The organism is Kluyvera chengduensis, from assembly GCF_044197065.1.
In the GTDB taxonomy this organism is placed as follows: Bacteria; Pseudomonadota; Gammaproteobacteria; order Enterobacterales; family Enterobacteriaceae; genus Kluyvera; species Kluyvera ascorbata_C.
In genome coordinates this window covers 1,020,994-1,136,336 of sequence record NZ_JBIQOI010000002.1, presented here as the reverse complement: position 1 = coordinate 1,136,336, position 115,343 = coordinate 1,020,994, and the positions used below count along the sequence as shown (strand labels likewise).

Below are 115,343 nucleotides of genomic sequence, written 5' to 3'. Positions count from 1 at the left end.
CGGGTCCGCTTCTAAGCCCACCGGCCAGACGGCAATACCCAGCGGCTCGCCGGCCTGACGCAGCATACGACCTAGCTGACCGTTACCCAGCACGCAGACCTGCTTCATGCCGCACCTCGTGGGTCTGGGTTATCCAGCACTTCATCGGTTTGCGATTTACGCCAGTCAGCCAGACGCTGATGCAGTTCGGCATCGTGCTGAGCCAGAATCTGTGCGGCAAGCAGGGCGGCGTTAGCGGCACCGGCTTTACCAATGGCCAGCGTCCCCACCGGAATGCCGCGCGGCATCTGGACGATGGAGTAGAGGCTGTCTACGCCGCTTAATGCCGCGCTTTGTACCGGTACGCCGAGCACCGGCACCAGGGTTTTGGCGGCAATCATTCCGGGTAAATGGGCTGCACCACCGGCACCGGCAATAATCACCTGGTAACCATTCTCTTCTGCCGCTTCGGCAAAGCTGAACAGTTTATCGGGCGTACGGTGGGCGGAAACCACTTCAACATGGTGAGGAACGTTCAGAATATCGAGGATTTCTGTGGCGAACTGCATGGTAGCCCAGTCGCTTTTGGACCCCATCACGATGGCGATACGTGCCGGATTATTGCGGGAAGACATGCGTCTTAAAACTCCTGTGGGTGTGCTGCACACGACGTTAGAGGCCACAGAGAATAACACGGAAAACCGGCAAGGAAAACGGTTGCGTCGCCATGCAGCGGGGGAATACGGGGGAAAAACTAAAACGGGAAGGCGATAAGCGTCACGTCGTCTTTGGTGACACGGATAAGCGAACCTTCAGTATGCCAGGCACCGAGCACCGCGCGGAAGGCTGCTTCGCCGTTAGCCTCAAGCGCGTGGATATCCGGACGATGGGTATGCCCGTGAATCAGCCACTGCACGCGATGTTTCTCCATCACGTCGACGACGGCCTGCGGGTTTACATCCATGATTTCCATCGACTTGCTGCTGTTGGCAGCTTTGCTGTCATTGCGCATCTTCTGGGCAATACGGCGGCGGATAAACAGCGGCAGGGCGAGAAACAGCTTCTGGACCCAAGGGGTATGCACTTTGGCGCGAAAGGCAAGATAGCCTGGGTCGTCCGTGCAGAGGGTGTCGCCGTGCATAATCAGAATCCGACGACCGTAGAGCTCGAGCATCTGCTCTTCAGGCAACAGTTGCATGCCGCTTTCAGCCGCAAAACGTTTGCCAATCAGAAAATCACGGTTGCCGTGGATGAAATAGCAGGGGATGCCAGATTCGACCAGCGATTTAATGGCGGCGGCCACTTCGCGGTGAAGCGGGTTAGGATCGTCATCGCCAATCCAGGCTTCAAACAGGTCGCCTAAGATGTACAGCGCGTCGGCCCGGCGGGCTTCGCCGCCTAAAAAACGCAGAAAACCGGCGGTAATCGCCGGTTCTTCTGTTTGCAGATGAAGATCTGCAATAAAGAATGTCGCCACCAATTACTCGCTGACGGTCACGCTTTCAATGATAACGTCTTCTTTAGGAACGTCCTGGTGCATGCCGCTACGACCGGTAGAGACCGCTTTAATTTTGTCGACCACATCCATACCTTCAACCACTTCGGCGAAGACACAGTAGCCCCAACCCTGCAGGCTTTCGCCAGAGAAGTTCAGGAAGTCGTTGTCTGCTACGTTGATGAAGAACTGCGCGGTAGCAGAGTGTGGAGCCTGAGTACGCGCCATTGCCAGCGTACCACGGGTGTTTTTCAGACCGTTGTTGGCTTCGTTCTTGATAGCTTCTTTGGTGGTTTTCTGGTTCATGCCTGGCTCAAAACCGCCGCCCTGGATCATGAAACCGTTGATAACACGGTGGAAGATAGTGTTGTTGTAGAAACCTTCGCGGCAGTAGTCCAGGAAGTTTTTAACTGTTTCTGGCGCTTTGTCGTCGAAGGTTTTGATGACGATGTCGCCATGATTAGTGTGGAAAGTAACCATTTCTGCATCCTGTTCCGTTTAGAGTGGTGCTTCAGCCCGCCTGTGGGCTGCACATAGGCATCTGTTATAGCATAACCGGGCGGCGCGATCATCTTGCATTGTGTGCTGCTTCCGGGTTGAATTATGGGTAGAATATACCGTTTAAGGCGAAAGCCCGGCTCACACACGTAAACATGGAATTCTCGATGCTAAAAATCTTCAACACAATGACTCGCCAGAAAGAGGAATTTAAGCCCATTCATGCCGGAGAAGTTGGCATGTACGTGTGTGGTATCACCGTTTACGATCTCTGTCATATCGGCCACGGCCGCACCTTCGTCTCCTTTGACGTGGTCGCACGCTACCTGCGTTTCCTCGGCTACAAGCTGAAGTACGTGCGCAACATCACCGATATTGACGACAAAATCATCAAGCGCGCTAATGAAAACGGCGAAAGCTTTGTGGCGTTGGTTGACCGCATGATCGTCGAAATGCACAAAGACTTTGACGCGCTGAATATTTTGCGCCCGGACAGCGAACCGCGCGCGACCCACCATATCCATGAAATTATCGAAATCACCGAGCAGTTGATTGCCAAAGGTCACGCCTACGTAGCGGACAACGGCGACGTGATGTTCTCGGTGCCAACCGATCCAAGCTACGGCAAGCTGTCGCGCCAGGATCTGGATCAGCTGCAGGCCGGCGCTCGCGTTGATGTGGTTGACGTAAAACGCGATCCAATGGACTTCGTGCTGTGGAAAATGTCCAAAGCGGGCGAACCAAGCTGGCCATCCCCGTGGGGCGAAGGCCGTCCGGGCTGGCACATCGAATGTTCGGCGATGAACTGCAAACAGCTTGGCAACCATTTCGACATTCACGGCGGCGGTTCTGACCTGATGTTCCCGCACCATGAAAACGAAATCGCGCAGTCTACCTGTGCGCACGACGGCGAGTACGTGAACTACTGGATGCACTCCGGCATGGTGATGGTTGACCGCGAGAAGATGTCTAAATCGCTGGGCAACTTCTTTACCGTGCGCGATGTGCTGAAGTACTACGACGCCGAAACCGTGCGCTACTTCCTGATGTCCGGCCACTACCGTAGTCAACTGAACTACAGTGAAGAGAACCTCAAGCAGGCGCGTTCCGCGCTAGAGCGTCTGTACACTGCGCTGCGCGGTACCGACAAATCCGTTGCGCCTGCGGGCGGCGAAGCGTTCGAAGCGCGCTTTATTGAAGCGATGGACGACGATTTCAACACCCCGGAAGCCTACTCCGCGCTGTTTGATATGGCGCGAGAAGTGAACCGTCTGAAGAGCGAAGATATGCATGCCGCCAACGCGTTGGCGTCGCATATGCGTAAGCTCTCTGCGGTGCTGGGCCTGCTGGAACAGGAACCCGAAGCGTTCCTGCAAAGCGGTGCGCAGGCTGACGACGGTGAAGTGGCAGAAATTGAAGCGTTAATCCAGCAGCGTCTGGACGCGCGTAAAGCCAAAGACTGGGCGGCAGCCGACGCCGCGCGTGACCGTCTCAACGAGATGGGGATCGTGCTGGAAGATGGCCCGCAGGGTACCACCTGGCGCCGTAAGTAAGTTACTCACTGTAGCCCGGCTGAGCGTAAGCGATGCCGGGCATTCTCACTCTTACCGGCGCCGCCACCACAACCATCCCATAATCACCACGCCCGGCAGCCATACCCACAGCAACTCTGAAATTATCACCTGATGCCCGTACGGCGTGTTGTAGCGCGAGAGCGCAAACGGCGCGACCTTAATCACCTGCCACGGCGCGAAAAACCGTTCATCCGACCACGGCCACAGCCAGCCCACGCCTTTGCCACCGGTAGTTATCGAGTCCAGCAGACTGTGTGACAGAAGCGAGACCGTTAAAAACAGCCAGCAGCGCATTAACCCCGCGCCAAACCATCGTCGACCCACGATCACGCAGAGTAGGGGCACCACGAAGGCAAACAACAGTGAATGGGTAAAGCCGCGGTGGCCGAAAATATTGCCGTAGGCGATACCGAACTTAAAGGCCAGCACATCGGCATCGGGGAGCATCGCCAGCACGATACCGGTAAACAGCAAGCGTGGCGGAATAACGCGGGTTCCGAGGCCTAAACCAAGGCACAGCGGGACAGCGGCGTGGGTAATAATCGTTGGCATCAGTCGTCCGTTTTAGCATGAGGAGTACAGAGTATCGTTGCTGAGGCGGATTTATGCAGCAGGGTGTTATTCTGAAAAATGGGGGAGGGGATAAGACCCGACGTCACGATGCTCGTGTAGCCCGGGCGAGGCATTTATGCCGACCCCGGGGAGGCTCGGCGCCGATTCCCGGCGTCGCATTCGCTCGGCCGGGCTACATATGGCTTACGCCGTCACGGTGACGTTCTGACCTTCAAAGCTGACGGTTTGACCGGCTACGATTTTGCAGCGCTTGCGGGTTTCAACCGCACCATCAACTTTAACCAGACCGTCGGCGATGGCGATTTTCGCCTGTGCGCCGCTTTCGCTCCAGCCTTCCAGCTTCAGTAAGTCACAGAGTTCCACATGCGGATGCTTACCCAAAGAAAATGTTGCCATCTTATGCCTTCTCCACGTCGTGATACTCTTCACACGCCTGTAAGGTGTTTTCAATCAGGGTAGCGACGGTCATTGGACCTACGCCGCCCGGTACCGGGGTGATGTAAGACGCGCGCGCGGCGGCATCTTCAAACACCACATCGCCGACTACTTTACCGTTTTCGAGGCGATTAATCCCGACATCAATGACGATGGCACCTTCTTTAATCCACTCACCAGGAATAAAGCCAGGCTTGCCGACCGCAACGATCAGCAGATCCGCGTTCTCAACGTGGTGGCGCAGGTTTTTGGTGAAACGGTGGGTCACGGTGGTGGTGCAGCCGGCCAGCAGCAGCTCCATGCTCATCGGACGGCCAACGATATTGGACGCGCCAATCACCACGGCGTTCAGACCGTAAGTGTCGATGTTATAGCGCTCCAGCAGCGTCACGATACCGCGCGGAGTACAAGGGCGCAGGCGAGGCGCGCGCTGGCACAGGCGACCGACGTTATACGGATGGAAGCCATCCACGTCTTTGTCTGGATCGATACGCTCCAGAACCTTCACGTTATCAATACCGGCAGGCAGCGGCAGCTGTACCAGAATACCGTCGATGGTGGTGTCGGCATTCAGGGTATCAATCAGCGCTAGCAGCTCGGCTTCTGATGTGGTTTCCGGCAGGTCATAAGAGCGGGAGACGAAACCCACCTCTTCGCAGGCTTTGCGCTTGCTGCCGACATAAATTTGCGATGCAGGGTTGCTGCCCACGAGGACAACGGCGAGCCCAGGGGCGCGTTTTCCGGCCGCAATGCGGGCCTTCACTTTTTCCGCAACCTCAGAGCGCACCTGCTGCGCAATCGTTTTACCGTCAATAATCTTTGCTGCCATCAGGGAAAATTTTCCATCTGTCATTAACGAAGGGGGGATGGACATATTTTGTCAGATGCGAGCCTCGCTGTCAGGTATCGTTTGCGAGTTTTCCGCGGAAAGTGTTTTTGTCGAAGAGTTGAGCGATAGTTGGTTGTACTTTATCCATCGCCGCAGGCCGCGCAGGTTTCGCAAGGAAATGGATTGACTCACCTGCCAGTGACCGTATAATTCCACGCGTTTCACCCCACCAAGAAGTTCCCCAGTGCGCCCTTAGCTCAGTTGGATAGAGCAACGACCTTCTAAGTCGTGGGCCGCAGGTTCGAATCCTGCAGGGCGCACCATTTTCCTGAAATCCTCCCCCACATTCTTCTCCTGGCAAGAGTGCGAATCTGCTCACATAATGTTCACTGTTCGTTTGTCTAAACCAGAATACGTCAATTATACTGTATGAAATTACAGTGTTTTAACGGAGGCAGCATGGACTACGAGATAAAGCAGGTTCAGCAACGCAAAATCGCTGGTTTTCATATGGTTGGGCCGTGGGAACAGACGGTCAAACAAGGGTTTGAACAGCTGATGATGTGGGTCGATGGTCAGCAGATCCCCGCGCAGGAATGGCTTGCCGTTTATTACGATAACCCAGACGAGGTGCCGGCGGAAAAGCTACGCTGTGATACGGTCGTATCGGTTGCCGATGATTTCGTTATCCCGCCAAACAGCGAAGGGGTGATGCTGGCGGAAGTGGCGGGCGGGCTGTATGCCGTCGCGCAGGCTCGCGTCATTGACCACGACTTTGCTACGCCCTGGTATCAGTTCTTTGATAGCGTCCTGAAGGACGAAACCCATCAGTGGGCCCCCCGGCCCTGCTTTGAAATTTACCACAACAACGGGGCGGAAGAGGGCTACTGGGATATCGAAATGTTTATAGCGGTAGAGCCGAAGGCCTGACCTGAAAACGCCAGAGCGTAAAGTACAGCTCTGGCGTGGTTATCTGCTTCAGTGATTAATGCAATGCGTTCGCAATCGCGCTGAACATCAGCGAAGCTTCCAGCGGCTGGGCGCTGAACGACGGTTCTGCCTGCGGCCAGGTTGACCACTGGACGATCACCAGATTTTCCGCGCGGTTGACCATGATCATCTGGCCATAAATCCCTAGCGCCCACATGGAGCCTTTCAGCGAATCCTGCGGCGCGGGCACTACGTTTTTGGCGTTGACAGGCACTTCGTTATTCCACCACTGGTAGCCATAAAGCCCCTGCGGATGCGCTGCGGAGACGGAGTTTTTCGCCTTGTTCCAGTCGGCGGATTGAGCCACCCAGTTTTCTGGCAGAATCTGTTTTCCGTTCGGCAGGCGGCCATTGTTCAGCACGAATTCACCGAAGCGGCCCCAGTCTTCCAGCGTAGCGTTAAAACCATGTGCGCCAACATCATGCTGGTTTTTGCTGTAGGCATGCCATACGCCATCGCTCGCCATCCCGTACGGCTGCCAGATGCTTTGCTCAAGGTAGGCGGCAAGGGTCATGCCCGTTGCGCGCTCCAGCACATCGCCCAGCAGCCAGGCACCGCCGGAGGAGTAAGACCAGACCTCACCCGCGGGATGGGCGCGCTTCAGGCCAGAAATCAGCGTGCGAACGCAGTCGTAGGTCCCCGTGTGCGCTTCACACTGGGTGAGTTTGGCGAAGTCAGACTGTGGATTGGTGTAATCCTCGTTCCACGCGACGCCGGAGGTGTGCTGGATCAGTTGTTTCAGCGTCACGCCGTCCCAGGCGGTGCCCTTCAGGTCGGGTTCATACTGCGTGACCAGATCGTCCATCGAGTGGATTTTTCCCTCTTTTAACGCCACGCCGACCAGGGTAGATACCACCGATTTCCCCACCGAACGAGAGGTCCACAGCGTGGTGTCGGTGTTGCCTTCACCAAGGTATTTCCAGGCAATTTTGCCATCCTTCAGGACCAGCATGCCGCTGACGTTCTGGCGCTTGATGTAATCCTGAAGCGTCCACTGCTTGCCGTTGACCTGATAGCTCGCCTGCGTCAGCGGTTTTTCAGCGGCTGCGAACGGCACGGATTTTCCGTGGTGAAAAATATCGCCCTGATAGTTGCGATAGTCGTTACGAAAACCGATAACGCGATCGGCCTGACTCCAGGTCAGCATCGCTTTTGTATCGGGAAGTTTTGCATCAAAAGGGGCCGGACAGGCGGTGAGTTCAGTGCCTTCACAGGCTGCCATGACGGGTGAGGAGAGGAATGCCCCTGCCACCAGGCTTGCCAGCAGACAGCACTTTGCAGGTAAGGATTTATGTTTATTATTCATAGCGTTCTCGATTTTAGTTATACCAATAGACACGTTGTCCCGGCGGGGTGACGGGATGGGTGCAGTATAAAAATCGCCGCACTATAATAAAAAACGCGTAATGGGGGGAAAACCCCCATAAGCACTGCAAAAGGAGCCCGGTGTGCCATCATTGTCCTACTCATTTTCTCAGCTTGAAGCCTTCACCGCCGTTGCGGAACACGGCAGCCTGATGAAGGCCGCGATGAAGCTGGAAAAAGATCGCACGACGCTTCGCGATCTTATCGATCTACTGGAGGATGGTCTTGGCTACCCGCTGTTTGTCCGTCAGGGACGATCGCTACAGCTAACGTCAGAAGGTGAGCAGCTGCATCGCCAGGCGCACCTGTTGATGCGTCAGGCTAGAGCATTCGAGCAGTTTGCCCGCCAGGTGCCGTCAGCCGACGTTCAGGAATTGAGCATTGCCTACGATCCCTTTACGCCGCGTCGTTTTTTGCAGGCATTACTCATCCAGATGGCAAAACGTGGGGTTCGCCTGAGCCTGCGCTGCACCTCGCGCGCCGAAGGTGAAAAAGCGCTGGCCAGCGGCCTGGCAGACTTAGGCTTCTTTCAGGCGAATAACCACAGCGTGGGCAGCGATATGGAGTGGCGCGCACTTGGCGCTATTGATATGGATTTTTACGCCGCCGAGCCGCTGTTTGCTGATGTTGCTCGCCCCTGTTCGCTGCTCGACCTCTCTTTAACCCCGCAGGTGGTGATGCATTCTGCCAGCGATATCCCAATGGCGCGGCGGCTACAAATCTCGGGGAAAGTGATGGTGGCAAACGAGCTTGAAATGCTGCGTGGCCTGATTGAAGCCGGATGTGGATGGGGATTTTTACCGACCCATTTTGAGGCGGCGCGCTGGCGAAATGTCGCGGCGATCCCCACCGTGGTGGGCAATGAAGGGATCAGCCAGACCATGGTAACGATTTGGCGACCGGGGAGCGAAAAGCGGATGTTGGTTGATGACACGCTGGCCCAGCTATCTGCGCTGTGGCGAGCGGGGAGTACGCACATAGGGTAAACGGAATTTTTACCGCCGCCTGTCTGCCACAATCACCAGACCAATACCGGAAAGGGTGATAACGATAGCCAGCAGCATACGCATATCAATGGCTTCACTCATAAAGATCAGACCGCCCAACGCCGCAAGGCAGGGAACGCTGAGCTGCAGCGTGCTGGCGGTAGTGGGGCTGAGCTGGGGTAATAATGCGTACCAGAGCAGATAAGCACCGCCGGACATCAGCGCCCCGGAGGTGACGGCCAGCATGAGCCCAATGGCATCTGCCTGAACATGAAAACCACTGAGCAGGAACACCAACAGCGCCATGGGAACCGCCAGAATAAAATTCCCGGTCGTTGCCGCCGCCGCATTCTGCACCTTTTTGCCAGTAATACAGTAAACCGCCCATGCCGCGCCGGACAAGACCATCAACAGCGAAGCGCTGCCGGAAGGATGCCCCGCACCGGGCAGCAGCAACAGCGCCAATCCACCCATCGCCCCCAGCATACCGACGCTTTTCAGCGCGGTTAGCCGCTCACCGCGCATCAACCCCCAGCCCGTCATCACGCACTGTACGGTGCCGAACAGCAGCAGCGCGCCTGCGGCGGTGGTTAACGACAGATAGGCCAGCGAGAATGCAAAAACATAGGTCGCCAGCAGCGCGGCGTTCAGCCAATTAAACTCCGGTTTCTTGCGTAGACCCGGCGTCTGGAGCAGCAAGAACAGCGCGATGGCGCCGCTTATCAGGCGAACGCTGCTAAATGAAATGGCATCCATATGCAGCCCCTTCAGCGCTAGCCGACAGAGCAGGGAGTTGGCGGCAAATGCCACCATAGCCAGGATGATTTTGAGCAGCACGGGAGCGTCCTCTGGAAGTGTTGGGATAATTATGCATGAAGCCACACGGCGCTGCGCCATTGTTTTGTGCGTTGGCTCCTTGGGCAAGAGCATGACTTTTTTGTGGTTATTTCCCGCCTCTACTACCGATTGAGACTTGATCACATTTTGATAATGCGTATAGTTCTCGATCTCATTTTTATTCATTGATGCGGTACGGCTGGCCCAGTAATCGGTGAGGATATTTCACAGGGGGATTCTGGGGCGTGAGAAGCGACAACCCGTTGGTACCCGCGATGAATTTTTTTATTCAATACCAAGGGATGTTCTCATGAAAACTAAACTCTCCGTGCTGGCACTGGCGATAGGCACCGTGCTGCCTGCCGCCTATGCGGCAACGAGCGAAGACGCAACAACCAGGAAAAATCAGCCTGAAACGATGGTGGTTCAGGGCGTGGAAGGCGGTGATTTCAAAGCCGGCGGCGAAGAGCTGGTGCCGGCTTACCTCGACGGACAAATTGCCCATGGCGGTCGCTTAGGGATGCTGGGCGAGCAGAAGGCGATGGACGTGCCGTTTAACGTCATCGGCTATACCTCAAAGCTGGTGCAGGATCAGCAGGCTAAAACTATCGCGGACGTCGTTAAAAATGACGCGGGCGTCCAGGCGGTTCAGGGCTACGGTAACTTTGCGGAAACCTACCGTATTCGCGGCTTTAAGCTTGATGGTGATGATATGACCATGGGCGGTCTCTCCGGCGTGGTACCGCGCCAGGTGATGGACACCCAGATGCTGGAACGCATTGAGGTCTTCAAAGGGGCGAATGCGCTGGTGAACGGCGCAGCCAGTTCTGGCGTAGGCGGTATGATAAACCTTGAGCCTAAACGCGCTGAAGATATTCCCACCACCCGTCTTGGCGTGGACTACACCTCTGATTCACAGGTCGGCGGCTCGCTGGATCTGGGGCGTCGCTTCGGTGATGACAACCAGTTTGGCGCGCGCGTAAACGTGCTGCATCGTGAAGGGGAAGGGCGTATCGACAACGATAATCGCCGCACCACCCTGGCCTCGCTGGGTCTTGATTATCGCGGCGATCGTCTGCGTTCCTCCCTCGATTTTGGTTACCAGAAAAAAACCTTCCACGGCGGTGAGATGGGCGTTGGCGTGGCCAATATTGCCCAAATTCCAGCAGTGCCGGATGCCACCAAAAGCTACGCGCAGAAGTGGGGCTATAGCGATATCGAAAACGAATTCGGCATGGTTAAAACCGAATATGACCTGACCGATAGCTGGACGACCTACGTCGGGCTTGGCGCACAGCACGCGCATGAACTTGGCACCTACGCTGCGCCGAAGCTGACTAACGTTAACGGTGATGCCACTGTCGGCCGTATGGATACCAACCGCATTATCGACAGCTTCAGCGGCATGGGCGGTATCCGCGGGAGTTTCGATACCGGCGTCATATCCCATAAGGTGAACGTGGGCTACTCCGCGCAGATACGTCGCGATGCAACTGCCTGGCGTATGTCTGATAGCACCAAAAACCCGACTATCAATATCTACGACAGTCATGACGTGGACATGCCGGATTATAAGCCGAATCCAAAAGGCGGCCATTACCACGATCCGCTGACCACCGCGCGCAACCGTACCCAGGGCTGGCTGCTCAGCGACACGCTGGGCTTCTTTGACGATAGCCTGCTCTTTACCGCCGCGGCACGCCATCAAAAGGTGGTGATCCGTAACTATGACAACCAGACGGGCCTGGAAACCACCACCTCAAGCTTTACCGAAAGCCGCTGGATGCCGACGTTTGGTCTGGTCTACAAACCGTGGGAAACGCTCTCGCTGTATGCTAACCATACCGAAGCGCTGCAACCGGCGAACAACGCGCCTATCACAGCAAAAAACTACGGCCAAAGTATCGGTATCGCCCACTCTAAGCAGGATGAAGTGGGCATAAAAATTGATTATCAGCGCGTCGGTGGTTCACTGTCGCTGTTCCAGATTACTAAGCCTTCCGGTGTGTTAGATAGCGACAAGTACTACCGCATGGACGGTGAGCAGCGTAACCGCGGCGTGGAGCTGAACGTGTTTGGCGAACCGGTGCTGGGCCTGCGTCTGACCGGCAGTACGCTGTGGATTGACCCTGAATTGACCAAAACTGCAGGCGGCACTAATGATGGGAACGATGCAATTGGCGTCTCCCGCTTCTACGCGGTGCTGGGGGCCGAATACGACATCAAACCGATTGAAGGTCTGACCGCTACCGCACGCGTGAACCATACCGGTTCCCAGTATGCGGATACCGCCAACACCAAAAAACTCGACAGCTATACCACGCTTGATCTGGGTATGCGCTACCGCATGCACCTGAATCAGGAGCAGAACGATCTGGTGTGGCGTGTGGGCGTGACCAACGTCACCAACCAGAACTACTGGTCGGGCGCTGATGATACCGGCGTCTATATCTACCAGGGCGAGCCGCGTACCTTAAAAGTCTCGGTCAGCTACGACTTCTAATCACCATGTTGGTTGTCCAGGTGCTTTGACGATCGGTAGGCCGGATAAGCGAAGCGCCATCCGGCAGCACGTCGCAGATTGCCGGATGGCGGCGTAAACGCCTTGTCCGGCCTACGACTAAGTTATTGCTAAAATAGGGTTATTGCCCCGAAAACGCGTGCGTTTCGGGGCTTTTTACCACTGGGGGCCGGGTGCTGATTGCCTTGCGGCAAGCCGCGCTAAGTGTTAAAAGGTGCCCCTTCATAAAAATGCTAAGGGGTCAGACGTGAAAAACGCGTCATCAGCATCCAGCCAGAATCAACCGGATGCGTCGTCGGAAAATAGCCCGACGCTTCACCGCGGATTACAAAACCGCCATATTCAATTAATCGCCCTCGGGGGTGCCATCGGCACCGGTCTGTTCCTCGGTATCGGCCCTGCCATTCAGATGGCTGGCCCGGCTGTAGTGCTGGGCTACGCGATTGCCGGCGTGATTGCTTTTCTTATCATGCGCCAGCTTGGCGAGATGGTGGTTGAAGAGCCGGTATCCGGTTCATTTGCTCATTTTGCTTATAAATACTGGGGGCCGTTCGCCGGATTTCTCTCTGGCTGGAACTACTGGGTCATGTTCGTGCTGGTGGGCATGGCCGAACTGACCGCCGCCGGGATCTATATGCAATATTGGCTGCCGCACGTCCCAACCTGGATCTGGGCGGCGGGCTTCTTCGTGCTGATTAACGCCGTGAACCTGGTGAACGTGCGTCTGTACGGCGAGACGGAGTTCTGGTTTGCGCTGATTAAAGTGCTGGCAATTATCGGCATGATTGGTTTTGGCATCTGGATGCTGACCACCGGCAACGGCGGCGAGCATGCCAGCATTGATAACCTCTGGCGCGACGGCGGCTTCCTCGCCACCGGCTGGAAAGGGCTGATTCTGTCGCTGGCGGTGATTATGTTCTCCTTCGGCGGGCTGGAGCTCATAGGTATTACGGCGGCGGAAGCCCGTAGCCCGGAGACCACGATTCCGAAAGCGGTGAACCAGGTGGTGTACCGTATTCTGCTGTTTTATATCGGCTCGCTGATTGTGCTGCTGGCGCTCTACCCGTGGCAGGGCATTCAGTCCGATAGCAGCCCGTTTGTGATGATCTTCCACAATTTGGACAGCAATGTCGTAGCATCGGCGCTGAACTTCGTCATTCTGGTGGCCTCGCTGTCGGTTTATAACAGCGGCGTTTATTCCAACAGCCGTATGCTGTTCGGCCTCTCCGTGCAGGGCAACGCTCCTCGCTTCCTGACTAAGGTCAGCAAACGCGGCGTGCCGGTGAACTCACTGCTGCTCTCCGGGGCCATCACCTCGCTGGTGGTATTGGTTAACTATCTGCTGCCGCAAAAAGCCTTTGGCCTGCTGATGGCGCTGGTGGTGGCGACGCTGCTGCTGAACTGGATAATGATCTGCATGGCGCACCTCAAATTCCGCGCCGCGATGCGCCGTAAAGGCCGTGAAGCGAAGTTCAAAGCGCTGTGGGCCCCGGCAAGCAACTACGTTTGCATCGCCTTCCTGCTGATGATCCTCGTGCTGATGTGCACCATGGACGGCATGCGTCTGTCGGCAATCTTGCTGCCGGTGTGGGTGCTGTTCCTGTTCGTTGCCTTCAAAACGTTGCGCCGAAAAGCGTAAGGTTTTCGGCTTGCCCGGGCTACTTATCTCACGTAGCCCGGGCGAGCGCATGCGACCCCGGGTATGCACCGCCCATTTTCGTCGTGTTCATATCCCCCAGCGATTCCCTTCCGATAGCCGCCTGTTTTTTAATCGTGACGCTTCTCCCAAATTGACAACGGCAGGCGGGATCTTCTTTTTGTAATCGATTACTTTTCTTCTGAACCGTTTTTGTAATCGATTACTTTTGAGGGTGAAAACATGGTGTCTACAACGGAAAGTCGTGAACACAGCGGCGTACAGCACCGGCTGTTAGTCCCGCGTCTGTCGTTAATGATGTTTATGCAGTTTTTTATCTGGGGAAGCTGGTCGGTGACCCTTGGCCTGGTGATGACCCAGTACAACATGTCGCTGCTGATTGGCGATGCCTTCTCGGCGGGGCCGATTGCCTCGATCCTGTCACCGTTTGTCCTCGGGATGCTGGTTGACCGCTTCTTCCCGTCGCAGAAGGTGATGGCGGTGATGCACTTGCTTGGCGCCGCGATCCTGTGGTTTGTGCCACAGGCGCTGGTGGCGGAAAACGGCGCGCTGCTGATTGCACTGCTGTTCGGCTACACGCTGTGCTACATGCCCACGCTGGCGCTGACTAACAATATCGCGTTCCACAGTCTGACCAATATCGACAAAACCTTCCCGGTGGTACGTGTGTTCGGCACCATCGGCTGGATTGTTGCCGGGATCTTTATCGGCGTGACCGGCATCTCCGACACCACCGGCATCTTCACGCTGGCGGCGCTGTGCTCGGTGGTGCTGGCGGTCTATAGCCTGACGCTGCCGCACACGCCGGCCCCGGCGAAAGGCCAACCGCTTAAGCTGCGCGACCTGTTCTGTGCCGATGCTTTTGCGTTACTGAAAACCCGTCACTTCCTGGTGTTTGCCGTGTGCGCCACGTTGATTTCCGTACCGCTCGGCACCTACTACGCCTATACCGCCTCGTTCCTCGCGGACGCGGGCGTGGCGGATGTGAGTACCGCGATGTCCTTCGGTCAGATGTCGGAAATCTTCTTCATGCTGATTATTCCGCTGCTGTTCCGCCGCCTGGGCGTGAAGTACATGCTGCTTATCGGCATGCTGGCGTGGTTTGTGCGCTATATGTTCTTTGCCCTGGGCATCAACGAAGAGACGCGCTTCCTGCTGTATCTCGGCATTCTGCTGCACGGCGTCTGCTATGACTTCTTCTTCGTAGTGGGCTTTATCTATACCGACCGCGTGGCGGGCGAAAAGGTAAAAGGGCAGGCGCAGAGCATGGTGGTGATGTTCACCTACGGTATCGGCATGCTGCTGGGTTCACAGATTTCCGGCTCGCTGTACAACCATCTGGTCGCAGGGCAAACCATTCCGGCGGCCTGGGTGAACTTCTGGTGGATCCCGGCGGTGGCCGCGGTTGTTATTGCACTGATTTTCCTTGTCTCGTTCAAATATAACGAGAAAGAGCACGCGTAATTTTTTTGAAAGGAGGGGGTATGAAAACCATCAAGGGACCGGGCATTTTTCTGGCGCAGTTTATTGGTTCAGCGCCGCCGTTTAATACGCTCGATGGGCTAGCCCAATGGGCAGCGGGGCTGGGATTTAAGGCGCTACAGTTGCCGTGCAACCACCCGGCGATTTTTGACTTACCGCAGGCGGCGGCCAGCCAGACCTACTGCGATGAGATAACCGGCAGGCTCGCCGAGCACGGGCTGGTCATTAGCGAACTTTCTACGCACCTGGAAGGCCAACTGGTGGCGGTCAATTCCGCCTACGACAGCGCCTTTGACGCTTTTGCCCCCGCGGCGCTTCGCGGCAAACCGGCGGCGCGCCAGCAATGGGCGGTGGAGAGCGTGAAAAAGGCGGCGCAGGCCTCGTCACGCTTAGGACTGAAGGCGCACGCCACCTTCTCTGGGGCGCTGGCCTGGCCCTATTTTTATCCGTGGCCGCCGCACAATGCGGCGCTGCTCGACGAGGCGTTTACTGAACTGGCTAGCCGCTGGCGGCCTATTCTGGACTGCTTTGACGAGCACGGCGTGGACCTGTGCTACGAAATTCACCCCGGTGAAGACCTGCACGACGGCGTGACCTTCGAGCGCTTCCTGGCGAAGGTCGATAACCATCCGCGCTGCCACATGCTCTACGACCCGAGCCATCTGCATCTGCAGAATATCGACTACCTGGCGTATCTCGATATCTACCATTCACGCATTCGGGCATTCCACGTCAAGGACGCGGAGTTCGAGCGCAACGGACGCAGTGGCGTTTACGGCGGCTATCAGAACTGGCTGGCGCGCGCCGGGCGCTTCCGCTCGCTCGGCGATGGCGATATCGATTTTAAAAAGATCTTCAGCAAGCTCAGCCAGTATGATTTTGACGGCTGGGCGGTGATGGAGTGGGAGTGCTGCCTGAAAGACGCGCAGACCGGCGCGCGCGAAGGCAGCGAGTTTATTAAACGGCATATCATTCCCGTATCCGCACGGGCTTTTGATGACTTTGCCGCCGGTAGCGAGGTACGCGGATGATTCAGGTCGGCATTGTTGGCTCAGGTTTTATTGGTCCGGCGCATATTGAAGCGCTGCGCCGCCTGGGGTTTGTTGAGGTGGTGGCGCTATGCGACGCTTCGCTTGCGCAGGCGAAGGAGAAGGCGCGGCAGCTTAATATTCCGCACGCTTATGGCGATGTTGACGCATTGCTGGCGCACCCGGGGTTACAGGTGGTGCATAACTGTACCCCGAACTTTTTACATGCAGAGGTGAACCGCCAGATCCTGCGGGCGGGAAAGCACGTTTTCTCAGAAAAACCGTTATGTATGACGTCAGAAGAGGCGCGTGAGCTGGTTAAGATGGCGCAGGATGCGGGCGTGGTACACGGCGTGAGCTTTGTTTATCGCCAGTTTGCGATGGTGCAGCAGGCGGCGAGCATGATGCGCGACGGCAGCGCCGGGCGGCTTTTCTCCGCTTATGGCGGCTACCACCAGGACTGGATGCTGCTGGAAAACGACTTCAACTGGCGCGTGGACGCGCAGCAGGGTGGTGTTTCCCGGGCGGTGGCGGATATCGGCTCGCACTGGTGCGATACGGTGCTGTTTGTCACCGGGCGGCGTATTGTCGAGGTGATGGCCGACCTCGCTATCGTCTGGCCGACGCGCAAAGCCAGCCTTGGGGCACAGGCGACCTTCAGCGAACAACCTGATGCTAGCGGCTACCACGACGTGCCGGTAACCACCGAAGATGCCGGTTCGGTGCTGTTCCGCTTTGACGACGGCAGTAAAGGCTGCTTTAGCGTCTCGCAGGTGAGCGCTGGGCGCAAAAACCGCCTCCATTTTGATATCAACGCCAGCGCCTGTTCGCTGGCCTGGGATCAGGAAACGCCGCAGCAGCTCTGGATTGGCCACCGCAGTCAGCCTAATCAGCTTTTAAGCGATGACCCCAGCCTGCTGAACCGCGACGTTGCCGGGCAGGCTCACTTCCCCGGCGGGCACAATGAAGGCTGGCCGGATGCGTTTAAAAACATGATGCTCAATTTTTACCAGGCGGTGCGTGCAGGAACGATGCCGCAGGAGAGCGAACGCCGCTTTGCCTCATTCAGTGAAGGTGCGAACGTGATGTATCTCATTGACGCCATTGTGAAAAGCCACCAACAGCGATGTTGGGTCAGCGTCGAACAATAACCCTGTGCCCGGTACGCCGGGCCTGTTTTTATGGTAGCCTTCACGCAAAGCGTTAATTGCAGGGAACGGCGTAGCATGTCAATTCAGAAAATCGCCCAGTTGGCGGGCGTGTCGGTGGCCACCGTATCGCGGGTGTTGAACAACAGCGAAACGGTGAAAGCGAAGAACCGCGAGCGGGTACTTCAGGCTATCAAAGAGAGTAACTATCAACCGAACCTGCTGGCGCGCCAGCTACGAACGGCGCGTAGCTCGATGATTCTGGTGATGGTGTCAAACATCGCCAACCCGTTCTGCGCGGAAGTGGTGAAGGGCATTGAAGCGGAAGCGGAGAAAAACGGCTATCGCATTTTGCTGTGCAACTCTGGTTCTGATATCGATCGCTCTAAATCCGGCCTGCGCCTGCTGACCGGCAAAATGGTCGACGGCATTATCACTATGGATGCCTTTGCCCGTCTGCCGGAACTGACTACGGTGATTGGCGATGCGCCGTGGGTGCAGTGCGCGGAATACGCTGATGCCGGGGACGTTTCCTGCGTCGGCATCAACGACGTTGACGCGGCCCAGCATGCGGTTGGCTATCTGGCGGCGCAGGGGCACCAGCGTATTGCCCTGATTAACCATGATTTAAGCTATAAATACGCCCGTCTGCGCGAGCAGGGCTACCAGGACGTGCTGCAACAGCAGGGGCTCGACTTCGCGGCGGTGGAGTACGCGGACGATCTCAGCGCGGCGGCGGGCAAGGCGGCGATGAAAAATCTGCTGACGATGAGCCCGCGTCCGGATGCGGTCTTTGCCATCTCGGATTCGCTGGCCGCGGGTGCCATTCGCGCTATCGAACAGGCTGGGCTGCGCGTACCGGAAGATATCGCCGTGGTCGGCTTTGACGGCACAGAGCTGGCGGAAATGGTTTCGCCGCAGCTCACCACCGTGCAGCAGCCCTCAAGGGAGATTGGCGCTAAAGCGGTCACGCTGCTGCTCAACAAAATCGATAACCCGGACGTCGCCCCAGAGCGGGTGATGCTGGACTGGCGCTTTATTCCCCGCGCCAGCGCCTGAGTGTAATATTGCCGGATGGCGCTGCGCTTATCCGGCCTACAATGAGTCTCCTGTAGGCCGGATAAGGCGTTTACGCCGCCATCCGGCAATGCTGACTCTAACGCCTGATAACCACCAGCAGCCCACACACCACCAGCCCCGTCCCCAGTAACTGCTCCACCGACAGCGGCTCATCCAACAGCCACCAGCTAAACAGAATGGTCAGAATCGGGCCGATTAACCCAATCAGCACCGCCTTCGCCGCGCCGATGCGGTGAATGGCCGACGACAGCCAGAATATCGGCATCACCGTGGAAAAGACCGCCATCCCTGCACTATAGGCATACACCTGCCACGGCAGATTGAGCGCGGCAACAGGACGAGTGGTAAAAAAGTGCACCAGCGTTGCCGCAATCGACACCAGCAGCGCCAGCATTGAAAACGGGATCGCCCCCATGCGCCCGATAGCCACCTCCGCCCCGGCGTTGTAAATGGCGTAGGTAATAGCGCAGCCAAATACCAGCGAGCCGCCTATTAGCACCGAATGGCTATCGGCGGTAAGGCCAAGGTCGTGCACAAAGGCAATCAGAATGCCGCCGTAGGAAAGGAGCATCGCCAGCAGCAGTTTCTTCTCAAAGGTTTTGCCGAGAAAAAAGACGCCAATCAGGATAGTCAGCATCGGGTAGGTAAAAAGAATCAGCCGCTCGAGCCCGGCGGTAATGTACTGCAAGCCCATAAAATCGAGCATCGCCGAGGCGTAATAGCCCGCCACCCCGAGCACCGCCAGCAGGGCGTAATCTTTACGATGCAGGGTGGTCATTTTACGCAGCACCGGCCATGCGGTAAGGCCAATCAGCGGCAGGGACATCGACATGCGCAGCATCAGCAGCGTGACCGGGTCGACCGGCGCGACCTCATACGCCAGCTTGACGAATATTGCCTTAAACGAAAAGCCGAACGCCGCGAGTATCGCCAGCGAAAACCCGGCAACCCGGGAAGTGAGATGCAACTTCATCCTACGCGTTCCTGAAGCTCGCTGATTTTTTCCCACATCAGTACCGGGTTGGAGTACATCGGGAAGTGCCCGCAGTGGGGAATTTCAGCAAGCGTTACGCCACGACGTTCGATATCCGCCAGGTAGCTCAACGTGTTGTTCTGCTCACCGTACATAAACATTTTTGGGCACGGCAGATTTAAAAACTTCGCCATCAGATCGCCGTGGTCGGAATAGTCCACCATCGAGGTAAAAATGGGCCTGACCGCGGCTGCCCGCACTTTATGCTTGAGGCTGGCGGCATACAGCGCGCTGGCCCACGCCGGAGATTGATGAGTACGGGCGATAAAATCCGCGAAGAACTGCTCATCGTCGCCGTGCGGATAATCAATGGCCTGGCGGCTCAGGAAGCAATCTTCCGGGGCGATATTACCCTCGATGTCGACAAAGCTGAGCACCCGCTCGGGATGGGCGTGCGCCAGCATCAGCGCGGTCAGCCCGCCCATGGAGTGGCCGACGAGGTGAAAACGCTGGAAGCCCATCTGGTCAATCATCGCGAGCGCCGTCTCGACTAAAAACGGAATCGAAATTTTCTGCATGTCTGGGCATTTCGTCTCCCCGCAACCGGGGGCGTCGTAGGCGAGAAACGGTCGCCCGTCGAACGCGGCGTGGCGCACGATATCGGCATAGTCTTCTTTGGTTGAACCGAAGCCGTGGAGAAACACAATCGGTTCGCGGTGGCCGGAACGGTGAATAGCGGCCACCTGCATCGGCGTCGCTTGTACCGTTAACGCAAGGTGCGCACGGTGAAATTCGTGGGGCATGGTCACTCTTCTTATGCATTCGTGGGGCGGCTATCGTCGCTTTGATTCTCTGATATGTAAAATCGTATTAAAGTAATGCTCTGATATATTTTTAATATCGTTTGGCGTGAGTCGTGACTGGAGCCGTGCAGAGATGATCAATTTTCGTATTATTCGCCATATGTGGCTGTTCCTCGCGGTGGCGGAGGAGAAACATTTTGGCCGCGCGGCGAAGCGGCTTGGTATGACCCAGCCGCCCCTGACCCAGCAGATTCAGGTGCTGGAGCAGTCGCTGAAGGTGCAGCTGTTTGACCGTTCAAAGCGCAACGTGCAGCTCACCCCCGTGGGGCTCGCCATCCTGCCGGCGGTTAAACGCTTTGCCGAGCAGGTTGAACGGCTGGAGCTGGCGGTGAACGAAGCGGTGGCCGGGCATACCGGTATGCTAACCATTGGCGCCATCAGCACCGCGATGCTCGACGTGCTGCCGCCGCTGATTGATAAGATGAAAGCGCGCTACCCGGATATCGTGATCTCCATTAAAGAGATCGACAGCGCCGAAGCGGTGCTGGCGCTGCAAAACGGCGAGATCGATCTGGCGTTTGCGCGCCTCACCGGGGAAATGGGCGAGGGGATTACGCTGCTGCCGCTGTCCAGCGCCGAACTGGTGGTGGCGCTACCCCGTCAGCATCGTCTGGCCGCCGAGCCACGGATTGCGCTGCGTGATTTGATTCAGGAAGAGTGGGTGATGTTCTCCCGTCATCTGAGCCCGGTCTATTTCGACAGCATTACCGCCGCCTGTCGCAGCGAAGGCTTTTCGCCGCGGATTATTCACCACGTCCGTTCGGTCTCTTCGCAGATTGCTTTCGTTGGCTGTGGGCAGGGGATTGCGCTGGTGCCAGATTCGCTGGAGCGTCTGTCACCGGCTAACGTGGTGACGGTGCCGCTCGACCAGACCATTGAGGTGATCACTACGGCGGTGGCCTGGTCAGCCAGCCGGAAAAATCCGCTGGCTGACAAGTTTATCGCCCTGATTCAGACGTCTGAGGTGGGGGTGATTACTGCCCGATAACGCCCGCGAGGGCGCGAATATCATTACCGGTCGGCGACTGATGTATTCTCAGACCAAACTCTTCGACCACGGCGAAAATATGGTCGAAAATATCCGCCTGAATACTCTCATATTCCGCCCAGATAACGGTGTTGGTAAAGGCATATATCTCAATTGGCAGACCGTTATTATCCGGTGCAAGCTGGCGAACCATCAGCGTCATATCCTTGCGAATTTTCGGATGGTTACGAAGATATTCGTTGAGATAAGCGCGGAAGGTGCCGATATTGGTCATTTTACGCAGGTTAAGCACCGAATCATCGCTACCGTATTCCTGATTCCACAGGCTAATTTCCTGATAACGAGAGTCCATATACGGTTTTAACAGTCGCGCCTGAATTAAGCGCTGCTGCTCTTTTTCATCAAGGAAATGGACGCTGGTGGTATCAATGTTCAGGCTGCGCTTAATTCGACGCCCGCCGGAAGCCGACATGCCGCTCCAGTTTTTAAAAGAATCAGAGACCAGCGACCAGGTGGGAATCGTGGTAATGGTGTTATCCCAGTTACGTACTTTGACGGTGGTTAAACCGATATCCGTTACCGCACCATCGGCACCGTATTTTGGCATTTCCAGCCAGTCACCGAGCTTCAGCATATCGTTTGCAGAGAGCTGAATACCGGCCACCAGACCGAGAATTGGGTCTTTAAACACCAGCATCAGCACCGCGGCCATGGCCCCCAGACCGCTTATCAGAATGGCCGGTGACTGCCCCAGCAGCAGGGAGATCATCAGGATGCCAATCAGGATCGCGCTCACCAGCTTCACGCCCTGGAATATGCCTTTAAGCGGAAGCTGAGAAGAGAAGGAGAGTTTCTGCGACAGATTGAAAATAACGTCCAGCAGTGAGAAGAACGACAGCAGGGCATATAGCATCACCCACAGCTGCGCTACCGTGGTTAATATTTCCGCAGCTTCACTGCCTTTTTGCAGCCACAGCACGGCCTGCACGTTAACAATAATCCCTTGCAGCGTAAATGCCAGCCGGTGAAACAGCTTATTCTGCGTGATGATTTGCAGCCATAAATGGCTGCTGGCCTGCGCGCGTTTTTCGAAAGTGCGTAGCACCAGACGGTGTAAAATCAGATGAACAATGATGGCAGTGAGAAAAATAATACCAAAGATGATCACGAGCGAATTGGTATGGTTTATTTCAATGCCCATCTCTTCTATCTGGGAAATGAGTTCCTGCATAACGTCTCCTATATAACCAGTCTTTAATAATGACCAGGCTGGCTATAATATGCAAACGTGTATACAGGAACTTAATAATCAGGAAGTTGCCATCGCCGGGCTACGGTTCAAATGATGGCGAAGGCCAATCGCAATCACCGCCAGCAGCAGCATCATCGCGGCCTCCACACCGAGAAAACCGATCATCGCCTGCGGATAGCTACCGTGGTGGTTGCGCATCAGCATCAGCAACAGTGAACCAAACACCGCCGGGCCAAGCCCCAGTGTGGCCTGCTGCAAGGTACTCAGCAGCGCGCTGCCCGCGCCCGCATCGTTAGCGGTGATATCGCGCATTCCCACCCGATAGAAGCAGTTCACAATCAGCGCCTGGCCGAAGCCAATCAACGCCGTGGCGGGCACCAGCGTCAGCGCGGTGGCGGCCTGACCGTAGTGGTGGAAGGTCTCCATCAGCAGCAGCAGGCCGCTAATTTGCACCACCAGACCGGCGACCAGAATGCGTCCCATGCTGTGGCGCGCAATCAGCTTCGGCGCGTACATCGCCGACAGGAAGTAGGCCACGCCAAGGGCGATAAAGCTGTTGCCCGACTGCCACGGCGCCATACCGAGGCCGGACTGCATGGTCAGCGCCATGCAGAACATAAACCCGGACCAGGCGCTGAAGAACAGCAGCGCAATCACCATGCCGAAGCGAATGCTGGCAAGCTGCAACAGACGCGGCGGCAGCAGCGGGTGCTCGCCGCGCTGCTCTTTACGCAGTGCGGTGGCACGCATCCAGAACAGCAGCGGAATAATCGCCAGCAGCATCAGGCGCATCGACCATGGCCAGTGCAGCTCCGGCCCCAGCGCCATCGGGAACAGCAGGCAGCAGAGAATAAGCCCAAGGCTAAAGGTGCCCTGCCAGTCGATGGTGGCATGCTCGTCGCGGCGGGTTTCCGGCACGTAGCGGCGGCTGAACGCCAGCACCAGCAGGCCAATCGGCACGTTGATAAAGAAGGCGTTACGCCAGCCCATTCCGGCGATATCCGCCGACACCAGCCAGCCGCCGAACATCTGTCCGACGATAAACGAAATGCCGCCAATGCCGCCGTAAAGGCTAATGGCTCGGGCGTGCGCCGTCCCTTTCAGCGTGACGTGCAGGGTGGCGAGGATCTGCGGCACGATAAGCGCCGCGCCTGCGCCCTGAAGCGTACGAGCGGCGAGGAGGGCAGTAATCGAGTTAGCGACCCCACACAGCAGCGAAGCGAGGCTAAAAATCGCCACGCCCCACATAAACAGGCGGCGGCGACCGTAGTTGTCGCCAAGCTTGCTGCCCATCGCCAGACAGACGGCAAACGCCACGCCGTACAGCGCCACAATGAGCTCAAGCTGGGTGGGGCTGGCGTGCAGCGACTCGGTGATGGAATCGAGGGCGACGTTGGTTATCGAGGTATCGATTTGGGGCAACATCAGGCCGGTCAGCAGCAGGAAAAGCCCCGCGCGGCCGGGTGAAACAGCAGACGTTTTCATGGTGACTCCATTGCGTCATTCAGCGATTGGACGTAGCATCGCTGATTAAATAAACGGGTACCAGTTCCTGGTTATACTGGTACTGGAACTACTATGCTGGAGATACCATGAGCCTCATCAGCGACAGTGAAATGGACGTATTGCAGACACGGCAGATGGATAGCCGTAAGCAGCTGGGTGCATTTCTTCGGGCGCGACGGGAAAGTCTCGACCCGCAGCGGTTGGGGTTACCGCGCAGCGGGCGGCGGCGCACGCCGGGCCTTCGCCGCGAAGAGGTGGCGATGCTGGCGGACGTTGGCGTGACCTGGTATACCTGGCTTGAGCAGGGGCGCGAGGTTAATCCGTCGGTGGCGGTAATGCAAGCGGTCGCCGAAGCGCTCCAGTGCAGCGAACTGGAGACGCGCCATCTGTTTGTGCTGGCGGGGTTAACGCCGCTGGAATCCTTAAATGTGCCCCAATGCGAGGGGATCAGCCCCGGCACGCGCCGTATGCTGGACAGTCTGCTGCCTCAGCCGGCCAGCATTCAAAAGCCAAACTTCGATATCGTGGCGTGGAATGACGCGTTTTGTCGGCTGATGGGCGTTGATTTTTCCCTCATCCCCGAAGATGAACGAAATTGTATCTACCTGTATCTGACCCACCCCGGCTGGCGTAGTCGCCTGGCCAACCCTGACGTGCTGGGCAATTTTGTCTCCTATTTTCGCGCCGCAATGGCCGAACACCGGGGGGAACCGGCGTGGGAGAATAAGCTCGCCCGCTTCTTTGCCGCTTCTGCCGAATTTGAAGCGCTCTGGCATCAGCGCTATGAAGTGCGCGGCGTTGAAAACCAGATCAAAACCTTCCGCCATCCCGAGTTCGGCGAATTCCAGCTCCAGCAGATGTACTGGTACTCCGCGCCGCCGGGAAGGCACAGACGCTAAATCAAATCTCGGTAATCACCGTTTCTTCCGGCAGGCGAGATTTTGGCAGCGCTTTGTTGAAGTCTTCCACGCTGTGATGCCCAACCGGCACCACCACCAGGCTGGTGAAGCCTTTCTCTTTCAGACCAAACTCGGCATCCAGAATTTCTGCATCAAAACCTTCGATTGGCACGGCGTCGAGGCCCAATGCGCCCATCGCCAGCAGGAAATTGCCCACGTTCAGGTAGGTCTGGTTAGCAGCCCACTGGGCGTCGTCATGGCGTTCTTTACGGTGCAGGTCGGCGAAGAAGGTGCGGCCTTTATGGTTAGCAGCTTTGGCTTCTGGGGTGGCGAAACGGCCATCTGCGTCTTCCTGATCCACCACTTTTTCCAGCCAGGCATCGTCGATCGCGGTTTTCGCGCAGAACACCACCACGTGGGAAGCATCCAGCATTTTGCGTTCATTGAACACGTAGCCGCCCGCGGCGGATTTCGCCACGCGCGCTTTGCCTTCGTCGGTGCTGGCAACGATAAAGTGCCACGGCTGGGAGTTGGTGCTGGACGGGCTAAAGCGCAGCAGGGTTTTCAGAGCAGCAGCCTGCTCAGCAGTCAGCTTTTTGCTGGCGTCAAAGGCCTTGGTGGAATAGCGCGCTTTAGCAACGGAAACGATATCCATAAACACTCCTGAATGATTAAAGGCACCGCGAATCGGTGCGTTGAATCCAGGAAGGTTACCGCGCCATGTCACAAATGAGAAGGGTGGAAAATGCGATAACACTTATCGCATTTAGCAGAAAATCAGACGGGGCGAACGCGCTGTTGTACCCGTTTTGGCAGCTTATTGACCACCAGATTCCACGAGTCTTCAATCAGGCTGTTGAGCAGGCTCACGGTGATTTCATCGCCCGGATAGACCGAAATCCAGTGCTTTTTGTTCATGTGGTAGCCGGGCTTAATATGCGGGTAGATGGCCTGGTGCAGCAGCGATTGCTCCGGGTCAACCTTCAGGTTGATGATAGGCTCGCCGCGCAGGTAAGCCTTGAGCATAAACATTTTGCCTTCCACGGTGAAAACATCGTACTCCGGCCCGAAAGGCCAGTAGATGTCGGAGAAGGGCAGGGTCAGCGCAAACTCGTGCGCCCGTTCATGCAGCGTTTTACCGTCCATTAGTCACCTTCGGCCAGGGCCAGCCACATCGCTTCGAAGCCTAACGCTTTGAGCTTATCGGCGCGCTGCGGTTCGCGGCTGGCAAATTCAATGGTGGTTTCCGCCAGCGACAGGAACAGCGCGTCACCAAAGGCGCGAAAATCATCGGACATAAACACCGGGCGCACCGAACGCTGGCAGAGCTTTTGCAGCTCCGGGAACATCGCTCTGACCTGGGTGATGGTCTCTTCGGTGATTTTTTCGCTTACCGCCATGCGGCGTAGCGCGTGGTGACCGGTCGGGTTACGTACGCCCCAGTCGATATAGCTGTTCCAGATGCTATGGGTGAACTCTTTAGGTGATTCGGTATCGACCAGCCCGTCTTTCATCGCTTCGCACAGGCCGGTTTTCAGATGCAGATAAAGCGCATTAAGCAGGTCGTCTTTGGTGGCGAAATAGCGAAACAGCGTGCCCTCTGCAACCCCCGCACTGCGCGCAATCAGCGCAGTCGATGCGGCAATGCCGGATTGGGCAATGGCGCTGGTGGCAGCTTCCAGTAACGCTTGCTTTTTATCTTCACTCTTCGGACGAGCCACTACACTTTACCTCTCTGACTGTAAAAAACGTGATTGAAACATGCCGACCCCGGGGACTTCAACGTCGATTGTCAAATTTTGAAAATTGCTTGACGATTTTTTCCTCGCCTTTCTATAATGAGTGCCTACTCACTCATAATCAACCTTTTTAGTGTGGCTTCCTGGATGAAGCCGGTTCAGGGTCAGGATATGAAACCTTTTATCATCAGTGTGGTTGCCATCATGCTTATTGCCAGTGCCGCAAGTTTACCCTTCGTCCTGAACGCCGGTTTTGGTCAGGCGCCGCAAGGGGTTGAGAAAAGTCAGATTGAACGTTCGCCGAATTACCGTGACGGCGCGTTCCAGAACGCCTTGCCAACGCCTGGTTTTACCGGTGACAAAAACATGGTGATGGCGTGGTGGGAGTTTTTAACCGCAAAACGTGAAAATGCTCGCCCAAACCAGCCGCTGCCGATGGTCCCGACCGATCTCGCCAGCCTGCCGCTGGGGCAGGACACCATGATTTGGCTCGGCCACTCCTCATGGTATTTGCAGCTCTCGGGTAAACGCATTCTGATTGACCCGGTATTCAGCAGCTATGCCGCGCCGTTCTCTTTTCTCAACAAAGCGTTTCCCGGTAACTACCCGTGGCACGCCGAGAACATGCCGGAGATAGACCTGCTGATTATCTCGCACGATCATTACGATCACCTGGATTACGCCACCATCAAGGGGCTGATGCCGAAGATCAAACGCGCCGTGGTGCCGCTGGGCGTGGGTTCCCACCTGCGTTACTGGGGCATGAAAGATGAGGTGATTACCGAGGCCGACTGGCAGGAGAGCGTCACCATTAGCGACGCGCTGAGCGTGCACGTGCTGCCTGCGCGTCACTTCTCCGGCCGAGGGCTGAAGCGCAACCAGACGCTGTGGGCGAGCTTTATGTTCGTGACGCCGACGCAGAATATTTATTACAGCGGCGATACCGGCTACGGCCCGCACTTTAAAGCGATTGGCGAGCAGTTTGGCCGCGTTGATGTCGCCATTCTGGAAGACGGTCAGTACGACCAGGACTGGCGTTACATCCACATGATGCCGGAACAAACGGCGCAGGCGGCGGTGGATCTCAACGCCCAGCGCGTGCTGCCAGGACATGCCGGGCGCTTCGTGCTGGCAAAGCATACCTGGGACGACCCGTACAAACGTCTGGTGCAGGCCAGCAAAGACAAAGCGTATCGGCTGTTAACGCCGATGCAGGGCGAGCCGGTATGGCTTGCTGACTCAACACAAACATTCCGGGCCTGGTGGGAATAACCACCGGCTGAAGATAAACGAGGGGGAGGGGTGTATGACCGAATTAGCCACTCAGGTTGTCGACACACTGGTCGAATGGATTGACGATAATCTGCATCAGCCACTGCGCATTGATGAAATTGCCCGTCGGGCAGGGTACTCGAAATGGCATTTACAGCGCATTTTCCTGCAACACAAAGGGGAGAGTTTGGGTCGTTACATTCGCCACCGGAAGCTTCATCTGGCGGCGGATGAGCTGTGTACGACCGATCAAAAGGTTTATGACATCTGTCTGAAGTATGGGTTTGATTCCCAGCAAACCTTTACCCGCATTTTCACTCGCACGTTCCATCAGTCGCCGGGTGCCTACCGCAAAGAGAATCATCGTCCACAGACGCATTGATTCAGCCCCGGGGTCGGCGTAAACGCCTCGCCCGGGCTACCCAATAATCTCATGCCCCGTAGCCCGGCCGAGCGTAGCGACGCCGGGAAACCGCCGCAATTAATCCGCCAGCGAAAACCAGCGCCGCCACACGTAGCGAATCACCAGATACTCAATCGTCCCCAGCGCCAGAAACCACACGCAAAACAGCACGGTGTAAAACTGACTCAGATCCATAAAATGGAAGGTCTCAACCATCTTCTGCGCCAGCGTCAGCCCGAGCGACGGTGCAGGCATCAGCAGGCAGGAGAGAAACGCCAGCAATAAAATACCGGCGGCGGTCATCAGGGATTCGAGCGGATGCTTCATATCATGTTAATCTTTAGTTAAAGATATTATTGTCCGGTAATTTTTAATGGAACGCAATGTTTCTAATTAAACAAACCTTTTATAGAGTAATTAAAATAAATAACCAGACCTACGATAATAATCGCATGTCGAGAAGTGAAATAATGTTCTGGTTTAAATTAAATATAGCTTTCGTAAATTAATGTCATGCCCCTGATAATATTTTTACAAAAGTATAAGTACTATATCCAACCAGCGTAGCAATCACGATAGCCAGCGCTATGTACAGCGCCAGACGGCGTCCTCTGTAGATTCCAAACATAATGACCTCGTTTAGATGGGGTTTAGGAACATTCTGTAATATTAATATTAGTAAATCAACTTAATGTCATTTTGAAATTTAAAAAGCAAAAAATATTTTGGCAAAATAAATAATTTTTTGCTCGTCGATATTATTCAATGACGTCGCCTTGGCCAGAAAGTGAATTCAGGCTTTCCGTTAGCAGGAATTTAAAAGGAAACCTATCATGTCGAAAATGATGAACAATAAAAATGTCCCGCACGCGGGCTATGGGCCACATGAGCACGCCTACCAGCAGACCACCGAGCAGGTGCTGTCGCAGCTGAATAGCCAGCCTGACGGCCTGAGCATGGACGATGCGACTGAGCGTCTGAACACCTATGGCCCCAACGCGCTGCCGGAGAAAAAAGGCAAGCCTGCGTGGCTGCGCTTCCTTGCACACTTTAACGACGTACTGATTTATGTCCTGCTGGCCGCAGCGGCGCTGACCGCTGTGATGGGCCACTGGGTCGATACCTTTGTCATTCTTGGCGTGACGGTGATTAACGCCCTGATTGGTCACATTCAGGAGAGCAACGCGGAAAAATCGCTGAAAAGCATTCGCAATATGCTTTCCAGCGACGCGCGCGCCATCCGCGGCGGCAGCCATAAGACGGTGGCAACCACCGAGCTGGTACCCGGCGATATCGTGGTACTGCGCGCGGGTGACCGTATTCCGGCGGACATGCGCCTGATTGAAGCGCACAACCTGCGTGTGGAAGAGGCGATTCTGACCGGCGAATCTACCGTGGTCGACAAGCACACCGATGCGTTGCACGGCGAACTGCCGCTCGGCGACCGTACCAACATGGTGTTCTCCGGCACCACCGTCAGCGCCGGTGGCGGCGTGGGCGTAGTGGTAGCGACCGGGCAGGAGACTGAGCTGGGTCACATCAACCAGATGATGGCCGGTATTGAAAAGCACCGCACGCCGCTGCTGGTGCAGATGGACAAGCTCGGCAAAGCGATTTTCGCCATTATCCTGGCGATGATGGGCGCGCTGTTTGTCTTCAGCATGGCGCTGCGCGACATTCCGTTGGGCGAGCTGCTGCTGTCGCTGATTAGCCTCGCGGTGGCAGCGGTTCCTGAGGGGCTGCCAGCCATTATCTCGATTATTCTGTCGCTGGGCGTACAGGCGATGGCGCGTAAGCGGGCGATTATCCGCAAGCTGCCAACCGTTGAAACCCTGGGCGCGATGACCGTGGTCTGCTCGGATAAAACCGGCACCCTGACCATGAATGAAATGACCGTGAAGGCGATTATCACCGCCGACAGCTGCTACCGCGTGGACGGCAACAGCTACGAGCCGCACGGCAGCATCTACCTGGAAGGCAGCAACGAGCCGGTCAACGTACAGCCGAACACCGTGCTGGAGACCTATCTGCGCACCATCGACCTGTGCAACGACAGCCAGTTGATTCAGGATGCGCAGGGCCACTGGGGCATTACCGGCGGTCCAACCGAGGGCGCGCTGAAGGTGCTGGCGGCCAAAGCCAACCTTGAGCCGCTGCGTACCCAATTGATTGCTAAGATCCCGTTCGACTCGCAGTACAAGTACATGTCCACCCACTTCCAGCTTGCTGATGAAGAAGTGGTGATGGTCACCGGTGCGCCGGACGTGCTCTTCGCCCTGTGCCAGCAGCAGCAGACTACACGCGGCATCGCCCCGTTCGAGCGCAGCTACTGGGAAGCGGAAATGGCGCGCTTTGCCAGCCAGGGTCTGCGCATGGTCGCCGCTGCCATCAAGCCGGCCGCGCCGGGGGCGAAAACCCTCGACCACAGCGACCTGCAGGACGGCCTTATCTTCCTCGGCATTGCCGGGATGATGGACCCGCCGCGTCCGGAAGCGGTTGATGCGATCCACACCTGCCAGAATGCCGGCATCCGCGTGAAAATGATCACCGGCGATCACCCGCAGACCGCCATGAGCATTGGCCAGATGCTGGGGATCCGCAACAGCAGCGAAGCAATGACCGGCTATCAGCTGGAGCACATGGATGACGCTGAGCTGGCAAAAGCGGCGCAGGAGTACGACATCTTCGCGCGTACCAGCCCGGAGCATAAGCTGCGCTTGGTGAAAGCGTTGCAGGAGAACGGTGAAATCGTCGGCATGACCGGCGACGGGGTGAACGATGCGCCCGCGCTGCGTCAGGCAGACGTCGGTATCGCGATGGGCATCAAAGGCACCGAGGTGACCAAAGAGGCCGCCGACATGGTACTGACCGACGACAACTTTGCGACCATCGCCAGTTCGGTAAAAGAGGGGCGTCGCGTTTACGACAACCTGAAGAAGACGATTCTGTTCATCATGCCGACCAACCTGGCGCAGGGGCTGCTGATTATCATCGCCCTGCTGGCGGGCAACATCATCCCGCTCACCCCGGTGTTGATTCTGTGGATGAACATGGCGACCTCTGCCACGCTCTCCTTCGGTCTGGCGTTTGAAGCCGCCGAGCGTAACGTGATGAACCGTCCGCCGCGTAAAACCGGCCAGCACGTGATGGATGCCTTTGCCGTCTGGCGCGTCGCCTTTGTCGGCTCGATGATTGCCATTGCCGCCTTTATCCTTGAGGCCTGGCTGGCACCGCGCGGCCACAGCGCCGAGTTCGTACGCACCGTGCTGTTACAGATGCTGGTGACCGCGCAGTGGGTTTACATGATTAACTGCCGCAGCAGCGACCGCTTCTCCCTGAATAGCGGTCTGCTGAAGAACAAAGGCATCTGGCTGGTGACCGGCGTGCTGCTTCTGCTCCAGATGGCGATTATCTACCTGCCGCTGATGCAGACGCTGTTCGGCACTGAAGCGCTGCCGCTGCGCTACTGGGGTATCACGCTGGTGATTGGCGTGGCGATGTTCCTGGTGGTTGAAGTGGAAAAACGCCTGACCCGCCGATTCCGTAAAACCACATCGTAATTGATAAGCCCCTCTCCAGCCGGAGAGGGGCCTTGCCCTGCAAGGATTTCCCCATGAAAAAAACCTTTCGCCTCGCCCTGTTGGCCTGTGGTCTGGCCGCCTGCGCACCGGCTTTCGCGTCGGTACCGGTTCGTGTCATCACCGTCGAGCAGGCACCGCACGCCGCCGAACGCCAGGTGCCGGGTCGCGTAGAGGCTATTCACGCCGTTGAGATCCGCGCTCGTACCGAAGGCGCTATCGTAAAGCGCCATTTCCACGATGGACAGGAGGTCAACAAAGGTGACCTCCTGTTTACCCTTGATGACGCTCAACCGCGCGCGGCGTTAGCGTTGGCGCAGGCGGAGCTGAAAAGTGCGCAGGCCTCGCTGCGTCAGGCACAGCAGTTGCTCTCGCGCTATCAGAGCCTGAAAACCAGCCAGGCCATCAGCCGCAATGATGTTGATAATGCGCAGATGCAGCGCGACGTAGCGGCGGCGGCCGTCGAGCAAGCCAAAGCTCGCATTGCCGTACAGCAAATTACCCTCGACTATACCCGCATTACCGCGCCGGTTAGCGGACGTATGGGCCATAGCGCGTTTCACGTCGGGACGCTGGTTAACCCGGCCAGCGGCGTGCTGGCAGACGTGGTGCAGTTAGATCCGATCCGCGTGAGCTTTGCGCTGGATGAGTCGGCGTTCTACACCAAAGCCGGGCAGCATGCGGATATCCGTGCGCTGAAGGCGGCGTGGCGGGCGCAAATTACCCTCGACGGCCAGCGCGAAGAGGGCGTGCTGACCTCGGTCGACAACCGAATTGATGCGCGCACCGCCAGCGTGACGATGCGCGCGGAGTTCGCTAACCCTCAGCACCGTTTACTGCCGGGCGGTAACGTGTCGGTCACGCTGCGTCCGCAGGTGGCGACCGAGCGGGTGATGATCCCGGCGGCGGCGGTCCAGCAGGACGCGCAGGGCTACTTTAGCTGGGTGTTGACGCCAGAGAATAAGGCCGGGCAGCGCCGTCTAACGCTGGACGGCCAGCAGGGACAAACCTTTGCTGTCGCGCAGGGGTTAACCGCGGGTGAACGTGTCGTCACGGAGGGCGCGCAACGCCTGACCGACGGTGCCGCCGTCACGCTGCTGAATTAAGGAGAGAGTATGCTGACCTTCTTTATTCGTCGCCCGCGTTTCGCGATGGTGATTGCGCTGCTGATGACCTTTGTTGGCGCGGTGGCGCTGAAGCTCATTCCGGTGGAGCAGTATCCGCAAATCACCCCGCCGGTGGTTAACGTCAGCGCCAGCTGGCCGGGCGCCAGCGCGCAGGATGTCGCCGAAGCCATCGCCGCGCCGCTGGAAACGCAGCTGAACGGCGTTGACCATATGCTTTATATGGAGTCGACCAGCTCAGACGACGGCGGCTACAGCCTGAACTTAACCTTCGCCGCCGGCACCGACCCGGACATGGCGGCGATTGATGTACAGAACCGCGTCTCTCAGGCCGTCGCACAGCTACCCACCGAAGCGCAGCAGAACGGCGTGCAGGTGCGTAAACGTGCCAGCAACCTGCTTATGGGGGTTAGCCTCTACTCGCCAAAAGGCTCGCTCTCTGCTTTACAGATAAGCAACTACGCCAGCACCCAGGTGCGTGAAGCGCTGGCGCGTCTGCCGGGCGTTGGCCTGGTGCAGATGTTCGGCGCGCGCGACTACAGCATGCGTATCTGGCTACGTCCTGACCGCATGAACGCGATGAATATCACCAGTGACGATATCGCCCAGGCGCTCAACGAACAGCACGTGCAGGGGGCATCCGGGCAAATCGGTACGCCGCCGGTGTTTAACGGTCAGCAGCAGACGCTGACCATTAACGGCCTGGGTCGCCTGACCGATGCCGATGAGTTCAGCCGCATCGTGGTGCGCAGCGGCGAGCAGGGCCAACTGGTGCGGCTGTCGGACGTGGCGACCATTGAGCTTGGCGCGCGCAGCTACAGCTCCAGCGCTCAGCTTAACGGCGTGGAGTCGGCGTATATGGGGATTTACCCCACGCCAACCGCTAACGCCTTACAGGTAGCCAACGAGGTGCGCAGCGAACTGACGCGCCTGCAAAGCCGCTTCCCGGCGGATTTGATGTGGGAAGTGAAGTTCGATACCACTCGTTTCGTGGCGGCGACGATCAAAGAGATTGGCACTTCGCTGGCGCTGACGCTGCTGGCGGTGGTGGCGGTTGTCTCCCTGTTCCTGCAAAGCCTGCGCGCCACGCTGATTGTGGCGCTGGCGATCCCGGTATCGCTGGTGGGCACGTTCGCGGTGCTTTATCTGCTCGGCTACAGCGCCAACACGCTTAGCCTGTTCGCCATTATTCTGGCGCTGACCATGGTGGTGGATGACGCCATCGTGGTGGTGGAAAGCGTCGAAGGGCATATGGCGGAAGGGATGAACCGCCTGGAGGCCACCGGGCTGGCGCTGCGCCAGATTGCCGGGCCGGTCATTGCCACCACCCTGGTGCTGCTGGCGGTGTTTGTGCCGGTGGCGATGCTGCCGGGCATTGTCGGCGAGCTGTATCGCCAGTTTGCGGTCACGCTCTCCACGGCGGTCACGCTCTCCAGCATTGTGGCGCTGACGCTGACTCCCGCGCTGTGCGCGCTGCTGCTGCGCCCGCGCTTGAAGCAGCCCGCCCGTTTCTTCCAGTGGTTTAATCTCGGGCTGAACGCCACCCGCGACGGCTACGGCAGGCTGGTGGCGTGGATGAACCGTCGTCCCCTGGTGGCGGTAGCCGCGACGACGGTCGCCGCGCTGCTGGTGGCATTTAGCTTCACCAGCATGCCGAAAGGCTTCCTGCCGCAGGAAGATCAGGGCTACCTGTTTGCCAATATTCAGCTGCCGGAGTCCGCGTCGCTGGAGCGTACCGAAGCGGTGATGGCGCAGGCGCGCGAGTTGTTGGGCGCACATCCGGCGGTCGAGGATGTGATTCAGGTGTCCGGCTTCAGCATTCTGAGCGGCACCAGTGCCTCTAATGGCGGCTTTATCTCGCTGATGCTCAAAGACTGGTCGCAGCGTGCGCCGCTGGAAACGGTGATGGGCGAGCTTCAGCGCCAACTGATGGCGATGCCGGAAGCCAACATTATGCTGTTTGCGCCCCCGACGCTGCCGGGGCTTGGCAGCGCCGCAGGGTTCGATCTGCGCATTCTGGCGCAGGCCGGGCAAACGCCTGCTGAGCTGGAGCAGGTGACGCGCACCATTCTGATGAAGGCCAACCAGCACCCGCAGTTGAGCCGCGTGTTCACCACCTGGAGCAGCAACGTTCCGCAGTTGACCTTAACCGTCGACCGCGACCAGGCCGCCCGGCTGGACGTGCCGGTTTCGCGCATCTTTAACAGCCTGCAAACGGCCTTTGGCGGCGCGCGCGCTGGCGACTTCAGCATCAACAACCGCGTTTACCACGTGGTGATGCAAAACGAGATGCAGTGGCGCGAGCGCGCCGAGCAAATCAGCGAACTGTTCGTGCGCAGCAACCAGGGTGAGCGGGTGCGCCTGAGCAACCTGGTGACGGTGACCCCCACCGTCGGCGCGCCGTTTATCCAGCAGTTCAACCAGTTCCCGTCGGTATCGATCAGCGGTTCGGCAGCGGAAGGAGTCAGCAGCCGTACGGCGATGACCGAGATGGAAAACCTGCTGAAGGCCAATCTGCCTGAAGGCTACGACTACGCCTGGAGCGGGCTCTCCTGGCAGGAGCAGCAGACCGGCAACCAGGCGGTGTGGATTGTGCTGGCGGCGGTGGCGATGGCGTGGCTGTTCCTCGTGGCGCAATATGAAAGCTGGACGCTACCGGCGAGCGTCATGCTATCCGTGCTCTTCGCCATCGGCGGTGCGCTGCTGTGGCTGTGGACGGCGGGTTACGCTAACGACGTGTACGTGCAGATTGGCCTGGTGCTACTCATCGCGCTGGCGGCAAAAAACGCGATACTAATCGTCGAGTTTGCCCGCGAGCGCAGGCAGTCCGGGCTCTCTATCGTCGATGCCGCGCGTGAGGGGGCGACGCGCCGCTTCCGTGCGGTGATGATGACCGCGGTGTCGTTTATTATCGGCATCATGCCGATGATGTTCTCCACCGGAGCCGGGGCGCAGAGCCGACGGATCATCGGCACCACGGTGTTCAGCGGCATGCTGGTGGCGACGGTGATTGGCATCCTGTTTATCCCGTCGCTCTACGTGCTGTTCCAGCGCCTGCGCGAGTGGGCGCACCGCAAGGCGGGCTAACCCATCTGCGCCAGTTGGCTTCGTAATACGTCTACCCCCGGCGCAATGGCGTCGGGGTTAATGGCGTGAAAGCCCATACGGAAGAAATTGTCCGGCGGCGTGGCGTCGAGAAAATGCCGTGCGCCGGGCTCAATCAACACCCCGGTATGGGCGGCGCGCCAGGTCAGTTGCTGAGTACTGATGCTGGCGGGCGTGCGCAGCCAGAACGCGTTGGCGTGTTCGCTGCCGGGCAGAGGCTGACATTCCGGCAGCAGGGTCGACAGCGCAGTATGCAATCTGTCCCAGCGCCGTGCGGAATCATCCCGGTAGCGCCGCAGGTGCGTTTCGTAATGGCCCTGGGCAAGAAAATGCGCCATCTGGTACTGAATGTTGGTCGGCGGATGGCGGTAAACCAGCCGACGCAAGGCACGGGCTTCATCAATCAGGTCCGGGTCGGCGACCATAAATCCTAAACGCAGCCCCGGCGACAGCGCCTTCGACAGGCTGCTGACGTAAATCACCCGTCCGCTGCGGTCGCTGGCCTTCAGCGCGGGCAGCGGGTTGCTCTGGAAGTTACTTTCCGAATCGTAATCGTCTTCGATAATCACCGCGTCATGCTGCGCGGCGTGTGCCAGCAGCTGGCTGCGTCTGGCCTTGCTCATGGTGACGCCGGTCGGCACCTGATGGCCTGGCGTCACGTAGTAGTAGTCGCACGGCGCGTCGCTGAGCACGATCCCTTCTTCATCCACCGGGTGCGGCACAATGTTGCAGTCGCTGAGCAAAAAGGTATTAATCGCCTCGCGAAAACCGGGGTTTTCTACGCCCACTCGCGTCTGGCGCGACATCAGCAGGCGGGTGAGCAGGTAGAGCGCATTCTGTGAACCGAGGGTAATCAGAATTTCATCCGGCGCGGCGACGATGCCGCGCTTGGGCAGCACGCGGGTGCGGATTTGCTCAATCAGCATCGGGACGTCCTGGTCGATATGGTCGACAACCCACGCCGGGTCGCGCATGCCGCCGTGCAGCCAGTTTGCTGCCGACCGCCAGCTTGCTAACGGAAACTGGCGGGTATCGGGCTGGCCGTAGATAAACGGATAGCGGTAGTTCATCCAGCCGGCGGGCTTGAGTATCGACTCCTGCTGGCTAGGCGTGATATTGAGCCGTTTGCCCCACGATGGTGCAGAATCGCCGCTGGCGGGTGCAGGGGCGGCGGCAGAAAGGCGCGGCGCGTGGTAGTCCGGATGCAGGTAATACCCGCTGCGCGGGCGGCTCACCAGATAGCCTTCGTTGACCAGGCTTTCAAACACCAGCGCGGTGGTGTTGCGTGACACCTGAAGCTGCTGCGCCAGTTGCCGACACGACGGCAGCGGCGAATCGACGGCGAAAATGCCGCCGAGAATGGCGTTGACCAGCGATTCACGAACCTGCTCCTGCAACCCGCGCTGGTGGTCAAAATCCACGTGCAATAAGTGCCGAATCATACGCTGCTCCTTCCAGTATTCGCTTTCCCTGAGTGCAGCAATTTCTGTACCAGCCTGAAATCGTCTGACACAAGCGCGCGCGAAAACTGGCTCTATTCAGAATGCAAAAAGTCTCCCTACAGTAAAAACGTCGTCAGCCATCGTTAAAAAATGCGTCTGTCGGCACACATCTTGCAACGGTTCCAGCGCGTCTGGAATAAACGTGTTCGGCATAGTTGAGTAGGGGTCAAACGATGAAAAAAACGATGGGTTCGTATTATCTGGCCGCCGTGATGGCGATGACCTTTTCATTACAGGTCGCCGCCGCTGATTTGCCAGAAATTGAAAAGTCCGGGACCTTAAAAGTGGCCACCGAGGATGACTACGCGCCGTTTAACTTTATGAATAACGGCAATGCCGATGGGTTTAACAAAGATATGCTGGCGGCGCTACGCGAATACGCCAAATTCAACGTCACGCAAAGTATTCTGCCGTGGACTGGACTATTAGCGGCGGTCTCCACCGGGCAGTACGATATGGCATTAACCGGTGCCGTGGTTACCGATGAACGCCTCAACGTGTTTAATTTCACACCGCCTTGGGCCTCGGCGCAGCACTATTTCGTGAAGCGTGCAGGCGATAATTCATTAAATACCATTGCCGATCTCAGCGGTAAAAAAGTCGGCCTCCAGGCGGGCAGCGCATTATTAGCCCGCTTGCCGGAACTGAAAGCGATGATTGAAAAAACCGGCGGTAAGCTTGGTCCGGTCGTGGAATACCCGTCCTACCCGGAAGCCTACGCGGATTTAGCCAATAAACGTCTCGACTATGTGATTAACGTAGTGATTTCCGTCAACGACCTGGTAAAAGCCAAGCCGAAAGTGTTCGCCAAGGGGCTGCCGGTCTCCGGCCCGGGCTATATGGCTTGGCCAATTCCGAAAAACTCGCCGGAGCTGCTGGCGTACATGACCAAATTTATCAACCACATGCGTGAAACCGGCAAGCTCGCTGAGCTGCAGAAAAAATGGTTTGGCGAAACCTATGACGACCTGCCAACCGAACCTATCACCAGCGCCGCGCAGTTCCACAAACTCGCCGGCCAGTAAAGCGTAGCCCGGCCGAGCACACGCGACGCCGGGAGCAGTACCCCCATTAACCTCAGGAGGGCACCATGGACGCAATAGCATGGCAGTTACTGATTGAAGGCGCATGGACGACCCTCTGGATTTCGGCCATCGCCATCGCCTTTGGGGTGGTGATAGGGCTGATTATCGCCTTTGTGCGCATGATGAAAATCCCGGTCATCGACCAGATTCTGGTTATCTATATCAGCCTTGCCCGCGCCACGCCGCTGGTGACGCTGGTGCTGTTTCTCTTTTTATCGCTGCCGACGGTAGGCATTAACCTCGACAAAACGGTGGCGGCTATCGTCGCGCTGACCCTCAACACCTCAGCGTTTAACGCCGAAATCTGGCGTAACGCCTTTCGCACCTTCCCGCGTGAACAGCGCGAAGCGGCGGAGTCGGTGGGAATGCGCCGCTGGCCCTATTTCCGCTACATCATGCTGCCGCAAATGTGGCTGGAGAGCCTGCCTGCGCTGGTGAACGAAATGTCCTTCCTGATTAAGGGCAGCCCGGCGATTGCGGTCATTGGCGTGGTGGATCTCACCCGCGTCACTAACCGTATCGCCTCCGTCACCTATGAACCGCTGTCACCGATTCTGGCCGCCGGCCTGCTGTACGTGGTGATTATTGGTCTACTGCTCAAGCTTCAGAGCCTGGCGGAACGCAAAGCAAAACGACTGGCGCGATAAGCCTCGGGAGGACACATGAACCAATGGGCCATTATTTGGGCCGAGCACGACAATTTTATTGCCGGGCTGCTGGCGACGCTTGAGCTGTTTATTATTGCCGCCGTCTGTGGGTTATTGATTGGCACGCTGCTGTGCTATTTCACCGAATACCAGAAACGGGTGCTGAATAACGTTATTGTCGGGTTTGTGAATCTGATGCGGGCGATTCCGTTTTTGATTCTGGCCTATTTGCTCTATTACGGGTTACCGGAACTGGGGATTAGCCTGGATGCCTGGACGGCGGGGCTGGTGGCGTTAATTATCTACCACGGTGCTTATTTCTTTGAGATTCTCCGCAGCCAGCGGCGAGTATTCTCTAACGGCTATATTGAAGCCGCCGTGGTGCAGGGTTTCTCTCGCTACACCATTTTTCGCCGCATCGTTCTGCCGAATATTTTCTCCTCCGCGCTGCCGCTTCTGGGTAATCAGCTGATTATCTGTCTGAAGGACACCGCGTTTCTCAGCATTATTACCGTGCAGGAAATTACCGCCGCCGCGAACAGCGTGCAGGCAACTTATTTTATTCCGTTTAACGCCTTTATTGTCGCCATTGCGCTGTATTGGGCTATCAGCATCGTGCTTGAACTGCTGGTGAAACGGTTGAGTGTTTATAGCGCCAAAAGAGGAATGAGCCATGTCTGATACCACGGCGGTAAGCGTTAAAAATGTCTCCAAGCAGTTTGATAACGTTGAGGTGCTGCGCGATATCAACCTGACGGTGGAGAAGGGGACGGTGGTGAGCATTCTCGGCTCGTCCGGTTCGGGAAAATCGACGCTGTTACGCTGCATGAACTGGCTGGAGCAGCCCGACCGCGGAGAAATCCGCATCGGCGGGCAGCGTATTGGCGTTGATGACCACTCCGGGAAAAGCATGTCGCACCGCGAGCTGTCGAAGATCCGCGAGCGGGTGGGGATGGTATTCCAGAGCTTCAACCTGTGGCCGCACCTGACGGTGCTGCAAAACGTGATGGAAGCGCTGCTGCATGTAAGAGGCATGAAGCGCGACGAAGCGCGGCAGATTGCCCAGCAGCAACTGGAGAAGGTGGGAATGGAGCATAAAGCGGACGCCTACCCGATAACCCTCTCCGGTGGGCAAAAGCAGCGGGTGGCGATTGCCCGTTCGCTGGCGATGTCGCCGGAGGTGCTGCTGTTTGACGAACCCACTTCAGCGCTCGACCCGGAACGTGTGAACGAGGTGCTGAGCGTGATGAAATCGCTGGCGGCGGAGGGTTATACCATGGTGGTGGTGACGCACGAGATGGAGTTTGCCCGCCAGGTGTCGAACGAAGTGGTGTTCCTGGAGAAGGGGATTTTGATTGAGAAAGCACCGCCGGAGATTTTCTTTACGGCGCCGAAGTCGGAGCGGGTGAGGCAGTTTTTGCAAAGTAGCCGGTAATGAAAATTAGCCGATATTGACGGTAGTGTTGCCGACATCTGCGACGCCATCGAGTACCGGAATATGTGGCTCGTGCCCGGTTTGTCAATCTGCGACTTGTTCCGGATCGCTTCTCCGGCAAGCTGGTCAGCGTGTTGCGGTTCAGACCTCAGTAGTGGTACGTGATGAACAGGTGCGGCGCTGTCCCGCTATGCAGTTTGTTGGTGATCTTGCGCCTGTACATCTCGCTGATCTGACCGTTCAGATCAGCGCCGCAGCAGCCCCCGGTGGTCGCAGTGGTACAGGTGGATTTTTCTCTGCTGTATATATTTCGGCTCCATCTGGTTTTTATCTGCTCCGGCGTTAATCGGCACTGCGCAAGCCACTGCTGATTTGCGGCGCTGATGTCGCCTTGCCGCAGTTCAGCTTCCAGCCCGTTCAGCATCGTTACCAGTTCCGGTACAAACGTCATTCCGGCGTCCTGCTGGAGCTTCTCCGCGCACCGTGGCTCCTGTTCCTGCCCACCCAGCAATACCATCAGCTTCGGCGCATTTCGACTTTGACCAGCAGTGTGAAGATGATTGTTATCTTTCATTCCGTAGTAAAAATTGACGATTGACCGTTCGTTGACTTCCTGTAATTTCTAAAGAAAAAGATGATGCGCCAAAATTAATACAACTATCATGACTATTTGTATAAATGCACCACAAAAAATAATCATTTGCAATAGGGGAATGTATTTTGGTTTTCGTTATATTGGTAATATAAAGCCCTGATGCATGTCCAGAGAAAAAAACTATTATTTGTCTCCCCCCAATCAATAGATAGCTTTAGGTCGGTTACTTCATGAAATTTCAATAATGCCTTGGAAATAACAAAATTTATTTCATTGCTATCAGTTTTGACCCATTCATATATATAGTCAATATCCAATGCTATATCCGAAGAAAGTTCTCCGGGCTCAGAATAAAAAACAATGCCATGAATTAAGTTATCATGAAAATCATCTTCGTTTAAATTATTTCTCATAAATATCCTCGTTATTTTTATTAAGGTAAACCACAACCACCAAAAACATGTGTCTGAGGATAACACTTACATGTTTTGGGGTTCTGATTATTAATGTCATAATGCCAGTGCACAGGACTGCCAGTCAAAACCATGCATCCATGAGCTCCATCGGCTAAACCTCTACCCTCATGTTTTTCAGTATATATTTCTATATTATACTTTTCTCCTGCAGGAGGAGCACATGGTGGACACTCATCCTCCTCACTATTACTAAAAGTTTTATTTAGCCATATTGATAATGCTTTCGCAGCATTATCATTCAGCACAACAAGAGCTGAATTCGTCGTTCCCGGAGTTGGCATTGGTGTTGGAGGTATTGGAATAGCAAATAACCCCAGAGGATCTGTATCTGTGACTGGATTGAGCGGATAAACATATAAGTTCCATCCCCCCATCACTCCTATCGGATCTTGCGTGATATACCGCCCCAGTCACGGGTCATAATACCGGTGGGGGTTATAATACAGCCCCGTCTCCGCATCATACTGCTGTCCCGGCATTCTTATGAACTGGCACAACCGCTGTAGATTGTCTTGCCGCACCTTACTTGCCCACGAGTCAGGTTCCGCCTGAGTGTACTGAAACTCTCTTGACCAGAGTTAAATCAATACAATCCTCTGCATAATATACAAGCCCAGCTTGTGGCGATTTCACCATTATCCCCGTTTTAAAATCGCCCCATTCATCTTTATCGAAACCTTTAGCGAACTCTTCGTTTTCAAAATTACAAACAACAACTCCGGTCATTCCTCCCCCAAGAGTAACGATATCTCCTAGGAAAACATTTCTACCATCTGGATACTTCATATTCGATCCTTTTAAGGGGCAAATGGTTCTATAGGTATAGAACCTGTTGGAGGTGGAAGACCGTTAGCAGCATCAGCAGCACCACTTTCTTTCCAAAAACATTGACAATTATTAGGATTCTGATTTGCTTTGTACAGATTATAATGGTCGCCTGTATATGGATGGTGAGGCTTTCCTGGCGGTACCAGATCATGACGATATCCAATAGTTCCCCGTGGTACTATGTTCCCACTAATCGTTTTACAAGGTGGGCAGGGCTTTTTTTCCTCACATTTAGCTAAATGTTCTGTTTTTGTTTTAGATTGTTCCGAATCCCCAGATGTTGCCAGCACTGCACCGCCTGCTGCCGCACTTCCCCAAAATAACCAGTTAATTCCTTCCACTATGGCCGGAATAGCCATACCCCACAACCCCAGCGGATCCACTTCTGTGACCGGATTCAGTGGATACGTGTAAGGGTTTAATCCCCCCATCAGCCCTATCGGATCCTGCGTGAGATACCGTCCCTGCAACGCGTCATAATACCGGTGCCGGTTATAATACAGCCCCGTCTCCGCATCATACTGCTGCCCCGGCAGGCGAATTAACTGCGCCAGATTTTCCGGGCTATCCTCCCGCAGCACGTTGCCCCATTCGTCATATTCCGCACGCCATGCGATGTTACCGTCCGGGTTTATCAGCGCCAGTGGCAGTCCCCGGTGGTCGCAGTGGTACCGATGGATTGTGCGCCGTAGCGTGTGTTCCGGTTCCATCTGGTTTTTCATCTGCTCCGGCGTTAATCCGCACTGCGCCAGCCATTGCTGATTTGCGGCGCTGATGTCGCCTTGCCGCAATTCGGCTTCCAGTTCGTCCAGCATCGTCACCAGTTCCGGCACGAACGTTATTCCCGCGTCCTGCTGGAGCTTCTCTGCCAGTGTGCGATGTGCTGCTTTTGCCAGCTCCGCTATTTCCGTTTCAATACGGATTAACGGCGTGAAACTGCCCGGTGTGTAAACCGTCTGGACGCGACGGTTTTCCATCTGTGTGGTGGTCAGCCTGTCGCCATCCCAGCCGTACCACGTCACCTCCGGAGTGGGGTTCAGCCAGAGATATTCCTTCCCGCTGAGGCTTTCCCGTTCAGTCTGGCTTTTCCATATCCGTTTGCCGACGCGGCGGCCCAGCGGGTCGTACAGGTAACGGCCTTCCAGCAGCGACTGGCCCTGCTGCGCGCGGACGTAGTACACCAGTCGGTGCTGGTTATCGTAGTGATAATGGTGACTGTGGCTACCGCCGTCGCGGATACGGCGCTCGTCCTTTTCCGTCAGCCTGCCATAGTCGTCGTAATGGTAAAACCCGTGTGCATCCTCGCTGATGCGGTTATCCGGGAAGCGGGCAGGCAGCACCGGATACTGCTGCCGGTCGGCAATCCGGTTGCCCTCCGGGTCGGTGAGGTAGTCTGTTGTGCTGTTTTCGGGTGCCAGCTGTACCTGGTTCAGCCGTCCTGCGTTGTCATAATGGTAGTGTCGCTGTTGCAGTGGTCCGCTGATACGGACAAGCTGCCCGCCATCGTTATAAGCGTATTCCCGGTTCAGCTCCGCCATATTCAGCCTGTGGCTCTGGAGTAGTCCACCTGCGTTGTAGGCGCTGGCCTGATCGTAAGCTCCGAAACCTCGCTGCTTCTCCCGGTGCAGGCGGTCGCGGCTGAGGTCGATTAGCGGCGTGTCACCGAGTTTCATCCCCGCCAGATAACCGCTGCCGTAAGTCAGCCACTCCACCGGGGGGAGGTGGTCGGGGGTGGTTTTATTCGCCAGTCCGTTCTGATAATCGTGCTGCGTGAGGTGCTCCCACAGCAGTTCGTTCGTCTGCGGGGTGTGAACGGTCTGTCGCTCGCGGCTCATCCGGCCTTTATCATCATAGCCGTAGTGAACAGCGACGCGGTGGCCGTCGCTGAGATGGCTGATTGCCGTCAGCCAGCCGTGTTCGTTGTAGTGCCAGCGTTCGGCCTCTTCCTGGTTCACAGTACGGTGCGTCAGGCGGTCGGATGTATCGTAATGCCAGAGGGTGACCAGTCCTTCATCTTCACTGCGGATAAGTTGTCCGGTGGTCGCGTAGCCATAAAGTTGCGTTCTGCCGTCAAAGCCGTGCTCTTCCGTCAGCCGGTCCATCACGTCGTAAGCGAACGTGGTATGACTGCCGTTCTCATTCGTCAGTTGCGTCACGCGACCGGCGGCGTCGTAGGCCATTTTCCGCGTCAGGCCGCCTTCGGTTGTGCTGACCGGTCTGCCGGACGAATCATACTGCGTTTCGCTGCGGCTGCCGTCAGGAGAAATGACAGTCGTCAGGTCGCTGGCCTCACTGTATTCATAGCGCGTTTCCCGGCCCTGAGTGTCCTTCCGGCTGGTCAGTCTGCTCCGAGTATCGTAAGTCAGGTAAACGCTCAGCCCTTCTTCGTGGTGAACCGCCGTTGTCTGTCCGAAGCGGTCATATTCGTAGCGGGTTTCGTAGCCTGAACAGTCGGTGAAGGTGAGCAACTGCCCGTAACGGCTCCATGACATCTGTTTCCGGCTGCCGGTGGCGTCTTCCATCGCACAGGGGAGTTCGCTGTCCGAGGTATCATAGAAATATCGTGTGATATCGCCATGGCGGGAAGTTTCTGCCAGCAGCCGACCCTGAGCGTCATATTCCTGCTGGCTCTGGAGGCCGTCCGGGTACACGGTATCCGTCAACTGGCGCTGGCTGTTGTAGTAAAATTCCGTTTGCCTGCCGTCCGGCATGATGATTTCTTTCAACTGACCGGAGCCAGGACTCAGGCGATACTCTGTCATACGACCTGCCGCATCGGTCTGCGCTACCAGACGGCCAACAATATCAAATTCACTGTGAATACAGCCACCGTCCGCCAGTTCCTTTTTCACCACCCGCTTCAGTCCGCCTTCGCCTTCTGTGTGCAGCACCTCGCGGCGGTTCAGGCTGTCGGTAAGGATGACGCGGTTCTGTTCATACGCGTAGGTATAGCTTAAGCCCTGCGGATTCCTCTGTTCCGTCACCCGCCCGGATGCATCATAGCAGTACTGTATCTCCTGCCTGCCCGCATAGTGGTGGGCCACCATTCGCCCAGGATGCGACGGGTCATACGTAAACTGGCGTACTGCCGTGCCGCTGCGGTCATATACCGTTATCAGTTCTCCACGCGGGGAGTAGTCATAACGCGCCAGCGGGGCGGCGGGCAGGTTGTCCGGGAATGCCGGATCGTGCGTTAGCCACACTTCTGCCAGACGAAAGCCATTGTCCATGCCGTAAGCTGTGGAGGGTAGTGCATTCGCGAAGGGAAGAGGGGCAGTGTCGCTGGTGACTGACTGTTTTCGGTACAGGTCCGCCCGCTGTGCCTGTGTGGTCAGTACCAGCTTGAAGCAGCGTCCAGCGCCATCCTTTACGGCATTGATTTCCCCGCTGAATTTGCCGGTAGCGGCCCGGTGGAAATTCTGTATGCGCCCAAAACTGTCGACAAGCCCGGTCAGTACCCGGTATGGCGGTAGTGGCGCGGGCAGAACTTCTTCTGGGGCGGGAGCGCGCTCAGACCAGCCCAGAATCCACCAAGGCCCCTGAACACTGTTGGTTGCCAGATACACGTGTGGGCTAGTGCGGATGTTTTCCGGCAGTGCCTGCCAGAGTGTGTGCAGCGGGTTACTGTCATGCAGCGCTGGCACGCCACCCCGCACCAGCCAGAGCGATTCGCTGTGGCTGAAGGCGGATTCACCGGGAAACAGCGGGTTGAAGTGAATGCTTCTGCCACTGTTGTCGTTAAGTATCAGTTCGTCATCACATATCTGTAAGCGGATATCGAAGGGGGCCTTCCAGCCAGGGCCAAAAATACCCACCGGCGCGGGTGTTTTCGTCCGGTAACTGTTGTAAGTTCTTGAAAGTAAAAATGGCAGAGGGCCGGGCAGGGAAAAATCAGTTTCACCGGGCTGTACCTTGGCACCCAGTAACGGGTTAACCGGGTTTCCGGAGGTCATGCCGCCGGGGCAGACCGAGCAGGCCACGCCGGTCGGTGCGCCAATCATCACACCCGGAGATCCCTGAACAATCGGTCCCCCGATTGCAGTCATGTCGCCCATCCGGGCGGCGGGTTTTCCGCTCATAGTCAAATCCTTCTGAATTTCCGGGTTTAATTTTTATCGCGTTTCACTGCAGGCAGTCGGGGTTTCACTGACTCAGCGCTGCCGGATATCCGGCGGCAACTCGCTGATTTATTGTGGTGCTTTCGGCGGGTCTTCTGCTGCGCCACAGTTCCAGTTAATCATCAGCGCGTCGCCGCTGAGCGTCTGCATCCCCTGGAGGTTAATTGCCGTACCATTCAGGAAGATGCTGCCATCCTGCGTCAGTACCAGCCGCGCCTGACCGCAGCGCAGTTCCAGATGTTCACCGGCGGAGTACACCGCTACTTTCCCGGTGCTCTCGGTTTTGCTTTTACCCACGGTGAAGGTGACATTCTCTCCCACGCTGACGTCATACCCTTTACCAACCAGCAGAGATTTCTGAATGCCGACCTGCGAGGACTGCATCAGTGCCACCGAGGTGTTCATCACGCCGCCCACCGTGGTCTGGTAGGCCACGCCAACCGTCAGTGCGCGGGCCACACCCACCGTTTCAGCCTGATTCAGCCCGACGGTAATGCTCTGGTTTTGCCCTACGGTCTCTTGCTGATTCTGTACCACTGTTTGTGTCTGATTCAGCTTCACGGTGATGACCTGGTTGCCGCCAATGGTCTCAGTATGGTCTACTTTTACGTCGGTGGTGCGGTTGTTCAGCACCTCGGTATCCATGTTCTTCTGCGCATGGAGGTAGACCTGCTCCTGGTCCGTCGCATCGTCAAACCGCAGTTCGTTAAATCCCCCGCCTTTGTAGGTTTTCGAGCGGAGGGTCATCTGCGTTTTTGTCCCCGGCAGGCTGCCCGGTGAACGGTTGTCCTGATGGTAGGTGCGTCCCATGATGATGGGCTGGTCCGGGTCGCCGTTAAGGAAGTCGACTATCACTTCCTGGCCCACGCGCGGGATAGCGAGGTTGCCGAATCCGGCACCGGCCCATGCCTGAGACACCCGTACCCAGCAGGAGCTGTCTTCATTGCCCGGACAGTAACGGTCCCAGTGAAAACGTACCCGGACGCGACCGTGCATATCGCAGAAGATTTCTTCACCCGCCGGGCCGGTGACGATGGCGCTCTGCGGGCCATCTACGGCGGGTTTTGCCTGCGGTAAGGCGCGCCATGTCCGGTCGGCGGGGATAACGTTCAGCTGGTTTCTCAGCGTGGTGCCTTCTCCCTGGCTGCCATGCTGCGCCTGTGGCTGCTCACCTTTCAGAACGCTGCCCGTCACCTGCCATTCCCGGTTCAGCGAAGAGGACGGGTGCCCGGTCAGAGTGAAACGTTTTCCGGGCCACAGCTTCGGGGAGTTGCTCACGCAGGCAGCCGTTTCAGCATCCTGCCGGTAGCCTTCGGCCCGGTAGCGGGCAAAAGCCTGCCCGTGCTGCTCATCCTTGAAGCACCCCGGATAGTCGAAGATTTCATACTGCGTGCGCTGGCCGTTCAGGTTTGCGGCGTGGTGGCTGAAGTAGCCGGGCCAGCCGGGGGTTTTAAAGGTGTAGTCCTGATTTTCCACCGAGGAAGGGCGAATCTGCGCGCTGTAGTTGAACGCGCTGATGCATTCAGTGGTGGTTTCACGGCTATTCGGGTTAAAGGGCATTTCACCGAGGGTGGAGACCCCGGCGACGTCATCGCAGAGCACCAGCTTCTGTTCAGGCCCGGTCGGGTGAAACCAGTCAAAGAAGAAGATGCCTTCTTCCGCCCACAGACGGCTCAGGAACCCGAGGTCAGTTTCGCCGTACTGCACGCAGAACTCTCTGGCCGGATGGGGCTCATAAAAGGAAGGCACCCAGCCGGTGACGCCGTTTTCAGTGAGCAGGGTGGCGGAAATGGCCTGAATATCCTGCTGCTGAAAGATGCGGAAGTTCTGGCGCAGGCCACAACGCCAGAGCGGGGAAGAAAGGGTCAGGTGATAATTCATCTGCCAGCCGTTGTTTTCCCCGGTTTCCATCCCGGTGATGATGCCGCGGAGGTAGCGCTGCGCAACGGCGCCCTGCCAGATGGTCAGCGTGGCATTTTTCTCAAGGAAATCGGGAGCGGTAAGGCCAGACCGGTCGCTGGCAATATCGACACGGAGCAGAAAGGGGGTGGAGAGATTCTGAAAGAGAGTAAAGCGGACAACGGCGGTTGCCGACTTCTCGATTCCGTCCACTTCAAGTGTGAAACGCAGTCCCTGCTGTGACATAAATCCTCTCTTCTGTTACGCGTGACCATTCTGCAAAGATAAGTAATGTGAAACATTAGAGTGGTTTTTTTGTCGGTATATTTCGATGGAAATCACTTTTATTGAAAGGGGGAGTAAAATTAATTAATATTTTTCAATGTATTAATTTACGTGGCTGATTGGTTGGGTATCATAAATATAATTTAACAATATCGGTTCGGTAATTTTTCTGCTTCCCATCTTCGATGTGGGATGCGTCAGCAGCCACCCGCAGTGGCTATTCATCATAAACGCTGCTGTGATGACGGCGAGCTCGAATGAACACGCCGCGCTCGTACAAATACCTCCGAACCACACGCATCAGACGCGCATTACGCAGGCTAATCCCTATCAATCGCAAACGGCTGCCACGCCTGACGCACCGGCATCACCTCCACGCGGTTAATATTCATATGATCCGGCAGGGTCGCGATATAGAACATCTGCTCGGCGATATCCAGCGCCGACAGCGGCGTGGTGCCGCGATATAGCGCGTCGGATGCCGCCTGGTCGCCCTTGGTGCGCACCAGCGTAAACTCGGTCTCGGCAATGCCTGGCGCGAGGTCGGTGACGCGCACGCCGGTGCCTAACAGGTCACAGCGCAGGTTATAGCTGAACTGCTTCACAAACGCCTTGCTGGCGCCATATACGTGGCTGCCTGGATAAGGCCACTGCCCGGCAATCGAGCCAATGTTAATAATGCTCGCCCCTGCGCCGTGGCGAATCAGCGTTGGCAGCAGGGCGTGCGTCACGTTTACCAGTCCGGTGACGTTGGTATCAATCATGGTATGCCAATCGGTAAGATCGACCTTCTGCGCTGGCTGCGGTGCCAGCGCCAGCCCGGCGTTGTTGATAAGCGCGGTGATATCGGCAAAATCCAGCGGCAGCGCGGCGACGGCAGTACTTACCGCCGCGCTGTCGCGCACGTCCAGCTCAATCACATGCACCGGCACCCGCGATGCCAGCTCGGCCTGTAACGCTTGTAGCCGCGCCAGTCGACGCCCGCTCAGTACTAACGCCCAGCCCGCGCGCGCAAATACATGCGCCGCCGCTTCCCCAAAGCCGGAGGTCGCTCCGGTAATAAACACCACGTTACGCTTTTGCATTGTGCTCTCCTGTGCAGGTTGTTCCGGCCACTATAAAAACCGCGGCGCGGCCTGCCGAGAGCCAGTCGGCGCATGACGATGTGACACCGTTGTCACAGCGCCGAGGCTACACTGGCTCTATCACTTTTTTTTGTGCCGACGACATGATGAATCACAGCCAACGGTATGCGAGGAACAACGAATGACAGAGTTGAACAACAAAGCGGTTCGCCAACTGGATAGAGAGTATGTTTTTCATTCCTGGTCGATGCAGGGCAATCTGACCCCGCTGGTGATTGCCGGCGCAAAAGGGTGCGAGCTATGGGATTACGACGGGAAAACCTATCTGGATTTCAGCAGCCAACTGGTGAACGTTAACCTGGGCTACCAGCACCCGCGCGTGCTGGCGGCGATGAAAGATCAGCTCGAGTCGCTGGTGACGATTGCCCCAGCCACCGCCAACCTGGCGCGCGGCGAAGCGGCAAAACGCATTATTGGGCTGGCACCGGAAGGTTTTAGTAAGGTGTTCTTCACCAACGCCGGGGCCGATGCCAACGAGAACGCCATTCGCATGGCGCGGCTTTACACCGGGCGCGATAAAGTGCTGTCGGCCTACCGCTCCTATCACGGCAACACCGGCAGCGCCATTGCCGCCACCGGCGACTGGCGTCGCGTGCCGAACGAATATTCGCGGGGGCACGTGCACTTCTTTAACCCGTACCTCTACCGCACAGAGTTTAACGCCACCTCGGAACAGGAAGAGTGCAGCCGCGCGCTGGCGCACCTGCGGCGGATGATCGAGTGCGAAGGCCCGTCTTCCATTGCCGCCATTCTGCTGGAGTCGATTCCCGGCACGGCGGGGATTCTGGTGCCGCCGGAAGGCTATATGAAGGGCGTGCGGGCGCTGGCGGATGAATTCGGGATTATCCTGATCCTCGATGAAGTGATGGCCGGGTTTGGCCGCACCGGCAGCTGGTTTGCCTTCGAGCAGGATGGGATCGTGCCGGATCTGATCACCTTCGCCAAAGGGGTGAATGCCGGTTACGTTCCGGCAGGCGGGGTGATCATCAGCGATAAGATTGCCCACTATTTTGACGATCACTTCTTTGCCGGTGGGCTGACCTATTCCGGGCATCCGCTGGCGATGGCGGCGATTATTGCCACCCTTGATGCGATGAAGGACGAAGGGATCGTGGAAAACGCGGCGCGTATCGGCAACGGCGTGCTGCGTCAGGGGCTGGAGGCGCTGGCCGCATCGTCACCGCTGGTAGGTGAAGTACGCGGGCGCGGCGTGTTCCAGGCGCTGGAGTTGGTGAGCGATCGGGCGAAGAAAACGCCGCTGGCGGCTGGGGATATGGCGGAGATTAAAGGCGCGTTAACCGAAGCGGGGCTGTTGAGCTTCGTGGTGGAAAACCGCATTCACGTGGTGCCGCCGTGTACCATCACCGCCGAGCAGGTGCAGAAAGGGGTAGGGATTTTACACAACGTGTTAGGCCATTTTGCCCATTTAGCCGTGTAGTTTTGTGCCGGGGTTTCCCGGAGTCGGCTGCGCCTCGTCCGGGCTACCAACATCGTAGCCCGGCCAAGCGAAGCGCCGCCGGGAATGGCACCGAACAGACCGTTAACTCGGGCTCCAGGTATACGGCGCCGCGATACCCAGCGGCATTCCCACGCCCCACCATACCAGCAGCAGAATGCTCCACGCTACGAAGAAGGCGATGGAGTACGGCATCATCATCGAGACCAGCGTACCCACGCCCGCGCCCTTCACGTAGCGCTGGCAGTAGATAACGATCAGCGGGAAGAAGACCATCAGCGGGGTGATGATGTTGGTGCAGGAGTCACCGATACGGAACGCCGCTTGCGTCAGCTCCGGAGAAATTCCCACCGCCATCAGCATAGGCACCATAATCGGCGACAACAGCGCCCATTTCGCTGACGCAGAGCCAATCAGCAGGTTCACCACGGCCGTCAGCACAATCATACCGATAATCGTTGCCTGCCCTGGTAGTTCGAGCGCTTTCAGACCGTCGGCACCCATCAGCGCGAACAGCGTACCAATGTTGGAGTCGCTGAACGCTTTGATAAACATGGCGCAGAAGAAGGCCATCACCATGTACGAACCCATTTTGCTCATGGAATCATTCATCGCGCCAATCACATCTTTGCCAGACTTAAAGGTGCCGGAGACAAAGCCGTAGACGATACCCGGCAGAATAAAGATCAGGAAAATCAGCGGTACGATGGACTTCATAATCGGCGCGCTATAGGAGGTCAGCGAACCGTCGGTGCCGCGCAGCATCGAACCTTCCGGCCAGGCCGCAGCAGCCAGCGCCGCCAGACCGAGCATCATCACCAGTGACGCGCGGCGGAAAGCGCGGCTCTCCTGCGGCGTGACGTTTGACATATCTTCATCGTGTTTAAAATCGCCATCGATGGTCATTTTGCTGACGCGCGGCTCAACGATGCGCTCGGTGACCCACCAGCCGACCAGCGTAATCACGATAGAAGAAGCAATACCGAAGAACAGGTTGCAAAGAGTGTTAACGGTGTAGGCGCCATCCAGCAGTTGGGCGGCCGCCTGGGTAAAGCCTTGCAGCAGCGCATCGTTACCTGTGGGTACCATGTTGGCGGCAAAGCCGCCGGAGACGCCGGAGAACGCGGCGGCAATCCCGACCAGCGGGTGACGGCCTGCGGACATAAAGATAATCGCGCCCAGCGGAATCACCAGCACGTAGCCCGCATCCGCCGCCACGTGGCTGAACATCGCCACAAAAATCAGCATTGGCGTCAGCAGTTTTTTCGGCGTCACGCGCAGCATCTTTTTCAGCGCCACGTTGATAAAGCCGGAGCTTTCCGCCACGCCCACGCCGAGCATCGCCACCAGTACGATCCCCAGCGGCGCAAAGCCGGTAAAGGTGGTAACCATATTAGCGAGCGTATTGGTCAGCGCTTCAGGAGAGAGCAGGTTATTCACCTTCACCGCTTCCTGCGTCATTGGGTTGATAACGTCGAAGGTCATCATCGACAGCACCGCCGACAGGCCCATCACAATTAATAAAAAGTAGAAAAAGATCATTGCCGGTTCAGGTAACCGGTTCCCTGCTTTTTCAATCGCGTTCAGAAAGCCCGTCATCAGGCGGCTTTCACCCACTTCATTCCGTGTCCGTGTTTGGGTATTCATTCGGTTCCTTAATTCAGACAATTGTTTCATTGTTTGTATGAATGTTTCAGAGGAATAATAGGGGTAATTGCCGTGCGGAACTATATCTTTATGGTGGATAAATCTGACAAAAGCCGCAATTTTTGATTTTTTATTTTATCAACGAGGTTATGGTTGGCGGTTGATTCGGTATTTTCGATGGCTGGTCATATTTATGGCTGTTGGTACAGCGTGACGATACGTTGGTGGTCAACGGTGTACCACTGGATTGTGGCGATGAGGTTAATGGTGGGGATGTGCAGTGTGATATTTTGGGCATCAATATGGGTCACCACGGCATCATGAAAATGGATCAGTTGGGGGTAGCGAGCTGAAAGCGCTTTGTACAGGCTCTCTTTTGCCGAAAATGCCAGCGTCAGGGCCAGCGGGAAGGGGATAAGGGCTGCATGCAGGTTTGTTAGCTCAGTGCTGCTCGCTACCTGCTCAGCGAGGGATTTGGCAAGCGAAACGTTCATCACTTCTTCAATATCTATCCCTACCGGGCTATGCGAAACGATAGCAATCGCCGTTTGACCGCAGTGGCTGATGCTGCCATAGAGCCCAGTTGGCCAAAGCGGCGTGCGATTTTCCCCGATGCCTGGTACTGACTTCTCGCCAACGGTACGCAGCGCGTAAACGGCGGCGATGCGCCCCGCCAGATGTTCTGCCTGGCGTTTTTTACCTGAGCGTTCTAGCAAGGCATAGTGTGGCAGCCACAGTAAATCCTGTGGTGTGAAGGTTTCAGGCTTAAAGTCGATGCGCTGAATGGTGTGAAACGTGCTGTGGTGGGTAAGCATAAGGCTCCTGAAAACCCTCTCCCGGAAGGGAGAGGGTAGGAACAGATTATCAGAAGTGCGTGTTGATACTCATGTACCAGGTACGGCCCGGCTCGTTGTAGGTGTAGGCACCCGCACCAGCCATGTAGTCGCCCGTTTGTGTGTTGCTCACCGTCTGGGCATTACCTTCGCGCCACAGGCGTTTATCGAAGACGTTATCCACACCGCCGGTCAGGCTGACGTATTTGGTCACGTCCCAGGTCGCGCTCAGACCGACAATGCTGTACGGGCTAATCTCATTGGCTGAAGTACCAGTGACCGGTTTACCCTGATAATCGTACTTTTTCGGCTGCTGTTTGCCATACCAGGTAAAGGTAGACTGCAGCGATACATCCTGACGAACCTGCCAGCTCAGGGTAGAGTTCAGCGTGTACTCAGGAATGATCGACAGGCGTTCGCCGGTCTCTTTGTTCTTGCTTTGCAACATGTAGGTGATGTTGTTGGTCCAGTTCACCGTTTCGCTAACCGGAACGTTCAGCGTTCCTTCCAGCCCTTCAACTACCGCTTTAGGAATGTTATCCCACTGGTAGATATCCGTTTTGGTTGAGCCCGAGGTGATACGGTAGAGTGGAACGGTACCGGCTTCAATTTTGTTGCGATAATCGTTACGGAACCAGGTAACCCCAGCCAGCCAGCCGTCACGTTTGAACTCCAGACCAATCTCTTTGTTGATGCTGGTTTCCGCTTTCAGATCGTCATTCCCCAGCAGGTAGCAGCCAATCTTGCTTGCCGCGCCTGTGGCGAAGCAGCCCTGGCCTTTGCTGTACAGGATATAGTTCGGGTTGGTCTGATACAGGCTTGGCGCTTTGTAGGCGCGAGCGATCCCCATTTTCAACGTGAAGTCATCGCCGAGCCCCTGAGAAAGGTTCAATGATGGACTCCAGTTATTGCCGACGACACTATGGTGATCGAAGCGCAGCGCCGGAGTTAACATGGTGCTGTCGGTGACCTCCATGTTGTCCTCTGCGAACAGCGAGAAGATCTCCGCTTGAGAATAAGGACTGCGAGCATCGGTGCTGTAGCCAGGAATATTGCCGCCCAGGAAGGTCTGCGTGTTGGAACTGGAGTCCTTCATGCGCTGCTGGTTCCATTCGGTGCCCAGCGTAAGGTTCTGGTTAACGATTAAATCGAACGGAATATTGATTTCGCTGTGTAGGGTGACATCAGACAGGTCGGTATCACTAAACTGGTTGCTGTTGAACAGCCCCTCGAGGCCACCGGCCAGCCCTTCGCCCAGACGGGAGTTACGAGTGTGTTCGTACTGTGCCCAGTTGCTGGTAGTAACGCCATTATCCCAGCCGCCGTTCCAGGTCAGCGCATAGTTCTGGCGATACATACGGTTAGTTTCTTTACCGTAGTATTTTTTAACCAGGCCTTTGCCTGTGTTGTCGTTGTTGGTGTTCTGGGTATCGCCCGCGTACAGATTACCCTGACGGCTATAGCCTGCTTCGAATTCCAGTGACTGCATCGGCGCGAAGTCCCAACGAACCTGCCCGTTGATATCTTTGTTCTCAACGCCTTCGCGACCGGCAGGCATCGTATCTGCGTAAGCACCGGTACGCGTCGACTGGTGACCATCGTTGATGTCCCAGGCATCGGCCTGGGTTTTATCCAGGTTACCGTACAGACGGAAGCTGAAATCGCCGCCCAGCGGCCCGGTCAGGCTGAAGTTAGTACGCTTGGTGGAGCCTTCTTCTTTGTGCTCCGGCGCGTTGAAATAGGTGTTCCAGGAACCGTGCCATTCATCACCCCCTTTTTTGGTGATGATATTCACCACGCCGCCCGCCGCGCCGTTACCGTAACGGGCTGCCGCTGGGCCACGCAGGACTTCAATGCGTTCAATCATTTCTGGCGGCACCCAGCCGGTATCTCCGCGGGTATCACGTTCGCCGCGCCAGCCCTGACGGACAGAGTTACGGCTGGTGACCGGCTTGCCGTCGATCAGAATCAGGGTGTTTTCCGGGCCCATACCGCGAATATCGATCTGGCGGTTGTTACCGCGCTGGCCGCTGGTGGAGTTACCGGTGAGGTTAACGCCCGGCATGGTACGGATGATTTCAGAAACGTCGCGAGCCGGTGGGCGCTTGCGAATTTCGTCGGCGGTGATGGTGGAGACGCCCGGTGCCTGCAGGTTCTGCTCGGCCGCGGTAACGACCATGGTTTCACCGTCTACGTCTTTATTGCTGGTAGTCTCGGCGGCAAAAGCCGGAGATGCAACGCCATAAATACCCAGGTTGACCAGGAAGGCCAGGGATTTGATTTTATTATTCATTGTGTGTCCTGCTTTTCGTCGCCAACGTCCCGTCGTGATCCATTCCCAAAAGGGGAGACGCGGCAAGGTTGTATGCCAGAAGCATGTGAAAGTGCGCGGCAATACGCTATTGCAAATGCAAATAGTTATCAATAATATTATCAATAAATTTTAAGATGTAAAAATAAATTCCACAAGAAACATGGGGTTAACGTGGTGGAGAAGTTAGCAACAGGAAGTGATGCGTGGTGGAAAACCATAAAAGGACCGCAATATGAACGGGTTGGCGAAAATTATCGCGTCACGTTCTGGTGGCGGGACCCTGCTGGAGGCCCGCTTTCATCGCCCATTCGCCGGGTGTGGATTTACATTACCGGCGTTACCGATCACCACCACAATTCTGCCCCGCAGACCCTTGAACGTATTCCCGATACCGACGTCTGGCGCTGGACGACCACGTTGCCGCCTACCTGGTGCGGTAGCTACTGCTTTGCTCCCAGCGAGCGCGACGATGATTTCTCCCCTGACATTTTTACCGCCGCCGAGCCGGATCGTCAGAAACTGCGCGAAGGCTGGCGCAAGCTGCTGCCGCAAGCCATTGCTGACCCGCTGAATCCGCAAAGCTGGAAGGGCGGGCGCGGCCATGCGGTTTCGGCGCTCGAGATGCCGCAAGCTCCGGAACAGCCGGGATGGTCAACGCCTGCGTCCACCTGGCGTGAACCGCAGTGCATCACCTGGCGCAGTGAACGATTGGGCAATCAGCGCCGGGTGTGGATCTTCACCACCGGAGAGGTGAACGAAGCCGACCGGCCTTTGGCGGTGCTGCTCGACGGCCAGTTCTGGGCCGAAAGCATGCCGGTATGGCCCGCGTTGACCGCGCTCACCGAAGCCAAAAAGCTGCCCGCCGCGGTCTATCTGCTGATTGACGTGATTGATAACGCGCACCGCAGCATTGAGCTGCCCTGCAATGCGGATTTTTGGCTGGCGGTACAGCAGGAATTGCTGCCGCAGGTACAGGCGATTGCGCCGTTCAGCGACCGCGCTGACCGGACGATAGTGGCCGGGCAAAGCTTCGGTGGCCTCTCTTCGCTTTACGCCGGGCTGCACTGGCCGGAGCGCTTTGGCTGCGTGCTTAGCCAGTCGGGGTCGTACTGGTGGCCGCATCGCGGCGGGCATCAGACCGGGGAGATTGTCGCGCAGCTTGAAAGCGGGGCGTTGAACCCGCAGGGGCTGCGAATCGTGCTGGAAGCCGGTATCCGTGAACCGATTATTTTTCGCGCCAATCAGGCGCTTTTGGCGCAACTACAGCGCACACAGCAGCCGATTTTCTGGCATCAGGTTGATGGCGGACATGATGCGCTTTGCTGGCGCGGCGGGCTGACCGCCGGGCTGATGACGCTCTGGAACACCCAGACGGCAACGCGCGATTAACGACAGGAGTTTGGTATGCAAGTCAGTAACCCCTTCGACGTGGCGCAAGGGCAGTTTTACCTTCTGCAAAATCCTCAACGGCAGTTCAGCCTCTGGCCCCAGCAGTGTTCAGTGCCGGAAGGCTGGACGGTGGTGTGCGAGCCGCAGCCGCTTGAGGCGTGCAACGCCTGGCTCACCCATAACTGGACGACGCTTTATCCTGACCATTTCGCCGCCGCCGGAGGCCGCCCATGAACCCGCGTTTACCGCTGATTGCCGCTCAACCGGGGATCTGGATGGCGGAAGCGCTGTCGACATTACCTAACGCCTGGAGCGTGGCGCACTACGTTGAGCTGAACGGGAAGATTGACGGCGACCTGCTGGCGCGCGCTATCGTGATGGGCCTGAATCAGGCCGACACGCTGCGTATGCGCTTTAGCGAAGATAACGGCGAAGTCTGGCAGTGGCTGGATGAAAGCATGCCGATTGCCGAACCGGCGTGCCACGACCTGCGCGGTGAGTCTGACCCGCAGCAGGCGGCGCTGGCCTTGATGCAGCGTGACCTCGCGCAAAATAGCCGCGTCGACAGCGGCAATCCGCTCTATTGCCATCAGCTTTTCCGCGTCGGCGAAAACCAGTGGTTCTGGTATCAGCGTTACCATCATCTGCTGGTGGACGGCTTCAGCTTCCCGGCGATAACGCGGCAGATAAGCCTGATTTACCAGGCGCTGGTCACCGGCGAAACGCTACCGGAACCGGCGTTTACGCCGTTTGCCGACGTCGTGGACGAATATCAACGCTATCGGGACAGCGAGGCGTTCCAGCGCGATAAAGCCTTCTGGGGCGAACAGCGTAAAGCCTTGCCATCTCCGGCCTCGCTCTCCTCTGCGCCGCTGCCGGGTCGTGCGCAAAGCACCGCTATCTGGCGGCTGAAGCTCACCGCCGACCGCCGGGCGTTTACCCGCCTGACCGCCTCCGCCCCGCAGTGCCAGCCCGCCGACCTGGCGCTGGCGCTGGTGGCGCTCTGGCTGGGGCGTCTTTGCGGGCGCAGCGAGTACGCCGCCGGGTTTATCTTTATGCGCCGCATGGGATCTGCCGCGCTGACGGCCACCGGCCCGGTGCTCAACGTGCTGCCGCTTGGCGTGACGCTGAACGGGCAGGAAACCTTGCCCGAGCTGGCGACTCGCCTCTCCGGGCAGCTGAAAAAGATGCGCCGCCATCAGCGCTATGATGCGGAGCAGATTGTGCGCGATGCCGGAAAAGCGGCGGGCGATGAAGCGCTGTTTGGTCCGGTATTTAACGTCAAGATGTTTGATTATCGTCTCGGTTTCGCCGACGTTAACGCGATAACCCATACGCTGGCGACCGGCCCGGTTAATGACCTTGAGCTGGCGCTGTTCCCGGACGAAGAGGGTGGGCTGTCGCTGGAAATTCTGGCCAACCAGCAGCGCTATGATGAAGCGACGCTGCAGCAGCATATCGCCCGTTTGACTGCACTTTTGCAGCAGTTCGCCGATAATCCCGCGTTGATGTGTGCCGATGCGGAACTGCTTTCACCTGACGAATATCAGCGTCTGGCGCAGATCAATGCCACCGAAAAATCCCTGCCGCGCGCCACGCTCAGTTCGCTGGTGGCCGAGCAGGCGGCGAAAACGCCGGATGCCGTGGCGCTGGTGGACGCGAACTATCGCTTCACCTACCGCGAGATGCGCCAGCAGGTGGTCGCGCTGGCAAACGTCCTGCGTGAACGCGGGGTGAAGCCCGGTGATAGCGTCGCCGTCGCATTGCCGCGTTCGGTCTTCCTGACGCTGGCGCTGCACGCTATCGTCGAGGCGGGTGCGGCCTGGCTGCCGCTCGATACCGGCTACCCGGACGACCGCCTGCAAATGATGCTGGAAGACGCGCGCCCGACCCTGCTGATCACCGCCGCCGACCAACTGCACCGCTTCCCGAATATCGACAGCCTGTGTCTGAACGCGCCGCTGACGGCGGGTGATGACCAGCCGCTTGCGCTGGCGACGCCGGAACAGACGGCCTATATCATCTTTACTTCAGGCTCAACCGGCCGCCCGAAAGGGGTGATGGTCGGCCATGAAGCTATCGTTAACCGCCTGCTGTGGATGCAGGATCACTATCCGCTGACCGCCGATGACGTGGTGGCGCAAAAAACGCCGTGCAGCTTTGACGTTTCGGTGTGGGAATTCTGGTGGCCGTTTATGACCGGTGCGAGCCTGGTGATGGCCGAGCCGGAAGCGCACCGCGACCCGTTGGCGATGCAGCGCTTCTTTGCCGATTATGGTATCACCACCACCCACTTCGTACCGTCGATGCTGGCAGCGTTTGTCGCCTCGATGACGCCGGAAACCGTGGATAGCTGCTGCTCGCTCCAGCGGGTGTTCTGTAGCGGTGAAGCGCTGCCGACCGCGCTATGCCGCGAGTGGGAAGTGCTGACCCACGTGCCGCTGCACAACCTCTATGGGCCAACGGAAGCGGCGGTGGACGTGAGCGGGTACCCGGCCTACGGCGAAGCGCTGGCGGCGGTATCCGGCAACAGCGTGCCGATTGGTTTCCCGGTGTGGAATACCGGCCTGCGTATCCTCGGCGCCATGATGCGCCCGGTGCCGTTTGGCGTGGCGGGCGATCTCTACCTCACGGGTATTCAACTGGCGCAGGGGTATCTGGGCAGACCGGATCTCACCGCCAGCCGCTTTATTGCCGACCCGTTTGCACCCGGTGAACGGATGTACCGCACCGGCGACGTGGCGCGCTGGCTGGATAACGGCGCGGTGGAATATCTCGGACGCAGCGACGATCAGCTTAAAATCCGCGGCCAGCGCATCGAGCTTGGCGAAATCGACCGGGTGATGCAGAGCCTGCCGGACGTGGAACAGGCGGTGACGCATGCTTGTGTTATTAACCAGGCGGCGGCCACCGGCGGCGATGCGCGCCAGTTGGTGGGCTATGTGGTATCGATTTCCGGCCTGCCGCTCGATACCGAAGCCCTGCTGGCGCAGCTTCGCCAACAGCTACCACCGCATATGGTGCCGGTGGTGCTGTTACAGCTGAGCGAACTGCCGCTGAGCGCCAACGGCAAGCTGGATCGTAAAGCGCTGCCGCTGCCGTCGTTGACGCAGAAAACCAGCGGCCGCGCGCCGCAAACGGCAACCGAAGTGCAGGTCGCCGCGGCGTTCAGCCAGCTGCTCGGCTGCGACATTCAGGATATCGACGCCGATTTCTTCGCGCTTGGCGGTCACTCGCTGCTCGCCATGCGCCTTGCCGCAACGCTGAGCCAGCAAACCGCGCGCAAGGTGACGCCGGGGCAGGTGATGGTGTCATCGACCGTCGGTCAACTGAGCGCGCTGCTGGACAACAGCGACGACGAACAGGCGCAGCGTCTGGGCTATGAACCGCTGCTACCGTTGCGTACCGGCGATGGCCCGACGTTGTTCTGCTTCCATCCGGCATCCGGTTTTGCCTGGCAGTTCAGCGTGCTGTCGCGCTATCTGACACCGTGCTGGTCGATTACCGGCATTCAGTCGCCGCGCCCGGAAGGTCCGATGCAGACCGCCGCGACGCTGGACGAGGTGTGCGAGCATCATCTGGCAACCTTGCTCGCCCAGCAGCCGCACGGGCCGTATTACCTGCTCGGCTATTCGCTCGGCGGTACGCTGGCGCAGGGTATTGCCGCGCGTTTACGTCAGCGCGGTGAAGCGGTGGCGTTCCTCGGCCTGCTGGATACCTGGCCGCCGGAAACGCAAAACTGGGCGGAAAAAGAGGCTAACGGTCTTGACCCAGCAGTATTGGCGGAAATTGACCGCGAGCGCGAAGCGTTTCTCGCCGCCCAGCAGGGGCAGGGCTCCAGCGAGTTGTTCAGCGCAATTGAAGGCAACTACGCCGATGCCGTGCGCCTGCTGACCACCGCGCACAGCGCGACGTTTGACGGCAAAGCGACGCTGTTTGTTGCCGAGAAAACCCGCCAGGCGGATCCGCAGGCGGCCTGGGGGCCGTGGGTGGGTGAGCTGGAGGTGTATAGTCAGGATTGCGCGCACGTCGACATCATTACGCCTGCGGCGTTTGAGGCGATTGGGCCGGTGATTCGGGAGATATTGGGGTAGGGAAACCGCGGTTGATTATCCTGTAGGCCGGATAAGCTAAGCGCCATCCGGCAGACCGGCGCACGATGCCGGATGGCGGCTACGCCTTATCCGGCCTACACGGTGGTAGCCTGGGGTGATTCACCGCCGCCCGAGCGGCACCACCAGCGGCGTGTTCGCCACCGGGTCGTCAATAATCACGCAGCGCAGGCCGTAAATCGCCTCAATCAGCGCCGGAGTGACAATCTCTTTCGGCGCGCCTTCCGCCACAATCTTCCCTTCACGTAAGGCTATCAGGTGCGTTGCATAGCGGCACGCCTGGTTTAAATCGTGCAGCACTGCCGCCAGCGTATAGCCGCGCTCGCGGTTTAGTTCGCTTAATAGCTCCAGCAGGTCAATCTGATGGCTGATATCAAGCCAGGTCGTTGGCTCGTCGAGCAGCATAATCGACGTGTCCTGCGCCAGCACCATGGCTATCCACGCGCGCTGGCGTTGGCCGCCCGAAAGGGTATCCACGCTCTGGCTCGCCAGATTCACGATGCCGGTGGCCTGCATGGCGCGCTGCACTGCATCTTCATCTTCCTGCCGCCAGCGGGTAAACAGCGGTTGATGCGGATAGCGCCCGCGGGCAACCAGCTCCTGCACCGAGATATCGCCCGGCGTCGTGGCGTTTTGCGCCAGCAGGCCGACGCGACGCGCCACCTCTTTGCTGGCGTAACGCTGGATCTCTTCACCGTCGAGATACACGTGGCCGTGAACCGGCGTCATCAGACGGCTGAGCGTGCGCAGCAGCGTGGATTTCCCGCAGCCGTTGGGGCCGATAATGGCGGTGAAATGACCGTCAGGGATGGTGACGTTCAGCGACTCGGCGATGGTCTTTTTCCCGTAGGCGAGGGTTAACCCTTCGCCGTGCAGGCGGGCGACGGTGTCGGTCATTTTTTACGAGACTCCTGAATAAGCAGCACGATGAGGTAGATACCGCCAAGGCTAACGGTGACCACGCCCACCTGAAGCTGGTAAGGCAAGAACAGCTGCTGGGCGCAGTAATCGGCGGCGGCCAGCAGTAGCGCGCCGCAGAGGGCCGCCTGGGTTAGACCCCAGCGCGCGGTGCCGCTTAAGCGGCGGGCGATGTGCGGGGCGACCAGCGCAATAAAGGAGATTGGCCCGGCCAGCGCGGTGGCGGCGGCGGTCAGCACCACGGCGACCAGCATCAGCAGCAGTCGAGACCACTCGACGCGAACCCCCAGCGCACAGGCGCTGTCGTCGCCCATTTCTAACAGGCGCAGACGGCGCACTAAGAGCGCCGCGCAGACGAGGGCAACGGCCATCAGCGGCGCGGCGGGCCAGATTTTGGCCCACGTCATGCCGTTGAGTGAACCGGCAAACCACAGCCCGGCAGAGACGGCAGTCTCCAGCGACGCGCGCAGCAGTAGCCAGGTGTTGAAGGCCATCAGCATTGCGCGGATGCCAATGCCGATAATAATCAGCCGGAAGGTTTCAATACCGTCGCGCCAGGCCAGCGCCCAAACGATAAGCGAGGTAGCGATACCGCCCGCCATGGCGGCGAGGGTGATGGTAGTGAGGTTCTGGCCGAAAAAGACCAGCGCCACCAGCACGCCGCTCCACGCCCCGGTGTTGAAGCCCATCACGTCCGGGCTGCCCAACGGGTTGCGCATCAGCGACTGGAAAATCGCGCCGCTGACGCCGAGCGCCGCGCCAATCAGTAACGCCATCAGCACGCGCGGCAGGCGCCACTCGGTGACCACCAGCGTGATGGCGCGCGGCGCATCGCCGAACAGCGCGGCGAAAATTTGTGAAAATTCCAGCGTAACCGCACCGCTGCGCAGACTCAGCAGCGTGAGCAACAGGCATGCGGCAACCAGCAGCAGGCAGCTTAACACCAGGCGACGAGACGGGGCGTTCATCGACCACCTCCGTTCGATTTACGGCGGACGAGGAAAATCAGCACTGGCGCGCCGATAAAGGCGCTGACTACCGAGACCCGCAGTTCACCGGGCACCAGCAGGCGGCCAATAATGTCGGCAAACAGCAGCAGCGACGGTGTGGCGAGCAGAGTGACCGGCAGCGACCAGCGGTGATCCGAACCGACCAGCCAGCGGGAAATGTGCGGCATCATCAGGCCGATAAAGGCGATTGGGCCGACTACCGAGGTCGCGCTGGCGCATAGAATGGTGATCACCAGCAGCCCCATGATTTGCGTGCGCGCCACCTTGCTGCCGAGCGCGGTGGCGGTGTCAGCACCGAGGCTCAGGCTGTTGAGCGAGCGGCTCATCATCAGCGCGACGGCACCGGCAATCAGCACCGGGAACAGCACCGTTTTCAGGGTTTGCAGGGTGCGAATATCCAGTGAACCGGCCTGCCAGAAGCGCAGCTGATCGTAGACATCCTGATTGAGCAGGGCGATGCCGCTGGAGAAACCTTCCAGCACGGCGGCAAGCGCCACGCCCGCCAGCGTTAAGCGCACCGGGCTCAGTTGGCCGCCGCCCTGGCTGCCGGTAAAGGCGACGATTAACGAGGCGACCAGCGCGCCGCAAAAGGCCATCGCCAGCTGTTCCTGCGGCGAGGTAATGCCGAGCAGCGCCGCGCCCAACACGATGGCAAAGCTGGCACCGGCGTTGACGCCAAGAATACCGGGGTCGGCAAGCGGGTTGCGGGTGAGGGTTTGCATTAACGCTCCGGCAAGCCCCAGGGCACCACCGGCCAGCAGACCGGCCAGCGTTCGCGGCAGTCGGGCATCAAGCACGATGATGCAGTCGGCGCTCTGGCAGGTGCCGCTGAGCGCATCGACAACGACGTGAACCGGAAGCGGTTTGGCACCAATCAATAAACTGAGCGTGGCGGCGAGAAACAGCAGTATCAACAATCCAGGCAGCGCAAGGGCGCGCAGCACCGGGGTGGAAAACGACATGGCGACATCCCTGATTTGATAATGATATTAATTATCGTTATCTATCTTATTCGCTTATGTTAGCATGAGCGCCCTCGGAAAGGGTAAGAAAAAACGTTCAAGGTTTTGTAATGAATCGACAATCCTGGCTGCTGAATCTGAGCCTGCTAAAAACGCATCCGGCCTTTCGCGCCGTCTTTATTGCTCGCTTTATCTCCATTCTCTCGCTTGGCCTGCTTGGCGTGGCGGTACCCGTTCAAATCCAGATGATGACCCACTCGACCTGGCAGGTGGGACTTTCGGTCACATTGACCGGCGGGGCGATGTTTGTCGGACTGATGGTCGGCGGCGTGCTGGCCGACCGCTACGAGCGCCGCAAGCTGATTCTGCTGGCGCGCGGCACCTGCGGCGTGGGGTTTATCGGCCTGTGGCTGAATGCGCTGCTGCCGGAACCGTCGCTGGTGGCGATTTATCTGCTGGGATTATGGGATGGTTTCTTTGCCTCGCTGGGCGTGACGGCGCTGCTGGCGGCGACGCCTGCGCTGGTGGGGCGTGAAAATCTGATGCAGGCCGGGGCGATCACCATGCTGACGGTGCGCCTGGGTTCGGTGATTTCGCCGATGGTCGGCGGCCTGCTGCTGGCTTCCGGCGGCGTGTCGTGGAACTACCTGCTGGCGGCGCTGGGCACCTTTATCACCACATTGACGCTGCTGCGTTTACCGCAACTGCCACCGCCGCCGCAGAAGCGCGAACATCCGTTCACTTCCCTGGTGGCCGGGTTCCGTTTTCTGCTCGGTAGTCCGTTGATTGGCGGCATTGCGCTGCTGGGCGGGCTGGTGACGATGGCCAGCGCCGTGCGCGTGCTTTACCCCGCGCTGGCGCTGGGCTGGCAGATGTCGGCGGCACAGATTGGCTTGCTGTATGCGGCTATCCCATTGGGGGCGGCTTGTGGTGCGCTCACCAGCGGACGACTGGCGCAGAACGAGCGTCCGGGCTGGGTCATGCTGCTGGCAACGGTTGGCGCGTTTGTGGCGATCGGGCTGTTTGCCATGATGCCGCACTGGGCGCTGGGGATGGTCTGTCTGGCGCTGTTTGGCTGGCTGAGCGCCATCAGTTCGCTGCTGCAATATACCTTGATTCAGACCCAGACGCCGGAAGCGATGCTCGGGCGCATTAACGGGCTGTGGACGGCGCAGAACGTCACTGGCGATGCCATCGGCGCGGCGCTGCTCGGTGGGCTGGGGGCGATGCTGACGCCAGTGGCCTCGGCAAGCGTGAGCGGCTGGGGGCTGGCGATTGTTGGCGGGATTTTGCTGTTGGCGCTGGGCGAACTGCGGCGGTTCCGGCGTGAGCTCCCGGAGTCGGCGTAAACGCCTCGTCCGGGGTTCAGGATGGCGGCTTCGCCTTATCCGGCCTACAAAACCGTACGAATGTAGCCCGGCCAAGCGAAGCGCCGCCGGGACTGGCTAGGTGCTTAACCAAACAGCGCCGATAACCGCGCTAGCACGCGCGTCGCGCTGTAATAATCAAGGCGGAACGTCTCGGTGCCTAATGCGTAAACCTGTTTCTCTTTTACCGCGGACAGGTGCGCCAGCAGCGGGTTGGCGTAAATCGCGTCCACGTCTTTCTGGTCACCGGCGAACAGGAACAGGCTGTTGCCGTTCAGTCCAGTTGCCAGGTTTTCACCGCCAAGCTGGATGATGTCGTGACGTTTGCCCTGGCTTTGGCTGGCGTGCAGACCTTCCGGCAGCGTGGCGAGGGTAAAGCCGAGCTGGGAGAGGAACTGCCCCTGCGCGGATTCGCGGGTCCACAGGTTGGCGCTATGGGCGGCGGCGGTATAGACCAGCGCGCTTACCGGCTGCGGCGGCAGTTTCATCTGTTGTTTGACGGTAGCCAGTTGCTTATCAAACTCGGCGATACGCGCGGCGGCCTGCTTCTCCTGCCCGGTGATGGTACCGAGCTCCGTCAGCAGCGCCTGCCAGCTTTTATCGTCGTAGTTGACGATAAGCGTCGGCGCGATGGTGGAAAGCTGATCGTAGAGCGCCAGCGCGGAGTCGCCGCCGGTGGCGCTGATAAGAATCAGGTCTGGCATCTGCGCAGCCACGGCTTCGGCGCTCGGTTCGCCAATATAGAGACGGGAGACCTTGCGCGCTTTCGCTACGTCGCCCCATTGGCGCAAGAAGCCTTGGGCATCGGCCACGCGGTTATTCGGCGTGGTAGCACCGCTGGCAATGACCGGAGCGTCAATCGCCAGCAGGGAACCGGTGAGGGTTACGCTGGTGGAAACAATGCGTGTCGGCTTCTGTTCCAGCGTGTGTACGCCGTGGCTATCGGTAATCTGCCGCGGCCATTCGGCGGCCTGGGTTGAGGATACTCCTAAAACACTGAAACCGGCGATGAGCGCCACGGTGCGCCATAAAGCGGAGAAGTTCACGGATAAACGTCCTGATGGTTGTTGGTTAATGCTTCTCATTTTCAACTATTGTCGGCGAGAGATGCAAGCCCTCTTGCCGTCGCCGGGAAGGGCAATATCAGGGATACGAGGCGAGTATTAAGCACAAGATGCTGCTTCACGCTGTTGACATACGGAGCGTTAACTTTTAGGTTACTCAACAAAAATATAAATGATAATTATTCGTAATATCTTTATCGTTTTTGGAGGATGATATGGAAACGTCACTTGCTGCGGATGAACAAGAACAACACCATCAGGCTGCTGTCTCGGCCGATAACTTTTTCTTTATGTCGCCGTACCGCAGTTTTACCACCTCAGGCTGCTTCCAGCGCTTTACCTGCCCGGCAGAAGGCGGCGATGCGCCAGATAGCGCGTTCCAGCAGGGTTTAGCCTCGGCGTTTGCCGCCGCAAAAGCGGCCGGGATTGCCAATCCGGTGATGGTGGGTGCCATCCCGTTTGATACCACGCAGCCTTCCGCGCTGTTTATTCCTGAGCGTAGCGAGGCGTTTGTCCGCACCGCAAAACAACACTCCTCCCGCTATCATGCTTCGCGTGAACCGCTGAACGTCGTGGCGCGAAAGGAAATCCCCGAAAGCCCGGTGTTCCTCGATATGGTAGCGCGAGCGGCAGAACTGACCGCCACGCCGCAGGTTAACAAAGTGGTGCTTTCCCGCCTGATTGATATTGAAGCCGCGCAGACGCTCGACAGCGGCGCGCTGCTGGAGCGTCTGGTAGCGCAAAACCCGGCGAGCTTTAACTTCCACGTGCCGCTGCCAGACGGCGGCGTGCTGCTGGGCGCGAGCCCGGAACTGCTGCTGCGTAAAGAAGGGGCGATGTTCCATTCTCTGCCGCTGGCGGGCTCCGCGCGCCGTCAGCCGGACGATATGCTGGATCGCGAAGCGGGCAACCGCCTGCTGGCCTCGGAAAAAGATCGCCATGAGCACGAGCTGGTGATCCAGTCGATGAAAAAGACGCTGGCACCGCGCAGCCTGCAGCTCACGATGCCGCAAACGCCGCAGTTGATTACCACCCCAACGCTGTGGCATCTCGCCACGCCAATCCAAGGTCAGGCGAAGGCGGAAGAAAACGCGTTAACGCTGGCCTGCCTGCTGCACCCAACGCCGGCGCTGAGCGGTTTTCCACACGACGCGGCGAAGCAGCTGATTGCTGAACTGGAGCCGTTCGAGCGCGATCTGTTTGGCGGTATTGTCGGCTGGTGTGACGCCGAAGGTAACGGCGAGTGGGTAGTGACTATCCGCTGCGCGCGCGTCAAAGCCAATAGCGTGCGTCTGTTTGCCGGTGCGGGCATTGTGCCTGCGTCATCGCCGGAGTCTGAGTGGCGCGAAACCGGCGTAAAACTTTCGACCATGCTGAATGTTTTCGGCCTGCATTAAGGAATCAGAATGACCGTGGAATTTACCCGCTGGCCGGACGCGCTGGCGGCGCGCTACCGCGAAAAAGGCTACTGGCAGGATCTGCCGCTTACCGAAATGCTGACCCGCCACGCGGACAGCGACGCGATTGCGGTGATTGATGGCGACCATCAGATTAGCTATCGCCAACTGAATCATTATGTCGATAACCTGGCGGCTTCGTTGCAGCACAAAGGCCTTAAGCGTGGCGAAACCGCGCTGGTGCAACTGGGCAACATCGTCGAGTTTTACATTACGCTGTTTGCGCTGCTGAAACTGGGCGTGGCGCCGGTGAACGCGCTGTTCAGCCATCAGCGCAGCGAGCTGAACGCCTACGCCGAGCAGATTGCCCCGGCGGCGCTGATTGCCGACCGTTCGCATATGCTGTTTGGTGACGATAGTTTCCTCAACGCCTTTTGCGAACAGCATCGCTCCCTGCGCATGGTGCTGCTGCGCAAAGGTGAGGGCGAACACGCGCTGGAGGCGGCGATTGCGCGCCCGGCTGTTGATTTTACCCCAACGCCAACCGCCGCTGACGAAGTGGCCTTTTTTCAGCTTTCCGGCGGCAGTACCGGCACGCCGAAGCTTATCCCCCGTACCCACAACGACTACTACTACAGCATTCGCCGTAGTAATGAGATTTGCCGCTTTGATGCGCAGACGCGCTATCTGTGCGCGATCCCGTCGGCGCATAACTACGCCATGAGCTCGCCTGGCGCGCTGGGGGTGTTCCTGGCGCAAGGCACAGTGGTGCTGGCTGCGGACCCGAGTGCGACGCTTTGTTTCCCGCTGATTGAAAAGCATCAGGTCAACGTGGCGGCGCTGGTGCCGCCTGCCGTCAGCCTGTGGTTACAGGCGATTACCGAGTGGGGCAGCAACGCTCAACTGCGGTCACTGACGCTGCTCCAGGTAGGCGGTGCGCGTCTTTCTGCGACGCTGGCGGCGCGTATTCCAGCGGAGATTGGCTGCCAGCTGCAGCAGGTGTTCGGCATGGCGGAAGGGCTGGTGAACTACACCCGCCTGGACGATGCAGAGGAGAAGATCCTCAACACCCAGGGCTACCCGATGTGCCCGGACGACGAAGTGTGGGTAGCGGATGCCGACGGCAATCCGCTGCCGCGCGGTGAAGTGGGTCGCCTGATGACCCGTGGTCCGTATACCTTCCGTGGCTATTACAAGAGCCCGCAGCATAACGCCAGCGCCTTTGATGCCGACGGTTTTTACTGTTCGGGCGATCTTATCTCCATCGACGAAGACGGCTACATCACCGTGGAAGGGCGCGAGAAAGATCAGATTAACCGCGGCGGCGAGAAGATTGCCGCCGAAGAGATTGAGAACCTGCTGCTGCGTCATGACGCGGTGGTCTACGCGGCGCTGGTCAGCATGGAAGATAGCCTGCTCGGCGAGAAAAGCTGCGCGTATCTGGTGGTGAAAGAACCCCTGCGCGCCGTTGCCGTCCGCCGTTTCCTGCGCGAGCAGGGGGTGGCCGAATTTAAACTGCCTGACCGCGTCGAGTGTGTAGATGAACTGCCGCTGACCCACGTCGGTAAAGTCGATAAAAAACAATTACGTCAGTGGCTGGCGAGCCGCTCGCAGGGCTGAAGGAGAGAACAATATGGCGATTCCAAAACTACAGGGCTACGCGCTGCCAACCGCGCTGGATCTTCCCGAGAACAAAGTAAACTGGGCATTTGAACCGTCGCGCGCCGCGCTGCTGATCCACGATATGCAGGAGTATTTCCTCAACTTCTGGGGTGAGGACAGCGAAATGATGGAGACCGTGGTGGCGAACATTGCTGCGCTGCGCGACTTCTGCAAGAAAAACGGCATTCCGGTGTACTACACCGCCCAGCCGAAAGAGCAGAGTGATGAAGACCGCGCGCTGCTGAACGATATGTGGGGGCCGGGGCTGACCCGTTCACCGGAGCAGCAGCAGGTGATTGCGGCGCTAGCGCCGGATACGCAGGATACCGTGTTGGTGAAGTGGCGCTACAGCGCGTTCCATCGCTCGCCGCTGGAGCAGATGCTCAAAGAGACTGGGCGTAATCAGCTGATTATCACCGGCGTGTATGCGCACATTGGCTGCATGACCACCGCCACCGATGCGTTTATGCGCGACATTAAGCCGTTCTTTGTGGCGGATGCGCTGGCAGACTTTAGCCGCGATGAGCACCTGATGTCGCTGAAATACGTTGCCGGTCGTAGCGGCCGTGTGGTGATGACCGACGAACTGCTGCCGTCCGTCCCAACCAGCAAAACGGCGCTGCGTGCGCTGGTGCTGCCGCTGCTGGATGAGTCTGACGAGCCGCTCGACGATGATAACCTGATTGATTACGGTCTCGACTCCGTGCGCATGATGGCGCTGGCCGCCCGCTGGCGTAAAGTGCACGGCGATATCGACTTCGTGATGCTGGCGAAAAATCCAAGCATCGACGCCTGGTGGGCGCTGCTCTCCCGCGAGGTGAAGTAATGGCCGGGTTCGATTTTAACGGTCAGACCGTGTGGGTGACCGGGGCCGGGAAAGGTATCGGTCATGCTACCGCGCTGGCGTTTGTGGACGCGGGCGCGAAGGTGACGGGCTTCGACCTGGCGTTCGACGGCGAGCACTATCCATTCGCCACCGAAGTGCTGAACGTGGCGGATGCAAAGCAGGTGGCGCAGGTGTGTGAGCGCCTGCTCGTCGCCACCGAACGGCTGGACGTGCTGGTCAACGCGGCCGGGATTTTGCGCATGGGCGCAACCGACGCGCTGAGCCTGGACGACTGGCAGCAGACCTTTGCGGTCAACGTCGGCGGCGCGTTCAACCTGTTCCAGCAGACAATGGCGCAATTCCGCCGTCAGCAGGGCGGGGCGATTGTCACCGTGGCGTCCGATGCAGCGCATACGCCACGTATCGGCATGAGCGCGTATGGTGCGTCGAAGGCGGCGCTGAAAAGCCTGGCGCTGACCGTCGGGCTCGAGCTTTCCAGCGCGGGCGTGCGCTGTAATATCGTGTCGCCGGGTTCGACCGATACCGATATGCAGCGGGTGCTGTGGGTCAGCGACGACGCCGAACAGCAGCGTATTCGCGGCTTTGGCGAGCAGTTTAAGCTCGGCATTCCGCTGGGTAAAATCGCCCGTCCGCAGGAAATTGCTAACACCATTTTGTTCCTCGCGTCGAGCAGCGCCAGCCACATCACGCTGCAGGATATCGTGGTGGACGGCGGCTCAACGCTGGGAGCGTAGGATGATCTGGAAACGTCATTTAACGCTTGATGAACTGAATGCCACCAGTGAGAACACCATGGTGGCGCATCTGGGGATCGTTTATACCCATATCGGCGACGACAGCCTGGAAGCGGTGATGCCGGTGGATAGCCGTACCCATCAGCCTTTCGGCCTGCTGCACGGTGGCGCGTCGGCGGCGCTGGCGGAGACGTTGGGCTCGATGGCGGGTTTTCTGATGACCCGCGAAGGGCAGTGCGTAGTGGGTACCGAGCTTAACGCATCGCACCATCGCCCGGTTTCTCAGGGGCAGGTGCGGGCGGTGTGCCAGCCGCTGCACATGGGGCGTCAGAGCCAGAGCTGGGAGATTGTTGTTTTTGACGAGCAGGGGCGGCGCTGTTGTACCTGTCGTTTAGGGACGGCGGTGCTGGGTTAGCGTTCGAGCATCGAATAAGCCGTAGGCCGGATAAGCAAAGCGCCATCCGGCAATGTGCCGCACCATGCCGGATGGCGCTTTGCTTATCCGGCCTACAACCCTGCGTTCATCCCACTTTCACTTCCCACCTCTCATCCGTTTTTCTGACTTAAGTGATCCCGTTAACAATGTGATGTAAATGTCGGGTGCTATTCCTGTTCATATTCGTTTCAAGGTTGTTAAATCAAGTGTGCTTGCTATGGACACAAAATGTAACATCCTCTGCTACTGATACGGACAATAACTATGAACAATTCAGGGAAATACCTTATATGGGCGTTACTCTCCATTGTCGGAGCGTTTGCCCTGGGCTACATCGCCCTTAACCGTGGTGAACAGATCAACGCGCTGTGGATAGTCGTGGCGTCGGTCTGCGTTTATCTCATCGCCTACCGTTTTTACGGTCTCTATATTGCGAAAAAAGTGTTGCAGGTTGACCCGACGCGCATGACGCCTGCCGTGCGTCATAACGACGGCCTCGACTATGTGCCGACGGACAAAAAAGTGCTGTTTGGTCACCACTTTGCGGCGATTGCCGGGGCGGGGCCGCTGGTAGGGCCGGTGCTGGCGGCGCAAATGGGCTATCTGCCCGGCATGCTCTGGCTGTTAGCCGGGGTGGTGCTGGCCGGCGCGGTACAGGACTTTATGGTGTTGTTTGTCTCTACCCGCCGCGATGGCCGTTCGCTGGGCGAACTGGTGAAAGAGGAGATGGGGCCGGTTGCTGGCGTGATTGCGCTGGTGGCGACCTTTATGATCATGGTGATCATTCTGGCCGTGCTGGCGATGATCGTGGTGAAAGCGCTGACCCATAGTCCGTGGGGAACCTATACCGTTGCCTTTACCATTCCGCTGGCGCTGTTTATGGGGATTTACATTCGCTATCTGCGTCCGGGACGGATTGGCGAAGTATCGGTTATTGGCCTGGTGCTGCTGGTGTTTGCCATTATTTCCGGCGGCTGGGTGGCGGCAAGCGAAACCTGGGCGCCGTGGTTTGACTATACCGGCGTACAGCTGACCTGGATGCTGGTGGGCTACGGCTTTGTGGCTTCTGTTCTGCCGGTATGGTTGCTGCTGGCTCCGCGCGACTATCTTTCTACCTTCCTGAAAATCGGCACCATCGTCGGGCTGGCGATTGGTATTCTGATTATGCGTCCAACGCTGACCATGCCAGCGCTGACCAAATTTATTGATGGTACTGGCCCGGTCTGGACCGGCGACCTGTTCCCATTCCTGTTTATCACCATCGCTTGCGGTGCGGTTTCTGGCTTCCACGCGCTGATTGCCTCCGGCACCACGCCGAAGATGCTGGCGAACGAAAATCAGGCCTGCTTTATCGGCTACGGCGGTATGCTGATGGAATCCTTCGTCGCTATTATGGCGCTGGTTTCTGCCTGTATTATCGATCCGGGCGTGTACTTTGCGATGAACAGCCCGATGGCGATGCTGGCACCGGCCGGTACCGTTGACGTGGTGGCTTCTGCGGCGCAGGTGGTCAGCAGTTGGGGCTTTGCGGTGACGCCGGACCTGCTGCATCAGATTGCCAACGAAGTTGGCGAACAGTCGATTATCTCGCGAGCGGGCGGTGCGCCGACCCTGGCGGTGGGGATGGCCTATATCCTGCACGGGGCGCTGGGCGGCCTGATGGATGTGTCGTTCTGGTATCACTTCGCCATTCTGTTTGAGGCGCTGTTTATTCTGACGGCGGTGGATGCGGGTACGCGTGCGGCGCGCTTTATGCTGCAAGACCTGCTGGGCGTTATCAATCCAGGCCTTAAACGTACGGATTCTCTGCCCGCGAACCTGCTGGCGACGGCGCTTTGCGTGCTGGCCTGGGGCTACTTCCTGCATCAAGGGGTGGTTGACCCGCTGGGCGGCATTAACACCCTGTGGCCGCTGTTCGGTATCGCGAACCAGATGTTGGCGGGTATGGCGCTGATGCTGTGCGCAGTGGTACTGTTCAAGATGAAACGTCAGCGCTACGCGTGGGTGGCGCTGGTGCCAACCTCCTGGCTGCTGGTGTGTACGCTGGTGGCAGGCTGGCAGAAGTCGTTCAGCGAAGATACCCGCGTGGGCTTCCTGGCGATTGCCAACAAGTTCCAGGCGATGATCGACAGTGGCAATATTCCGCCGCAGTATACTGAATCGCAGCTGGCGCAGCTGGTGTTCAACAACCGTCTTGACGCCGGGCTGACCATCTTCTTTATGGTGGTGGTTGTGGTGCTGGCGCTGTTCTCCCTCAAAACCGCACTCGCGGCGCTGAAAGAGGACAAACCGACGGCGAAAGAGACCCCGTACGAGCCGATGCCGGCGGATGCGGAGAATCTGGTGGCGCAGGCGAAACGCGCGCATTAATGTTTTTACGCGCTGTTTGATGATGTTGTAGCCCGGCCGAGCGCAGCGACGCCGGGTTTACCCAAAGGACAAAAACGATGTTTGATACTCTCTCGAAAGCCGGAAAATATCTCGGTCAGGCGGCCAAAATGATGATTGGCGTGCCGGACTACGACAACTACGTCGAACATATGCGCATCACACACCCGGACCAGACGCCGATGACCTACGAAGAATTTTTCCGCGACCGCCAGGACGCACGCTATGGCGGAAAGGGCGGCGCGAAGTGCTGTTAATGTTTATTTAGACATCTAAACGTCTCGATTGCTAAACGCGTTCTCCGTGTTATATTGATGTTAACTTTGGCATCACGAGCGGCAGACGCAGAATGACGAATAAGCAACTCATCCCACAAAGCAAGTTACCCCATCTCGGTACCACCATTTTCACCCAGATGAGCGCGCTGGCGCAGCAGCACCAGGCGATTAATCTCTCGCAGGGATTCCCCGATTTTGATGGCCCCTCATATCTTCAGGCACGTCTGGCGCATCATGTCGCCGCGGGCGCGAACCAATATGCGCCGATGACCGGCGCGCTGGCGTTGCGTGAAGCGATTGCCGAAAAAACGCAAGCGCTGTACGGACACACGCCGGATGTGAATAGCGATATTACGGTCACGGCCGGGGCAACCGAAGCGCTTTACGCGGCGATCACCGCCCTGGTACGCACTGGAGATGAGGTTATCTGCTTCGACCCAAGCTATGACAGCTATGCGCCAGCGGTTGAACTCTCCGGTGGTATTGTTAAACGTATCGCGCTACAGCCACCGCACTTCCGCGTCGACTGGCAGGAATTTGCCAATACGCTCAGCGATAACACGCGGCTGGTTATCCTCAACACCCCGCATAACCCGTCGGCAACCGTCTGGCAGGCGGCTGATTTCGAGGCACTCTGGCAGGCGATTGCCGAGCGGGAAATCTATGTGCTTAGCGATGAAGTGTATGAACATATCTGCTTTAGTGAGACCGGACACGCCAGCGTGCTAGCGCATCCGCAGCTTCGCGAGCGGGCGGTGGCGGTGTCATCGTTTGGCAAAACCTATCATATGACCGGCTGGAAGGTGGGGTACTGCGTGGCGCCCGCGCCGATAAGCGCAGAGCTGCGTAAGGTGCATCAGTATCTGACGTTTGCCGTTAACACGCCGGCGCAGTTGGCGCTGGCGGACATGCTGAGGGCCGAACCTGAGCACTACCTCCAACTGCCCGATTTTTATCGGGCGCGTCGTGACCTGTTTATCGATGCGCTCAGCCAGAGCCGACTGCAGCTGCTACCGTGCGAAGGTACCTATTTCCTGCTGGCGGACTACAGCGCGATTTCTGACCTTGATGATGTAAATTTTTGCCAGTGGCTGACTACGGAAGTTGGCGTGGCGGCAATCCCGCTGTCGGTTTTTTGTGCCGCGCCGTTCCCGCATAAGCTGATTCGCCTGTGTTTTGCTAAACAGGAATCGACGCTGCTGGCTGCCGCCGAGCGTCTGTGCAAACTGTAGTTATTTGACCGTCCAGGCCTGTGAGAACTGGCGACTGCCGAACAGTTCGCACAGGCCATTTATCTGCTTAAGACGCAGGATTTCATCGGCGTCCATTCCTAATTCCTGGCCCATTTTTTCATCGCTCCAGCCCAGTTGGCTCAGCTCGCGAACAATCTCTGACATGGCGTTGATCTGGTGTCGCCCACGCGCGCGGTTGTGACGTATGGTTGCGGCCATTCTGGAGGGCAGCGTCGTACTGCTCTGATTTTCCAGACGGGTAATGGGCAGGTAGCCGTGGAAGCGTTTTTTCAGCGCTGATTTTGATTGGGAGAGCAGGTGGCGATGGAAGCCGTCGACAATCTCAAAGTTGTCCTGCGTTTTTTCAATCACCACGATTGGCTGTGTAAAACCGTCCGCCTCCAGTGATTTAGTCAGCAGCCGCTTTTCCTGCGGTGCCATATTGTTCGGATTGTAGTCGTTAGGTAAAACCTGCGCCTCTTTTACCCACAGCACACAGTCGACGGGCTGATCGTTAAAGGGACTTTCCACGTGTAGCACTTCGCGAAATTGATTGATGGCGTCAATTTTATCCTCAAAAGTGAGGGTTTGCAGATAGTGATGAAGTTCGTTGATTAGTCTTTGTCGCATAAGATCCCCCAATTTTTGCGCTTTTGATCCATGCGCGCGCGGTAACGTTGATAGTGAGTGGCTTTGGTGGGGCTAAATGAGAGCATTCGGCACCAGTAGTCGTTGTTTAACAATGCCTTGCAGATGCGCCGCCAGGAAGGGATATCTTTAGAGCCCAGATCTTTTTCCTGCCTATCCGGAATATCGTCCCAACCCTGCTTGTGATACCAGTGGAGATAGACGGCGATTTTATTGCGGTAATGATTGGCGGTGGTTTCTGGCATGCTTTGCAGCAGGAAAAGCGCATAGGTGCGCCAGCTGTAGTTTTCCGGCTTTTCGATTTTTCGATGACCATAAAACTGATTGTCCTGCCCGGCGTAGATCCCGCCGCTGTGTACGCCGGTGACGCGCTGGCACATATCGGCCCAGCGCTCGGGTTCAAGGACGTGATAGAGCCACAAGCCCTGACGCTGTTCGGGGCCAAAGGGTTCGCAAATGCGCATATAGCGCAGGGGAACGCCAGCCTGATACATCAGGTTATACAGCGGGTTATAGGCTTTCTGGCTTTTGGCAAACCAGGTCCAGATATCGGCCGTTTTCCAGTCGTAGATGGGATAAACATACCAGGCATGGTTGCCCGGTGCGATGGTGGTCCAGGGTTTGTCATCGGCAAAGCGGCGTTTGCGCTGTGAAGCAATGGTTAAAAATCGATTATAGGATTCATCGGCGCGAATGCCGACCATCACGGCGGCAGGGCGCTGCTGGGAAAACCATTCTGCGAAGCGCTGGACAAACAGTTCGAAGGTCATCCCCGGTTCATAAAAAGAGAAAAAAGCCGGGTCGGTAATGGCATCTTCCGGAGGTTGGCGCACCCATTTTGCGCCAGGCTCCCAGCATTGCCATTCCGGATTAAATTGGGTGAGGGAATTTTGTGTCGTGAGCGGCAGCGCGACCCAATAAAATTGGTCAATAACGTCGGCATATAGGGTTCGCAATTTCTGGCAGTGGTTAATGGTATAAGAAAATTGCGCTTCCCAATCGATAAACAATACGCTGAATTTTTTACCTGACTGCCTCGCTAATTCTGCCGTTAAGTGCAGCATCACGGTAGAATCCTTACCACCAGAAAAAGAGACGCAGGTACGTGAAAAATTATTAAGTGTCCAGTTAATGCGCTCCCGACTTGCCTCCAGAACGGATTGAGGCAAGGGAAGCTTTATGATTGACATAAGTCAGCAGTCCTTTATGACGACATTTAATAAGGTGCTGATATAGTACTCTTTTCTTATGGCTAATAAATGGTTTAATATATGCTAATTATTTATTGATTTCTTTTATGTATTTTTTGTGTGAATGATTTTATCTTCGTGTATTCTATTTATTATTTCCTGGAAGAATGGGGAACTGAGTGATGAACGACTATATACCATGTACAAATTAAATTTAGGCATCGTGGTTGGTGTGGTGATTTGCTTTAACTGGAGTGTGTCTTTCAAACTTTCAAATATATATTTAGGGGCAATTCCAACCAAATCACTATGGTGAATAGCATTGAAAACACTCATTAATGACGATGAGCTAAAAGCAATATCTCTTTCTGCCAGACGAGCGGAAGAATACATCTTTAGATACTCTTTCACCTGGTGCTCACGTGATTGCAGTACTGCGAATCGTTCCTGCAATATTTCATCCGTTGAGGCGGTATCCCCAAGGCGCGGATGGTCTTTACGGCAGATAAGTAAAACTTCGCATTCACTAAAGGGGGTACAGGCGAGCGAGCGGCTTTCGCATTTTTCTAGCGTAAATACGACGTCGGCCTTGCGATAGTTGAGGAGATCTTCAATCTGATCGGTCTCTGACGCCGTGTCGTTGTAGACCACTTCCATATTGGGGTCTTCAAACAGAATATTGATAAATTGGGTCAGTTCAGGTATGGCATGAAACTGGGGGCCGTAGACCACAAATCGCCTTTTTAGCTCAGTTTTACCCGTGATGTTAATGGTCTCTTCAATGCTATTCAGATTTTGCTCGAGATGGTGATGCAGGTTGATGGCTACGGTGGTAGGGGTAATCCCTTTACCCGAGCGCACAAATAAGGGGTCGTTTAATTGCACGCGTAGCCGCTGCAGCGATTGGCTCACTGCCGAAGGCGTGATAAATAGCGTTTCTGCGGCTTTGCTGATGCTCAGGTTTTGATAGATGCACTCAAAAATAACGAGCAGGTTGAGATCGAATCTCTTGAGATTATAAAGGTTGGCCATTTTTTTTCCTTATGTTGAATGAAGCGGTCCTTTGCTCCATTCGTCACAATCCATGTGTTCGAAAAACTACAATGCTGATAAACCTAATCTAAATATATATCATAAAGTTAAGTTTAGCCACTGTTACTAAAAGTAAGGTAATGATGCTTATCTTGAATATAATTGAAATACATAATAGTTTGTTTCATTATTAACATGGTTTTTGTTGTGTTGAGTGATTTATATAACGATTGAAAAATATTATTGCCCTCTATGTAAATTGTCTGAATGCTCCGTCGACGATTTCACAACCTGCGCATTCCAGGCGTTTCACAAAGACCAGTGAGGTGGTAATTAATGGGGGTTTTGCCCTCAAGCGCGCTCCGGATGTGTAAGTAAAGAAGGATTGCTCACAGAAAAACAATGTAAAATCAGTGGGTAATCTGCAACAAACGGCGTAGCCTATTACAGCCATAGAGAAGACCGACGGCAGGTTGATTGCCCTTTGCGGACCAGGGTGATGTAATCAAAACGCTGTTAACACCTTTGTTAAAGGTGATAGAGAGCGCAACAACATGCCAGCGCTGCTGGTGCTGAATTCACTACCTGCTGGGAATTCAGGTAACAGGGCCGCCGCGTTGCGGCCTTTTTACGTTTGGGGATGAGCGAATCGTGCGCACTCTCAACATGGGTTCACAAAGCTGTCTTGTTCCGGTTGTTAGATAACGCTTATTGATTTGATAATGTAAACGCATTGGTCGAATCAGGAAAAAGTCGTTAACTTAGACCTCAACGAAAACACGGAGGAAGTACTCGATGTCTTTAATTAATACCAAAATCAAACCTTTCAAAAACCAGGCGTTCAAAAACGGTGAATTCGTAGAAGTTACCGAAAAAGATACCGAAGGTCGCTGGAGCGTCTTCTTCTTCTACCCGGCTGACTTCACCTTCGTATGCCCGACCGAACTGGGCGACGTTGCTGACCATTACGAAGAGCTGCAGAAACTGGGCGTGGATGTGTACTCTGTTTCTACCGACACCCACTTCACCCACAAAGCATGGCACAGCAGCTCTGACACCATCGCGAAAATCAAATACGCGATGATCGGTGACCCGACTGGCGCCCTGACCCGTAACTTCGACAACATGCGTGAAGATGAAGGCCTGGCTGACCGTGCTACCTTCGTTGTTGACCCGCAGGGTATCATCCAGGCAATCGAAGTTACCGCTGAAGGTATCGGCCGTGACGCTTCTGACCTGCTGCGTAAAATCAAAGCGGCTCAGTATGTTGCTTCCCACCCAGGCGAAGTGTGCCCGGCTAAATGGAAAGAAGGCGAAGCCACTCTGGCTCCATCTCTGGACCTCGTCGGCAAAATCTAAGTCGTCTGCTCGGCGGCGCTGCACTGGCCTACTGCATGTAGGCCGGATAAACGCAGTGCCATCCGGCATCCAACAGGCGCGCCTCTGCGCCTGTTTTATTCCAGCATCATGATGCAAGTTGCTTACACGCAGCTCGTACGTGGCCGCTTGCATGATGATGTTTTAAGCCCAGGAGATAAAAATGCTCGACACCAACATGAAAACCCAGCTCAAGGCCTATCTTGAGAAGCTGACCAAACCTGTTGAGCTGATTGCCACGCTGGATGACAGCGCTAAATCGGCAGAGATCAAGGAACTGTTGGCTGAAATCGCTGAACTGTCAGACAACGTCACCTTTAAAGAAGACAACACGCTCGCGGTACGCAAGCCATCGTTCCTGATTACTAACCCAGGCTCCCACCAGGGCCCACGCTTTGCGGGCTCCCCGCTGGGGCACGAGTTTACATCTCTGGTACTGGCGCTGCTGTGGACCGGTGGTCACCCGTCGAAAGAAGCGCAGTCTCTGCTGGAGCAGATCCGCGATATCGACGGCGATTTTGAGTTTGAAACGTACTACTCGCTCTCTTGCCACAACTGCCCTGACGTGGTGCAGGCACTGAACCTGATGTCGGTATTGAACCCGCGCATCAAGCACACGGCGATTGACGGCGGGACTTACCAGAACGAAATTACCGACCGTAACGTCATGGGCGTTCCGGCGGTGTTTATGAACGGTCAGGAGTTTGGTCAGGGTCGTATGACGCTGGCGGAAATCGTTGCCAAGGTAGATACCGGCGCGGAAAAACGTGCTGCGGAAGAGCTGAACAAGCGTGACGCTTACGATGTGCTGATTGTCGGTTCCGGCCCGTCCGGCGCGGCGGCAGCGGTTTACTCGGCGCGTAAAGGGATTCGTACTGGCCTGATGGGCGAACGCTTTGGCGGCCAGGTGCTGGATACCGTCGATATCGAAAACTATATCTCGGTACCAAAAACCGAAGGCCAGAAGCTGGCGGGCGCGCTGAAGGCGCACGTGAGCGAGTACGACGTGGACGTGATTGACTCCCAGAGCGCGTCTAAACTGATTCCTGCCGCGGTTGAAGGCGGTCTGCATCAGATTGAAACGGCCTCTGGCGCGGTGCTGAAAGCGCGCAGCATTATCATTGCGACCGGTGCTAAATGGCGTAACATGAACGTTCCGGGTGAAGATCAGTATCGCACCAAAGGTGTGACCTACTGTCCACACTGCGACGGCCCGCTGTTTAAAGGTAAACGCGTGGCGGTGATTGGTGGCGGTAACTCCGGCGTGGAAGCGGCTATCGATCTGGCTGGTGTCGTTGAACACGTGACGCTGCTTGAGTTTGCGCCAGAAATGAAGGCCGACCAGGTGTTGCAGGATAAAGTGCGCAGCCTGAAAAACGTCGATATTATTCTTAACGCGCAGACCACTGAAGTGAAAGGCGACGGCAGCAAAGTGACCGGGCTGCAGTATCGTGACCGCGTGACCGGTGACGAACATCACGTTGCGCTGGCGGGTATCTTTGTCCAGATTGGTCTATTGCCAAACACCAACTGGCTCGAAGGCACCATTGAGCGCAATCGCATGGGCGAAATCATTATTGATGCGAAATGCGAAACTAACGTGAAGGGCGTATTCGCCGCAGGCGACTGCACCACCGTGCCGTACAAACAGATTATTATCGCCACTGGCGAGGGTGCGAAGGCGTCACTGAGTTCATTTGACTACCTGATTCGTACCAAAACAGCATAAAAAAGAAGACAATGCCTGCAATGTCAAAGGCCACCGAAAGGTGGCCTTTTTTTGCTTTACTCTATTGGTTATCGTACGACTAAAACTGGGATATGTGCGTGGCGGATAACGCTTGAGGCGTTAGAGCCAAGAAGGTGCGTGCTGATAGACGGGTTACGTGAACCAATGACGACCATATCGGCATTCAGCTCTTCCGCCAGCTCATTCACCGCATCGCGAACGCTGCCGAGGCGAACGTGAAGCTTAATGCGGGAAGGGTCAATAGAGAAATGGCTTACCATTGTGGTCAGGCGGCTTTCGGCTTCTTTTTGCAAATGCTCTTCAAAGCGTCGTAGATCGGCGGCAAAGCGGCTCATGGTGTAGCTGGCCGATGCGGGCAACACGTGTAGCAGATGGATAATGCCATCCTGCTGGGCTAAAAATTCTGCGTGACGAACGGCTTTGTCACTCAACTCCATCTCAAAAACATCAACTGGCATAATGATTGTTTTGTACATATGGCTCCTCCTTGTCTTTGTGGAACTATCAAAACACATAATACGTTCTGAATATGTCATTTAGTTCGCAAAATAGTTTATCGAAGGAAGGGGAGTTGTAAAGTTTCGTTAGGCGGGGCAAAACAGAAAGAGGATGCATAACATCCTCTTAATTGATTAACGCGGAAGGTTAGCGATGAAATTCACCCGCGGCTTCCGGTTGATACAGCAGCTCAAGGACTTCCAGGTGGGTTGAAGTGCCGCCCGGTAACTCCCAGTGAATCGCACTGCCTGCACGCAGGCCAAGCAGCGCTGCGCCAACGGGCGCCATTACCGAAAGCTGGGTGGCGCTGTTGGTCATCTGTGCCGGGAAGACCAGCGTACGGACACGCTCTTCGCCGGTGGTGAGATCGCGGAATCTGACCTGGCTATTCATACTCACTACATCATGCGGCATGTCCTCTGGGGCACACATCTGGGCACGATCCAGTTCGTCGTTTAGCGCGTTCGCCACCGGGGAATTTGCATAAGCAGGTTGCTCAAGCAGGCGGTCGATACGCTCGGCATCGAACTCATTAATAATGATGGCAGGTCTGGTCATTATTTACTCCATGTCTATCGATTATCCAAAAGAAAACCCTCACCGCCAGCGGCAAGGGTTCATCTCATCCCATCATACTGATCCTGACGTCAGGTTTGAAGTGATACAGCGCACATTCGACGATGGCAATCATCTTCGTTGTGTGAATTTTATGCGAAATGCTTCGCAATCTATAAATCTGGATTATTCTTTTTAGGCTGCACCTGGCAGCGTCCTTCCCGCACAGGAGATCGTATGAGTGGTTTCGATAAACTGACCCTGAAAGATGGTAGTTATCTCTGGTTTAAAGATTGGGGGAGCGGACAGCCGATTGTATTCAGCCACGGCTGGCCGCTGACGTCTGATGCGTTTGAGGATCAGATGCTGTATCTGGGTTCAAAAGGGTATCGGGTTATCGCCCACGACAGACGAGGCCACGGACGTTCGGCACAGCCCTGGGATGGGCACAATATGGATCAGTATGCGGATGATCTGGCAGCGCTTACGGCGCATCTAAATCTGAAAGATGCGGTGCATGTCGGGCACTCGACCGGCGGCGGTGAGGTCGCGCGCTATATTGGCCGACACGGCACGCAGCGAGTGGCGAAAGCGGTGCTGATTGGTGCCGTCACGCCAATTATGGTCAAAACGGACTTTAACCCGAACGGTGTGCCGCTTGAAGTGTTTGATGGTATCCGTGACGGCGTGATTAACGATCGTGGCGCATTTTTCTACGAGCTGACGGCGGCATTTTACGGCTATAACCGCCCAGGCGCGAAGGAGTCGAAAGCGGTGCGTGAAGGCTTTGTTGAGCAAGGACTTCAGGGCTCGATTAAGGCGCTGTACGACTGCATCAAGGCGTTCTCGGAAACCGATCTGCGTGAGGACCTGCGCAGAATGACCATCCCGACGCTGGTGATTCACGGTGACGACGATCAGATTGTGCCGTTTGAAACCTGCGGTAAGGTAGCGGCAGAAATTTTGCCAAACGCGGAGCTGAAGGTGTATCACGGCGGATCGCACGGGATCTGCACCACGCATAAACATCAGATCAATGAAGATCTGCTGTCGTTTATCGAGCAATAGTCCGAATCGCCCCCGAGCGCCGGGGGCATTACCGCACGCTTAGTAACCGATTTTATCCAGAACAAACTGTTTGCCGCAGTTGCCGGGATGCGGCTGCGGGAGCAGCGAATCCGCCGCCAGTGGGTTGTTGATGCTGGCGGATTTAATCGCAATCTGCATTTCGGTCAGATAGGCCGGATTACCGTTACACGTGAGCTTCACGGCTTTCACATTCTCTTTGCCGAAGGCGCGGGCGACGGCATCGTCAAAGCTTGCTCGGGTGACGGTTTTGCCGTAGTTGGCGGCGAGGAACTGGCCGAGCGCGCTTTGTTTTACTTCGCCGTTCAGGCGCACCATCGTGCCGAAATAGGCATCCGGATCAAAACCAAAGCAGACGCCGTGCTTTGCGTACTCGTAGCGCTCAAGGCAGGTTTTCCCGCCGCTACCCGGCATCACCTGATTGAGTTTGTTGGCCATTTCCAGCGATAAACCGGTCTCTTCAGCGGCACATTTGCGGCTGGCTTTTGCTTCCGGCATGTTTGGAATCGGGCGGGTTGCGCAGCCAAACCGCATCCAGCGATTGTTATCGACACCACGAGAAGCGATTGAGCCAGGCAGGCCTGGCCATAATCCATGTACCGTGAGGTAATCGGCCTTATTTACGGCCTCTTTTTGTTGCTGGCATTCCAGCGGCTCGTTGCGGTTTCTATCATGCTGGCTCTGGCAAAAACCGGTTTGCCAGGAGAGCGCCAGGACGTAACGGTCGAAGTCGCCATATTGTGTGGGCTCCAGCGGTGCAGCATGAAGGCTACCCGCGCAGAGCAGCAGCGCGCATCCTGACACAATATTCTTCCTTAACATATTCCTGACTCCACGGTTTAATTCATTTAGTGACGTTATTACATAATAAAATAAGGCGCCCTCAGGCGCCTTATTTATTTAGCCAGTAAATGATTACGCGGCGACGCCGGGCACCAGAATCTCGGTAGCGATAATGACCGCGATGAGACCAATGATAACCGGCAACGATGTACGCTTAACCACTTCAAATGGAGATATTTTGGCCATACCGGCTACTGCCACTACCACGCCGGAGACTGGGGAGATAGTACGACCGAGGTTGGAGGCCTGCAGCATCGGAATAGAAAGATAGGCTGGGTTGACGCCGGAGGATTGCGCCAGCTTCGGGATCATCTCGACGAAAGCATAGAACGGTGCGTTACCGGAACCGGTGGTCATTGCTGCCAGCATCGTCAGGATCACCAGCACGAGCATTAATATAATGCTGGCGGAACCGAACGACGTTGCAATGGATATCAGGCTGTTAATAAAGCCGATAGTGCTCAGACCTTGGGCAAATACGCCCGCAGCAACCAACAGCATCACCACGCCTGCGAACGCATCAGCCATACCACGATAGGCAACTTCGAGGCCCGCAAACACGTTTTGGGTATTAAAGCCGCGCAGGAATTCCAGCACTGCGGCCAGCAGCATGCAGATAACCAGGATGGCGATAATATGCAGTTCTGGGCCCCATTTGCCGTCAAAAATCAGTACCCCGAAAATTGGCGTAAACGGCAGGATGGCATAGAAACGAGGTGCCGTGGTGGTAATTTCACTGACATCCAGCATCTCGTGGGAAATATTCTCTTTTTTATCCAGATAGCGCTGCCAGAAGAAATGGGTAATCGCCATGGCGATAATTGCAATGATGGAAATAGGCAGTGTGGTTTTAAACGCAAAATCAATCAGCGGCATTTCCGCGGCTTTTGCCGCCAGCACCACGTCACCGGAAGTAGGGGAGAGAATAATAGCAGCCGGAGAAGCACAAATAGCGGCTGCTGCACCTCGGCTGATACCCACGTTGACCATCACCGGGAACAGCGTGCCCATCAGTAATACGCCCAGCCCGGTAGCTGAAGAGACGGCCAGTGACATCAGGCAGGCCACAAAATAGGCGGCAATCATCAGTAAATAAGGCGAGTTAATAAATTTCAGCGGTTTGGAGGTTAACTTAACGACCATATCATTAGCGCCGATATGCGTCATATAAGCGGCAAAACCGCAGAGCATCATGATCATCATGCCGAGGTCGCCGCCGCGGCTCATCAATAAGATCTTGATGTATTCAACAATATCGGTTGCAGAGTAACCGGTGCTGGTTTCACTGCTAGGTAAAATCTTGTGGCCCATCAATGCGCTAGCAATCAGTAGCAGTAAGCCACCGACGAAAAGGACCCCTGTTGCTGAATAACCTTTGATGATGTAGCGGGCCACGCCCACAATAACCACAACACCAATCAGGAGTTCAAAGAACGTTAACATTATTAACACCTATCGCCCAGTTGTAAAAATTGACGCAGTGCTGCATCAAAAGTAAGGGGTGAAATGTGCCGAAAAAAACGACAAATTTAGCTGATGAAAATCAATAAAAAGAGTAATTAAAGAAAGCGAAGTGATCATTTGGTCGGTGTACTCACAAAGTGGAACATTGTCACCACAGTAAGTATAGCGTGCTGGTGGAATACTATACAGCCAGAGGAAATGAAATGTTGCCTTACCATTTGTAGGGATAAATGCCTGACGGCCTCAGTTGTTGCGGGGAGGGATGGCGCTCTTTTGCTGGCGATCGGCGATGAAAATAAATTGCATAAAAAACATGCAAAATATACCGTTGTTTAATTATTAAGTATGTATTCTTATATTACAAAATAATATGGGGAGCATTTAGCAGGATATTATAAGAAGGCACTTTTTATTTATGGCTTTCCCGGTTCTGGACGATAATGCTTATCGTTGGCAGTCAGTATGCATTATAATTTGACGGGGACCATTAGGTTAGCTTGACGGTTTGTTTGGGAATATTCTAATTTGTAGTCCAGGCGAAGAAAAAAGCTAAGTTGCTGCTGCTGTTGCGATATCATTGAGCTTACGCTTGATAGAATATTCTTAATTAATCATTTTTTGGCAAGATTATCGTGTTAAAACTAAATAGATTTTTCGCACTTTTTGTGATGATGGTAGGACTGTTCGGTACTGTGCTTCCTGCCCGCGCGTCTTTTACCGAGACGATCAAGGATGGCTATAACACGCTGAGCAATAACATTGTGCAGACTTGGGATGAGCCGCAGAATTATGATCTGTATGTACCGGCGATTACCTGGCATGCACGTTTTGCCTACGATAAAGAGAAAACGGATAAATACAATGAACGTCCCTGGGGTGCAGGTTTTGGTATCTCACGTTGGGATGATAAAGGTAACTGGCATGGCATCTATTTGATGGCATTTAAAGACTCCTATAATAAGTGGGAACCGATTGGCGGCTACGGTTGGGAAGCCACCTGGCGACCGCTGGCGGACGATAATTTCCATCTCGGCTTGGGTTACACGATTGGGGTGACCGCGCGCGATAACTGGAACTATATCCCGGTACCGGTTGCGCTGCCGATGGCCTCTATCGGTTACGGGCCCGCTACGTTCCAGATGACCTACATTCCCGGAACCTATAACAACGGTAACGTCTACTTCGCGTGGCTCCGTTTCCAGTTCTAAAAGCGGCCTGGAGCACAGCGTGCGGTAAAGTCAACCCGCGAATAAAAGTTAGAGACATTTATCACTTTTTAACGAAGTTAGGCTGGACAAAACCCACGACAATTGTTGTACTGTTAACTGACACAGATTAGTGTCGTTTTTTCATATAAAGGTAATTTTGATGTCTAAGATTAAAGGTAACGTTAAGTGGTTTAATGAGTCCAAAGGATTCGGTTTCATTACTCCGGAAGATGGCAGCAAAGACGTATTCGTACACTTCTCTGCAATCCAGACCAACGGTTTCAAAACTCTGGCTGAAGGTCAGCGTGTAGAGTTCGAAATCACTAACGGTGCCAAAGGCCCTTCTGCTGCTAACGTTACCGCTCTGTAAGCGAGAATAGCAGTCAGAATTCAAAACCCGCTTAACCGCGGGTTTTTTTTATCCTTTTTCTAGCGACTAGAGCTGAAAAGCCAGAAGGCCAGAGCGGTCATCGCAAATGAGCCCAACAGGTTGACCGTAATATTCAGCAGCGCCCAGCTAAACTTCCCCGCCTGCAGTAAGAAGACCACTTCCGCCGAGAAGGTGGAGAAGGTCGTCAGCCCCCCGCAAAACCCCGTAGTAATGAGCAGCTTCCAGACCGGGTCTATCTGAGGTAGACGATTAAACCAGGCAAGTCCGGCACCGATGATAAATGCCCCAATCAGGTTAGCCGTTAACGTGCCCAGAGGGATGGCATGGTGCATGGGATTGAATTTCAGGCTCAGCAGCCAGCGAGCAACGCTCCCGGTACCTCCGCCAATAAAAACGGCCAACAAAAGTTGCATCATGCGAGTTTCCTGCCATTTTCTATTAATGGGCTCAGTTTAACGCTGAATAGATGAATCTGGCTATATACTCATCAGCATTCATCACATTGATATATTAACAGAACCTGAGGAGCGGGGATGCGGGTAGCTGCAGGACAGTTTGTTGTCACGCCGGAGTGGCAGGTCAATGCGCAACGCTGTGTGGCGCTAATGCGTTCGGCAGCAGAGTCGGGGGCTTCTTTGTTGGTGTTACCGGAAGCACTGCTGGCGCGTAGTGATACTGACCCTGATATGTCCGTAAAGTCAGCGCAGTCGCTTGATGGCGGTTTTATGCAGATATTAAAAGCGCAAAGCCGCCGTGATTCAGTGACGACGGTGCTGACTATTCATACTCCCTCTTCAGAAGGCCGTGCGAGAAACACGCTGGTGGTGCTGCGTGAAGGAGAGGTGATTGCCCACTATCATAAACTCCACCTCTACGATGCATTTTCTATCCAGGAGTCAAAACGGGTGGATGCTGGTGATGAACTCCCGCCGCTGATTGAGGTTGAAGGTTATAAGGTGGGGTTGCTGACCTGCTACGATCTTCGTTTTCCCGAGCTTGCATTAACCCTCGCACTTCAAGGGGCGGATATTCTGGCGCTTCCCGCAGCCTGGGTTCGTGGGCCGCTGAAAGAATACCACTGGTCAACGCTGCTTGCGGCCCGTGCGCTGGATACCACCTGTTATATCGTGGCAAGCGGCGAATGTGGGACGCGGAATATTGGTCAAAGCCGGATTATCGACCCGCTGGGGGTGACTCTGGCTGGCGCTACGGCCGAACCGCAGCTGATAGTTTCTGATATTCAGCGAGAGCATCTTTTGAACGTTCGCCATCAGCTTCCGGTATTGGTGAATCGACGGTTTGCGCTACCGCAATTAACGTGACGTTTTTTTAAACAACGCTTGATTCACCTTGTTACAGATTGCTATTGTGTGCGCGCGCCAGATAACCGTTAATAAACCACAGTGATGTGGCGCATTCTGCAGCCTGTTTTTGAGAAGAAGGTATCTATGGGTGAGATTAGTATTACCAAACTGCTGGTAGTGGCAGCACTGATTGTTCTGGTGTTTGGTACCAAAAAATTACGGACTCTGGGTGGGGATCTGGGTTCAGCCATCAAGGGCTTCAAGAAAGCCATGAATGACGATGAAACCACAGCGCAGAAAAGCGCAGACGAAACCCCGGCAGAAAAACTCTCTCATAAAGAGTAAGCAGGGCAGCGTTTCACGTGGCGCACCGATTCGCGTGCGTCATGCGCGGGTTTGACTACCTGCGGAAGGGGCTACAGCGTAAGCACGTTGTGGCCCTTTTTCATGGAAATGACGTTGCTAAATTTGTCTTATTGAAACAATTTATTTCCACGTGGGACATAAAAAAAGCCGCTTTCAGCAGAAAGCGGCTTTTTGTTTTTGGCTACGGGCTTATTTCACTTCCATGCCTTTAGCCTGGAGGTCGGCGTGGTAGGACGAACGCACGAATGGACCACAGGCTGCATGGGTAAAGCCCATGGCCAGCGCTTCGGCTTTCATCTCTTCGAATTCGTCCGGACTCACGTAACGCTGTACCGGCAGATGGTGACGGCTTGGCTGCAGATACTGACCCAGCGTCAGCATGGTGACGCCATGGCGGCGCAGATCGCGCATAACTTCGATAATTTCTGCGTTGGTTTCACCCAAGCCAACCATCAAACCAGATTTGGTTGGGATCTCTGGGTGGGCTTCTTTAAAGCGCTCAAGCAGTTTTAATGACCAGTTATAGTCAGCCCCTGGGCGAACCTGGCGATAAATACGCGGCACGTTCTCCAGGTTGTGGTTGAAGACGTCTGGTGGCGTTGCGGTCAGGATCTCTAACGCGCGATCCATACGGCCACGGAAGTCTGGCACCAGGGTTTCAATCTTGATAGTTGGGCTCTTCTCACGAATTGCAGTAATGCAATCAGCGAAGTGCTGAGCACCACCGTCACGCAGATCGTCACGATCCACAGAGGTGATAACCACATAGCGCAGCGCCATATCGGCAATAGTCTGAGCCAGTTTTTGTGGTTCGTTAGCATCCGGGGCCACCGGGCGGCCGTGGGCAACGTCGCAGAACGGGCAGCGACGGGTACAGATGGCGCCCAGAATCATAAAGGTGGCGGTGCCGTGGTTAAAGCACTCAGCCAGGTTAGGGCAGGAGGCTTCTTCACAGACGGAGTGCAGACCATTTTTACGCATGGCTGCTTTGATACCCTGGATACGGGAGGAGTCTGCCGGAAGTTTAATTTTCATCCATTCCGGTTTTCGCAGCAGCGCTTCGCGCTCTGTTGCCACGTTTTTAACCGGGATAAGGGCCATTTTATCGGCATCGCGGTACTTAACACCGCGTTCCATCACAATGGGTTTACTCATAGCGTACGTGTTCCAGTTCCGAGTATCGAGGGAAAGCGTTTCAATTCAAGGGAATGTTGTATTTATCAACTATTTTTGAATTTAGAGCAGGCAGTATACCATTTAAATGGGGCATAAAGCAGCCTACCGTGCCGGCAAATTGTAAAATAGTTGTTGAATAATGCTTTTTTGCCGGCTAAGGGAGCATGAGGAGTACGAAGCTCAGAACGCCTGGTGGATGACGTTGATAATGTTTTGCATTACCGGGTCACGCAGGCTGAGTTTGTTGTAATGCAATGAAAAGTCGACGCGTTCCTGCTGGAGTGGTTCGAAATCCAGCGTCTTTAATGGCCAGCACTGTTTGAAGATATGATAAAAGCGCAGCGGCATTATGCCTATCAGGTTACTTGAGGCGATCAGTGACGCGATGGTGAACAGGTTGTAACTGCTTACGCTCACCTGCCGATCGGGAAGCATATCGCGAATACGTTTATACTGGTCATTTTGCCCTGCACCGTCCATCGTCAGCAGGGTGTGCTCGTACTGCATCAGCGTGTCCAGAGAAGGCTCTTCATCAACTGCCGGGTGGTCGTTGCGGCACACCAACACCAATTTGTCGCTAAACAGCGAATGGCGTCCCAGCGTGCGCGGATTGTTATGTTCGTGGTTATCGATGATGAGATCGGTCTGAAACTGGCTGAGCTGCGCATTCGCGTCCGTCACGGCAACGTTGCGCAGCAGGACTTGCGGGTAGGTCTTTTTCACAATTTGGTAGATGACTGGCATCACAATGGCGCCTACGGAGGCAGCGGTGCCGATGGTGATAACCCGCTGCTTGTCATAGCTGCCGTTCAGGTCCAGCGCCCCCAGAATAGACTCCAGACCCTGACTGATATATTCATGAAGATGCGTAGCATAAGCCGTTGGCGTGACTCCCTGACCTTTACGAATAAAAAGAGGATCGGGGAAGAGGAGTCTAAGTTTCTGAATTGACTGACTTATCGCAGAAGGGGTGAGATTCAGTATTTTCGCAGCATTTACGATGCCTTTATGCACATATACCGCTTCAAATATGGTCAATAAATTAAGATCTATATTACGTAGCGTACGGAAGATTTGTGGCGTGTCATTTTCGACATTAAGGTTGATTTTATTTTCAGGCTTATCGTTATAATCCACACTGCTTACCCCATATTCATTCACACCATGAATGATAGTTTATCGTAATAATAATATTATTATTCTGGTCGCCACTCGATCGCAAGATAAAAACGCGATTTTTGCGTTATGAGTCAATGCATTAGTAAAGCTAATGCTTTGATGTAATCTATGTTTATGTGCGGTTTTTTACGCAAAATTGCGATCTACGATGCATTTTATAGTGAAATCATTAAGAAAAAATAGAGAATCATTCCCTTATTGTAAAGGGCGACAGACAAATATAGTGAATGGCCCAACGGATTATTGGGCCAAAATATATAATATATTAAGCGTGGATATATTCGTGAGGCGGATTGTTTAGCAGCGCTAAAAAATGGGAGACTAATCGTGGGGATATATTTTCCGGCTTCGCGTCATTAACCCATTGCGAAACCTGGGCCATTTCCATTCCCGCATAACCACAAGGGTTAATTCTCAGGAAGGGGGACAGATCCATGGCAATATTGAGTGCCAGACCGTGGAATGAACAGCCTTTACGAATGCGCAGCCCCAATGAGCAGATTTTTTTCTCGCCGACGTAAACACCCGGCGCATCGGCGCGCGGATGTGCCTCAATGCCGACTTCTGCCAGCGTATTCACGACAGTCTGCTCCAGAAGCGTGACCAGTTCGCGCACACCAAGCTTGCGGCGTTTGAGGTTTAACAGTACGTACATTACCTGTTGACCCGGCCCATGATAAGTCACCTGACCACCCCGATCGCTCTGAATCACCGGAATATCTCCCGGAACCAACACGTGTTCGGCCTTACCTGCCTGGCCTTGCGTAAACACAGGCTGATGTTCAACCAGCCAGATTTCATCCAGCGTGGATTCATCACGGCTATCGGTAAAATCATGCATTGCCTGAGAAATGGGTTCGTAGGATTGCAGGCCAAGTTGACGGATCAGGAGGGTATTTAAGTCCAAAACAGCGTCTCCGCAGAGAGGGGAAATGATGGTTGCAGAGTATATCACAGGGAGAAGGGGGGAGGCGTTACCCGGCTGTGCCGGGTAACGGTGATGCGATTACAGCACCATACGGACGATTTCGATATTGCCCAACTCTTCGTACAGCGTCTCTACCTGCTCAATGTGAGTAGCATTGATGGTAATGGACACCGAGTGGTAATTGCCTTTGCTGCTTGGTTTTATCTGCGGAGAGTAGTCACCTGGCGCATGGCGCTGTACCACTTCAACCACCAGGTCAACCAGCTCAGGTTTCGCCAGACCCATTACTTTGTAAGTAAATGGTGTAGGGAATTCAAGCAGTTCGTTCAGTTTGGTTTTCATGTCAGCTCCAGTGTTGAAAAAGAACAACTCCCGCCAAATGTGCGGGAGTTGTTTTTACTATGCATAGTATATGGGGATGGAAATCACACTTTCAAGTGGGTGATTTTTAACCAAACCAGTGGTGGAACATTAATTTAATGTAATCAATGATCTTACCGAAGAAGTTGCCTTCAGGAATTTCCTGCAGGACTACCAGAGGACGTTGATCGATGGTTTTGCCATCCAGCTGGAAGTTAATGGTCCCTACAACCTGATTTTTCTGCAGTGGCGCATGCAGTTCGCTGGTGGTCAGCACGTAGCTGGCCTTCAGGTCTTTCATGCGGCCACGTGGGATAGTCAGATAAACGTCTTTATCAACGCCCAGAGAGGCGCGATCGGTATCACCAAACCAGGCTGGCTCAGAAGCGAACTCTTTACCGGCTTTAATTGGGTTCACGGTTTCGAAGAAACGGAAGCCCCAGGTCAGCAGTTTTTTACTTTCGGTTTCACGTCCTTTGTAGGTACGACCGCCCATCACAGCAGAAACCAGGCGCATCTGACCTTCGGTTGCGGAAGCCACCAGGTTGTAGCCTGCTTTATCGGTGTGGCCGGTTTTGATGCCGTCCACGTTCAGGCTGTTGTCCCACAGCAGACCGTTACGGTTGAGCTGACGGATACCGTTAAAGGTGAACTCTTTTTCTTTGTAGATGGTGTATTCGTTCGGTACGTCACGGATCAACGCCTGGCCAATCATCGCCATGTCGCGTGCGGAGCTGTACTGACCATCAGCGTCCAGGCCATGAACGGTCTGGAAGTGGGTGTTCTGCAAGCCCAGCGCGGTGACGTAGCTGTTCATCAAGCCAACGAAAGCATCCTGGCTACCGGCCACGTAGTCGGCCATCGCGACGCACGCATCGTTGCCGGATTGCAGGTTAATACCGCGGATAAGCTGGGATACAGGAACCTGCATGCCAGGCTTCAGGAACATCAGGGAAGAGCCTTTGAATACCGGGTTGCCGGTCGCCCAGGCATCGTTGCCGATAGTGACTAAATCTGACTCTTTAAATTTACCTGCTTTCATTGCCTGGCCGATGACGTAGCTGGTCATCATTTTGGTCAGGCTCGCCGGGTCGCGACGGCTGTCAGCATTCTGCTCAGCCAGGACTTTACCGGAGTTGTAATCAATAAGAATGTAGGATTCCGCGTCAATCTGCGGAACGCCTGGGATCATGGTTTTGATGTTCAGGTCATCGGCGTGGGCAGCGGAAGACAGTGCTGCGACGGAGAGCGCCGGAATGAGTAAGCGAGCGAAAAAAGAGGTCTTCATGGTCAAAACAACGACATCCGTGATGGAGTTAAAAAAGTGCCTTACTATAGCAAATGCCCTACAGACAGGCATCCGACATCGCATATGACTTTGTTAATGACTTTTACATATACGAAGATTCGGATACCTCTGAGCGCTCTAGTTGGCGTGAGTAATAAACGATTGCAGCTGCGCTTCGCTCTGCAAACGCTGTTGTATTGTGCTGGCCTCGCTTTTGCTGCCGAACGGACCGAGCTGAATACGCCACACCGCACCGTTTTGCGTGACGCGGCCCGGTACGGAAAACTGCTGACTTAAGCGCTGCTGATACTGCTGCGCACGGGCCTGATCGCTAACGGCCCCCACCTGAACGACGTAATTGCCGGTGGTCGCGGATGCAGTTGAGGCAGCGGCCGGGGCGGCAACTGCTGCGGCCGCTGGGGCGCTAACCGGAGCGGTGCTTGCCGGCGCGCTGACCGGTGCTGCCGTCGCGGCAGGGGCTGGCGTTGGGGCTGGCTCTTCCAGTACGCCGCTATTTAATGGTGTTGGGGCGCCAAGGAAACCACCGCTTTTCACCGGTGCGCCTTCGCCGTTGTCGGCGGAGGTCAGGGTATCGTTGCTGATAGCGCGAACGTCACCCTGTGGAGCGCTGGCCTGTGGGGCGGAAGAGGCGCTGCCCATCCCGCCGCTCAGATCCGGGCGGCTCGGCAGGGCATAGGTCTGTTTCGCTACGGTGGTACAGGCCATGCCAGGACCAGAAAGTGAACCATCCTGAGCCACAATAATCGGGTCGATACGGACCTTGGTATTATTGGAGGTGTTTAGACGATCCGCTGCGGCGCGAGAAAGAGAGATCACACGATCGTTGCCATATGGGCCGCGATCGTTAATGCGTACCACGATCATTCGACCGTTGGCCAGGTTGGTGATACGCGCGTAGCTCGGAATAGGCAACGTTGGGTGCGCCGCCGTCAGCTGCGTCGGGTCGAAAGCTTCACCGGAGGCCGTCAGGTTGCTGCCCGGTTCGGCATCATAAATGGCGGCGAGACCGGCCTGGCTGAAGTTTGACGGGGCCTGAACGATTTTGTATTTCTTACCGTCGCGTTCATAGTCCTGATTTGCAGTTGCATTCAGGGGTTCAAAGCGCGGATCGGCCCCGCTGATTTCTACCGACGGGCCGTTACATACCGCAGGTTGTGGTGCAGAGACGGTTTTTTGTTGAACATCATCGCTCGAACAAGCCGCCAGCAGCCCTGCCGCTATGCAGATCCCAAGCCATTGCTTACGCATTGAGCACCCCTTAGACGCTTTTTGACAACATTTTTCTGTGGGTGTGTATCGACATGACGATACCAAACCCGGCCATCAGTACGATCAGGGCCGAGCCCCCGTAGCTGACCAGCGGTAGCGGTACGCCAACCACCGGCAAGATGCCACTTACCATACCAATATTTACGAAGACATAAACGAATAAAATCAACATTAAACCGCCGGCCATCACGCGACCGAAGGACGTTTGTGCCTGAGCAGCAATCCACAGTCCGCGCATAATCAGCAGGACGTAGAGCGCCAGAAGGATAAGAATCCCGATAAGCCCCAGCTCTTCTGAAAGCACCGCGAAGATAAAGTCGGTGTGGCGTTCCGGTAGAAACTCGAGCTGCGACTGCGTACCGTGCAGCCAGCCTTTCCCGCGCAGGCCGCCGGAGCCAATGGCGATTTTAGATTGAATAATGTGGTAGCCCGCGCCCAGCGGGTCTGATTCTGGGTCCATGAGCATCATGACGCGCTGGCGTTGATAGTCGTGCATCAGGAAGAACCACAATATCGGAATGAAGGCGGCGACCAGCAGAACGGCAACCAGAATTAAACGCCAGCTTAAACCGGCCAGGAACAGCACGAAAAGGCCTGAGAGTGCGATAAGAATCGAAGTCCCCAGGTCAGGCTGTGCGGCAACCAGCAGGGTTGGCAGGAAAATCAGTATCAGCGCGATCCCGGTGTTTTTCAACGTTGGTGGACAGACATCGCGGTTGATAAAACGCGCTACCATCAGCGGCACCGCGATTTTGGCGATTTCCGACGGCTGGAAGCGGACGACACCCAGATCCAGCCAGCGCTGTGCGCCTTTGGAGATAGCGCCAAAGGCATCTACCGCCACGAGCAGGATAATACAGAAGATATAGAGCCACGGGGCCCAGCCTTCGTATACGCGCGGTGGGATCTGCGCCATCACGATCATGATGACGATACCCATCGCAATCTGGCCGATTTTTCGCTCCATCATGCCCATATCCTGGCCGCTGGCGCTCCAGATAACCAACGCACTGTAGGTCAGCAGCGCCAGCAGAATGAGCAGCATGGCAGGGTCGATGTGGATTTTATCCCAAATGGATTTTTTGTTCGGATTATCCGTCATGTTTATTGGTCCTCCGACGCGGCGGCGGCTGGGTTCTCTGCCGGTAAATCGGTGTTGTTATCGCCCAACATAATGTGGTCGAGAATTTGACGCATAATGGTACCAACTGCCGGACCCGCACCGCCGTTTTCTAAAATAATAGCGACCGCCACCTGCGGGTCGTTATACGGTGCGAACGCGGTCATTAATTTATGGTCACGCAAACGCTCTGCAATACGGTGGGCGTTGTACGTTTCGTTTGCTTTCAGACCAAACACCTGGGCGGTACCTGACTTGGCGGCAATTTTGTACGGCGCGCTGGCAAAATACTTATGCGCGGTACCGTTGCCACGGTTGGCAACGCCAAACATCCCATCTTTAGCAATTTCCCAGTAGCCGGAGTGAATATCGCCAATTGGCGGTTCCTGAGGCTGGACCCAGGGGACTTTTTTTCCATCTTCTACCGTGCTGGCGAGTAGATGAGGCGTTTTGATGATGCCATCGTTAATCAGGATCATCAGCGCTTTGCTCATCTGGATAGGTGTCGCGGTCCAGTAACCCTGACCGATCCCCACCGGAATGGTATCGCCCTGATACCACGGTTTCTTAAAGCGTTTCAGCTTCCATTCGCGCGTCGGCATGTTACCGGAACGTTCTTCCGAAAGGTCGATGCCGGTGTAATCACCGTAGCCAAACTTGCTCATCCACTCAGACAGACGGTCAATACCCATATCATAGGCGACCTGGTAGAAGAAGGTATCCGCGGACTCTTCCAGCGCTTTGGTGACGTTCAGGTGGCCGTGGCCCCATTTTTTCCAGTCACGATAGCGTTTTTCTGAGCCAGGAAGCTGCCACCACCCTGGGTCAAACAGGCTGGTATTGCGGTTAATCACACCCGCGCTCATAGCGGAGACGGCCACATACGGTTTCACCGTTGAGGCTGGAGGGTAAACCCCCTGGGTGGCACGGTTCACCAGCGGCGTGTTTGGATCGTTTAGCAGGCCGCTGTAGTCTTTACTGGAAATGCCATCAACGAACAGGTTTGGATCGTAGCTTGGCATTGAAACCAGCGCCAGAATGCTGCCGTTGCGTGGGTCTGTGACCACCACGGCGGCACGGCTACCGGCGAGCAGAGTTTCGATATACTGCTGTAGCTTCAGATCAAGCGTCAGGTAGATATCGTGACCGGCCTGCGGCGGCACCTCTTTGAGCTGGCGGATAACGCGGCCACGGTTGTTAACCTCAACCTCTTCATAGCCGGTCTGCCCGTGCAGCATGTCTTCGTAATAACGTTCGATACCGAGTTTGCCGATATCGTGGGTCGCCGCATAGTTGGCGAGCTTACCGTCTTTATCCAGGCGGTCGACGTCTTTATCGTTAATTTTGGAGACGTAGCCGATGACGTGGGTCAGGGCAGAACCATACGGATAGAAGCGGCGCTTGTAGCCTTTAACCTCAACGCCCGGGAAACGGTACTGGTTGACGGCAAAGCGCGCCACCTGCACTTCGGTGAGGTTGGTTTTCAGCGGAATGGAGGTAAAGCGATGCGAACGCGCGCGCTCTTTTTTAAAGGCGGCAATATCATCATCGGAAAGGTCGACGACGCTGCGCAGGCCATCAATGGTCTCCTGCACGCTGTCGACTTTTTCCGGCATGATTTCTAGCTGGTAGATGGTGCGGTTAAGCGCCAGCGGCGTCCCGTTGCGATCGTAAATAATGCCGCGACTTGGCGCGATAGGCACCAGCTTGATGCGGTTTTCGTTAGAACGCGTCTGGTAGTCGGTAAAACGGACGATCTGCAAATTGTAGAGGTTGGCAATCAGCACGCCGGTAAGCAGCAAAATTCCCAAAAAAGCGACCACCGCCCGGCGCACAAAAAGCGCGGACTCTGCCGTATAGTCGCGAAAAGAATTCTGTAGTTTCATTCGCTGCTTAATCTACCTAGGTCTCATTACTCGCGGTGGTAAGGGTGGTTGGTGGTAATACTCCACGCCCGGTACAAACTTTCGGCAACCAGCACGCGCACAAGCGGGTGCGGGAGCGTCAGCGTGGAGAGCGACCAACTTTGTTCTGCTGCGGCTTTGCATGCCGGGGAAAGACCTTCAGGGCCGCCGATAAGCAGACTGACGTCACGACCGTCGCCTTTCCAGCGTTCCAGCTCGCGCGCAAGCTGTGGCGTATCCCAGGGTTTGCCTGGAATATCCAGCGTGACGATGCGGTTTTTTCCTGCGGCGGCGAGCATTAACTCGCCCTCTTTATCCAGAATACGTTTGATGTCCGCGTTTTTACCGCGCTTGCCGGCAGGAATTTCCACCAGTTCGAACGGCATATCTTTCGGAAAACGACGAAGGTATTCGGTAAATCCGGTTTGTACCCAATCCGGCATTTTGGTGCCGACGGCGACCAACTGCAGCTTCACAACTTAACCCCAGAGCTTTTCCAGTTCATACAGGCGACGGCTGTCTTCCTGCATGACATGGACAATGACATCGCCTAAATCAACAACAATCCAGTCGCCGGTATTTTCGCCTTCAACGCCCATCGGCAGCAAACCGGCGGCGCGGGATTCCTGGACCACATGGTCAGCAATGGACATTACGTGGCGGCTAGAGGTGCCAGTACAGATAACCATGCAATCAGTAATGCTGGATTTACCTTTAACATCAATAGAGATGATGTCCTGACCTTTCAAATCATCAATTTTGTCGACAACAAAATCCTGGAGTGCTTTACCCTGCAAGTGTTCCCCCTGGGGTGTGAAGATAAACAATATTAAACAGCCTGACAGTATACCCGAACTGAAAACATTATCGGGACAAAAAATCACCGAACGAGCGTTCTGGCGGGCTATCATCCCATCCCTTCACGCCGATTGCATCGCCATTTTTGTAAAACAATTTCTGTCCACAAGTGTTGGAGGGGGATGTTTCTGGCTGCGGAGGATAACAGCCTTGCAACGCGTGTCAATGGGTGGACGGAGGTCTGGTGCAGAAATCCGTTTTATTCCGCTTCCGGCAGCCAGATTGCGCGACTATTGAGCACTCGGAGGGTGACGAATTCCGCTGAAAAATCAATAACGCTCCACGCGCCGTGGTCGATGCGAAAATGCCACATTCCGGCCATCGGCATGCCGAGTAACAGCGCTGTCAGCAGGCTAAGCACGCCCTGGTGACTGACGATAAGCAGATTTTCATCCTGGTAGTGAGCGAGCTCGGCAGTAAATGCCGAGATGCGACCAGAAAAATCGGGAAAGCTTTCGCCATTGGTCGGCGCGGCATGCTGCCAGTCGGCGCACCAGGCGGCGTAGTTTTCTTTATCTTCAATCTGAAGGTCACGGTGATGACGCATCTCCCAGTCACCGAAAAACATTTCGTTAAGCAGCGGGTGTGGCGTGACGGGAATTTGACGATTGCCTAACAGCAGACGCGCCGTATGCTGGGTGCGCTCCAGTTCGCTGCACAGTACGCGGTCGAAGGGAACGTGATGCAGCATCTCGCCGAGCCGTTGAGCCTGCTGCTGACCTTTTTCTGTAAGTGGAGTAGGGGTGTGGCCGCTGTAAAGCCTTGCTACGTTGGCTTCAGTTTCACCGTGGCGCACCAGCCAGATTTTCATCGTGCTTCCCCTTTAGCCTGGCGCTAGGCGCCGTGGTGATAGAGCCCCTGATTCATGATGTAAGAGAGCACGGCCTCCGGCATCATTTCCTCGCAGGACTCGCCGCGCTCTAAGCGTTCACGAATCAGCGTAGCGGAGACGTCAAACCACGGTGTTTCCGCGAGGTAAATTTTCCCTGCTGGCTGGTTATGTAGGTCTTCGATATTGCTGGTGAGGTGGCGGTCGAGCCACTGCTGGTGTTCTTCTTGCTTCATGGTCAGCGGATAGCCAGGTCGACGTGTGACCAGCAGATGAGCGTTATCGAGGATCGTTTCATAGCGCTCCCAGCTTGGGAAGGTCAGCAGTGAGTCCTGGCCGATGATAAACGCGAGCGGTTGATCTGGGCCTTGCTCCTGCCGCCATTCCTGCAGCGTATCTGCCGTCCAGGATGGCGTATCGCGGCGCAGTTCGCGTTCGTCGAGGACGAACAGCGGTTTGTCGGCAATGGCCAGTTCGACCATAAACTTGCGCTGTTCGCTGGTGGCTTCCGGCTGCGGGCGGTGCGGTGGCACGTTGTTGGGCATAATAATGACCCGAGACAGACCAATCAGGTTGGCCAGAATCTCTACCGGCTTAAGGTGACCGTAGTGAATGGGATCGAAGGTCCCGCCAAAAAGCGCCTGTAGTTTTGCCATATCATCCATCGATAAAAACGTCGGCCAGTGCTTTATGACAAAGCAGTAGCGACAAACTTTCCAGTTCAGCCCAGACCGACTGACCGTAATCTTGCTTCAGCGTGAGTTCCGCGTGGCTTAACAGCGTGACGGCTTGACGAAGCTGCGGCGCGCTAAGGCGGTTGAGCGCATCGCCCACCATGCCACGACGGTTTTGCCAGACCCGATGCTTATCAAACAGCGAACGCAGCGGCGTGTGCGCACTCTGACGTTTCAAGGTCACCAGCAGCAGCAGTTCGCGTTGTACGGTACGCAGCAGAATAACCGGCTCGCTGCCTTCTAATCGTAGCTGTTGCAGGATATGCAGCGCACGTTTGCTTTTACCGGCTAACAGGGCGTCGACCCAGTGGAAGGGGGTAAAGTGCGCGGCATCGTTAACGGCTTGTTCGACGCGAGGCAGCGTCAGCTTACCGTCCGGCCACAGTAGCGACAATCGTTCCAGCGCCTGCGACAGTGCCAGCAGATTACCTTCATAGCAGTAACACAGCAGTTGGCTGGCGGGTTCATCAAGCTGGAGGTTGCTCTGTTTTGCGCGGTTGGCAAGCCAGCGCGGCAGGTTCGCCGGTTCCGGCGTCTGACAGCTAATCTGTACGGCACGGGTGGCCAGCGCGGCCAGCCAGGCGGCGTTTTCCTGCGCTTTGGTCAGCTTGTTGCCGCGAACGATCAGCAAAAGATCGTCATGCAGCAGGCCGACCAGCGTAGCGAGCTGTTCGTTCATTGCCGCATTAGGCCCGTTTTCAGGCAGCAGCAGCAGCAGCGTCTGGCGGCTGGCGAACAGGCTCATTGCCTGACACAGAGAAAAGAGCTCATGCCAGTCGGTACTGGCATCAAGCGTAAAGGTATGGTGCTCGATAAAGCCTTCGCTGACGGCGGCATGCCGTATTGCGTCCTGACTTTCTTGAAGGAAAAGGGGATCATTACCGAGCAGGAGATACGCCGCGCGCAGCCCTTCAGAGAGCTGCGCGCGGAGTTGTTCTGGGTACAACCGAATCATCAGTTACCCAGAGTGGTGGAGACACGAGAGCTAGCCGCAGGCTTGTCTGCCTGATTCGCCTCGCTCTCTTTGACATCAGCAACGTGTACGCTTGGCAGCTTACGCACGAGCTGCTCAGCTGCTCTTTGGTACATCTCTTTTACGATGAGGTCTTGCTCGTTGTCTTTAGCCAGCGCTTGTTGCGGGTTGTCAAAGAACGAACGGAACACTTTGGTGTTGATCGGGAAGATATCCTGACCCGGGATCAGCACCGTAGCGTTGACCGTCATCACCATCTGATACTCAGCGGTTTGACCATTCTGGAAGACGGAAGCGGTATCCTTCTGGATGCTGGATGAGCCAAGACGCAGAGACGGAACGTCCTGACGCGTCGTGCTCTGATCAAGCACGCTAATACCACTCGCTCTCAGCTGATCGCGGACCGCACGGCTCAGAGGGCCGTTAGGATCGCTGGACTGAAGAATCAATGTTTTCATATCGTCCGGTACCTGCGTAGTACTACGCAGATGCCAGCCGCATCCGGCGGTGACCAGCACCGCCAAAGATAACAACAATGTTGTCAGGTATCGCACGCTTCCTCCCGCGCTTAGCCAACGACCAGGTTAAGCAGCTTGCCCGGTACGTAAATCACTTTACGTACGGTTACGCCCTCAAGGTATTTTGCAACCAGGTGTTCCTGGCCTGCACGTTCACGCACTTGTTCTTCGGTCGCATCTACCGCAACGGTGATTTTACCGCGAACTTTACCGTTGACCTGAACGACGACCAGCGTGGTGTTTTCGACCATCGCTTTCTCGTCAGCCACCGGCCACGGCGCGTTATCGATATCGCCTTCACCACCCAGTTCTTGCCACAGCGTGAAGCAAACGTGAGGGGTGAACGGGTTAAGCATACGCACGACGGCCAGCAGCGCTTCCTGAATCAGAGCGCGATCCTGTTCATCTTCCTGCGGTGCTTTCGCCAGTTTGTTCATCAGCTCCATAATCGCCGCGATGGCGGTGTTGAAGGTCTGACGACGACCGATATCATCGGTAACTTTAGCAATAGTTTTATGAACGTCACGGCGCAGAGCCTGTTGATCTTCACTTAATGCATCTACGTTCAGAGCTGCAACCGGGCCACGTGCGGTGTGCTCGTAAACCAGTTTCCAGACGCGTTTCAGGAAGCGGTTAGCCCCTTCGACGCCGGATTCCTGCCATTCCAGGGTCATATCCGCTGGGGAAGCAAACATCATGAACAGACGCACGGTGTCCGCACCGTAGCGCTCAACCATGACCTGCGGGTCGATACCGTTGTTTTTGGACTTGGACATTTTGCTCATGCCGGTATACACCAGCTCATGGCCTGCCGTGTCCTTCGCTTTCACGATACGGCCTTTTTCGTCACGCTCAACGATAGCGTCAACCGGGGAAACCCAGTTACGTTCGCCGTTGACGCCCACGTAGTAGAAGGCATCCGCTAGCACCATGCCCTGACACAGCAGCTGTTTAGCCGGTTCATCAGAGTTCACGAGACCTGCATCGCGCATCAGTTTGTGGAAGAAGCGGAAGTAGAGCAGGTGCATGATGGCGTGTTCGATACCGCCGATGTAGATATCAACCGGCAGCCAGTAGTTTGCCGCTTTAGAATCCAGCATGCCTTCCTGATACTGCGGGCAGGTGTAACGCGCGTAGTACCAGGACGATTCCATGAAGGTATCGAAGGTGTCGGTTTCACGCAGTGCAGGCATACCGTTAACGGTTGTTTTTGCCCACTCAGGATCGGCTTTGATCGGGCTGGTAATGCCATCCATTACCACATCTTCCGGCAGGATAACCGGCAGCTGATCTTCTGGCGTTGGCAGTACGGTGCCGTCTTCCAGCGTCACCATTGGGATTGGCGCGCCCCAGTAACGCTGACGGGATACACCCCAGTCGCGCAGACGGTAGTTCACTTTACGTTCGCCAACGCCCATTGCGGCCAGTTTGTCGGCAATCGCATTAAAGCCGTCTTCATAGCTCAGACCGTCGAACTCGCCGGAGTTGAACAGGGTGCCTTTTTCAGTCAGCGCCTGCTCGGAGAGATCGGGCTTGCTGCCGTCGGCTGCAAGGATAACCGGCTTAATGTTCAGGCCGTATTTGGTAGCAAACTCGTAGTCACGCTGATCGTGGCCCGGAACGGCCATCACTGCGCCAGTACCGTATTCCATCAGCACGAAGTTTGCCGCCCAAACTGGAATGGCTTCGCCAGTCAGTGGGTGAATCGCTTTAAAGCCGGTGTCGACGCCTTTTTTCTCCATGGTCGCCATGTCGGCTTCAGCCACTTTAGTGGTGCGGCATTCGTCGATAAAAGCAGCCAGGGTTGGGTTGTTTGCCGCAGCCTGCTGTGCCAGCGGGTGGCCCGCAGCAACGGCCAGGTAGGTGCAACCCATAAAGGTATCTGGACGGGTGGTGTAAACGGTCAGCTTGTCGGCGTAGTCGTTAACGTCAAAGGAGATCTCAACCCCTTCGGAACGGCCAATCCAGTTACGCTGCATCGTTTTCACGGTGTCAGGCCAGTGATCCAGATTATCCAGATCGCTCAGCAGTTCGTCGGCGTAAGCGGTGATTTTGATAAACCACTGCGGGATCTCTTTACGCTCAACTTTGGTATCGCAACGCCAGCAGCAGCCGTCGATAACCTGTTCGTTCGCCAGTACGGTCTGGTCATTCGGGCACCAGTTCACCGCAGAGGTTTTTTTGTAGACCAGGCCTTTTTTATACAGCTCGGTGAAGAACTTCTGCTCCCAGCGATAGTATTCCGGGGTGCAGGTGGCCAGCTCGCGGCTCCAGTCATAGCCAAAGCCCAGCATTTTGAGCTGGTTTTTCATGTACGCGATATTGTCGTACGTCCACGGTGCAGGCGCGGTGTTGTTTTTTACCGCGGCGCCTTCAGCAGGCAGGCCGAACGCATCCCAGCCGATTGGCTGCAGAACGTTTTTGCCCAGCATGCGCTGATAGCGAGCAATCACATCGCCGATGGTGTAGTTACGGACGTGGCCCATGTGTAGTCGACCAGAAGGATAGGGTAGCATCGACAGGCAGTAATACTTCTCTTTGCTCTCGTCTTCAGTAACTTCAAATGTGCGCTTCTCATCCCAGTGAAGCTGGACTTTCGATTCTATCTCTTCCGGGCGGTATTGCTCTTGCATGGCAGCCAGTGATCCTATTTTCAATACAGCTACAAATGTAGCCAATAGACGTGGTATTTCAGATCCGCATAGCATAGCCCAAACGTTCACGTCAAAACAGCCTTTCGCACATTATGGCGGCGAAAAGCTCCGGGCAACATTTATCAACTCTGTGGTAAAGCTGGCAAAGCAGAAAGCAAATAACGGCTATTATTAGAAGAGGTTAACTAGCTGGGAGAGGAAACAATGAACAAGGTTGCTCAAATTTACCGTGAATTGGTTGGCTCGCTAACTGAACGTCTGCGCAATGGTGAACGCGATATCGACGCCCTGGTTACACAGGCGCGGGCGAAAGTCGCACAAACCAGCGAGTTAACGCGTACTGAAATTGATGAACTGCTGCGCGCCGTTCGCCGTGACCTCGAAGAATTTGCGATGAGCTACAGCGAAAGCCAGGAAGATGAATCCGACAGCGTGTTTTTGCGGGTGATTAAGGAGAGTATCTGGCAAGAGTTGGTGGATATTACCGACAAAACGCAGCTGGAGTGGCGCGAGGTTTTCCAGGACTTGAATCATCATGGGGTGTATCACAGCGGGGAAGTGGTCGGGCTGGGCAACCTGGTGTGTGAGAAGTGTCACTACCATCTGGCGGTGTATACGCCGGACGTACTGCCGCGTTGCCCGAAGTGTGGGCATGACCAGTTCCAGCGCCGCCGGGACAGGCTCACTGGTAAAACGCTAACCGTTCCGCCAATAGGTCAACAAACGCCTCACGGTCTACATCCACCATCACCGTCGCATTCGGTTTACTCCCCGTCAGGAAGTAATAATCCACTACGGTCATCCCTTGGGTGTATTTCCCCTGCGTCTCTACGCCAACCCAGCGTTCAACGGTGGTGAAAATCTCCGGCTTCAGCAGCCAGGCGATGGTGCATGGGTCATGCAGTGGTGCGCCGACAAAGCCCCATTTTTCATCTTTGTGGTACTCCATAAAGAAGTCGAGTAGCTCGGCAACAATCGTGGAAACCGGGTTGCCGATGGCGCGGAAACGTTCGGTATCGGCGGCGTGGATCTGTGCTTTATGGGTCACATCAAGTCCGGCCATCACCACCGGAATACCCGACTGGAAGACGATTTCAGCGGCTTCCGGATCAACGAAGATATTGAACTCAGCGGCCGGCGTCCAGTTGCCGAGCGTCATCGCGCCGCCCATGATAACGATGTGGGCGATTTTCGCGTGCAGCTCAGGGTGGCTGTTTAGCAGCAAGGCCACGTTGGTTTGCGGGCCAGTGGAGACAATCGTCACCGGCTGCGGGCTTTCACGCAGGGTTTTGGCCATCAGCTCAACGGCGGTGCATGGCTGCGGCGCAAAGGAAGGCTCTGGTAGGGCCGGGCCATCAAGCCCGCTCTCGCCGTGCACGTTATCGGCAATAATCAGCTCGCGCATCAGCGGCTTCACCGCGCCGCCAGCGACAGGAATGTCCGGGCGCTTCAGTAGCGTCAGCATACGCAGCACGTTATGCAGCGTTTTGTCAGGCGTCTGGTTCCCGGCGGAAGAGGTGATGGCTTTTACCTCCAGTTCAGGTGAGGCAAGAGCAAGAACAATGGCGATCGCGTCGTCATGACCCGGGTCGCAATCGAGAATAATCGGCTGTGCCATAGCGGTTCCTTTTCAGCATTATTTTGTGACAAGGGTAAAGCTTGAATGGAGAAGGGACGAGAATAGAGACGCCAAAGCGTGATGCAGCGCGCAAAAGGGTAGCCCGGCGTCGCTTTGCTCGGCCGGGCTAGATCAGAGTGGTTAGTGCAGGATTTTGGCGAGGAAATCTTTTGCGCGGTCAGATTTCGGGTTGGCGAAGAAGGCCTCTTTGTCGGCATCTTCGACTATCTTGCCTTCATCCATAAAGATGACGCGGTTGGCCACTTTGCGCGCAAAGCCCATTTCGTGGGTCACCACCATCATGGTCATCCCTTCGTTCGCCAGTTCGACCATGACGTCCAGCACTTCGTTGATCATCTCAGGGTCAAGTGCCGACGTCGGTTCATCAAACAGCATTGCCACCGGATCCATGCACAGCGCACGAGCGATCGCTACACGCTGCTGCTGGCCGCCGGAGAGCTGTGCCGGGAACTTGTTGGCATGAGCGGAAAGCCCTACGCGCTCAAGCAGCTTTAAGCCCTTGTCGCGGGCGGCGGCTTTATCGCGCTTGAGCACTTTCACCTGCGCCAGCGTCAGGTTCTCGATGATAGACAGGTGCGGGAACAGCTCAAAGTGCTGGAACACCATGCCGACGTGAGAACGCAGCTGCGCAAGGTCGGTTTTTTTGTCGTTAACCTTGGTACCGTTGACCAGAATTTCGCCCTGTTGCACCGGCTCCAGGCCGTTAACGGTTTTAATCAGCGTGGATTTGCCGGAGCCGGACGGCCCGCACACTACCACCACTTCGCCTTTTTTCACTTCCGTGGAGCAATCGGTCAGCACCTGAAAGTGACCATACCATTTAGAGACGTTTTTCAGGGTAATCATTATACGGTCCTTTTCTTCAAGTAGCTGACCAGCAGCGAGGCGCTAAGGCTAATAACAAAATAGACAAAACCAGCAAACAGGATCATTTCCACCTGAGTCCCGTCACGCTCACCAATCGTGGAGGCGGTACGGAAGAAGTCCGCGAGGCTCAGGACGTACACCAGCGAGGTATCCTGGAACAGGACAATCCCCTGGGTTAACAGCAGCGGCACCATAGCGCGGAAGGCCTGTGGCAAAATGATGAGTTTCATCGACTGCCAGTGGGTCATCCCCAGCGCCAGCGCAGCGCTGGACTGCCCGCGAGAGATGCTCTGAATACCCGCACGGATAATCTCGGAATAGTAGGCGGCTTCAAACATTGAGAACGCCACCATGGCAGAGATCAGGCGGATATCGCTTTTCGGCGACAGCCCGAGCACGTTTTGCAGGAAGCCCGGCACAATCAGGTAGAACCACAGCAGCACCATCACCAGCGGCACGGAGCGGAAGACGTTGACGTAGGCTTTAGCGAACCAGGCAATAGGCTTAAATGCTGACAGACGCATTACCGCCAGCAGCGTACCCCAGACGATACCGATGATAATCGCCGTGACGGTAATTTTGAGGGTGATAACCAGACCTGCCAGCAGGTAAGGCATCGACGGAACAATCGAACTCCAGTCAAAATCGTACATTATTTACCTCCCAGATTGCCTGGCAGGCGGATTTTGCGTTCCACCAGCGCCATCACCAGCATAATCACGGCGTTAATGAAGACGTAGGCGAGGGTGATCGCCGTAAAGGATTCCCAGGCGTGCGCGGAGTAGTCCAGCAGCTTGCCCGCCTGCGCGGCCATGTCCACCAGACCAATTGTGGAGGCGATGGCCGAGTTTTTCACCAGGTTCATCATCTCGGAGGTCATCGGCGGCACAATTACGCGATAGGCGTTTGGCAGCAGCACGTAGCGGTAGGTTTGCGGTAGGGTCAGGCCCATCGCCAGACCGGCGTTCTTCTGCCCACGTGGCAACGATTGAATGGCGGCGCGTACCTGCTCGCAGACGCGGGCAGCGGTAAACAGACCCAGACAGATCATCGAAGAGAGGAAGAACTGAATGTTCGGATCCAACTCTGACTTAAACCACATGCCGAGGTCTTCCGGCAGCAATTCCGGCACCACGAGGTACCAGGTAAAGAACTGCACGATCAGCGGAACGTTACGGAACAGCTCGACGTAGCAGGTGCCGAGCGAGGATAAAAAGCGGTTAGGAACGGTACGCAGGATGCCGAACAGCGAGCCGACGAGGAAAGCGATAATCCAGGCGGTAATCGAAAGCGCGACGGTGACCTGAAAACCGCTCCAGAGCCAGCCGAGATAAGTGGTGTTGCCGAATGGGGCCTGTTGTAAAAAGATACCCCAGTTCCAGTCTATTGACATAATGAACTCCAGAAAAAAAAGGGTAGCAGTACGACCTGCTACCCTCGAAGATTGTTGAACAGCGTTTTGCGGTATTCAGGTCAGGTGGGGAACGACCACCTGACGTATAGTCTGTCCGTGCTGAACTACAATCGAGAGGGCAGATTTATCCGCCCCATTTTTTTAATTAGTTAAGTGCTTTGTCGTTTGGCGTTTTGAACAGCGTTTTCATCTCTTCTGACAGTTCAAAGTTCATGTTCAGGTTTTTCGGTGGAATTGGGTTTTTGAACCACTTATCAAACCATTTCGCCGCTTCGCCTGAGGTCTGTGCCTGAGCGATGGTGTCGTCCATCAGCTTTTTGAAGTCCGGGTCGTTCTTACGCAGCATACAGCCGTAAGCTTCCTGAGACTGCGGCTTGCCGACGATCTCCCAGTTGTCCGGCTTCTTGGCTTTCGCACGTTCACCGGCCAGCAGGGCATCATCCATCATAAACGCCACCGCGCGACCGCTTTCCAGCGTACGGAAGGAGTCACCGTGGTCTTTGGCGCTGATGATGCGCATATTCATTTTTTGTTCGTCGTTCAGCTTGTGCAGCAGAATTTCAGAAGTGGTACCGGAGGTTACGACAACGGCTTTGTCTTTCAGGTCCGGGAAGTCTTTAATCGGGCCGCCTTTTTTCACCAGCAGACGGGTACCGACCACGAAGATGGTGTCGGAGAACGCAGCCTGTTTCTGACGTTCCACGTTGTTGGTGGTGGAACCACACTCAAAGTCGAAGGTGCCGTTTTGCAGCAGCGGAATACGGTTCTGAGAAGTGATTGGAATCAGCTTCACGTCCAGTTTCGGGTTGTTGAGCTTTTTCTTGATAGCGTCAACGATGGCGTTGGAGTAGTCCTGAGAGTAACCGACCACTTTCTGTTGGTTGTCGTAGTAGGAGAACGGCACGGATGATTCGCGGTGGCCAACGACGATGACGCCGTTTTTAGCAATTTTATCCAGCGTCGATTGCTGCGCGGCATCGGCGGCAGGCTTTGCGTCTTCTGCATGCGCGAAACCTGCGGTCACACCCATGACCAGCATGGCGGCGGCCAGTTTACGTAATTGCATATCCAACTCCTTTATCCTCTGCATCGGCAAAGATGCATTGATACCCATTGTGATTGTTGTGTTGTTTTCGCTGCGTCTTTAGCGTGCAGCGTTATGTGTGTTTGTTAGCATTTAGTTTGGCTTAATGTAAAGATTTTGCTGCTTTATTGTTTATTTTTGCGAGGCGCCCCGCACCGTTTTGAGGCAATAATCGCAGTTTGCACAATAATGGTGCCACCGATGTCGTGTTATGGTGCAACCTGGTTGCGCCGAACGGGAATGTGCAGCCTCTTGATTATATTAAGCAATTGGCGTGCCAGAATGGGGGGAAGGAGAGGGAACATGTAGGCCTGATAAGCGTAGCGCCATCAGGCGCGATACGACAAGGTTGCCGGATGGCGGCGTACCGCCTTATCCGGCCTACATTCGATGGTGCAGTGTTTTATTTGCGACGCTGGCGCAGGCTCATGACTAGCGCGCCAAAACCGAACAGCGCGGTAATCAGCCATACCGTCCAATCACCGGTTCGTGCGTAAGGCGTTAAGCCGGTGGTTGGCGTTACTTTGGTAGTCAGAACCTGGCGCGTGAACTGCGGGATCATCGCCTGAATTTCACCGCGCGGACCAATGACGGCGGTAATGCCGTTGTTGGTGCTGCGCAGCAGCGGACGCGCCAGCTCCAGCGCGCGCATGCGTGCCATCTGGAAGTGCTGCCACGGGCCGATGGACTTACCAAACCACGCATCGTTAGAGATAGTCAGCAGGAAGTTGGTGTCCGGGCGGAAGTTGTCGCGTACCTGCTGGCCGAGAATAATCTCGTAGCAGATGGCGGCGGTCAGCTTTAGGTTATGCGCCTGCAACTGGGGCTGAACGTAAGGCCCACGGCTGAACGACGACATCGGCAGGTCAAAGAACGGCGCGAGCGGGCGCAGAATCGACTCCAGCGGCACAAACTCACCGAATGGTACCAGGTGGTTTTTGTTGTAGCGGTTTTTCGACTCATAGCTGTACGGGCTGTCTTTGCCCAGCGTGATGATGGTGTTGTAGGTGTCGTAGCGATTCTGCTTATTGAGGCGTGAGTCGACGATTCCGGTAATCAGCGTGCTGTCTTTGGCGCGCAGTAAATCATCCATCATGCTCAGGAAGCGCTGCTGGTTGATTTCCAGGTCCGGGATAGCGGATTCAGGCCAGATAATCAGCTGCGATTTTCCCATCACCTGCTCGGTGGCATCGAGGTAAATTTTCAGCGTATTGAGCAGCTCTTTTTCGTCCCACTTCATTGCCTGCGGGATATCGCCCTGCACCAGTGAAACCTGAGTGGTTTTATCGGTTTGCAGGGTATACCACTGAATGTAACGCAGTGGGAACGGCAGGGCGAAAAGCAACACGCCGACGACCAATGGTCGCCAGTTGCGGGTCACCAGTGCCAGGACTAACAGGCCGCTCACGACCATCAGCAGGAAGTTGATGGCCTCAACGCCCATCAGCGGTGCCAGCCCTTTCAGCGGGCCGTCAATCTGGCTGTAGCCAAACTGTAGCCACGGGAAACCGGTTAGCACCCAGCCGCGCAGAAACTCAGTGATTTGCCAGACAACCGGCGCAGCAATGGCGACGCGAACCCAGTTGGTCTTCGGCCACAGGCGCGACAGAATGCCGGCAAACAGCCCGGTATAAAGCGACAGGTAAGCCGCCAGCAGCACCACGAGGAAGACGTTGACCGGGCCCGGCATACCGCCAAACTGCGCGATGCTGACGTATACCCAGTTAATGCCGGTACCAAACAGGCCAAAGCCCCAGAAATAACCAATCGCGGCAGCCTGCACGGGACGACGGTTGAGCGTCAGCGCCTGCAGACCTATCAGCGAAATAATCGCCGCAGGCCAGAAGTCATAGGGAGAAAAAGCCAGCGTACCGCTGGCTCCGAAAAGTAGCGCCAGCAGCAGACGAATGCGCTGGCGTTCAAGCAGTGAGGCAAATGCCATGAAGGTTATTCATCCAGTTTCGGTTGTGGGGAATCGTCCGGGATTTTAACGTGAACCTGAATAATACGACGGCTATCCGCCATAGCGACCTTGAACTGGTAACCATCGATGTCAATGGTTTCACCACGGGCTGGCAGATGGCCAAAGGCCTGCATTACCAGACCACCAATGGTGTCAACTTCGTCATCGCTGAAGTGGGTGCTGAACGCGTCGTTAAAGTCCTCAATCGAGGCCAACGCGCGGACCGTCCAGGTGTGGCGGCTGAGCTGACGGAAGTCGATATCGTCCTCTTCGTCATACTCATCTTCAATTTCGCCGACAATCAGTTCGAGAATGTCTTCAATCGTCACCAGACCCGACACGCCGCCAAACTCATCGATAACGATGGCCATGTGGTAGCGCTGGGAGCGGAACTCCTTCAGCATACGGTCAACCCGTTTGCTTTCCGGCACGACAACCGCGGTGCGTAACACTTTATCCATGCTGAAAGCTTCAGAGTCGCTGCGCATAAACGGCAGCAGATCTTTAGCCATCAGAATCCCTTCGATGTGATCTTTATCCTCACTGATAACCGGGAAACGCGAGTGGGCGGACTCGATGATCACATCAAGACATTCGTCCAGGGTCTGGTTGCGTTTCAGGGTAATCATTTGGGAGCGCGGGATCATGATGTCGCGGACGCGTTGGTCTGCGATATCCATTACCCCTTCAAGCATATCGCGCGTATCTTCATCGATAAGCTCGTTCTGCCCGGAATCACGGATCAGCGCCAGAAGATCGTCACGGTTTTTTGGTTCACCGTGGAAAAGCTGGCTGAGTAAGAGGGAGAAGAATCCCTTTTTGCTGTTTACTGTGTCACTACTGTGTGAATTGTCGTCGCTCATGGCGTCGTTTGGGTTCTCATGTTGATTTAACTGTCGCTCGTCGCGCGTAAAGTCAGCGCCGGACGGCATGTTTTGCCTGATGGCGCTTACGCTTATCAGGCCTATGAAATGCATGAATGTAGGCCGGATAAGGCGCAAGCGCCGCCATCCGGCAAACTACTATTCTGCAATCTTCTCGGAAATGTACGGATCCTCATAGCCTAGAGCAAGCATTATCTCTGTCTCGAGACTTTCCATCTCTTCCGCTTCCTCATCTTCGATATGGTCATAGCCCAGCAGATGCAGGCTGCCGTGCACGACCATATGTGCCCAGTGTGCTTCCAGCGGCTTGCCTTGCTCAACGGCTTCCTGCTCAACGACCTGACGGCAGATGATCAAATCGCCCAGCAGCGGCATTTCCATTCCCGGTGGCGCTTCAAAAGGGAATGACAACACGTTAGTCGGTTTATCTTTACCGCGGTAAGTGAGGTTCAGTTCGTGGCTTTCGGCTTCATCCACCAGGCGAATCGTGACTTCTGATTCTTCCTGAAACTGCGGGATGACGGCATCCAGCCATGTTTGAAACTGACTTTCTTCTGGCAGACCGGTGTTGTTTTCACAGGCCAACTGGAGATCGAGGATCACCTGACTCATTTCTGCTCCTGCGCCTGAGCTTCGCGTTTACGTTCCGCGGCCAGCTCGGCTTTGCGTTTTTGATCGGCTTCTTCCCACGCTTCATAAGCGTTAACGATACGGGCAACGACTGGGTGGCGCACCACGTCTTCGCTGTGGAAGAAGTTAAAGCTAATTTCATCGACTTCAGCCAGCACTTCAATGGCGTGACGCAGGCCGGATTTGGTGCTGCGCGGCAGGTCAATCTGGGTGACGTCACCGGTAATAACCGCTTTGGAGTTGAAGCCGATACGGGTCAGGAACATCTTCATCTGCTCGATGGTTGTGTTCTGGCTTTCATCGAGGATGATAAAGGCATCGTTCAGCGTACGGCCGCGCATATAGGCCAGCGGCGCAACTTCGATGACGTTACGCTCCATCAGCTTCTCAACTTTCTCGAAGCCGAGCATTTCGAACAGCGCGTCGTACAGCGGGCGCAGATACGGGTCCACTTTCTGGCTTAAATCACCAGGCAGGAAGCCGAGTTTTTCGCCCGCTTCAACCGCAGGGCGGGTCAGCAGAATACGGCGAATTTCCTGACGCTCCAGCGCATCAACGGCGGCGGCGACGGCGAGGTAGGTTTTACCCGTACCGGCAGGGCCTACGCCGAAGGTGATGTCGTGGTCGAGAATATGGGCGATATACTGCGCCTGGTTTGGCGTACGTGGTTTAATCACCCCACGTTTGGTTTTGATATTGATAGCTTTGCCGTACTCCGGCACGCTCTCCGCGCTCTGTTCCAGCACGCGCGCTTCTTTAATCGCCAGGTGAATCTGTTCCGGCTCAATATCCTGAATCTGGCCGCGCATCGGCGCGGTATCAACGTACAGGCTGCGCAGAATGTCGGCAGCGGCGGTCACGCAGATAGCGCGTCCCGTCAGTTTGAAATGGTTATCGCGGCGGTTGATCTCGATGCCCAGTCGTCGCTCCAGCTGTTTGATATTGTCATCAAACGGGCCACACAGGCTCAGCAAACGGGCATTGTCGGCTGGCTCCAGGGTAATTTCGCGAGTGTCTATGTTCAAACTGTTCCTCTTATGCATGAGTTGCCGGCTGTAAGACGTGACCGGCTGATAAAGGAATTATTCACGCCGCAGTG

The 115,343-nt window shown here is 56.0% G+C and carries 101 protein-coding genes, 1 tRNA gene and 4 pseudogenes (1 of these 106 running past the window's edge); 42 read left to right on the top strand and 64 right to left on the bottom strand.

The genetic code is table 11. From position 1 onward, the window contains the following. From purK to ppiB, 4 genes are all read right to left on the bottom strand, one after another. Positions 1–108, bottom strand: the start of a protein-coding gene (gene purK / locus ACH1XZ_RS10980; RefSeq protein ID WP_395595547.1) for a 5-(carboxyamino)imidazole ribonucleotide synthase. It extends 960 nt beyond the left edge of the window; the window shows 108 of its 1,068 coding nt (coding positions 1–108); its start codon is at positions 106–108; its stop codon lies beyond the left edge, outside the window. Beyond that, positions 105–614, bottom strand: coding sequence for a 5-(carboxyamino)imidazole ribonucleotide mutase (purE, locus tag ACH1XZ_RS10975; RefSeq protein ID WP_035891792.1), 510 nt, complete (start codon positions 612–614; stop codon positions 105–107). Before purE ends, purK begins: the two co-directional genes overlap by 4 nt. 119 nt (positions 615–733) lie before the next feature. Continuing rightward, positions 734–1,456, bottom strand: coding sequence for a UDP-2,3-diacylglucosamine diphosphatase (gene lpxH, locus ACH1XZ_RS10970; protein WP_395595546.1), 723 nt, complete (start codon positions 1,454–1,456; stop codon positions 734–736). Positions 1,457–1,459: 3 nt separating this feature from the next. Continuing rightward, positions 1,460–1,954, bottom strand: coding sequence for a peptidylprolyl isomerase B (gene ppiB / locus ACH1XZ_RS10965; protein ID WP_035891791.1), 495 nt, complete (start codon positions 1,952–1,954; stop codon positions 1,460–1,462). A gap of 185 nt (positions 1,955–2,139) precedes the next feature. On the opposite strand from ppiB, the gene cysS reads away from it, so the two are divergent. Next, on the top strand, positions 2,140–3,525 hold the full coding sequence (gene cysS / locus ACH1XZ_RS10960; RefSeq protein WP_395595545.1) for a cysteine--tRNA ligase: 1,386 nt from the start codon (positions 2,140–2,142) through the stop codon (positions 3,523–3,525). 51 nt (positions 3,526–3,576) lie between these two features. Here cysS and ACH1XZ_RS10955 read toward each other — a convergent pair whose 3' ends face one another. From ACH1XZ_RS10955 to folD, 3 genes are all read right to left on the bottom strand, one after another. Then, positions 3,577–4,098 (bottom strand): metal-dependent hydrolase, encoded by a 522-nt coding sequence (locus ACH1XZ_RS10955; protein WP_395595544.1) that lies wholly within the window; start codon positions 4,096–4,098, stop codon positions 3,577–3,579. 204 nt (positions 4,099–4,302) lie between these two features. After that, positions 4,303–4,515 (bottom strand): ribosome-associated protein YbcJ, encoded by a 213-nt coding sequence (gene ybcJ, locus ACH1XZ_RS10950; RefSeq protein ID WP_035891785.1) that lies wholly within the window; start codon positions 4,513–4,515, stop codon positions 4,303–4,305. Between the two features lies 1 nt (position 4,516). Then, a complete protein-coding gene (gene folD / locus ACH1XZ_RS10945) occupies positions 4,517–5,383 on the bottom strand; it encodes a bifunctional methylenetetrahydrofolate dehydrogenase/methenyltetrahydrofolate cyclohydrolase FolD (RefSeq protein ID WP_395595543.1) in 867 nt (288 codons plus the stop codon). Between the two features lie 246 nt (positions 5,384–5,629). On the opposite strand from folD, the gene ACH1XZ_RS10940 reads away from it, so the two are divergent. Both ACH1XZ_RS10940 and sbmC read left to right on the top strand, forming a co-directional pair. Beyond that, positions 5,630–5,706: transfer RNA gene (locus tag ACH1XZ_RS10940), tRNA-Arg, on the top strand. 136 nt (positions 5,707–5,842) lie between these two features. After that, the gene (gene sbmC, locus ACH1XZ_RS10935; RefSeq protein ID WP_395595542.1) at positions 5,843–6,313 is read left to right on the top strand and encodes a DNA gyrase inhibitor SbmC; all 471 of its coding nucleotides are present in this window, start codon (positions 5,843–5,845) and stop codon (positions 6,311–6,313) included. Between the two features lie 55 nt (positions 6,314–6,368). On the opposite strand, the gene ACH1XZ_RS10930 is transcribed toward sbmC, so the two are convergent. Beyond that, positions 6,369–7,679: a serine hydrolase domain-containing protein gene (locus ACH1XZ_RS10930; protein ID WP_395595541.1), complete on the bottom strand. Its 1,311-nt coding sequence runs from the start codon at positions 7,677–7,679 to the stop codon at positions 6,369–6,371. 142 nt (positions 7,680–7,821) lie between these two features. Here ACH1XZ_RS10930 and ACH1XZ_RS10925 point away from each other — a divergent pair, with 142 nt between their 5' ends. Further along, positions 7,822–8,724 (top strand): LysR family transcriptional regulator, encoded by a 903-nt coding sequence (locus ACH1XZ_RS10925; protein ID WP_395595540.1) that lies wholly within the window; start codon positions 7,822–7,824, stop codon positions 8,722–8,724. A 9-nt stretch (positions 8,725–8,733) separates the two neighbouring features. Here ACH1XZ_RS10925 and ACH1XZ_RS10920 read toward each other — a convergent pair whose 3' ends face one another. Further along, positions 8,734–9,561 carry an EamA family transporter gene (locus ACH1XZ_RS10920; RefSeq protein ID WP_395595539.1) on the bottom strand — a complete coding sequence of 276 codons (828 nt, stop codon included), beginning with the start codon at positions 9,559–9,561 and terminating at the stop codon, positions 8,734–8,736. Between the two features lie 310 nt (positions 9,562–9,871). On the opposite strand from ACH1XZ_RS10920, the gene ACH1XZ_RS10915 reads away from it, so the two are divergent. The 6 genes from ACH1XZ_RS10915 to ACH1XZ_RS10890 all read left to right on the top strand — a co-directional run bounded on the left by ACH1XZ_RS10915 (position 9,872) and on the right by ACH1XZ_RS10890 (position 18,456). Beyond that, a complete protein-coding gene (locus ACH1XZ_RS10915; protein ID WP_395595538.1) occupies positions 9,872–12,064 on the top strand; it encodes a TonB-dependent receptor in 2,193 nt (730 codons plus the stop codon). A 265-nt stretch (positions 12,065–12,329) separates the two neighbouring features. Further along, positions 12,330–13,721 carry a phenylalanine transporter gene (gene pheP / locus ACH1XZ_RS10910; protein ID WP_395595537.1) on the top strand — a complete coding sequence of 464 codons (1,392 nt, stop codon included), beginning with the start codon at positions 12,330–12,332 and terminating at the stop codon, positions 13,719–13,721. A gap of 240 nt (positions 13,722–13,961) precedes the next feature. Beyond that, on the top strand, positions 13,962–15,203 hold the full coding sequence (locus tag ACH1XZ_RS10905; protein WP_395595536.1) for an MFS transporter: 1,242 nt from the start codon (positions 13,962–13,964) through the stop codon (positions 15,201–15,203). Between the two features lie 20 nt (positions 15,204–15,223). Then, the gene (locus ACH1XZ_RS10900; protein ID WP_395595535.1) at positions 15,224–16,252 is read left to right on the top strand and encodes a sugar phosphate isomerase/epimerase family protein; all 1,029 of its coding nucleotides are present in this window, start codon (positions 15,224–15,226) and stop codon (positions 16,250–16,252) included. Further along, positions 16,249–17,400 (top strand): Gfo/Idh/MocA family protein, encoded by a 1,152-nt coding sequence (locus tag ACH1XZ_RS10895; protein WP_395595534.1) that lies wholly within the window; start codon positions 16,249–16,251, stop codon positions 17,398–17,400. The genes ACH1XZ_RS10900 and ACH1XZ_RS10895 overlap by 4 nt, the downstream gene beginning before the upstream one ends. A 75-nt stretch (positions 17,401–17,475) precedes the next feature. Next, positions 17,476–18,456: a LacI family DNA-binding transcriptional regulator gene (locus ACH1XZ_RS10890; protein WP_395595533.1), complete on the top strand. Its 981-nt coding sequence runs from the start codon at positions 17,476–17,478 to the stop codon at positions 18,454–18,456. Positions 18,457–18,553: 97 nt separating this feature from the next. Here the strand turns inward: ACH1XZ_RS10890 and ACH1XZ_RS10885 are convergent, their stop codons facing one another. Both ACH1XZ_RS10885 and ACH1XZ_RS10880 read right to left on the bottom strand, forming a co-directional pair. After that, entirely contained in the window at positions 18,554–19,450 is an 897-nt protein-coding gene (locus ACH1XZ_RS10885) for a DMT family transporter (protein ID WP_395595532.1), read from the bottom strand. Beyond that, complete coding sequence (locus ACH1XZ_RS10880; RefSeq protein WP_395595531.1) at positions 19,447–20,253, bottom strand: alpha/beta fold hydrolase; 807 nt, start codon at positions 20,251–20,253, stop codon at positions 19,447–19,449. Before ACH1XZ_RS10880 ends, ACH1XZ_RS10885 begins: the two co-directional genes overlap by 4 nt. 133 nt (positions 20,254–20,386) lie before the next feature. Here ACH1XZ_RS10880 and ACH1XZ_RS10875 point away from each other — a divergent pair, with 133 nt between their 5' ends. After that, positions 20,387–21,301: a LysR family transcriptional regulator gene (locus tag ACH1XZ_RS10875; RefSeq protein ID WP_395595530.1), complete on the top strand. Its 915-nt coding sequence runs from the start codon at positions 20,387–20,389 to the stop codon at positions 21,299–21,301. Here ACH1XZ_RS10875 and ACH1XZ_RS10870 read toward each other — a convergent pair. Together ACH1XZ_RS10870 and ACH1XZ_RS10865 are read right to left on the bottom strand one after the other, a co-directional pair. Continuing rightward, positions 21,288–22,532, bottom strand: coding sequence for a mechanosensitive ion channel family protein (locus ACH1XZ_RS10870; protein WP_395595529.1), 1,245 nt, complete (start codon positions 22,530–22,532; stop codon positions 21,288–21,290). The genes ACH1XZ_RS10875 and ACH1XZ_RS10870 overlap by 14 nt on opposite strands. Positions 22,533–22,610: 78 nt before the next feature. Next, entirely contained in the window at positions 22,611–24,038 is a 1,428-nt protein-coding gene (locus ACH1XZ_RS10865; RefSeq protein ID WP_395595528.1) for an MFS transporter, read from the bottom strand. A 131-nt stretch (positions 24,039–24,169) separates the two neighbouring features. On the opposite strand from ACH1XZ_RS10865, the pseudogene ACH1XZ_RS10860 reads away from it, so the two are divergent. Continuing rightward, positions 24,170–24,937 (top strand): annotated as a pseudogene (locus ACH1XZ_RS10860) (helix-turn-helix transcriptional regulator); the annotation flags it as partial. Positions 24,938–24,959: 22 nt separating this feature from the next. Here the strand turns inward: ACH1XZ_RS10860 and nfsB are convergent. The 3 genes from nfsB to ACH1XZ_RS10845 form a co-directional block, all read right to left on the bottom strand. Then, positions 24,960–25,613, bottom strand: a complete 654-nt coding sequence (nfsB, locus tag ACH1XZ_RS10855; RefSeq protein WP_395595527.1) for an oxygen-insensitive NAD(P)H nitroreductase — start codon at positions 25,611–25,613, stop codon at positions 24,960–24,962. Between the two features lie 122 nt (positions 25,614–25,735). Then, the gene (locus tag ACH1XZ_RS10850) at positions 25,736–26,104 is read right to left on the bottom strand and encodes an MmcQ/YjbR family DNA-binding protein (protein ID WP_395595526.1); all 369 of its coding nucleotides are present in this window, start codon (positions 26,102–26,104) and stop codon (positions 25,736–25,738) included. Next, entirely contained in the window at positions 26,104–26,679 is a 576-nt protein-coding gene (locus tag ACH1XZ_RS10845; protein WP_395595525.1) for a TetR/AcrR family transcriptional regulator, read from the bottom strand. The genes ACH1XZ_RS10850 and ACH1XZ_RS10845 overlap by 1 nt, the downstream gene beginning before the upstream one ends. A 165-nt stretch (positions 26,680–26,844) precedes the next feature. Between ACH1XZ_RS10845 and ACH1XZ_RS10840 the strand changes: the two genes are divergently transcribed. Next, on the top strand, positions 26,845–27,969 hold the full coding sequence (locus ACH1XZ_RS10840; protein ID WP_395595524.1) for an MBL fold metallo-hydrolase: 1,125 nt from the start codon (positions 26,845–26,847) through the stop codon (positions 27,967–27,969). Between the two features lie 34 nt (positions 27,970–28,003). Further along, positions 28,004–28,351, top strand: coding sequence for a RamA family antibiotic efflux transcriptional regulator (locus tag ACH1XZ_RS10835; protein ID WP_395595523.1), 348 nt, complete (start codon positions 28,004–28,006; stop codon positions 28,349–28,351). Between the two features lie 99 nt (positions 28,352–28,450). Here ACH1XZ_RS10835 and ACH1XZ_RS10830 read toward each other — a convergent pair whose 3' ends face one another. Beyond that, positions 28,451–28,699, bottom strand: a complete 249-nt coding sequence (locus ACH1XZ_RS10830; RefSeq protein WP_395595522.1) for a DUF1158 domain-containing protein — start codon at positions 28,697–28,699, stop codon at positions 28,451–28,453. 506 nt (positions 28,700–29,205) lie between these two features. Between ACH1XZ_RS10830 and ACH1XZ_RS10825 the strand changes: the two genes are divergently transcribed. Genes ACH1XZ_RS10825 through ACH1XZ_RS10815 form a run of 3 tightly spaced genes read left to right on the top strand, consistent with a single transcriptional unit; the run spans position 29,206 to position 36,161 of the window. Continuing rightward, positions 29,206–31,932 (top strand): cation-transporting P-type ATPase, encoded by a 2,727-nt coding sequence (locus ACH1XZ_RS10825; protein ID WP_395595521.1) that lies wholly within the window; start codon positions 29,206–29,208, stop codon positions 31,930–31,932. Positions 31,933–31,985: 53 nt separating this feature from the next. Continuing rightward, entirely contained in the window at positions 31,986–33,056 is a 1,071-nt protein-coding gene (locus ACH1XZ_RS10820) for an efflux RND transporter periplasmic adaptor subunit (protein WP_395595520.1), read from the top strand. A 9-nt stretch (positions 33,057–33,065) separates the two neighbouring features. Next, positions 33,066–36,161, top strand: a complete 3,096-nt coding sequence (locus ACH1XZ_RS10815) for an efflux RND transporter permease subunit (protein ID WP_395595519.1) — start codon at positions 33,066–33,068, stop codon at positions 36,159–36,161. Here the strand turns inward: ACH1XZ_RS10815 and pdxR are convergent. Further along, positions 36,158–37,621, bottom strand: a complete 1,464-nt coding sequence (gene pdxR, locus ACH1XZ_RS10810; protein ID WP_395595518.1) for a MocR-like pyridoxine biosynthesis transcription factor PdxR — start codon at positions 37,619–37,621, stop codon at positions 36,158–36,160. The genes ACH1XZ_RS10815 and pdxR overlap by 4 nt on opposite strands. A 233-nt stretch (positions 37,622–37,854) precedes the next feature. Here pdxR and ACH1XZ_RS10805 point away from each other — a divergent pair, with 233 nt between their 5' ends. The 4 genes from ACH1XZ_RS10805 (at position 37,855) to ACH1XZ_RS10790 (ending at position 40,848) form a co-directional block, all read left to right on the top strand. Continuing rightward, positions 37,855–38,706, top strand: a complete 852-nt coding sequence (locus ACH1XZ_RS10805) for a transporter substrate-binding domain-containing protein (protein ID WP_035897617.1) — start codon at positions 37,855–37,857, stop codon at positions 38,704–38,706. Positions 38,707–38,771: 65 nt separating this feature from the next. Next, the gene (locus ACH1XZ_RS10800) at positions 38,772–39,413 is read left to right on the top strand and encodes an amino acid ABC transporter permease (protein WP_035897619.1); all 642 of its coding nucleotides are present in this window, start codon (positions 38,772–38,774) and stop codon (positions 39,411–39,413) included. A 15-nt stretch (positions 39,414–39,428) separates the two neighbouring features. Then, entirely contained in the window at positions 39,429–40,094 is a 666-nt protein-coding gene (locus ACH1XZ_RS10795) for an amino acid ABC transporter permease (protein WP_123650079.1), read from the top strand. Then, complete coding sequence (locus ACH1XZ_RS10790) at positions 40,087–40,848, top strand: amino acid ABC transporter ATP-binding protein (RefSeq protein ID WP_395595517.1); 762 nt, start codon at positions 40,087–40,089, stop codon at positions 40,846–40,848. Before ACH1XZ_RS10795 ends, ACH1XZ_RS10790 begins: the two co-directional genes overlap by 8 nt. 257 nt (positions 40,849–41,105) lie before the next feature. Here the strand turns inward: ACH1XZ_RS10790 and ACH1XZ_RS10785 are convergent. From ACH1XZ_RS10785 to ACH1XZ_RS10755, 7 genes and pseudogenes are all read right to left on the bottom strand, one after another. Then, a pseudogene (locus ACH1XZ_RS10785) lies at positions 41,106–41,326 on the bottom strand (hypothetical protein); the annotation flags it as partial. Between the two features lie 218 nt (positions 41,327–41,544). Then, positions 41,545–41,856, bottom strand: coding sequence for a hypothetical protein (locus ACH1XZ_RS10780; RefSeq protein ID WP_395595516.1), 312 nt, complete (start codon positions 41,854–41,856; stop codon positions 41,545–41,547). Between the two features lie 20 nt (positions 41,857–41,876). Further along, positions 41,877–42,467 (bottom strand): annotated as a pseudogene (locus ACH1XZ_RS10775) (RHS repeat-associated core domain-containing protein); the annotation flags it as partial. Next, a complete protein-coding gene (locus ACH1XZ_RS10770) occupies positions 42,457–42,705 on the bottom strand; it encodes a hypothetical protein (RefSeq protein ID WP_395595515.1) in 249 nt (82 codons plus the stop codon). The pseudogene ACH1XZ_RS10775 and the gene ACH1XZ_RS10770, both read right to left, overlap by 11 nt. Positions 42,706–42,716: 11 nt before the next feature. Beyond that, positions 42,717–46,826, bottom strand: coding sequence for an RHS element core protein (locus ACH1XZ_RS10765; RefSeq protein ID WP_395595514.1), 4,110 nt, complete (start codon positions 46,824–46,826; stop codon positions 42,717–42,719). Between the two features lie 108 nt (positions 46,827–46,934). Next, positions 46,935–49,010 carry a type VI secretion system Vgr family protein gene (locus ACH1XZ_RS10760; RefSeq protein WP_395595513.1) on the bottom strand — a complete coding sequence of 692 codons (2,076 nt, stop codon included), beginning with the start codon at positions 49,008–49,010 and terminating at the stop codon, positions 46,935–46,937. Positions 49,011–49,369: 359 nt separating this feature from the next. Next, positions 49,370–50,134 carry an SDR family NAD(P)-dependent oxidoreductase gene (locus ACH1XZ_RS10755; RefSeq protein WP_395595512.1) on the bottom strand — a complete coding sequence of 255 codons (765 nt, stop codon included), beginning with the start codon at positions 50,132–50,134 and terminating at the stop codon, positions 49,370–49,372. A 181-nt stretch (positions 50,135–50,315) separates the two neighbouring features. Here ACH1XZ_RS10755 and ACH1XZ_RS10750 point away from each other — a divergent pair, with 181 nt between their 5' ends. Beyond that, positions 50,316–51,632 carry an aspartate aminotransferase family protein gene (locus ACH1XZ_RS10750; protein WP_395595511.1) on the top strand — a complete coding sequence of 439 codons (1,317 nt, stop codon included), beginning with the start codon at positions 50,316–50,318 and terminating at the stop codon, positions 51,630–51,632. A gap of 102 nt (positions 51,633–51,734) precedes the next feature. Here the strand turns inward: ACH1XZ_RS10750 and ACH1XZ_RS10745 are convergent, their stop codons facing one another. From ACH1XZ_RS10745 to ACH1XZ_RS10735, 3 genes are all read right to left on the bottom strand, one after another. Then, complete coding sequence (locus tag ACH1XZ_RS10745) at positions 51,735–53,297, bottom strand: AbgT family transporter (RefSeq protein ID WP_395595510.1); 1,563 nt, start codon at positions 53,295–53,297, stop codon at positions 51,735–51,737. A gap of 191 nt (positions 53,298–53,488) precedes the next feature. Then, positions 53,489–54,112, bottom strand: a complete 624-nt coding sequence (gene entD / locus ACH1XZ_RS10740; protein WP_395595509.1) for an enterobactin synthase subunit EntD — start codon at positions 54,110–54,112, stop codon at positions 53,489–53,491. 49 nt (positions 54,113–54,161) lie between these two features. Then, a complete protein-coding gene (locus tag ACH1XZ_RS10735; protein WP_395595508.1) occupies positions 54,162–56,423 on the bottom strand; it encodes a TonB-dependent siderophore receptor in 2,262 nt (753 codons plus the stop codon). A 195-nt stretch (positions 56,424–56,618) separates the two neighbouring features. Between ACH1XZ_RS10735 and fes the strand changes: the two genes are divergently transcribed. Genes fes through entF form a run of 3 tightly spaced genes read left to right on the top strand, consistent with a single transcriptional unit; the run spans position 56,619 to position 61,927 of the window. Beyond that, positions 56,619–57,833 carry an enterochelin esterase gene (fes, locus tag ACH1XZ_RS10730; RefSeq protein ID WP_395595591.1) on the top strand — a complete coding sequence of 405 codons (1,215 nt, stop codon included), beginning with the start codon at positions 56,619–56,621 and terminating at the stop codon, positions 57,831–57,833. 15 nt (positions 57,834–57,848) lie between these two features. Further along, entirely contained in the window at positions 57,849–58,067 is a 219-nt protein-coding gene (locus tag ACH1XZ_RS10725; RefSeq protein ID WP_395595507.1) for an MbtH family protein, read from the top strand. Then, complete coding sequence (gene entF / locus ACH1XZ_RS10720) at positions 58,064–61,927, top strand: enterobactin non-ribosomal peptide synthetase EntF (RefSeq protein WP_395595506.1); 3,864 nt, start codon at positions 58,064–58,066, stop codon at positions 61,925–61,927. Before ACH1XZ_RS10725 ends, entF begins: the two co-directional genes overlap by 4 nt. Positions 61,928–62,047: 120 nt before the next feature. Here the strand turns inward: entF and fepC are convergent, their stop codons facing one another. From fepC to fepD, 3 genes are read right to left on the bottom strand one after another with little or no spacing between them, the layout of a single operon-like run. Beyond that, complete coding sequence (gene fepC / locus ACH1XZ_RS10715; protein WP_395595505.1) at positions 62,048–62,842, bottom strand: iron-enterobactin ABC transporter ATP-binding protein; 795 nt, start codon at positions 62,840–62,842, stop codon at positions 62,048–62,050. Then, a complete protein-coding gene (gene fepG, locus ACH1XZ_RS10710) occupies positions 62,839–63,831 on the bottom strand; it encodes an iron-enterobactin ABC transporter permease (RefSeq protein ID WP_395595504.1) in 993 nt (330 codons plus the stop codon). The genes fepC and fepG overlap by 4 nt, the downstream gene beginning before the upstream one ends. Continuing rightward, positions 63,828–64,835 carry a Fe(3+)-siderophore ABC transporter permease gene (gene fepD / locus ACH1XZ_RS10705; protein ID WP_395595503.1) on the bottom strand — a complete coding sequence of 336 codons (1,008 nt, stop codon included), beginning with the start codon at positions 64,833–64,835 and terminating at the stop codon, positions 63,828–63,830. The genes fepG and fepD overlap by 4 nt, the downstream gene beginning before the upstream one ends. Positions 64,836–64,945: 110 nt before the next feature. Here fepD and entS point away from each other — a divergent pair, with 110 nt between their 5' ends. Beyond that, entirely contained in the window at positions 64,946–66,184 is a 1,239-nt protein-coding gene (entS, locus tag ACH1XZ_RS10700; RefSeq protein WP_395595502.1) for an enterobactin transporter EntS, read from the top strand. A 104-nt stretch (positions 66,185–66,288) separates the two neighbouring features. On the opposite strand, the gene fepB is transcribed toward entS, so the two are convergent. Further along, complete coding sequence (gene fepB / locus ACH1XZ_RS10695) at positions 66,289–67,248, bottom strand: Fe2+-enterobactin ABC transporter substrate-binding protein (protein WP_395595501.1); 960 nt, start codon at positions 67,246–67,248, stop codon at positions 66,289–66,291. A 233-nt stretch (positions 67,249–67,481) separates the two neighbouring features. Between fepB and entC the strand changes: the two genes are divergently transcribed. The 8 genes from entC (at position 67,482) to ACH1XZ_RS10655 (ending at position 76,240) form a co-directional block, all read left to right on the top strand. After that, the gene (gene entC / locus ACH1XZ_RS10690) at positions 67,482–68,663 is read left to right on the top strand and encodes an isochorismate synthase EntC (protein WP_395595500.1); all 1,182 of its coding nucleotides are present in this window, start codon (positions 67,482–67,484) and stop codon (positions 68,661–68,663) included. A gap of 9 nt (positions 68,664–68,672) precedes the next feature. Further along, on the top strand, positions 68,673–70,283 hold the full coding sequence (gene entE, locus ACH1XZ_RS10685) for a (2,3-dihydroxybenzoyl)adenylate synthase EntE (protein ID WP_395595499.1): 1,611 nt from the start codon (positions 68,673–68,675) through the stop codon (positions 70,281–70,283). A gap of 13 nt (positions 70,284–70,296) precedes the next feature. Then, the gene (locus tag ACH1XZ_RS10680; protein WP_395595498.1) at positions 70,297–71,151 is read left to right on the top strand and encodes an isochorismatase; all 855 of its coding nucleotides are present in this window, start codon (positions 70,297–70,299) and stop codon (positions 71,149–71,151) included. Next, positions 71,151–71,906: a 2,3-dihydro-2,3-dihydroxybenzoate dehydrogenase EntA gene (gene entA, locus ACH1XZ_RS10675; RefSeq protein ID WP_395595497.1), complete on the top strand. Its 756-nt coding sequence runs from the start codon at positions 71,151–71,153 to the stop codon at positions 71,904–71,906. Before ACH1XZ_RS10680 ends, entA begins: the two co-directional genes overlap by 1 nt. 1 nt (position 71,907) lies before the next feature. After that, positions 71,908–72,321 (top strand): proofreading thioesterase EntH, encoded by a 414-nt coding sequence (entH, locus tag ACH1XZ_RS10670; protein ID WP_395595496.1) that lies wholly within the window; start codon positions 71,908–71,910, stop codon positions 72,319–72,321. 285 nt (positions 72,322–72,606) lie between these two features. Beyond that, positions 72,607–74,712, top strand: coding sequence for a pyruvate/proton symporter CstA (gene cstA / locus ACH1XZ_RS10665; RefSeq protein ID WP_333499311.1), 2,106 nt, complete (start codon positions 72,607–72,609; stop codon positions 74,710–74,712). Between the two features lie 77 nt (positions 74,713–74,789). Further along, positions 74,790–74,987 (top strand): YbdD/YjiX family protein, encoded by a 198-nt coding sequence (locus tag ACH1XZ_RS10660; RefSeq protein WP_035895883.1) that lies wholly within the window; start codon positions 74,790–74,792, stop codon positions 74,985–74,987. A gap of 92 nt (positions 74,988–75,079) precedes the next feature. Further along, positions 75,080–76,240: a pyridoxal phosphate-dependent aminotransferase gene (locus ACH1XZ_RS10655; protein WP_395595495.1), complete on the top strand. Its 1,161-nt coding sequence runs from the start codon at positions 75,080–75,082 to the stop codon at positions 76,238–76,240. On the opposite strand, the gene ACH1XZ_RS10650 is transcribed toward ACH1XZ_RS10655, so the two are convergent. From ACH1XZ_RS10650 to citR, 3 genes are all read right to left on the bottom strand, one after another. Beyond that, on the bottom strand, positions 76,241–76,870 hold the full coding sequence (locus tag ACH1XZ_RS10650) for an IbrB-like domain-containing protein (protein ID WP_395595494.1): 630 nt from the start codon (positions 76,868–76,870) through the stop codon (positions 76,241–76,243). Continuing rightward, positions 76,855–78,078: a phosphoadenosine phosphosulfate reductase gene (locus ACH1XZ_RS10645; protein WP_395595493.1), complete on the bottom strand. Its 1,224-nt coding sequence runs from the start codon at positions 78,076–78,078 to the stop codon at positions 76,855–76,857. The genes ACH1XZ_RS10650 and ACH1XZ_RS10645 overlap by 16 nt, the downstream gene beginning before the upstream one ends. Before the next feature lie 105 nt (positions 78,079–78,183). Further along, positions 78,184–79,110 carry a DNA-binding transcriptional repressor CitR gene (gene citR / locus ACH1XZ_RS10640; protein WP_395595492.1) on the bottom strand — a complete coding sequence of 309 codons (927 nt, stop codon included), beginning with the start codon at positions 79,108–79,110 and terminating at the stop codon, positions 78,184–78,186. A gap of 795 nt (positions 79,111–79,905) precedes the next feature. Here citR and ahpC point away from each other — a divergent pair. Continuing rightward, positions 79,906–80,469, top strand: coding sequence for an alkyl hydroperoxide reductase subunit C (gene ahpC, locus ACH1XZ_RS10635; RefSeq protein WP_035895873.1), 564 nt, complete (start codon positions 79,906–79,908; stop codon positions 80,467–80,469). 181 nt (positions 80,470–80,650) lie between these two features. Beyond that, entirely contained in the window at positions 80,651–82,216 is a 1,566-nt protein-coding gene (gene ahpF / locus ACH1XZ_RS10630; RefSeq protein WP_395595491.1) for an alkyl hydroperoxide reductase subunit F, read from the top strand. Between the two features lie 68 nt (positions 82,217–82,284). Here ahpF and uspG read toward each other — a convergent pair whose 3' ends face one another. Together uspG and rnk are read right to left on the bottom strand one after the other, a co-directional pair. Beyond that, positions 82,285–82,713, bottom strand: coding sequence for a universal stress protein UspG (uspG, locus tag ACH1XZ_RS10625; RefSeq protein WP_395595490.1), 429 nt, complete (start codon positions 82,711–82,713; stop codon positions 82,285–82,287). Between the two features lie 169 nt (positions 82,714–82,882). Next, positions 82,883–83,293 carry a nucleoside diphosphate kinase regulator gene (gene rnk / locus ACH1XZ_RS10620; RefSeq protein WP_395595489.1) on the bottom strand — a complete coding sequence of 137 codons (411 nt, stop codon included), beginning with the start codon at positions 83,291–83,293 and terminating at the stop codon, positions 82,883–82,885. Between the two features lie 234 nt (positions 83,294–83,527). On the opposite strand from rnk, the gene ACH1XZ_RS10615 reads away from it, so the two are divergent. Then, the gene (locus ACH1XZ_RS10615; RefSeq protein WP_395595488.1) at positions 83,528–84,358 is read left to right on the top strand and encodes an alpha/beta fold hydrolase; all 831 of its coding nucleotides are present in this window, start codon (positions 83,528–83,530) and stop codon (positions 84,356–84,358) included. 39 nt (positions 84,359–84,397) lie between these two features. Here ACH1XZ_RS10615 and rna read toward each other — a convergent pair whose 3' ends face one another. Beyond that, positions 84,398–85,198, bottom strand: a complete 801-nt coding sequence (gene rna, locus ACH1XZ_RS10610; protein ID WP_395595487.1) for a ribonuclease I — start codon at positions 85,196–85,198, stop codon at positions 84,398–84,400. A gap of 93 nt (positions 85,199–85,291) precedes the next feature. Further along, positions 85,292–86,662, bottom strand: coding sequence for an anaerobic C4-dicarboxylate transporter DcuC (dcuC, locus tag ACH1XZ_RS10605; RefSeq protein WP_395595486.1), 1,371 nt, complete (start codon positions 86,660–86,662; stop codon positions 85,292–85,294). Between the two features lie 653 nt (positions 86,663–87,315). On the opposite strand from dcuC, the gene pagP reads away from it, so the two are divergent. Together pagP and cspE are read left to right on the top strand one after the other, a co-directional pair. Further along, positions 87,316–87,891, top strand: coding sequence for a lipid IV(A) palmitoyltransferase PagP (pagP, locus tag ACH1XZ_RS10600; RefSeq protein WP_395595485.1), 576 nt, complete (start codon positions 87,316–87,318; stop codon positions 87,889–87,891). A gap of 160 nt (positions 87,892–88,051) precedes the next feature. Next, on the top strand, positions 88,052–88,261 hold the full coding sequence (gene cspE / locus ACH1XZ_RS10595) for a transcription antiterminator/RNA stability regulator CspE (protein ID WP_000034826.1): 210 nt from the start codon (positions 88,052–88,054) through the stop codon (positions 88,259–88,261). A 59-nt stretch (positions 88,262–88,320) separates the two neighbouring features. Here the strand turns inward: cspE and crcB are convergent, their stop codons facing one another. Continuing rightward, complete coding sequence (crcB, locus tag ACH1XZ_RS10590) at positions 88,321–88,698, bottom strand: fluoride efflux transporter CrcB (RefSeq protein WP_395595484.1); 378 nt, start codon at positions 88,696–88,698, stop codon at positions 88,321–88,323. Positions 88,699–88,815: 117 nt separating this feature from the next. Between crcB and ACH1XZ_RS10585 the strand changes: the two genes are divergently transcribed. Together ACH1XZ_RS10585 and tatE are read left to right on the top strand one after the other, a co-directional pair. After that, complete coding sequence (locus tag ACH1XZ_RS10585) at positions 88,816–89,604, top strand: deaminated glutathione amidase (RefSeq protein ID WP_395595483.1); 789 nt, start codon at positions 88,816–88,818, stop codon at positions 89,602–89,604. Positions 89,605–89,730: 126 nt separating this feature from the next. Continuing rightward, positions 89,731–89,931 carry a twin-arginine translocase subunit TatE gene (gene tatE, locus ACH1XZ_RS10580; RefSeq protein ID WP_035894336.1) on the top strand — a complete coding sequence of 67 codons (201 nt, stop codon included), beginning with the start codon at positions 89,731–89,733 and terminating at the stop codon, positions 89,929–89,931. A gap of 210 nt (positions 89,932–90,141) precedes the next feature. Here tatE and lipA read toward each other — a convergent pair whose 3' ends face one another. From lipA to leuS, 15 genes are all read right to left on the bottom strand, one after another. Then, entirely contained in the window at positions 90,142–91,107 is a 966-nt protein-coding gene (gene lipA / locus ACH1XZ_RS10575; RefSeq protein ID WP_035894335.1) for a lipoyl synthase, read from the bottom strand. Positions 91,108–91,308: 201 nt separating this feature from the next. After that, a complete protein-coding gene (locus ACH1XZ_RS10570) occupies positions 91,309–92,265 on the bottom strand; it encodes a YbeF family transcriptional regulator (protein WP_395595482.1) in 957 nt (318 codons plus the stop codon). Positions 92,266–92,572: 307 nt separating this feature from the next. Beyond that, positions 92,573–93,214 (bottom strand): lipoyl(octanoyl) transferase LipB, encoded by a 642-nt coding sequence (lipB, locus tag ACH1XZ_RS10565; protein WP_395595481.1) that lies wholly within the window; start codon positions 93,212–93,214, stop codon positions 92,573–92,575. Between the two features lie 99 nt (positions 93,215–93,313). Then, on the bottom strand, positions 93,314–93,577 hold the full coding sequence (gene ybeD, locus ACH1XZ_RS10560; protein ID WP_035894333.1) for a DUF493 family protein YbeD: 264 nt from the start codon (positions 93,575–93,577) through the stop codon (positions 93,314–93,316). Positions 93,578–93,683: 106 nt separating this feature from the next. Continuing rightward, positions 93,684–94,883 (bottom strand): D-alanyl-D-alanine carboxypeptidase DacA, encoded by a 1,200-nt coding sequence (dacA, locus tag ACH1XZ_RS10555; protein ID WP_123650106.1) that lies wholly within the window; start codon positions 94,881–94,883, stop codon positions 93,684–93,686. Positions 94,884–95,021: 138 nt separating this feature from the next. Then, entirely contained in the window at positions 95,022–96,152 is a 1,131-nt protein-coding gene (gene rlpA / locus ACH1XZ_RS10550) for an endolytic peptidoglycan transglycosylase RlpA (RefSeq protein WP_395595480.1), read from the bottom strand. Between the two features lie 10 nt (positions 96,153–96,162). Continuing rightward, complete coding sequence (gene mrdB / locus ACH1XZ_RS10545; protein WP_395595479.1) at positions 96,163–97,275, bottom strand: peptidoglycan glycosyltransferase MrdB; 1,113 nt, start codon at positions 97,273–97,275, stop codon at positions 96,163–96,165. Positions 97,276–97,277: 2 nt separating this feature from the next. Further along, entirely contained in the window at positions 97,278–99,179 is a 1,902-nt protein-coding gene (gene mrdA, locus ACH1XZ_RS10540; RefSeq protein ID WP_395595478.1) for a peptidoglycan DD-transpeptidase MrdA, read from the bottom strand. Positions 99,180–99,205: 26 nt separating this feature from the next. Further along, positions 99,206–99,673 (bottom strand): 23S rRNA (pseudouridine(1915)-N(3))-methyltransferase RlmH, encoded by a 468-nt coding sequence (rlmH, locus tag ACH1XZ_RS10535; RefSeq protein WP_035894327.1) that lies wholly within the window; start codon positions 99,671–99,673, stop codon positions 99,206–99,208. 3 nt (positions 99,674–99,676) lie between these two features. Then, on the bottom strand, positions 99,677–99,994 hold the full coding sequence (gene rsfS, locus ACH1XZ_RS10530) for a ribosome silencing factor (protein WP_035894326.1): 318 nt from the start codon (positions 99,992–99,994) through the stop codon (positions 99,677–99,679). A gap of 260 nt (positions 99,995–100,254) precedes the next feature. After that, positions 100,255–100,866, bottom strand: a complete 612-nt coding sequence (locus ACH1XZ_RS10525; RefSeq protein ID WP_395595477.1) for an adenosylcobalamin/alpha-ribazole phosphatase — start codon at positions 100,864–100,866, stop codon at positions 100,255–100,257. A 23-nt stretch (positions 100,867–100,889) separates the two neighbouring features. Beyond that, positions 100,890–101,549 (bottom strand): nicotinate-nucleotide adenylyltransferase, encoded by a 660-nt coding sequence (nadD, locus tag ACH1XZ_RS10520; protein WP_395595476.1) that lies wholly within the window; start codon positions 101,547–101,549, stop codon positions 100,890–100,892. Then, positions 101,542–102,573 (bottom strand): DNA polymerase III subunit delta, encoded by a 1,032-nt coding sequence (holA, locus tag ACH1XZ_RS10515; protein ID WP_395595475.1) that lies wholly within the window; start codon positions 102,571–102,573, stop codon positions 101,542–101,544. The genes nadD and holA overlap by 8 nt, the downstream gene beginning before the upstream one ends. Then, complete coding sequence (gene lptE / locus ACH1XZ_RS10510) at positions 102,573–103,145, bottom strand: LPS assembly lipoprotein LptE (RefSeq protein ID WP_395595474.1); 573 nt, start codon at positions 103,143–103,145, stop codon at positions 102,573–102,575. The genes holA and lptE overlap by 1 nt, the downstream gene beginning before the upstream one ends. 14 nt (positions 103,146–103,159) lie before the next feature. Then, a complete protein-coding gene (gene leuS / locus ACH1XZ_RS10505) occupies positions 103,160–105,742 on the bottom strand; it encodes a leucine--tRNA ligase (RefSeq protein ID WP_395595473.1) in 2,583 nt (860 codons plus the stop codon). Between the two features lie 225 nt (positions 105,743–105,967). Between leuS and ACH1XZ_RS10500 the strand changes: the two are divergent. Then, positions 105,968–106,435, top strand: a pseudogene (locus ACH1XZ_RS10500) (zinc ribbon-containing protein); the annotation flags it as partial. Positions 106,436–106,445: 10 nt separating this feature from the next. Here the strand turns inward: ACH1XZ_RS10500 and rihA are convergent. The 9 genes from rihA to ACH1XZ_RS10455 all read right to left on the bottom strand — a co-directional run bounded on the left by rihA (position 106,446) and on the right by ACH1XZ_RS10455 (position 115,269). Continuing rightward, entirely contained in the window at positions 106,446–107,381 is a 936-nt protein-coding gene (gene rihA / locus ACH1XZ_RS10495) for a pyrimidine-specific ribonucleoside hydrolase RihA (RefSeq protein ID WP_395595472.1), read from the bottom strand. A 141-nt stretch (positions 107,382–107,522) separates the two neighbouring features. Next, a complete protein-coding gene (locus ACH1XZ_RS10490; protein WP_395595471.1) occupies positions 107,523–108,248 on the bottom strand; it encodes an amino acid ABC transporter ATP-binding protein in 726 nt (241 codons plus the stop codon). Next, positions 108,248–108,922, bottom strand: a complete 675-nt coding sequence (gene gltK, locus ACH1XZ_RS10485) for a glutamate/aspartate ABC transporter permease GltK (protein ID WP_333495036.1) — start codon at positions 108,920–108,922, stop codon at positions 108,248–108,250. Before gltK ends, ACH1XZ_RS10490 begins: the two co-directional genes overlap by 1 nt. After that, a complete protein-coding gene (locus ACH1XZ_RS10480; protein WP_395595470.1) occupies positions 108,922–109,662 on the bottom strand; it encodes an amino acid ABC transporter permease in 741 nt (246 codons plus the stop codon). The genes gltK and ACH1XZ_RS10480 overlap by 1 nt, the downstream gene beginning before the upstream one ends. Positions 109,663–109,828: 166 nt before the next feature. Next, complete coding sequence (locus tag ACH1XZ_RS10475) at positions 109,829–110,749, bottom strand: amino acid ABC transporter substrate-binding protein (RefSeq protein ID WP_395595469.1); 921 nt, start codon at positions 110,747–110,749, stop codon at positions 109,829–109,831. Between the two features lie 421 nt (positions 110,750–111,170). Next, positions 111,171–112,709, bottom strand: a complete 1,539-nt coding sequence (gene lnt / locus ACH1XZ_RS10470) for an apolipoprotein N-acyltransferase (protein WP_395595468.1) — start codon at positions 112,707–112,709, stop codon at positions 111,171–111,173. A gap of 5 nt (positions 112,710–112,714) precedes the next feature. After that, positions 112,715–113,593, bottom strand: coding sequence for a CNNM family magnesium/cobalt transport protein CorC (gene corC, locus ACH1XZ_RS10465; protein WP_035894346.1), 879 nt, complete (start codon positions 113,591–113,593; stop codon positions 112,715–112,717). Between the two features lie 159 nt (positions 113,594–113,752). Further along, positions 113,753–114,226, bottom strand: coding sequence for an rRNA maturation RNase YbeY (gene ybeY, locus ACH1XZ_RS10460; RefSeq protein WP_395595467.1), 474 nt, complete (start codon positions 114,224–114,226; stop codon positions 113,753–113,755). Continuing rightward, on the bottom strand, positions 114,223–115,269 hold the full coding sequence (locus tag ACH1XZ_RS10455) for a PhoH family protein (protein ID WP_035894310.1): 1,047 nt from the start codon (positions 115,267–115,269) through the stop codon (positions 114,223–114,225). Before ACH1XZ_RS10455 ends, ybeY begins: the two co-directional genes overlap by 4 nt. Positions 115,270–115,343 lie beyond the last annotated feature (74 nt).

Excerpts from the sequence above, each read along its gene's own strand:
- tatE (WP_035894336.1), top strand. The coding sequence starts at position 89,731 with ATGGGTGAGATTAGTATTACCAAACTGCTGGTAGTGGCAGCACTGATT.
- ACH1XZ_RS10815 (WP_395595519.1), top strand. The coding sequence starts at position 33,066 with ATGCTGACCTTCTTTATTCGTCGCCCGCGTTTCGCGATGGTGATTGCG.
- ACH1XZ_RS10655 (WP_395595495.1), top strand. The coding sequence starts at position 75,080 with ATGACGAATAAGCAACTCATCCCACAAAGCAAGTTACCCCATCTCGGT.
- ybcJ (WP_035891785.1), bottom strand. The coding sequence starts at position 4,515 with ATGGCAACATTTTCTTTGGGTAAGCATCCGCATGTGGAACTCTGTGAC.
- sbmC (WP_395595542.1), top strand. The coding sequence starts at position 5,843 with ATGGACTACGAGATAAAGCAGGTTCAGCAACGCAAAATCGCTGGTTTT.
- entC (WP_395595500.1), top strand. The coding sequence starts at position 67,482 with ATGGAAACGTCACTTGCTGCGGATGAACAAGAACAACACCATCAGGCT.
- ACH1XZ_RS10800 (WP_035897619.1), top strand. The coding sequence starts at position 38,772 with ATGGACGCAATAGCATGGCAGTTACTGATTGAAGGCGCATGGACGACC.
- fepC (WP_395595505.1), bottom strand. The coding sequence starts at position 62,842 with ATGACCGACACCGTCGCCCGCCTGCACGGCGAAGGGTTAACCCTCGCC.
- ACH1XZ_RS10490 (WP_395595471.1), bottom strand. The coding sequence starts at position 108,248 with ATGATTACCCTGAAAAACGTCTCTAAATGGTATGGTCACTTTCAGGTG.
- holA (WP_395595475.1), bottom strand. The coding sequence starts at position 102,573 with ATGATTCGGTTGTACCCAGAACAACTCCGCGCGCAGCTCTCTGAAGGG.
- ACH1XZ_RS10890 (WP_395595533.1), top strand. The coding sequence starts at position 17,476 with ATGTCAATTCAGAAAATCGCCCAGTTGGCGGGCGTGTCGGTGGCCACC.
- fepG (WP_395595504.1), bottom strand. The coding sequence starts at position 63,831 with ATGAACGCCCCGTCTCGTCGCCTGGTGTTAAGCTGCCTGCTGCTGGTT.
- entS (WP_395595502.1), top strand. The coding sequence starts at position 64,946 with ATGAATCGACAATCCTGGCTGCTGAATCTGAGCCTGCTAAAAACGCAT.
- ACH1XZ_RS10585 (WP_395595483.1), top strand. The coding sequence starts at position 88,816 with ATGCGGGTAGCTGCAGGACAGTTTGTTGTCACGCCGGAGTGGCAGGTC.
- dcuC (WP_395595486.1), bottom strand. The coding sequence starts at position 86,662 with ATGTTAACGTTCTTTGAACTCCTGATTGGTGTTGTGGTTATTGTGGGC.
- ACH1XZ_RS10820 (WP_395595520.1), top strand. The coding sequence starts at position 31,986 with ATGAAAAAAACCTTTCGCCTCGCCCTGTTGGCCTGTGGTCTGGCCGCC.
- ACH1XZ_RS10770 (WP_395595515.1), bottom strand. The coding sequence starts at position 42,705 with ATGAAGTATCCAGATGGTAGAAATGTTTTCCTAGGAGATATCGTTACT.
- citR (WP_395595492.1), bottom strand. The coding sequence starts at position 79,110 with ATGGCCAACCTTTATAATCTCAAGAGATTCGATCTCAACCTGCTCGTT.
- lipA (WP_035894335.1), bottom strand. The coding sequence starts at position 91,107 with ATGAGTAAACCCATTGTGATGGAACGCGGTGTTAAGTACCGCGATGCC.
- corC (WP_035894346.1), bottom strand. The coding sequence starts at position 113,593 with ATGAGCGACGACAATTCACACAGTAGTGACACAGTAAACAGCAAAAAG.
- crcB (WP_395595484.1), bottom strand. The coding sequence starts at position 88,698 with ATGATGCAACTTTTGTTGGCCGTTTTTATTGGCGGAGGTACCGGGAGC.
- ACH1XZ_RS10765 (WP_395595514.1), bottom strand. The coding sequence starts at position 46,826 with ATGAGCGGAAAACCCGCCGCCCGGATGGGCGACATGACTGCAATCGGG.
- ACH1XZ_RS10885 (WP_395595532.1), bottom strand. The coding sequence starts at position 19,450 with ATGAAGTTGCATCTCACTTCCCGGGTTGCCGGGTTTTCGCTGGCGATA.
- lnt (WP_395595468.1), bottom strand. The coding sequence starts at position 112,709 with ATGGCATTTGCCTCACTGCTTGAACGCCAGCGCATTCGTCTGCTGCTG.
- ahpF (WP_395595491.1), top strand. The coding sequence starts at position 80,651 with ATGCTCGACACCAACATGAAAACCCAGCTCAAGGCCTATCTTGAGAAG.
- rlpA (WP_395595480.1), bottom strand. The coding sequence starts at position 96,152 with ATGCGTAAGCAATGGCTTGGGATCTGCATAGCGGCAGGGCTGCTGGCG.
- ACH1XZ_RS10895 (WP_395595534.1), top strand. The coding sequence starts at position 16,249 with ATGATTCAGGTCGGCATTGTTGGCTCAGGTTTTATTGGTCCGGCGCAT.
- ACH1XZ_RS10870 (WP_395595529.1), bottom strand. The coding sequence starts at position 22,532 with ATGCAGGAACTCATTTCCCAGATAGAAGAGATGGGCATTGAAATAAAC.
- ybeY (WP_395595467.1), bottom strand. The coding sequence starts at position 114,226 with ATGAGTCAGGTGATCCTCGATCTCCAGTTGGCCTGTGAAAACAACACC.
- ACH1XZ_RS10680 (WP_395595498.1), top strand. The coding sequence starts at position 70,297 with ATGGCGATTCCAAAACTACAGGGCTACGCGCTGCCAACCGCGCTGGAT.
- ACH1XZ_RS10660 (WP_035895883.1), top strand. The coding sequence starts at position 74,790 with ATGTTTGATACTCTCTCGAAAGCCGGAAAATATCTCGGTCAGGCGGCC.
- nadD (WP_395595476.1), bottom strand. The coding sequence starts at position 101,549 with ATGGATGATATGGCAAAACTACAGGCGCTTTTTGGCGGGACCTTCGAT.
- ACH1XZ_RS10755 (WP_395595512.1), bottom strand. The coding sequence starts at position 50,134 with ATGCAAAAGCGTAACGTGGTGTTTATTACCGGAGCGACCTCCGGCTTT.
- dacA (WP_123650106.1), bottom strand. The coding sequence starts at position 94,883 with ATGAAGACCTCTTTTTTCGCTCGCTTACTCATTCCGGCGCTCTCCGTC.
- mrdB (WP_395595479.1), bottom strand. The coding sequence starts at position 97,275 with ATGACGGATAATCCGAACAAAAAATCCATTTGGGATAAAATCCACATC.
- cysS (WP_395595545.1), top strand. The coding sequence starts at position 2,140 with ATGCTAAAAATCTTCAACACAATGACTCGCCAGAAAGAGGAATTTAAG.
- nfsB (WP_395595527.1), bottom strand. The coding sequence starts at position 25,613 with ATGGATATCGTTTCCGTTGCTAAAGCGCGCTATTCCACCAAGGCCTTT.
- cspE (WP_000034826.1), top strand. The coding sequence starts at position 88,052 with ATGTCTAAGATTAAAGGTAACGTTAAGTGGTTTAATGAGTCCAAAGGA.
- ACH1XZ_RS10900 (WP_395595535.1), top strand. The coding sequence starts at position 15,224 with ATGAAAACCATCAAGGGACCGGGCATTTTTCTGGCGCAGTTTATTGGT.
- ACH1XZ_RS10725 (WP_395595507.1), top strand. The coding sequence starts at position 57,849 with ATGCAAGTCAGTAACCCCTTCGACGTGGCGCAAGGGCAGTTTTACCTT.
- ahpC (WP_035895873.1), top strand. The coding sequence starts at position 79,906 with ATGTCTTTAATTAATACCAAAATCAAACCTTTCAAAAACCAGGCGTTC.
- leuS (WP_395595473.1), bottom strand. The coding sequence starts at position 105,742 with ATGCAAGAGCAATACCGCCCGGAAGAGATAGAATCGAAAGTCCAGCTT.
- entE (WP_395595499.1), top strand. The coding sequence starts at position 68,673 with ATGACCGTGGAATTTACCCGCTGGCCGGACGCGCTGGCGGCGCGCTAC.
- entF (WP_395595506.1), top strand. The coding sequence starts at position 58,064 with ATGAACCCGCGTTTACCGCTGATTGCCGCTCAACCGGGGATCTGGATG.
- ACH1XZ_RS10875 (WP_395595530.1), top strand. The coding sequence starts at position 20,387 with ATGATCAATTTTCGTATTATTCGCCATATGTGGCTGTTCCTCGCGGTG.
- entH (WP_395595496.1), top strand. The coding sequence starts at position 71,908 with ATGATCTGGAAACGTCATTTAACGCTTGATGAACTGAATGCCACCAGT.
- ACH1XZ_RS10480 (WP_395595470.1), bottom strand. The coding sequence starts at position 109,662 with ATGTCAATAGACTGGAACTGGGGTATCTTTTTACAACAGGCCCCATTC.
- ACH1XZ_RS10525 (WP_395595477.1), bottom strand. The coding sequence starts at position 100,866 with ATGAAAATCTGGCTGGTGCGCCACGGTGAAACTGAAGCCAACGTAGCA.
- purE (WP_035891792.1), bottom strand. The coding sequence starts at position 614 with ATGTCTTCCCGCAATAATCCGGCACGTATCGCCATCGTGATGGGGTCC.
- rna (WP_395595487.1), bottom strand. The coding sequence starts at position 85,198 with ATGTTAAGGAAGAATATTGTGTCAGGATGCGCGCTGCTGCTCTGCGCG.
- pdxR (WP_395595518.1), bottom strand. The coding sequence starts at position 37,621 with ATGATTCGGCACTTATTGCACGTGGATTTTGACCACCAGCGCGGGTTG.
- cstA (WP_333499311.1), top strand. The coding sequence starts at position 72,607 with ATGAACAATTCAGGGAAATACCTTATATGGGCGTTACTCTCCATTGTC.
- ACH1XZ_RS10750 (WP_395595511.1), top strand. The coding sequence starts at position 50,316 with ATGACAGAGTTGAACAACAAAGCGGTTCGCCAACTGGATAGAGAGTAT.
- ACH1XZ_RS10645 (WP_395595493.1), bottom strand. The coding sequence starts at position 78,078 with ATGTCAATCATAAAGCTTCCCTTGCCTCAATCCGTTCTGGAGGCAAGT.
- mrdA (WP_395595478.1), bottom strand. The coding sequence starts at position 99,179 with ATGAAACTACAGAATTCTTTTCGCGACTATACGGCAGAGTCCGCGCTT.
- ACH1XZ_RS10825 (WP_395595521.1), top strand. The coding sequence starts at position 29,206 with ATGTCGAAAATGATGAACAATAAAAATGTCCCGCACGCGGGCTATGGG.
- ACH1XZ_RS10780 (WP_395595516.1), bottom strand. The coding sequence starts at position 41,856 with ATGAGAAATAATTTAAACGAAGATGATTTTCATGATAACTTAATTCAT.
- ACH1XZ_RS10650 (WP_395595494.1), bottom strand. The coding sequence starts at position 76,870 with ATGCGACAAAGACTAATCAACGAACTTCATCACTATCTGCAAACCCTC.
- ACH1XZ_RS10835 (WP_395595523.1), top strand. The coding sequence starts at position 28,004 with ATGACCGAATTAGCCACTCAGGTTGTCGACACACTGGTCGAATGGATT.
- ACH1XZ_RS10915 (WP_395595538.1), top strand. The coding sequence starts at position 9,872 with ATGAAAACTAAACTCTCCGTGCTGGCACTGGCGATAGGCACCGTGCTG.
- ACH1XZ_RS10795 (WP_123650079.1), top strand. The coding sequence starts at position 39,429 with ATGAACCAATGGGCCATTATTTGGGCCGAGCACGACAATTTTATTGCC.
- folD (WP_395595543.1), bottom strand. The coding sequence starts at position 5,383 with ATGGCAGCAAAGATTATTGACGGTAAAACGATTGCGCAGCAGGTGCGC.
- ACH1XZ_RS10905 (WP_395595536.1), top strand. The coding sequence starts at position 13,962 with ATGGTGTCTACAACGGAAAGTCGTGAACACAGCGGCGTACAGCACCGG.
- ACH1XZ_RS10790 (WP_395595517.1), top strand. The coding sequence starts at position 40,087 with ATGTCTGATACCACGGCGGTAAGCGTTAAAAATGTCTCCAAGCAGTTT.
- entA (WP_395595497.1), top strand. The coding sequence starts at position 71,151 with ATGGCCGGGTTCGATTTTAACGGTCAGACCGTGTGGGTGACCGGGGCC.
- ACH1XZ_RS10805 (WP_035897617.1), top strand. The coding sequence starts at position 37,855 with ATGAAAAAAACGATGGGTTCGTATTATCTGGCCGCCGTGATGGCGATG.
- entD (WP_395595509.1), bottom strand. The coding sequence starts at position 54,112 with ATGCTTACCCACCACAGCACGTTTCACACCATTCAGCGCATCGACTTT.
- ACH1XZ_RS10735 (WP_395595508.1), bottom strand. The coding sequence starts at position 56,423 with ATGAATAATAAAATCAAATCCCTGGCCTTCCTGGTCAACCTGGGTATT.
- ACH1XZ_RS10745 (WP_395595510.1), bottom strand. The coding sequence starts at position 53,297 with ATGAATACCCAAACACGGACACGGAATGAAGTGGGTGAAAGCCGCCTG.
- fepD (WP_395595503.1), bottom strand. The coding sequence starts at position 64,835 with ATGTCGTTTTCCACCCCGGTGCTGCGCGCCCTTGCGCTGCCTGGATTG.
- ACH1XZ_RS10830 (WP_395595522.1), bottom strand. The coding sequence starts at position 28,699 with ATGAAGCATCCGCTCGAATCCCTGATGACCGCCGCCGGTATTTTATTG.
- ACH1XZ_RS10615 (WP_395595488.1), top strand. The coding sequence starts at position 83,528 with ATGAGTGGTTTCGATAAACTGACCCTGAAAGATGGTAGTTATCTCTGG.
- ppiB (WP_035891791.1), bottom strand. The coding sequence starts at position 1,954 with ATGGTTACTTTCCACACTAATCATGGCGACATCGTCATCAAAACCTTC.
- rihA (WP_395595472.1), bottom strand. The coding sequence starts at position 107,381 with ATGGCACAGCCGATTATTCTCGATTGCGACCCGGGTCATGACGACGCG.
- ACH1XZ_RS10955 (WP_395595544.1), bottom strand. The coding sequence starts at position 4,098 with ATGCCAACGATTATTACCCACGCCGCTGTCCCGCTGTGCCTTGGTTTA.
- ACH1XZ_RS10850 (WP_395595526.1), bottom strand. The coding sequence starts at position 26,104 with ATGGACGGTAAAACGCTGCATGAACGGGCGCACGAGTTTGCGCTGACC.
- ACH1XZ_RS10760 (WP_395595513.1), bottom strand. The coding sequence starts at position 49,010 with ATGTCACAGCAGGGACTGCGTTTCACACTTGAAGTGGACGGAATCGAG.
- ACH1XZ_RS10865 (WP_395595528.1), bottom strand. The coding sequence starts at position 24,038 with ATGAAAACGTCTGCTGTTTCACCCGGCCGCGCGGGGCTTTTCCTGCTG.
- ACH1XZ_RS10475 (WP_395595469.1), bottom strand. The coding sequence starts at position 110,749 with ATGCAATTACGTAAACTGGCCGCCGCCATGCTGGTCATGGGTGTGACC.
- rnk (WP_395595489.1), bottom strand. The coding sequence starts at position 83,293 with ATGACCAGACCTGCCATCATTATTAATGAGTTCGATGCCGAGCGTATC.
- ACH1XZ_RS10880 (WP_395595531.1), bottom strand. The coding sequence starts at position 20,253 with ATGCCCCACGAATTTCACCGTGCGCACCTTGCGTTAACGGTACAAGCG.
- ACH1XZ_RS10930 (WP_395595541.1), bottom strand. The coding sequence starts at position 7,679 with ATGAATAATAAACATAAATCCTTACCTGCAAAGTGCTGTCTGCTGGCA.
- ACH1XZ_RS10840 (WP_395595524.1), top strand. The coding sequence starts at position 26,845 with ATGAAGCCGGTTCAGGGTCAGGATATGAAACCTTTTATCATCAGTGTG.
- ybeD (WP_035894333.1), bottom strand. The coding sequence starts at position 93,577 with ATGAAAACCAAACTGAACGAACTGCTTGAATTCCCTACACCATTTACT.
- uspG (WP_395595490.1), bottom strand. The coding sequence starts at position 82,713 with ATGTACAAAACAATCATTATGCCAGTTGATGTTTTTGAGATGGAGTTG.
- gltK (WP_333495036.1), bottom strand. The coding sequence starts at position 108,922 with ATGTACGATTTTGACTGGAGTTCGATTGTTCCGTCGATGCCTTACCTG.